This is a genomic window from Listeria grandensis, assembly GCF_014322885.1.
GTDB classification, from domain to species: Bacteria; Bacillota; Bacilli; order Lactobacillales; family Listeriaceae; genus Listeria_A; species Listeria_A grandensis.
The window spans coordinates 1-115,343 of the sequence record NZ_JAASUG010000004.1 but is presented as its reverse complement, the minus strand read 5'-3'; the positions used below and the strand labels follow the sequence as shown (position 1 = coordinate 115,343).

Sequence of the window (115,343 nt, the reverse complement as noted above, 5' to 3'; positions counted from 1 at the left end):
ATTTTATATGGACCGCCTGGTATTGGGAAAACCTCGATTGCTAGTGCGATTGCGGGCAGTACGAAATACGCTTTTAGGATGTTAAATGCGGTGACGAATAATAAGAAAGATTTAGAAATCGTGGCGGCAGAGGCGAAGATGAGCGGGACGGTTATCTTACTTTTGGATGAGGTGCATCGTTTAGACAAGCCGAAACAAGATTTTCTGTTGCCGCATTTAGAGAGTGGCCAGATCATTTTGATTGGGGCGACGACGAGTAATCCGTATATTGCGATTAACCCGGCAATCAGGAGTCGGACGCAAATTTTTGAATTGAAGCCGTTATCGGTAGCGGATATTGAGGTGACGATGGATCGGGCTTTGATGGATGCTGAACGAGGGCTTGGCGCGTATGATGTTGTGTTGGATCAAGATGCGAAGACACATTTAGCGACGGCGAGTAACGGAGATGTTCGGAGTGCCCTGAATGCCTTGGAACTGGCGGTTATTTCATCGGAACCGGAGGAAGATGGCAAAGTGCATGTGACGATTGGTGTCGCGGAAGAGTGTTTGCAGCGGAAGAGTCTGGCGCATGATAAGGATGGCGATGCACATTATGATGTGTTGAGTGCGTTTCAGAAATCGGTTCGAGGCAGTGACGTGAATGCAGCACTCCATTATATGGGTAGGTTGATTGAGGCAGGCGATTTAATAAGTATTAGCAGGCGGCTTCTGGTGATGGCGTATGAGGATGTTGGGCTTGCGAATCCGCAGGCTGCGACGCATACTTTGTCGGCAATTCAAACCGCTGAAAAAATCGGCTTTCCAGAAGCGCGAATTCCGCTCGCTAATGCTGTTATTGAACTTTGTTTGTCGCCGAAATCAAATTCGGCAATCGTAGCGATCGATAACGCGCTAGCAGATATTCGAGCTGGTAAGAGCGGTGAAGTTCCCGATCATTTGCGAGATGGTCACTATTCTGGTGCGAAGGAGCTCGGTCGGGCGTTGGATTATAAATACCCGCATAGTTATGATAATGCGTGGGTAGATCAACAGTATTTGCCGGATCGGCTTTTGCAAGCGAAGTATTATGAACCGAAGTTGACGTCAAAGTATGAGCAGACGATTGCTGGGGTTTATGAGAAGATTAATCAGAATAAAAAGTAGTCCTTTTTATGGCATGAGAGAAATTAGAGGAGATGACGCTTACATTGGAGTTTCGTCTTCGTAAAAAAAGATACGTTATTGAGTGCTCCAAATTGAAATCTGCAAAATTATGTGTTATTCTTAGGTCAATAAAGAAACCCTAATGTATTCGTTATGGTACCTATATTATTGAACCGAACAATTTGATCTACCTAGGGAGCCCGAGTTCGGGCGCAGCGCACATGCCTTTTCACGAGGACTTGTAAACCGTCAGACAGAGCACCCACCTGCTGTTAATAGCGGGTTCAAACAATGGTATTAAAGACGGTACGATTGGGGTTTCTTTATTGTTAAAAATAAGATTCGAGCGCTTCATTTGTGAACGGGATTTTGACGTTTTGCAAAATGGGGCGTTTTTTGTTGTGGCTTTTACGAAGCGTCTTTTGCTGAGTTAGAGCCTCAATATGCATGCGAACGCAGTGAGCAGGTAATCCCTCAGTGGCTCTTAGACGCAAAGCTTGGAATGAATGGAAGGGCAAATATAAGCATCCTCTGTTTATTCAGAACAGCCACAACACAAAGATAAATAACCAATCTTAATAAATCAAGCAAACATTATCCATCAGGTTTCCCAACTGATACATCGACCTAATTTTACTCAAACCAAACTTTTATCAGATCTCAGAACTAAACCCATACTGCTTTTTTGCTTTCGGCGGCATTTCTTGCTAAAATGGGAGTGGTTATAAAAACAAGTTTTAAAGACTGATTATTGGTTTTTAGTATAGAAGGAAGCGATTTTAATGATAGAACGAGTGTATTTGGATCATGCTGCGACGAGTCCGATTCATCCGGAGGTTGTGCAGGCGATGCTGGCTAGTTTTACGAATAATTATGGGAATCCATCTAGCATTCACTTTGCTGGGAGAGAGGCACGGAAGGCGCTTGATGAGGCGAGGGAAATTGTCGCGCGAAGTATTGGTGCGGATGAGCGGGAGATTGTGTTTACAAGTGGCGGCACGGAAGGCGATAATATTGCGTTGATTGGGGCGGCCTACGCGAATCGTGAGCACGGCAAGCATATTATTACGACGGCGATCGAACACCCAGCTGTTTTGGAGTCGTGTGTGTATCTGGAAACACAGGGGTTTGATGTGACGTATTTGCCGGTGGATAAGACGGGTGTTATTTCACTCGAAGATTTTGACGCGGCGCTTACGGATGATACGATTTTGGTTTCGATCATGTATGGCAATAATGAGATTGGCTCGGTTCAACCGATTCGAGCGATTGGTGAGCGGCTTGTGGAGCATCAAGCGTTGTTTCACACGGATGCGGTACAGGCTTTTGGGATGTTCGAAATGGATGTCGCGGAGCTTGGCGTGGATATGTTGACAGTTACGGCGCATAAGATTAATGGACCGCGCGGGATTGGCTTTTTGTATGTGAAAAATGGGACGAATTTGGAGTATCCTTTTCACGGCGGGGAGCAGGAGCGTAAGCGTCGAGCTGGGACGGAGAATTTGCCGGGGATTTGTGGTATGGCAGAAGCTGTACGGATTTCTTTGGAGTCACGGAAACAAAAACGTTCGGATTTTGCGGAGTATAAGCAGGTTCTAGTGGATACTTTTGCGGAGAACGGAATTCTATTTGAGGTGAATGGTTCGCTTGAAAAGGGGTTGCCGCATATTTTGAATGTGCGCTTTCCGGGCGTTTCGGTGGAGCAGTTATTGATGAATTTGGATATGGCGGGAATCGCGGTTTCTAGTGGTTCGGCTTGTACAGCTGGCACGGTGGATCCGTCGCATGTCTTGGTGGGACTGTTTGGTGCAGACCATGCGGGTGTGCGCGAATCGATTCGAATTAGTTTTGGCCTTGGTAATTCTTACGAGGAGATCGAGAATGCGGCAAGCGAGATTGTAAAAGTGGTACAGCGACTTTGTAAGTGAAGGTGAGGAGTAGTTAAAATGGATAATAGTAAGACGCGGGTAGTTGTTGGTATGTCTGGCGGCGTGGACTCGTCGGTGACGGCTTATTTGCTGAAAGAGCAGGGCTATGATGTTATCGGAATCTTTATGAAAAATTGGGATGATACGGACGAATTTGGTATGTGTACGGCGACGGAAGATTATGAGGACGTTATTCGTGTGGCAAATCAGATTGGGATTCCATATTATGCTGTTAATTTTGAAAAGGAGTACTGGGACAAGGTGTTTACGTATTTCTTGGAGGAGTATAAATTAGGTCGGACGCCGAATCCGGACGTGATGTGTAATAAGGAAATTAAGTTTAAGGCATTTTTGGAGCATGCGGAGAGTTTGGGCGCTGATTTTGTGGCAACGGGGCATTATGCGCGTGTGGAAACGATTGATAATGAGGTTAAAATGTTGCGTGGCGTGGATCGGAATAAGGATCAGACGTACTTTTTGAATCAGTTATCGCAAGCGCAAATTGCGAAGGTGATGTTCCCGCTCGGTGGACTGGAAAAACCGGAAGTGCGCCGGATTGCGGAAGAAGCGGAACTTGCAACGGCGGGTAAGAAGGATAGTACGGGGATTTGTTTTATCGGGGAACGCAATTTCAAGCAGTTTTTGAGTGAGTATTTGCCGGCGCAACCTGGTGAGATGAAGACGCTGGGCGGTAAGGTGATGGGCAAGCATGATGGTTTGATGTATCACACGATTGGGCAGCGTCATGGTTTAGGCATTGGCGGCGATGGCGATCCGTGGTTTGTTGTCGGGAAAGATTTGGCGAATAATGTCTTGTTCGTGGAGCAGGGGTTCCATCACGACAGCCTGTATTCGGATTCGCTTGTAGCAACGGATATGAGCTTTGTATCGGATCGTCCTGTCGAAGCGGTGTTCCATTGTACGGCGAAATTCCGTTACCGCCAAGAAGATGTTGGTGTGACGGTGCATTTGTTGGAGGGGAATAAAGCGAATGTTATTTTCGATGAGCCTGCTCGTGCCGTGACGCCAGGTCAAGCGCTCGTTCTCTATGATGGGGATGTTTGTCTAGGCGGCGGAACGATTGATGAGATTTATAAACAAGATGTGCAGTTGCGGTATGTAGGTTAAATAGGAGGTCGGGACGGGTGAAAATGAGGCTTTCCTGACCTTTTCTAAGGAAAGAGGAATCGCATGAAAAAGACATTATGGATCGTGTTAGCTGTGCTGATTTTGTTGATTGGTGGCAGTTATTTGTATTTTAATACGTCACCGAGTTCATTTGCTGAGGAAGCAGGGAATTCAACGAAAAAAGTGGATGTCGTGGATGATAGCGGCTTTTTGATGTTTACGCCACTCAATCAAGAAGTGAAGGAAAGCGTGATTTTTTATCCGGGGGCATTTATTGATCCGCTGAGTTATGCTCCGGTGGCGAAAGGACTTGCCAATGCTGGTTACAAAGTGTACATTGCTGATATGCCGCTGAATTTGGCTGTTTTTGGACAAAATAAGGCCGCAGATATTATCAATACGCATACAGAGGAGCATTTCGTGATTGGTGGACATTCGCTTGGTGGCGCTATGGCTGCGCGTTTTGCTCATGACAATATGGGTGATTTGGATGGTATTTTCTTTTTGGCGAGTTACGCAGATGAGAAGGGGACGCTTGCAAAAGCACCGTTTTCAGCATTGTCGGTTACGGCAACGAAGGATGGCGTGCTAAATTGGGATACATATGAAAAAAACAAGAAATACTTGCCTGAAAACACGACTTTTGTTTCCATTGAGGGCGGAAATCATGCACAGTTTGGTGCTTATGGGAAACAGAATGGGGACAATGACGCGACAATTAGCGTGACAGAACAAACAAATCAAACGGTGACGGCGCTGAAAACTTGGCTTGCCCTCGTTGTAAAATAAGGAGGAACAGATTTGGATAAAAATGCACAAGGTATTGAAGCCATGCAAAAAAATGATTTAGAGACGGCAGTTCGTCTTTTTACGGAGGTCATCGAGGAACACCCGAATGATCCGGTTGGTTTCATCAATTTTGGGAATGTGTTGCTTTCGATGGATGATTTTGAGCGTGCGGAGCGCTTTTTTGAACGGGGAATTGAACTGGATAGCAAGGCTTCAGCAGCTTATTATAGTTTAGGAAATCTGTACTATGTGTTGGAGCGTTATCAAGATGCGGCGAAGCAATTTGAACAGGCAATTGCGAATGGCCTTGATTCAGCGGATGTTTATTTCATGATTGGGATGAGTTTTATGCAAATGGAGGAGAATTTGCTTGCGATTCCGTATTTGCTTCGTTCCGTGGAGCTTGCGCCTGAAGATGTGGAAGCGGCATTTCAATATGGGATTGCGCTTGCAAAGTCAGATATGTTTGAAGAGGCGATTGATGCACTAGAACGTGTATTGATGCTGAAACCTGACGATGCGGATGCGCTTTACAATATCGGCGCGGCTTACTTAGCGTGGCAAGGCGATTTAGTTGTCGGCAAAAGTTATTTTGAAAAAGCGGTAAAAAGTGATGAGAATCATGAATTGGCGGCAAATGCGCTGGCAGCGATTCAAGATTTAGAGGCAAGCGGCGAATAAGGAAAACATAGAAAGTGAGAGGGGGTGGGAAAATGGACATGCAAGAAACGTTAGGATTGCTCGGCGAGAATGAGGAACTATACATGAAAGGGCTCGTGATGTCGACGATTTTTCATAATAGTGAGAACTTGTTTTCTGTTGTGCGGATTCAGGTGCAAGATACGAATACGACGTGGGACGAGAAGGATATCGTTGTGACGGGCTTTTTTCCTGCCCTTCATGAGCAAGAGGCGTACATATTTCATGGTAAATTAATGGACCACGCCAAATTTGGTCAGCAGTTTAAGGCGGATCGGTTCAAAAAAGAGATGCCGCAAACGAAGCAAGGTGTGGTGCAGTACTTATCTGGGGAACTTTTTAAGGGCATCGGGAAAAAGACGGCGGAACGTGTGGTGGATACGCTTGGTGAGGATGCGATCAGTCGAATTTTAGCCGATCCGTCGCTACTTCAAACGGTGCCGCGATTACCGCTTGCGACGGCGGAGAGTTTGCTGGAATCGTTGCGTGAAAACCAAGGTCTAGAGCACATTATGGTGAGTTTGAATGAGTATGGTTTTGGCCCGCAGCTCTCGATGAAAATTTTTCAGGCGTATAAGCAGGATACGTTGAACGTGCTAGAGGGCAATCCGTATAAGCTGATTGAAGATGTGAAGGGGATCGGTTTTAATCGTGCGGATGAACTTGGTCGTAAGCTTGGGCTTGGCGGGAATCATCATGCGCGATTGCAGGCAGCGATTTTGTACATGTTGGAGCAGGAATCGTTGCAGCAGGGAAACGTTTTTATGGAGCGGGAAGTGTTGCTGGAATCGGTGACGCAATTGCTTGAGAATAGTGAGCCAGTTCGAATTGAGCAGGAGTTGTTGACGAAGCAGTTGGCGGCGCTTGAGGAAGATATGAAGGTGATGACGGAGAACACGAGGGTGTATGTGCCATCGCTTTATTTTGCGGAGGCTGGATTTGCAGCGCACGTGAAGCGGATGATGCGACAAAAGGAATACGAGGAACTGTTTCCAAAATCGGAGTTCTATATCGCGCTGGGTGAATTAGAGGATCGGATCGGAGTTTCTTACGGGGAAACGCAGAAGGTAGCGCTTGAAAAGGCGTTGATGTCGCCGATGTTGATTTTGACGGGGGGACCTGGTACGGGGAAAACGACGGTTATTAAGGGAATCGTGGAGCTTTACGCGGAGCTTAATGGTGTAAATTTGGACCCGATGTCGTATAAGGATGGGCAGAAATTGCCGATTTTGTTGGCAGCTCCGACGGGACGCGCGGCGAAACGGATGACGGAATCGACGGGATTGCCTGCGATGACGATTCACCGATTGTTGGGGATGAACGGACAGGAGCAGTTAGACGATGATAATGAGCGTTCGATTGAAGGGAAATTGTTGATTATTGATGAGATGTCGATGGTCGATATTTGGCTTGCTAATCAGCTATTTCGGGCTTTGCCGGCGCACATGCAAGTGATTTTAGTAGGAGATCAGGATCAGTTGCCGTCTGTTGGACCTGGCCAGGTTTTGAAGGATATGCTGCGGTCGAACGAGATTCCGACGGTGGAGTTGACAGATATTTATCGGCAGGAAGACGGTTCGTCGATTATTGAGTTGGCGCATGATATTCGTCAAGGTTTTTTACCAGCAACGTTCACGAAAAATAGTGCAGACCGTTCGTTCTTCCATTGTACGGTGAACCAGATTGCGGAAGTCGTGGAGAAGGTCGTTGAAAATGCGAAGAAAAAAGGATTTCGTGCGAAGGATATCCAAGTTTTGGCGCCGATGTATCGTGGACCTGCTGGGATTGATATTTTAAATCGCAAAATGCAAGAGATTTTTAATGCGAACCCGGATGGGAAGCGCAAAGAAGTGAAGTTCGGCGATATCGTTTTTCGGATTGGGGATCGGGTGTTGCAACTCGTGAATCAGCCGGAGAAGAACGTTTTTAATGGCGATTTTGGCGAGATTGTCTCGATTATTTATGCGAAGGAAAATACGGAGAAGCAGGATATGGTTGTGGTGCAGTTTGATCAGACGGAGGTCGAGTATTTTCGGCAGGAGTTTGGCCAGTTGACACATGCGTATTGTTGTTCGATTCATAAGGCGCAGGGCAGCGAGTTTCCGATTGTGATTATGCCGGTGGTGCGGAGTTATTACCGGATGTTGCGGCGCGATATTTTGTACACGGCGGTGACTCGGAGCAAGCAGTTTCTGATTGTTTGCGGGGAAGAGGACGCGTTTCGGATGGGCGTCGAGCGGATTGATGAGGATAAACGGAATACGACGCTGTATGAGCGGTTGTTGAGCGAAGAAGATTTATTGGCAACGGTGAGTAATCGGAAGTTGCTGACGGAGGAGAATTGGATGACGATTGATCCGATGATTGGAATGAGTGACATCACGCCGTATCAGTTTATGCGCGCTTAGGAAGGGGCATGAAAATGGAGATTCAGAAATTAGAAAGTGACGGCATTGCTCGGGTTAGAAATGATGAAGTTATTATAACTGATACGGCATCAATGTTGGACTTTGTGATGAGTGTGCAATACGAAACGACGTATCATAAAATTATCATTGATAAAGTCGCTGTTTTAGAGGCGTTTTTCGATCTCAAAACAGGATTGTTGGGTGATGCTTTTCAAAAATTAGTGACCTATCAGCTGAAAATGGCGATAATTGGTGATTTTTCGATGTATAGTGAGAGTTTTAAGGATTATATGTATGAGAGTAATAAGGGGAGCCATGTTTATTTTGTTGCTACGGAGGAAGAAGCGGTTGAGAAATTGAGATGAGAAATAGTGAAATTACGTCTTGCCTGAAAAAAATGGGTGAGGCGTTTTTGCTATTTTTGGCGTTTTTATGCATAATTTGTGATATAATACTTATTGGGTTTGTTTAGAGGATTCAATAATTATGTAATATATAGAGTTATAAGACGATTAGGTATAAAGCAAGTATCAAATCCAACTGGGGGTATTCAATGAATTCTAAACAGAGTTTTAGCACTGAGTTGTATTCTATTTTTATCATGCTTTTGGGTGTATTCTATTTTTTAATACTTCCATTCTTTGCTCTAGAGTATAAGTTATTTGCTGGGACAATTATTTTAGTGGTATCTTTGAATCGAATGAAAAAATTGTATTTTTATTGGGATGTAGCAATGGAGGATTTATTTTTCGAGAGATATAGGGTTAAAAATTTATATTATTATTATATTTTTGATGAAAATAGAGCAAGAGATATTGAGATGCGAGAGCTCCACTTTGAACAAATGAGTATGGAAATTGGGCGTTTTTTTCTTTTCCTGTTATACACGTATTATAGTCTATGTATAATAATTAGTATGATATTTCCAATCTCTAGAGCGCAGCTTGAGGGCATACTGATTTTTGCGTTAGTTGTATTTATATTTACAATATCAGGGAACATATTGTTGAAGTACTATAGGATATTCTTTACGTTGATTCCATTTGTTGCATTGATAGTATTGGTTAATTTGAAAGAACAGTGGCGTATAGTTTTTGAATCAGAAACTATATCTATATCTGTTTATATAATTATCGTTGCGTTGCTATATATTGTGTCAATATGGCTAGTCCCTTTACATATAGTTCGCCGAGTTTATGGATTGACAATGATTATTAATTCTTCGCTAGCCATCCTACTCCCATTGGGTTTGATTTTAGTTCAAAAGCTTATAGTTCATTTTGTAGATAGTGAGATAAGGGGCGCAAAAACAGAAGATATATTGGCAGAATCGACAATGTCTGAATCTGCTAAGACATTTCTTAGGAGTGATTCTTTCTTTTTTGAGGAATTGATGAAATATCAAAAAAATGAATATGTTGCTGAATTTTTTTCATTTACTTCGACTATACTTTCGCTGCTTTCAATCACGATTCTAATTGGTATTTCATTAATTTTAATTCGCATAAAAATGAATCAAGCAAAGGCTAGTAGAAAATATTATTCAATTATTCGAGATATGAATAACCAAGGCTGTTTTCCAAAATATGAAAGAATAAAAAAATGCTGCTATTTAGGTGGTGAAGAGTATGAGTTGCGTCTTATAAGTGATATGCAGATATCAAAATTAGTATTCAGCCATGAGAAAAATTTTTTGGACGATACCTATAAGGGCACTTAATGACGTTAAAGCTTACAAATTGGAGGGAAGTTTATGGCGAAAAAAATACAATTACCAAGCGGCCGATTAGCGGAACATGCGAGTGCGATTCAAGTAACGACGAACACGTTGAAATTACAGCCTAAGCCAAGTGTTTCGTATTCTACAGGTAGCGCGCGGCAACTGGTTGAAGGCGCGATGGAGTTTGCACAAATGACAGCATCCGCTCCCGCTGCGTTTCAAAAAGATACAGCGAATTTGAAAAACGTGGAGAAGACATTTGTTGCTTCGGAAAAAGCGTTGGGCAATATGTTACACCAAGGAATCGAATGGGTGGGAAGTAAAAAATAGGTCAGGGGGATACATAGCAATGCAACCAAGACAACGGGAAGAAGATGCTTGGAAAGAGCAAATCAAGAAAGAGCGGCAGTTTGAGGAGTTAGAGCAATTGTTTTCGAAAGCCAAACGTGCGCAAGAGCATGTTTTGCATACTTTTCAGGATGCATGGCAGGGGAATCGGTCACGACAGAGATTAGGACATGTCGAAGAAACGATGACGGAAGAATGGCAGAAGCGGAAAAAACAGATGTATGCCGTGGATGATGCGATACAGGAATCGCGTCGAGCGCACCAACGAGCCAAGTTTGCATCAAAGGAGGCTGGGACGCATGCCACGGATTGAGATTGGGGAAGTACGTTATTTTGTGGGGCAATTTATACGGGAAAGCGAACGATTACGGGATGCACTGGGCGATTATCGAAAAGCCGTTGCGAAATTAGTGGCGGATGGTGAGATCCAAGGTGAGTTTGTCGATAGTGCAAAAAGCTATTATGAAACAGTGCATTATCCCATCGTAGACACGACCATCGAGTGCTTGAGTGAAACGGATCGGATTTTGAAGAAGTATGTGCAGGACTTTGAATCCCAAGTGGATGATTCCTTTGACTCGCGACTGGATTCGGATAAATTGGATGCGTTATATGCCGAAATTAGGCGGTCAGAGAATTTATTGGATGACTTCACGCACGCGATGGATTCGATGACGGGCAACTTAAACCTTGGACAGCAGATAGGTATGAAGCTGGGACTTGAAACGTCAATGATGCACATCAAAGAGGAGATCAAGATTTTAGAACGGTATCTGGATTTTGAGCACAGCCACACGAACATGATGCATGGTGTTTTATCGCGGATGTATCAGGTCAAGACAGGTATAAATGAAATCATGGCTGGAAAAGCATTCAATGGCACGACACACACCTATGATTCCAGCAAAATGCAATTAGGCTGGCTGAATCACTTAGTACCAGAGAAGAAACCGAAGAAAACGTATAACTTCGATGATTACACAAAGACGCTGGAAGGTAGCTATTGGATCTTAAGCAAAAATGGTATCACAAATCGCGAAACCGCAGAAGCAAGTATTGCCTATAATGACGGTTTAAAAGATGGTACAATTAAAGTGACATCCGAGGAAACAGGCGATTTTATGACGGATTATATGCTGGGTGCAGTGAAAGGTATTAACATATTAAATCCTGATATGCCGTTAACAAAAATGCAAAGCTTTTCGATCATTTCGTTTGTCTTATTAGGTGGCATCGCAATGAAAAGCAAGGGAGTTAAGGTACCTAAGAGTAGTGTAAGCAAGATATATAGTAATGTGAAACTAAAAGGAAAAGATTATCAAGGAAAATCAAATAGGTTTGTTTTAAACGCTAATGGTCATTTCTTGAGCGAGTTTAAGCTAAAACCTAATACGAAATATGACGCTAATGGTTATAAATATCAAACAGATAATTTGGGAAGAATTAACGATGCTGATGGTGAACTATCATTGAATATGGGAACTAGAAATACAAAACATCAGTTACAAGCTGGTGGAGAGGATCGAGTAAAGGCACCAAGTACACAAGGTGATCATGGTGGTCATTTAATAGCAACGCAATTTAATGGCTCACCATTGATTGATAATATAGTTGCAATGAACGGTAATGTGAATGTCAGTGCGTATAAAACGATTGAAAACTCATGGAAAAAGGCATTAGTAGAAGGGAAAAGTGTTCATGTGAATATTAAGCCTGTTTACATGGGAGAATCTAAAAGACCAATGAGGTTTGATTTAAAATACACCATTGACGGTAAAAAATATGTAAGGAGGCTACCAAATGAGTTTGGGGGACAGTAAAGTGGATACAACAAGGATGGAAGAATTATATCAAGAAATAGCGACAGAAATCAATATGATAATTCCAGAGCAATGGAGTGAAGTTCTATTATATTCAGAGGTGGAAGAACACAGTGACGCAACTTTTTTCTACTATTATCCTATGGGTAAAACTACACCGATATATAGCTTGGATATTGAAGATATAGAAGGTGTAGATGTAGAAGAAGTAGATAATGGTTTGAGCAATCTAAGTGATCTATTAAGAAAACTGTGGAATGAATTTATTGTAAACAAACAAGAACCGTGGAAAAGTCTAAACTTTATATTAAATTCAGAAGGTAAATTTAATATCCAATACAGATATGAAGATTTAGAGAAAGATGGCTATGATTATGTTGATCGCGTAGCTATTTGGGAATATGAGAAATTAAACATGTTACCTAAATCAACTGATGTGAGTGGTATCGAACTGATTGAAAACTATAAGAAGAAATCTAGCAAGGGAAAATAGTATTAAAATCGTTTGCCACTAAGGAGCAACGGATATGCATAAAATTAAAGGTTTTGGCACATTATCAATGCAAGAGATTACTAGGTTAGAAAAAGGTTTGTATCTAAATTTTCCAGAAGACTATAAACAATTTTTGATGAATAAAAATGGTGGGGTACCAGAAGAAAATTATTTATCTATGGTAATTCCATCTCATGGCGAAGAGATTGTTTTAGGCGCGTTATTGGGGATTAACGAAAATGATAATTTTGATTTAGAAAGCTGGTATAAAGAGTACAGCGATGAATTGATGGAGTCATCATTAATCATAGGGACAGAATATGGTTCTGGATTATTTGTTTTAATATGTGAAGGCAATCAAGAAGGAGTATATTTTTGGGATAATGGGCAAGGACTAGAGGGGTCTAGTGATGAGGAGAATGTTTATAAATTAGCAACTTCTTTCAGCGCATTTGTTTCTGGACTAGAGTTAGAAAAGTAGTTGGATAGGCGGAAGGGTTTTGAAGCCTGTTATGATGGTAAAAAAATTTTGAGCGCAACTGACGTGTTGATAGAGATAATCCACTTAAAGTTCTATTGATGAATGATTATGGGGAAGATGTATTCCACTAGATAAATAATGAAAAGGGGAATAGTAATGAAAGAACTAAATTTTTTTTCTTATGAGTTGGAGATGACTTCTATAGCGGAGGGAAGAAATGAAGAAGGAGACTTTGTGGGAGAGCAAGATACTTGGAACAAGGAAAGTTTTGTAAATTGGTTAAACAGAATTAACGAGGCTCCTAATGCAAAAAAGGTCTGGAAATTTCATCCTAAATTTATGGCATTAGACAAAGTCGCTCATTATGGAGAAGATAATAAAATTATTGAAGAATTAGATGGTGATAATATTCTCTTCAGTATATGTCGATTAAAGTATGGTACTATAGAGGATATAAGTAATTATATGAACTTTAATGATTTGGAGGATAGGCCAAGCGAACGAAAACTTTCTGAAGCAGAATCCAAATATTTATATTTTTATGTTAGATATTCAGATGGTCTTTTATTATTGCAAGGTAGTACTCTTATTACGCCTAAAAAATTTACTGAGTATCTTATAGAAGTAAAGAATCTATTGCATCTGGATAGAGAGATTACTTCGATACGAGCGAGTAATATATTTGATAATGATTTTTTTAATAAACTTAATAAAGCTAGTACAATTAGAAGTTTAGAACTAGAGATAAAAAACGAAGAAATTAATAATCATGAAAATAAATTGTTAAATCAAATGTCTCAAGGAGCAACTAACTTAAAATCTAATTATTTTAGTCTTAAATGGGATGTTAAGTATATTAAAGGTGGTTTAAATGGCGTAGGTAATTTCATACGAAATAATTTTTCCCAAGGTAAAATATTCCCGGAAAGTATCAAAAAAGTAAAGGTAGTTGGTACTGGGGCCAGTGATGAAGAGTTAAGTTTTACTCTAAAAAAAGCCACTGAGAAGAATAAAATTAAATTAGTTGATGTAGCTGATATTTTAACGGTAGAAACTAGAGTTGAATTTGAGAAATTATTGTATACAGAATTATTGTTAAGGGGGGAAAGGAGAGTAAAGTTAGAGAGGTGATTATAAGTGAAAAAGTTTATTGAAGCACATAATTTTCCTTTCCAAGCATTGAAAAAATATTTGAAGCTTATGACTACATCAGAAAAAATAGTAGATATCTTCATACCAATACTTATTATAACTATTGTTAGCTATATTTTCTGGGGTGAAAATATAAAGGTGTGGATTATGAAGTTCAAAGAATGGAATACTCCATTCAGGACCATTTTTTCAATAGTCATAGGGTTTAATATCACATCGCTATCTATGCTAGGAGTGTCTTTATCAGAAAAAGTGAGAGAAAGATTGGGGAAGAGCAACTTTGAAGAGCTAATTAATATCTATGTTTCCACAATTATTGTACAATTATTTGTATTATTATATGGTGTTTTTGTAGAAGTTTTTTTGATAGGAGTTATTAATAATGAAATAACTAAAGTAGCTATAATTAGCAGTTTCTTGCTTGATTTGCTTGTCTTGACTTTTTTCTTAAGGGGTTTAAAAATGGTTTATAGGATTTTGATAAATTAACAGCTAGTATAAAAATTAAGCAGGCTTTGTATAGCTCCATTTTTACATGAGACTATACAAACTCCTGCTTTTTTTATATATTTGGTTAGATTCCGTCATTATCCACAAAAAACGGCAATTTAATCGTAAATGTAGTCCCCTCACCAGCCACGCTATGCACGCTGACCTCACCATCATGATAGCTAATCAACTGCTTTACAATCGACAGGCCAATGCCGGATTCGCCGAACTTTGTGCTCGTCCTTGACATATCGGCTTTGTAGAAGCGATCCCAAATTTGCTCGACTTCGGATTCATCCATGCCAATTCCTGTGTCGCTAATCTCGAAAATCGTTTCTTTATATTCCTGCCTCGCCAAAAGGGTAATCGTGCCGTTTTCGGTAAACTGGATGCTATTTTTCACGATATTAATGAAAACTTGCATCAATCGGTCGTAGTCTGCGAAAATTTGGACAGAATCTGAGGTATCAACAATAATCTGGTTGCCTCTATTTTCGGCGGTCAATTGTAGCTGATCCTTGATAATCGCCAAAAATTCATGTGCAGCAAATGTCGTTTTATGCAGTTGAATCTGATTCGAACGAATGCGCTCATAATCGAGATTTTCATTCACGAGCCGTGCCAAGCGCCGTGCTTCGGTATCAATCAACGCAATACAGCGATCTGTCTCGCTTTTTGGAATAATATCGTTGACTAAACCTTCTGTCAAACCGCTAATCGTGGTGAGTGGCGTCCGCATTTCATGGGAAACATCGGCGATAAACTGGCGTCGGCGCTTTTCTTGGCGCTCAATCTCAATCGCGGATTCTTCTAACGTCTGCGTCATCTTGTTAAAATCACCAGCGAGTGCACCAATCTCATCAATCGGATTCTCCTTTAAACGCACACTGTAATTGCCTTTAATGACTTCCTTCGTCGCTGAACTTAGCTTACGGAAGCGGTTCACTTGTAGTTTTGCAATAATCGCGCTCAAAATCAGGGCGATCGTAATCGAAATCAGAATCGTATAAAAAACGTACCAATTAATTTTGCCGATGACTTTCTCGGTGCCGCTAATTGGTGAGGTAAGCATGATTCCACCGGCAAATTCGCCATTTTTTTCAATCGGAATACTCACGCGCGTCAATTGGTCAGTAAAGCGTGTGTCTACTAGCGTCGAAACCGTCTTGCCTTCCTGCAATTCCTTCCATTCGTCAGTTTTCAGATGGAAATCGGGTGGAAGCGGGCGATGCGTTTGCGGATAAACAATCGCAGCAGTATCATCAAAAATCACGTAATGAATATTCTTCACGCCTAAAATCTGCTGATACGTCTGCAAAATCGGACTTCCGGTTTCCCGGTCCGACATATTCTGCACATCTTTCGCGATCTCTTTCCCATACGCGGTCAAATCCTCCACTTGCGTCTCATATAAATAATCCTTCATAAAATGCGAAATCAGTAACCCAATCATCAAACAGGCGATAAACAAAATAACAAACTGTGTCAAAAAAAGCTGATAAAAGTATTTAAATTTCATTTTGATCATTCCGTTTCATCGAATTTATAACCAACGCCCCATATGGTATGGAGAAACGGGTGCGCTTCGGTCGCGATTTTCTGACGCAATCGTTTAATATGAACGTCCACTGTCCGCTCATCCCCATAAAACTGATAGCCCCAAACCTGCTCCAGCAATTGTTCCCGCGAGAAAACCTGACGTGGATGCTTCATTAAGAAGTATAACAAATCGAATTCTTTCGGCGTCAACGCTTCAAGTAGCCGCCCCTCAAAATACATTTCCCGCGTTTTTTTACTAATTTTGAAATAGGTTGTTTCTAGAATATCATCATCCGCGGACTTTACTTCTACCGCTTGACCTTTGCGACGCGTCACTGCTTTAATCCGCGCCATCAACGTGAGCGGGCTAAACGGCTTCGTCACATAGTCGTCCGCACCAATCTCAAGCCCCAACACTTGATCTGACTCCGATTCTTTCGCTGTCAAAATAATAATCGGTACATCGCTCGTCTCGCGAATTTTATGACAAATCGTCATGCCATCCATCCCTGGCAACATCAAATCGATAATCACGATATCCCAATCTTCTTTACCAAATGTCTCAAAACCTTCCAAGCCATCATGCACAAACGTGACGTCTATCTTTTCCTTCATAAAAAACATCTCAATCATCGTACAAACGCTAACGTTATCTTCTATCATCAATAGTTTCATCATTTTTGCCTCTCTCTCATTAAAGCTCTCCCTTAAAATTAGACTATATTCGCCACGAAATCAAGCTAAATAATGTTTTTCCCAAAAGTTTAAAATACCGCACACAATTTGTTCATATTTTTTTCATACCTTACGTCTAATCTATAGAAAGAGCAAGACGAAATGGAGGAAACGATATGAATTTTATCAAACGAGCATTACTCAGCATGAAAGCAAGAAAAGGAAGAACCATTTTGCAATTATTTATTTTTACAATCGTGTGCGTCCTTATTCTTTCCGGATTTACGATTCAATCCGCGGCAAATAAAGCAAGCGAACTAGCAAGACAAGAACTTGGTGGGGATGTGACCTTAAGCGTCGACCGCGAAAAACAAATGGAGGCGCAACAAAAAGAGTCGTCATCTAGCAGTAGCGGTACAACGACAGAGCGACGTATGTTCGAATCCACGCCAGTCGCAGTCGCAGCAGCCAAGAAATTAGCAGAACTGGATCACGTCGCGGGTTACAATCTCTATTCCAACACCCAAGCCCTAGCATCGGGATTTGAGCCAATCGCATCATCAAGCGACACATCGCAATCCGATGATTCTACATCCTCGGCGCAGCAACAAGGCCCAGGCGGAGATAGTAGTGATACTAACCGTCCACAAATGGTGCAAGCCGACCTAAGTGTTTCCGGTGTACTTGATTCCGCGACAGCAACGAAATTTAAAGCAGGCACAGACAAACTCGTGTCCGGTAAAGCAATCACAGAAAGCGACGTTGGCAAAAATGTCGTCATGATCGAAAAAACACTAGCGGAAGAGAACGACCTCAAAGTTGGCGATAAAATAAAAATCCAATCGAGCGACGAAGCAACAACGGTCGAACTAACCATTCAAGGTATATATGAAACAACCGATGCAGGAAGTGACGCAGCAGCTAACTTCTCATTCTTAAATCCATATAACACTATTTATGTACCATACACAGTTGCCAACACAATCAAAGGTAGTGACGCAAAAGACACTGTTGATTCCGCGATTTACTTCATGGATGACGCAGCAAACATCAGCGCTTTCGAAAAAGCAGCGAAAAAAGTGACTGCTGTGGATTGGGATACGTTCAAATTAGACGCTAATGACGCGACATACCAACAAATGATTGGCCCCATCAACAACGTAGCCGCTTTTTCTAAAAATGTCGTGTACATCGTATCGATTGCAGGCGCATTAATCCTAGGACTACTCGTGATGATGCAGATCCGCGAACGTAAATACGAAATGGGTGTTTTACTCGCCATTGGTGAAAAACGATCCAAACTTGTTGGCCAGTTCCTTGTTGAAATTTTAGTGGTGGCCATTCTATCGTTCGGAATCGCTGCGGTAAGCAGTCACTATGTCGCGCAAGTTGTTGGAAATCAACTTCTAACCCAACAAAATGCAACAGCATCAGAATCGACATCAACGACAACGAACCAAAGAGGTCCAGGCGGAAATGGTGGCCCAGGTGGCGGAGGTCCAGGATTTGGTTCATCACTCACAGCGAACACTGCTGAAATCAAATCACTCGACATCCAAGTAAGCCTAGAAGACATGCTGAAAATGGGCGGAATCGGCGTTGGCATTGCCTTCATTTCCGTACTTCTCCCATCCATCCTAGTACTACGCATGAATCCAAAAACAATCTTGACCAAACAAGAATAGGAGCGTGACCCTGATGACAAAAATTCTCGAATTCCAAGATGTAAGCTATGCCTATAAACAAAATGACAATCCAATTTTGGATAAAATAAATTACACCTTTTCGACAGGCGTTTTCTACACGGTTGTTGGTAGCTCAGGATCAGGAAAAACAACCTTCCTCTCCTTAGCTGGCGGCCTTGATGCACAACAAGATGGCGAAATTTTCTACAAAGGCCTGTCCTTGAAAAAAATTGGCCTCAACAAATACCGTAACCAGTACGTTTCCATCGTGTTCCAAAGCTATAACTTATTAACCTACATGACCGCGCTCCAAAACGTGACAACCGCAATGGAAATCACGCATGTAAATCAGGCAGATAAAAAACAATTCGCACTCGATATGCTTGCCAAAGTCGGTATTGACGAAAAAATGGCGCACCAAAAAGTCCTGACCTTGAGTGGCGGCCAGCAACAACGCGTCTCAATTGCCCGCGCATTGTGTTGCGAAACGGACCTTATCGTGGCAGATGAGCCGACTGGAAATCTCGACGAGCGAACCAGTAAAGAAGTCGTGACATTGTTCCAAGATTTGGCGCACAAAGAAGGTAAGTGCGTTATTATGGTAACGCATGATCCTGAAATCGCAAAAGTATCCGACGTGAAAATCACGATGAAGAATGGACAATTTGATGTGAAAGAGCAAGTCGCAGCCGTCCTATAAACAAAGAACGCAAAGCTTTTCACACCAGCTTTGCGTTCTTTATTTATTCAAAAAAGTGAAGGAAACGTCGATCCCAAATCATGCTATGATGCGCCATGATCGTTTTTGCATCTAGCAAGTCACTATCAGCCGTTGTATGCAATCCACGCATCATGTAACAATCATAACCTAATCCATGCGCAAATCGGACCGTTGTATCCACACAATATTCCGTTTGAGCACCACAAAATTCGATTTTCTGCACATTTAAATTATCAAGGATAGTCGGTAACGCCGTTTTATAAAAGGAATTCGCATGTGTTTTGTTGATATATATGTCAGTAGGCCTATTATCAAGCACAGGCATCAAAGCCCAAGCGTCACTACCAATCACCAACTCCTCATCCACATGCTGTACAAAAATCACTGGCTTTTCTGCGTGACGGTAACTCCCAATCCGCTGGTTCACACCATGCAAAACATTCTCCAAATGAACGAGCGGATACTCAGCCGAGTTCACGCCATTTTGTAAATCAATCACCACTAAAACATCACTTTGCACCATCTATTCATTCCTTTCACGATTCATATTTCATAGGCAATCCCATTTTCTCCGCAAGAATAAGAAAGAACGCCTTATCAATTTCAAAATGACCATAGCGAAGAGAGGAACGGTATTTTTGCCATGCATCTAAAGTGGAGATATCATGCAGCGGAATCGCCTTGGCATCCAGAAAGAAATCAATATCTTTACGATAAGGTACAAACGTTTCGCTCATCGCAAATGGATAGACTTCTGTACCTTTCACACGCCCGATTGCCGTAAAACATTGCTGTTTCTCGACCCCTCCGAGCGTTTGCTTGGGACTATAATAAACCAACCAATCTCCCGGTTTCATCCGTTTCAGCGGTGCTTCTTTGCCATGGCATAACTGCGAAAATCCGCCCGCAACGCCCAGCTCCACATGATCTGCAGACGCAACACCAATCCAATATTTTGTCATTTAATCAACTCCTTTCGTTAAATCCATTTCTGTGAGTGGTTGTTTTACAATTGTGTGTCGCTACAAATAAATAAAAAAGTAGAGTGAGAGGCATCCTGCCCGTATCTTGATAAGCAAGCCGTACGTTCCCGCCTGCGCTTTATGTATGCGCACTTATTATAAATCGCACAATTATTTGTGTCAATTCATTAATAATTGACAAGAACCCGCCGTATCCTTTATAATTTCAAGTATCATACAATTAAAAATAGTGTGAGCCTAAAGAAGTACGCGCGTTTCCAAGAGAAGTGTTCCATTGGCTGGAAGAACACAAACGAGCAGGCGTTTTCTGTGCTAACTCACGTTTATTAAACTATTTTTCGTCTATTTCCGCGTTAAGGATTCTAAAGAGGTAATGATCAAGTCTTATATCATTGCAAACAGGGTGGTACCGCGAAAATATTCGTCCCTGTATTGCGAGACGATATGAGGCTTTTTGTTTTGTATCCATGCTCGCGCCAACCAAAAGGAGGAATAACAATGAAACAATTATCGAGTGTTGAAGTAAGACAGATGTTCCTTGATTTTTTCCAGGAAAAAGGCCATAAAGTGGAGCCGAGTGCGCCGCTTGTACCAATCAATGATGCATCCTTATTATGGATTAACAGTGGAGTTGCAACGCTGAAAAAATATTTTGATGGAAGTGTGATTCCAGATAATCCACGTATTACGAACGCCCAAAAATCGATCCGTACAAACGATATCGAAAATGTTGGAAAAACTGCCCGCCATCATACATTTTTTGAAATGCTAGGCAACTTTTCAATCGGTGAATATTTTAAAGAAGAAGCGATTGTTTGGGCTTGGGAATTTTTGACGAGCCCACAATGGATTGGCTTCGATCCTGACAAATTATACGTTACCGTTTATCCAGAAGATGAAGAAGCGAAGACGATTTGGAAGGAAAAAGTTGGCTTGACGGATGATCATATTGTGCCGATTGAGGACAATTTCTGGGATATTGGCGAGGGTCCGAGTGGTCCAGATAGTGAGATTTTTTACGATCGTGGGGAGGCTTATGGTAACGATACGACCGATCCAGAGCTATATCCAGGCGGCGAGAACGAGCGCTACTTAGAGATTTGGAACCTCGTATTCTCGCAATTTAACCACAATGCAGATGGCACATACACGCCACTACCAAAGAAAAATATTGATACTGGGATGGGGCTTGAACGTATGGTTTCGATCATTCAAGACGCACCAACCAACTTTGAAACGGATCTATTCATGCCGATTATTCGTGAAGTAGAGGCGATTTCTGGTGTAAAATATGGTCAAGATCCTGCAACGGACACAGCATTTAAAGTTATCGCGGACCATGTGCGTACAGTAGCATTTGCCATTGGTGACAGCGCCTTGCCATCGAATGAAGGTCGCGGATATGTGTTGCGCCGCTTATTGCGTCGTGCCGTTCGCTACGCTAAAAACCTAAATATCAACGAGCCATTTATGTACAAATTAGTGCCTGTCGTTGGTAAAATCATGAACAGCTACTACCCAGAAGTAGAGAAACAAACCGATTTCATCCAAAAAATTGTGCGCACCGAAGAAGAACGATTCCACGAGACGCTAAATGAAGGCTTGGCTATTTTAGAAGAAATGATGGCTGCTGCAAAAGATTCTGGTCAAATGAGTGGTGCCGACATTTTTAAACTCTATGACACATTCGGTTTCCCCGTGGAATTAACCGAAGAATATGCAGAAGATAATGGTTTAACGGTAGATCACGCTGGTTTTGAAGCAGAAATGACGAAGCAACGTGATCGCGCGCGTAGTGCTCGTGCAGACGTTAAATCTATGAGCGTTCAAACAGAACTTCTAACAAGTTTGACTGAAAAGAGCGTTTTTGTTGGCTATGAAACAACATCGATTGCAACAGAAGTACTTTACATCATCAAATCAGGCAGCTTAGCAGAAAGCGCATCACGTGGTGAAAAAGTACAAGTCATCTTCAAAGAAACACCATTTTATGCAGAAAGTGGTGGACAAATCGCTGATCAAGGAACCATTAAAAAATCAGGTTTTAGCGCAGCGGTATTGAACGTCCAAAAAACGCCAAACAAACAAAATATTCATGAAGTCCGCATTGAAGAAGGTAGCTTAAACAAAGGCGATCAAGTGACGCTCCATGTAGACCAAGGATCCCGTCGTGGCATCGTAAAAAACCATACTGCAACACATTTACTTCACCGGGCTCTAAAAGATATCTTGGGCGAGCATGTCAACCAAGCCGGATCGCTCGTAGAACCGAACCGTTTACGCTTTGACTTCTCCCATTTCGGCCAAATTACCGAAGCAGAACTGCAAAAAATGGAACACGCTGTTAACCGCAAAATTTGGGAACAACTCACTGTTGACATCAAAGAAATGCCAATTAAAGAAGCGAAAGAACTTGGCGCGATGGCTCTATTCGGTGAAAAATATGGCGATGTTGTCCGCGTCGTTCGTATCGGTGACTACAGCATTGAACTTTGCGGTGGCTTGCACGTGAAAAACACATCCGAAATCGGTCTTTTCAACATCATTTCTGAGAGTGGTATTGGAGCAGGGACACGCCGTATCGAAGCCGTTACAGGCGAATCAGCTTACCGTTTCTTAAATCAACAAGAACACTATCTGAAAGAAACGGCGCACTTGCTAAAAACAACACCGAAAGAATCACCACAAAAGGTCGAACAATTGCATCAAGAAATGCGCGAATTAAAACGTGAAAACGAATCCTTATTGGCAAAACTTGCAAGTGCAGCGAGCGCAGATATTTTCAGCAATCCTGAGAAAGTTGGTGGCGTACCAGTCATCGCAAAACAAGTAAATGCGAAAGACATGAACCAACTTCGCCAATATATGGATAATTGGAAAGAAACAAAAGCAAGCGGGATCCTCGTTCTAGGAGCGGCACATGATGACAAAGTGAGCCTGATTTCTGCTGTTTCCGAAGACTTAATTCAAGACGGCTATCACGCTGGTAAACTATTAAAAGAAATTGCGACACGTTGCGGTGGTAACGGTGGTGGTCGCCCAGATACAGCTCAAGCTGGAGGGAAAGATCCAGAGAAACTTGCGGGGGCTTTGGCTTACGTAACAGAATGGGTGGCAGCGCAACAATAAATCACTAAAAGCTCCGCTAATGTTTGGCGTTATAAGTCATGCTCGGATTAGACAACAAAAACTTTAAATAATTGGGTCAGCATCTTCTTTGTTATTTTCCGCGACTTAGTGTAAAATGAAATGTGGACAATAGTGATAACAATGGAAAAGAGGTGCTGATCAAAATGGCTTCTGATAAAACAATGTTTTATAGTTTTGGCGATGATTCTATTGAAGAAGATGTAAAAATTCTGATGGGGCAAGTCTATGTCGCTTTGGAAGAAAAAGGATATAATCCGATTAATCAGATTGTTGGTTATTTACTTTCTGGTGATCCAGCCTATATTCCGCGCCATAATGACGCCCGTAATTTGATCCGCCGTCTAGAGCGTGATGAAATTATTGAAGAATTAGTAAAGGCATACCTAAAAAACAATAAGATTGGTGACAAATGAGAACAATGGGATTAGATGTTGGCTCGGTGACTGTTGGTGTAGCCATTAGTGATGAGCTGGGGTGGACCGCACAAGGCATTGAGACAATCACAATAAATGAACGCGCTAAGCAATTCGGTTACGATCGCGTGAAAGAACTTGTAGCCGAATACGGTGTCACAAAAATTGTGGTCGGTTGGCCAAAAAATATGAACAACACGGTTGGTGAACGCGCCGAAGCTTCTGAAAAGTATGCCGAAGTGCTTGAAAATCGCGTTGGTGTTCCCGTTGTACTATGGGACGAGCGTCTAACAACTGCGGCTGCAGAACGAACTTTACTAGAAGCAGATGTTAGTCGTAAAAAGCGTAAGAAAGTCATCGATAAGCTTGCAGCCGTGATGATATTGCAATCTTATTTAGATTCTAATAATTAATTAAAAAGAGGTGTCCATTATGACAGAAAATCATGAACATGATCACGAACATATAACAGTAGTAGACGAAGATGGTAACGAGGAGCTTTACGCGGTTCTTTTCTCGTTCAATTCCGAAGAGTTTGAGAAATCATACGTACTTTATTATCCTGAAAGCGCGGAAGACGAAGAAGAAATTGAATTACAAGCATCTTCATTCATCGAAAATGAAGATGGGACGCAAGGCGAATTAAAGCCTGTAGAAACAGAAGAAGAATGGGATATGATCGAAGAAGTATTGGCGACGTTTTTAGAAGACGAAGACGCTGAATAAATCGTTCAAAGCGCCTCTGAGGTCTTGCGTTTGAAAATAGGTTATTCTAACTTGAAGAAAGAAGACGAGCGGTAAGCACTAGCCCAGTGCCCTATCGCCCGTCTTCTTTCATTTTTTCTACGCCAGTTTTACGTTTTTTGACTATTTTTACGATCAAATATACCACAATCACGACTAAAAGTGCGAGCATGGCGTAGCTGATTGGACGGGTGTATTGTTCGACCACGCTCCAATTGGCGCCTAATTTGTAGCCTAAGTATGTTAGGAAGATGTTCCATGGAATGCAACCTAAAATGGTATATATGACGAATTTCCAAATATTCATGTTGGCGATACCTGCTGGAAGAGAAATGAAGGTACGAATGACCGGTAAAATACGTCCGAAAAATACTGCAGATGCTCCATATTTCTGGAACCAGTGCTCTGCCAGGTCGAGATGTCCTACATTTAAGAAAATATATTTCCCGAATTTTAAAACAAGTGCTCGCCCACCAAATTTTCCGATATAATAAGCGATAAGAGAGCCAACGAGGTTTCCGGAAATTCCTGCAAAGACGACAAGCCAGAAATTTAAGTCGCCAGCTTCTGCCATGAAGCCACCAAAGAGCATAACGACTTCACTTGGAAGCGGGATACAAACACTCTCGATTACCATGGCCCAGAAGATTCCCCAGTGCCCGAATAGGTCGATTAAGGTCATGACAAAATTTTGTAATGCTTCAACAATAGAATGTAACATAGATAGCCTTCTTTCACTTCAAATTCAACCGTTTAATTACAGTTCTCATTATAGCCAAATTTGTCGAAAACGTCACGAATTTATATTTTTATTATAATCTAGTTGAACTCTAGTAGTGATTACCGTTATAATGGACTAGGTAATGTTTTTTAGAGACGAATGAAAGAGGTTTAAATATGAAAAAATCCAAGAGCAAGATGATCACGATTATTATCTCAAGTATAGCCGTGGTATTGGTTGCACTCACTGTCGGGGGCTATTTTTACGTTAATTCACAACTCCAGGCGCTTGATGCCGCGAGTCAAAAATCAGTGATTGTCAATATTCCTAAAGGCTCCAAAATATCGGAAATTGGAGATATCCTCGAAGAAAACAATGTCATTAATAGCAGTATGATTTTTACGTACTATGTAAAATATAAAAACGAAACGAACTTAAAAGCCGGGAAATATAAATTAAGTCCATCGATGACGGTGGAGCAGGTGGTGAATGAGTTGAAAAAAGGACAAGTAATTGCGCCATCTAAACTTATTATTCCAGAAGGCTACACACTAGATCAAATTGCCGATCGCATGGTCAACTATCAACCAACCTTGAAAAAGGAAGATATTTTAAAAACGATGGACGATAAGGCGTTTATTAACGAATTAATCACAAAATATCCAGATACTGTAACGAATGATGTCTTAGCGGCAAACATTAAGCATCCATTGGAAGGCTATCTCTATCCAGCAACCTATGAATATAATGATAAAACGGATATCAAAACAATGTTATCAGATATGGTTCAAGCAACAGATACAAACATTCAACCATATAAAGCAGAGCGCACCAAGCAAAAGATGTCGGTGCATAAATTCTTGACCATGTCTTCTCTCGTAGAAAAAGAAGCGACGGCCAATGTGGATCGCAACAAAATTTCGAGTGTTTTCTACAATCGATTGAAAGTAAACATGCCGCTGCAAACCGACCCAACCGTTCTTTACGCATTAGGCAAACATAAATCGCGGACGTTGTATCAGGATTTGAAGGTCGATTCACCGTATAACACCTACAAAAATAAAGGCTTGCCACCGGGTCCGATTTCTAATAGCGGTCAAACATCGATGAAAGCCGCTTTACATCCAGCACAAACGGATTACCTTTACTTTTTAGCGAATCAAAAAACGGGTCAAGTGTACTTTTCAAAAACGTTGGAAGAACATAACAAATTGAAAGAAGAGCACATTACAAACAATCAATAAATAGCATGATAAGCGTTTGTCTTTCGTCTGGAATAGGGCGCGGGGGGCAGGCGCTTATCATTGCTCTATTAAAGGGGATTTAGAGCAGTGAATGATACGTTAATTCATAATTACTTGCTTTCACATATTCCAGAACGCAAGCCGTTTTTCATGGAATTGGAAGCTTATGCAAAGGAAAATGAAGTACCAATTATGGAAGTCGACTCGATGCATTTCATGTTACAGATTATGCAAATTCAGCAACCTAAGCGGATTTTAGAAATAGGAACGGCGATTGGCTATTCCGCGCTTCGAATGGCAGATGCCTTGCCGGATGTACATATCGTTACAATGGAACGCGATCCAGTTCGTTATGAGCGAGCATGGCATAATGTGCGGGCTTTTGGCGCTGAGAATCGGGTTGAGGTGCTGCTCATGGATGCTTTAGAAGACAGTTCGATCGTACTAGAGAAAGAGAATTTTGATGCGATTTTCATCGATGCAGCTAAAGCGCAGTACGCCAAGTTTTTTAATGTATATATCGATAAATTAGCACCAAATGGCGTGATTTATAGTGATAATGTACTTTTCAAAGGGTTGGCATTGCACGATTCCCCACGAGCGCAACAGAAACAGCGTGTTTCGAGAAAGATGCGCGAGTTTAATGATTGGCTTTTACAAAATCCAGATTTCATTACGACGACTGTTCCACTTGGGGATGGCCTTGCGATTAGTCGCAGAAAGGAAGGCACAAATTGATGAAGAAAAAGCCGATAGTAGTTGGTGTAACGGGAGGTAGCGGTTCGGGAAAAACAAGTGTCAGCAAAGCGATTTATGATCATTTCACAGGGCATTCGATTTTGATGTTAGAACAAGATTTTTATTATAACGACCAAGCTGAGATGGCTTTTGAAGAACGTTTAAAAACGAATTATGATCATCCGCTCGCTTTTGATACAGATCTTTTGATTCGTCATGTAAAGCAGCTATTGCATTATGAGGCGATTGATAAACCCGTATACGATTACGAACTTTATACACGCTCGAGCGAAATTATACACCAAGAACCGAGAGAAGTTATCATTTTGGAAGGTATTTTAATTTTGGAAGATCCGCGGTTACGCGATCTAATGGACATCAAAGTATATGTGGATACAGACGACGATATTCGGATTTTGCGACGGATGGTTCGTGATGTAAACGAGCGCGGCCGGACGATGGAATCTGTGATTGAGCAATATTTAACCGTGGTAAAACCGATGTATCAGAAATTCATTGAACCAACAAAAAAGTATGCTGATATTATCATACCAGAAGGCGGCGAAAACAAAGTTGCCATCGATTTAATGACTACAAAAGTAGCTGCAATTCTAGAAACAAAGCGATGATACAACGCTACGACTTGTAATTACACGTGAATTAAGATAAAATTTCACTATTGGACAAAAATTTGCTGGACATTTCCTGATAATCGTGTTAATCTTTCAGGCGTAAAGTAAATACATGTTGAGGTGCGGGAGGCAAAAACTTTCCGTACTTTTCTAAATAACATAATGATGAAGGAGAGAAAGAATTTGGCTACAGAAAAAGTATTCCCAATGACATTAGAAGGTAAAGCAAAATTAGAAAATGAACTAACTGATTTAAAAACAGTAAAGCGTAAAGAAGTCGTAGAACGTATTAAAATTGCCCGTAGTTTCGGCGATCTTTCGGAAAACTCCGAGTACGATTCAGCAAAAGACGAGCAAGCTTTCGTAGAAGGTCGCATTACAACGCTTGAAAACATGATCCGAAACGCCCAAATCATTGATGCAAGTGCGATGAGTGGCGAGGTAGCGCTAGGAAATTCTGTTACTTTTAAAGAACTACCAAATGGTGACGAAGAAACGTACACAATCGTTGGTAGTGCAGAAGCAGATCCATTCGAAGGCCTTATCTCCAACGACTCACCGATTGCAAAAGCACTATTAGGTTGCAAAGAAGGCGACGAAGTATCGATCCAAACACCAGGTGGCGAAATGAACGTCAAGATCACAAAAATTAGCGCTTAACATAAGGAGAACCGGTTGCCTTGCAGTCTGGGAGATAAAGTTTCCCAACAAGGAAAAACCGAAAAACAAGGAAGTAACGCAAAACCTCTGGGGAAGCGAGAATGGCTTAGATTCTAGGCAAAGGGGAGTACCAGGGCGGAGCATACTGGAGTATGTGAGCACTGGAACGGAGCCTTTAACGACGAAAATAAGCCATTCTCGCTTCTCCAGATAGATGTAAGGTGGTGGCATAATGGACAAGAAATCACAAAAGGATGAGCAGCGACGCATTGCCGAAAATCAAGTAGAGGCATCACGTTCGGAGCATAATAGCAAGCATAAAAGAACAGGCATTACATTGAATGTACTTATTATATTAGTTGGCTTAGCAATTGTTGGTGTTTTGTGGCTTGTTTTTTTTTTAACGGCTGATGATTCGAAAGAGCCGACAGAAACAAAACCAAAAACGGAGCAAACACAAAAGGCAGACGAGGCGAAAAAGGACGATACGAAGCCAAAAGAGGCCGAAAAACCAAAAGAGACGACGGAAAAAAGTGATGATCCCAATGTGTCACAAGTTATCAAAAAAGATTGGAAACCTGTTGGAACGGAGCAAAATGGTGATCACGTGAATTCCTATGAAATGAAGAGTCAGGATTGGGAAGAAAAAGTAAACGCATTTTCGAAAGCTACGGGCATTGACAAGGGTGATATGACTATTTGGTATGTAGGTCGCGGTGAAGACCCAGCCACGCAATCGATTGGGACTGTTACAACCAAATCAGACCCAGATACAGCTTTCCGCGTATATATTACTTGGGTAGATGGCGAAGGCTGGAAACCAACGAAGGTAGAAGAACTGAAAACAAATGATAAGAGAAATTAGAAGATGCTGTGCTTTGGATGATGATCCCTTCGAAGCACAGTTTTTTAAATGGGAGGGTACATTAGAATGGAGAAAATAGCGATTATTGGCGCGATGGAAGAAGAAGTAACGATTTTACGTGATCAAATGACGAAGCGTGTGGAGACAACGATTGCAGGAGCGGTTTTTTATGTGGGTGAACTAGCTGGCAAAGAGATCGTTTTGCTGAAATCGGGAATTGGTAAGGTAAATGCAGCGCTGTCGACGACGTTATTGTGTGATCATTATGATATTTCATTAATTATTAATACAGGATCTGCTGGTGGTATTGGGGCTGATTTGGAGGTTGGGGATGTGATTATTTCCGACCACTTAGCATATGGCGACGTGGATGCAACCGCGTTTGGTTATACATATGGGCAAGTACCACAGATGCCGGCGCTCTATCAGGGCGATGACGCGACGATGCGGATAGCACAGCAAATTTACCAAGAAAATTTTTCGGAAGGAAATAAGGCGGTATACGGGCTTGTGGTGACAACGGATTCCTTCATTCACCGCCCAGATCAACGAGAGCTGATTACGACATTCTTCCCGGAGGTCAAAGCGGTAGAAATGGAAGCTTGCGCGATTGCCCAAGTTGCGTATCAGTTTGATGTACCATTTTTGATTGTTCGTGCGCTTTCAGATGTTGCGGATAGTGAGGCTAGTGTTTCTTTTGACGAATTTTTGGTGACGGCAGCGAGAAATTCTTCTGCGTGTATCGTGAAGCTGTTGGAACAATTGTAACGCTAGGTATTTGAAAATGCCCACCGATTTAGATATTGAGAATCGGCGGGCATTCATTATTTAAACCAAGTCATTTGTTAATGCAAGGAACTCTTCCACATCTCCGACTGCAATTTCTAAGGCACTTTCCCAGAAATCAGGCTTCGTTAAATCGATATCAAGATGCTTTTGGGCGAGTTGTTCGGTTGTCATCGCGCCGGTGTCTTTCAATAAGGCGACATACTTGTCTTCATAGCTACTTCCTTCTGCAAGTGCTTGGTGATAAATACCAAGGGAGAACAAGTAACCGAACGTATACGGAAAATTATAAAATGGCACATCGGCAATGTAAAAGTGCAATTTAGATGACCAAAATTGTGGATGGTATTCGGATAACGCGTCTTTATAGGCTTCACGCTGGGCTTCTTCCATCAAAGCATTCAGGCGATCAGCAGATAGTATTCCTTCTTTGCGAGCTTCATAGAAACGTGTTTCGAATAGGAACCGAGCGCGAATATCCATGAAGAAGGCGATGCTCCGGCCAATTTTATCTTCCAAAAGAATAATTTTTTCCTCTTTTGTTGCAGCCTCTTTCACAGACGCATCTGCAATGATCATTTCAGCAAAAGTAGAAGCGGTTTCGGCTACATTCATGGCGTAGTTGGTGTTTTCGAACGGTTCCTCGCGAATGACGTGGGAATGAAAGGCGTGTCCTAGCTCATGCGCCAGTGTGGCAACAGTTCCAGGAGCGCCATCATATGTCATAAAAATACGGCTTTCTTTCTCTTCCGGGAAGTCTGTGCAAAACCCACCTGGACGCTTATTATCACGATCCTCCGCCTCAATCCATTGCTGCTCAAATGCATGTTTGGCGAACGTTGCCATTTTAGGACTAAATTTTGCGAACTGTGTCAAAATAAAATCGGCACCTTCTTGGTACGTATATTTTTTCGGTTCGGAATCTAGGGTAAGTGGCGCAAAAACATCATGGAAACTTAATTTTTCGATGCCAAATAGTTTGGCTTTCCGATTTAAAAACGATACAAAAGTTGGTTTGTTTCTTTCGATGACATCCCACATTGTTGTCAACGTTTTCTCGTCAAGACGGTTGATATCTAAGGGTTCAGATAAGACATTATCCCATCCGCGCGTACGGTAAACAGCAAGGCGGAAACCGGCTAAATGGTTTAACGTATCGCTAAATAGTTGAGATTTTTCCTGCCATGCTTTTCCGTACGCTTCAAAAACAGCGACACGAACGGCTCGATCAGGATGGCTTAATAAATTCAAGGCTTGACCGGCGGAGACCAATTTTTCTTCCCCATCGATGACAACAGGCACACGAATAGTCGCAACTACTGTATCATAATGATCAGACCAACCACGATAGCCGTCCACATTTAGCGCATTAATGACCGCTTCCTCTTCGCGCGTTCCTTTTTTCTTACGGTTGTCGCGAGCTTCATTTAAGACGAAGGCGATTTCATCCAAGCCATTTTCTTGTAGCAGGGAAGTCCATCGCGCATCAGGAACGAGGGCGAATTTCTCATGCCACTCATTTTCGATCGTTTCTAAGTCCGATAATTGTCGGTAGACGTCGCCGGTTAATTCGACAGCTTTCAAATCGCGCGTATCTGCTGATGAGAGACACTCGAGAAAAGCAGCTGCGTTCATAAGTTGTTTTGTAATCACGGCATTTTGATTGATTAACAGTAAAAATTCGCTTACATCTTCTTTATTTTCAGGAATCGGCCAATCACTGACCGCTTGTTTAAATAATGCTATTTTTTCTGTTGTGTCGGCAAGTGTTTCGGTGAGCGCCGCGGAGCCACTGCCACCCGAATAAATCGAGTCTAAATCCCAGATTAAAGCATAGTTTTTCGACATAATAATCCCCCTAGATTTCGGTATTTTCCACTTCATTATAGCACTTATCACAGATTTTTTTGTAAAATAAGCAGAAAGATGTTAAAATTTATAAGGATTAGATGTAAGTGTGACTGCCCTAGCGTATAGCTGGACGATGTCAAATTCGCTTTTTAACCAATTAAATAAAAAGAGGTGCCTATTTTGCTAAAAAATTTCTCACCGGATAAAATGTTAACATCGCCATTTGGTATTACCGCGGACCAATTGCGAAAAATGGGGAAAACGACGGTATTAACAGATTTAGACAATACGTTACTCGCTTGGGATCAATTGGATGCAACCGATGAGATTTCCAACTGGTTTCGTGTTTTAGAAGAAGAAGGCATCAAAGTTATGATCGTATCTAATAATAATGAAGAACGTGTGAAACGTGTGGCTATCGCAACCAAGATTCCTTATTTAGCAAAAGCGAAAAAGCCGCTTTCTACCTCGTTTCAAAAAGCGCTGAAGGATCTGGGCTCGACGCCGGAGGAAACAGTGATGATTGGCGATCAAATTATGACAGATATATTCGGTGGTAACCGCCAAAAATTGACGACCATCTTTGTGCGACCAGTAAAAGACACAGATGGCTTTGCAACGAAGTTTAATCGCTTTATGGAGCGCATTATTTTAAAGAGACTAGCTAAAAAATCAGAATTAAAATGGGAGGATTCTCTGTGACCGAAGAACTAAGATGTATTGGCTGTGGAGCCGTGATTCAAACAACCGATAAAACAAAACCAGGCTACGCGCCAGAATCATCACTTGAGAAAGAAGATATTATTTGCCAGCGTTGTTTCCGATTGAAACATTATAATGAAATTCAAGATGTGCCGCTGACCGATGATGATTTTTTAAAAATATTAAACCAATTAGGGACAAAACAAGCGCTGATCGTTTACGTGGTCGATATTTTTGACTTTGACGGCAGTTGGTTGCCAGGTTTGCACCGCTTTGTCGGGAATAATCCGGTCTTGCTTGTCGGGAATAAGGCTGATTTGTTGCCTAAATCATTGAAACGCGAACGGTTGACGCAGTGGATGCGTGGTCGTGCTCGCGAACTCGGCCTAGTACCCACGGATTGCGTGCTAGTGAGCGCGGAAAAAGGACATTCCTTTGACGCCTTACTTGAGAAAATTGAAGAAGAGCGCGCGGGTCGTGCTGTTTTTGTCGTCGGTTGTACGAATGTTGGGAAATCAACACTTATCAACCGGATTATTAAAGTTGCGACGGGGGAAAATGATGTGATTACGACATCGCAATTCCCAGGCACAACACTGGATAAAATCGAAATTCCACTTTCAGATGGTAGTGTTCTTGTAGACACTCCGGGAATTATCAACCATCACCAAATCGCGCACGTGATCGATGCTAACACACTCAAAATCGTATCACCGAAAAAAGAAATCAAACCTGTCGTATTTCAACTTAACGAAGAACAAACACTTTTCCTTGGCGCTTTAGCACGATTTGACTATACAAGTGGTGGTAGAAGATCTTTTGTTGTCTACACGTCTAATAATCTGATGATTCACCGAACGAAGCTCGAAAAGGCCGATCACCTGTATGAAACACAGGCCGGGAAACTGCTACAACCACCGGGTGAAGCGGATATCGAGACTTTGCCGAAGCTTGTTCCTTACACTTTTTCGGTCAAAGAAAAAGCCGATATCGTTTTCTCGGGACTAGGTTGGATCACCGTCCTAGAAGGCGGCGCAAAAGTGACTGCTTGGGTTCCAGAAGGTGTTAACGTCAGCATTCGTCGCTCAATTGTATAAGGAGGCTTTCGCGCCTATGAAAAAGTTATATTGTGTCATCGGAAACCCGATTGCGCATTCGTTGTCGCCCGTTATGCATACTGCTTTGCTTGAAAAGAACCATTTGGACGCAAGTTACGTTCCATTTTTAATAACAAAAGAAACCTTCACTGCCGCTATTCAAGGCTTGAAGGCGCTTGGTATCAGTGGTTTTAATATTACAAGCCCGTTCAAAGAGGCGATTATTCCGTTTTTAGATGTGCTTGATCCTGAAGCAGAAGCTTGTGCTGCGGTAAATACGGTCGTTGTAAAAGACGGTCGCTGGACGGGTTACAATACGGATGGTGCCGGTTACCTAGAAGGATTGAGGAGTATTAGACCGATTACAAACGCCGATCAAATTTTAGTACTTGGTGCTGGTGGTGCAAGCAAGGCGATATTTCAAGCACTTTCTCACCATACAGAAGCCAATATTGTGGTGGCGAACCGAACAGTAGAAAAAGCAGAGAAAATGGTGGCGGGGACGCGACATCAAGCCATGCGTTTATCCGAGGCCGAAGCGAATCTCGCTATTTTTACAATCGTTATTCAGACCACCTCAGCTGGGCTCACAGAAGAGAACGCAGAACTTCCGATCACACTAGATAACCTAACTGCTGGAGCCATTGTTTCCGATATCATCTACAATCCTGCGGAAACACCATTTTTAAAAATGGCGAAATCGCGCGGTGCCACGATTCAAAATGGTCTACCGATGTTCGTCAACCAAGCAGCGATTGCGTTCCAATTATGGACAGGAATAGAAGCAGACCGCAATCTCATGCGAAACATTGTATTGCAAGAAATAGGAGGAAAATAATGCTAACGAATATACAAAAACGTTTTTTACGTAAAGAAGCTCATGATATCGACGCCATTTTTCAAGTTGGAAAAGGTGGGGTATCGCCAAATTTGGTTAAACACGTCGCAGAAGCCATTGAAGTTCGCGAATTAATCAAAATCTCGATTTTACAAAATTGCGAGCAACCAAAAGAAGAGGTTGCCGAAATGGTCAGTGCGCGTTCTGGCTCCGAAGTCGTCCAAGTTATCGGTCGCACGATTATTCTTTACAAAGAGTCAAAAAATAAAAAACAAATCCAACTGCCCTAAGAAGGTGTATCTGAATTTGAAAGCAAAAATAGGTATTTTAGGTGGTACGTTTGATCCGCCACATCACGCCCATTTAATAATCGCGAACGAAGCTCGCATCAAACTCGGCCTTGAGAAAATTATTTTCTTACCGAATGCGATTCCCCCGCACAAACAAGAAAGCGGGCTTACAAGCAACGCCAATCGATTAAAAATGATCGAACTCGCTATTTCAGATAATCCTTTTTTTGAAGTGGATGATCGCGAAATGCGCCGATCTGGTAAGTCTTATACGTTTGATACGATGATTGAAATGACAAAGGAGTTTCCAAATGCCGCTTTTTCCTTTATAATTGGCGGAGACATGGTTGAATATTTGCCGAAGTGGTATCATATTAATGAACTGATAAAACTTGTGAACTTTGTTGGCGTTAATCGACCTCATTACGATGGGGATGCGCTCTATGCTATTGCGGAGATTCGTGTTCCAGCGATGGATATCTCGTCCTCGATGTTGCGGGAACGTTTGAAAGCCGGTTTGCCGATCGACTACTACGTTCCAAATCGAGTAAGCAAGTATATAAAGGAGCATCATTTATATGAATAGAGAAGAAGTATTGGAAGCACTGAGAGAAGCAATGCCAGAGAAACGTTTTATCCACACGCTTGGCGTCGAAAAAACAGCGCTAGAACTTGCTGATCATTACAAAATTGACCGCGATCAAGCAAGCACAGCAGCTCTTTTACATGATTATGCAAAATACATGAACAAAGAAGAAATGATGGGCATCATGGTGGAGCAAAAAATGGATCCGAAACTGTTTACGTACAATCAAGAATTGTGGCATGCACCAGTTGGCGCGTTTTTCGCGAAAACAAAATTTGGTGTAGAGGACGAGGTTATCCTAAGTGCCATCGCTTGTCATACAACTGGTAACGCAGCGATGAGCACATTGGATAAAATTCTGTATTTGGCAGACTACACAGAACCAAATCGCTCATTTCCAGGCGTATACAAAGCTCGCAGACTTTCTTTTGATTCTTTAGATAACGCTATGCTATTTGCTTTGTCGAATACAATCACGTTTTTAGTTACGAAAAGACAACCCATTTTTCCAGATACATTCGAAGCTTACAACTATTTTGCACGTTTACAATTTGAAGGTGAGGTATAACTATTGAAAAGTCATGATTTATTAATGTTAACCGCAAAAGCGGCGGACGACAAGCGCGCAGAGGACATTCTGGCGTTAAATATGCAAGGGCTATCCGCATTTGCCGATTATTTCGTCATTTGTCACGGTAATTCCGACAAACAAGTACAAGCTATTGCCCAAGAGATTAAAGAACAAGCGCATGAAAATGGCGTAGATATCAAACGTTTAGAAGGCTTTGACGCTGCTAAATGGATCTTACTTGATCTGGGCGATGTGATCGTCCATGTTTTCCATAAAGACGAACGTAGCTACTATAATTTAGAAAAACTTTGGGGAGACGCTCCGTTAGAAGATGTACGCGAAGCCTTCACGATATAATTAAAACGAAGGAGAATGGGACAAACCCTCATTTTTTGACAAAATAAGCAAAAAATCACGAATCCCACCTTTTCGGGTAGGACGTGAATTTTGCTAGTCGCAAATCGAACGAGAGCTTTTGTATTCAGGGGATTTGGTGTAAGCCAAAAATTTAGTGTGTGACTATACATGCTGACTGACAATAGGGAGGGAGTAGTTTTTCCGACCATGTGAGAAGTTAAGCGGTAAGTCCGCCAAATCCCCCAAATGCGAGAGCCTGTCGCCGGTTTATTTGAGTTATGTCCCAGACTTTTTGTTACGAAGGGAGAAATTACATATGAGTTATGAATATTTTCCAAATTTCTATGACGCTCTGATGGACGAGGAGCTGTACGACAACTGGTTTACCTTCGCAACGCCTTATTTACCGAGTAAAGGTGGAAAAGTGCTTGACGTCGCTTGTGGGACTGCTGAGCTTGCTGTACGTATGGCTAAGCGTGGCTTCGAAGTGACAGGCGTTGATTTGTCAGAAGAAATGCTGAGTGTGGCGAGTGACAAAGCATTTCAAGAAGATGTCTCGATATTATTGTTACAACAAGACATGTCGGAAATGGAGCAACTGGGCGACTACGATTTGGTCACATGCTTTTGCGATTCATTGAACTATTTAGAAACCGAGGAAGCTGTGCATGGTACTCTGCTGAGCGTCTACAAGAACCTAAAAGCGGATGGTGCTTTTTTATTTGATGTCCATTCTGTTTACAAAATCGATCATCTTTTTAAAAATTATAGTTATGGGGATAGCGACGAAGAAATTTCTTGTATTTGGAACTCTTTCGAAGGTGAGTTTCCTCATTCAGTGGAACATGAGCTGACGTTTTTTAAACAAAATTTAGATGGAAGCTATCATCGATACGATGAATTACATAAAGAACGTACGTATCCTGTGGAATGGTACCAAAAAGCGATCCATGATGCTGGATTTAGTAAAATAAAAATTTGCGCTGATTTTACGGATTTTGAACCCACAAAAACAAGCGAAAGAATCTTTTTCATATGCGAGAAATGACTTTTACCTGTCATTTCTCTTTTTTTATGTTGGAAGGGAAATTGCGACAACAAAGGATAAATGGAAGAAAGAGCGAATATAAATACTAAAGGCAGGTGATAAATATGATGGAGAAATGGCAAGCATATAAGAAATACATCATTGGTATAGGTGTGTTATTAGTTGCTGTTGGTCTGTTCTTTTTTGCGCAAGATCAAGAAGAACAACCTGTTGCGCCGACATCCGTTGTAGCCAAAGAGGAGCCTACAACAAAAGCGGAGAAAACACCCGAAATCGCTGCAAACAAGAAGCTGATTGTAGATGTGAAAGGGGCTGTTAACAAGCCAGGAGTCTATGAATTGGCAGCGGATAGCCGTGTGAAGGACGCGATTTTAAAAGCAGGAGGATTGTCTCCAGAAGCTGATGTGCGGCTCCTTAATATGGCGCAAAAAGTAACAGATGAAATGGTTATTTACGCTGGGAAAGTAGGGGAAGAAGGACTACAACCAGTAACAACGGCGGGATCGGACACAACCACTAGTAGTGATACTCAAAAAATAAATATCAACACAGCAGATATTACGGCTCTACAAACCATTCCGGGAATCGGAGCGGTCAAGGCACAGGCTATCGTAGACTACCGCGAAAAAGAAGGGCTATTTACGACCATTCAAGACCTTGCGAAAGTGTCAGGAATTGGTGCGAAAACAGTAGAACGATTAAGCGAACATATTACAGTCGAGTGATAAAGCTGTTGACGAGGCGAATTCGAAAAGCATATACTTAAAGCATCAACCTTTAAAGGAGCGACAAATATGCAAAGAATAGCTTGGGATCAATTCTTTTTGGCGCAAAGCCATCTAATATCTTCTAGAAGTACTTGTACACGTCTTATGGTCGGAGCAACAATTGTTCGTGATAAACGTATTATTGCAGGTGGATATAACGGTTCGATCGCTGGTGGGGATCATTGTGATGAAGAGGGCTGCTACGTCGTGGAAGGTCATTGTATTCGTACGATTCATGCCGAAATGAATGCGATACTTCAATGTGCTAAATTTGGCGCATCGACTGATAATGCAGAGATGTATGTCACACATTTTCCCTGTGTTGCTTGTTGTAAATCCATTATACAAGCAGGGATTAAAGCGGTTTATTATGCGAAAGACTATAAAAATCATCCTTATGCGATTGAGCTTTTTGAGCGTGCCGGTGTCGTTATTAAAAAAGTGCCCTTCGATGAACACGTGCTAAACAATACGGCTCAGATGGAACAGACCGTTATCCAGACTGTGCAAGAAGTTTTACAACAAGAAGACGTTTCACAAGAGACCATTTTACATCTAGAAGATAGGCTGCGACAACAATTTTTGAAATAAAGTGAGGTGAGGATTATAGAGCGTCTATTTTTGACGGCAACAATCGCTATTATCCTCGCTGTAATATGTGTTTTTATCTCGGTGAAAACCCTCCTGTTACTTGGCGTGTTACTGATTATTTCGCTCGTTTTTAAGCGTTCTAAGCTAGTAGTTTTTTTCAGCCTTACGCTTGTAGCAGGCGTTTTTTTCTGGTTTGCAGATAGTCAGAACCGTTCGCAGCATGAAGCTGGTGCACTGGAAGCTGTAGTCACTTTAAGCGATGGTATCGTAATTGATGGCGATGCTTTTCGAGCACAAGTGGTATATCAAGATGAACGATTTCAACTAAGTTACAAAATTACAAGTGAACAAGAGCAACAAGCGCTTAAAAAGCTGAAATACGGTGATCAGCTACATGTCAATGCCGAATTAGAAGCACCAGAAAAGAATCGGAATCAAGACCAATTCAACTACCAAGCATTCTTGTATAGGAAGCACATTCACTGGCTACTCAAAGCAAATATGATCCAACCAGTGACTTCGAAAAGCACCACATGGCTCCACACTTTGAAAAATTTTCGGAAAAATCAATTGGAAAAAATAGATGCAGAAATGGATAATAAAATATCACCGTATGTAGCATCACTTGTTTACGGCGATCGATCTTATGTAGATACATCGGTTTATGAAAGCTATCAACGCTTGGGAGTAGTTCATTTATTGGCTATTTCTGGGTTACATGTTAATCTTATTGTTGCCGGATTTTTATTAGTACTACGCCGTCTAGGATTTCAAATTGAGAAAACGGCCATCATGATGATCTGTTTATTGCCGTTATATTGCCTCATGACCGGCGGCAATGCACCAGTTGTTCGTGCTGCAATTATGACAATTTGCTTAATGGCTGGAAGGTTATCACCAGTTCGAGTTACATCGCTTCAAGCGCTATGCTTTAGCTTTATTTTTGTCTTTTTATTCAATCCATATTGTGTCTTCGAAATCGGATTTCAGCTTTCTTATGCTGTTTCTTTTGCAATTATTTTATCAGGGCGAAAGATCATGCGAAAGACGTCTTCTACTCTACTAAATTCCCTCTATATCTCCTTGATCTCTACCGTATCTGGAATTGCGATCATGAGTTACCATTTCTATGAATTTTCTATTGTTGGTGTATTTCTAAATATCGTATATGTACCGCTATTTACCTTTATTCTTTTGCCGCTTAGTTTTCTAGCAATATTTTTCATGAATCTAATGCCAATCATGCTCACTATACCAGCCACTATGATGAAAGTAGCTGTTACCGTATCTGAAGCACTTGCCACCTTGCTACAAAAAATCCCATTTACAACCTGGATTACAGGCAGGCCTAGCAATATTTCGTTGTTATTGCTCATTATGCTCACTTTCTTTTTCTTTTACAAATGGGAGAAAACAGGAAAAGCATATCGTTATTTAATCCCTGTATGTATATGCCTTTTTTTAGGCACGTTTAATTTTACGGGAAAAGTGTCATTTATTGATGTTGGTCAAGGAGATAGCGTCCTGATTCAACTTCCTTGGAATAAGGGCAATTATGTCATTGACGTAGGTGGCCAAATGGCTTTTGAAAAAGAGCAGTGGGCAGAAAGAAAAGAGCCATTTTCGGTTGGAAAGAACATCGTGACGCCCGTTTTAAAAGCGAATGGGATTTCGACACTAGACAAGTTAATTGTGACGCATAGTGATGCAGACCACATGGAAGGACTGATTGATGTCGGCGGAGCTATGCATATCAAAGAACTAGTCTATGCAGAAGGTGGAGAAACAAAAAGCATTATGCAAAAAGCCTTAAAAGCACTCCCAAAGATTCCTCGAAAAGCTGTATTAGCAGGGTATAGTTGGATGAAAGGGGATGCTGCGTTTCAAGTTATTAGCCCTATACAAAAAGGCGAAGGTGGTAATAACGATTCCATTGTCATAACAGCGGTTCTAGATAATAAAAGATGGCTATTTACTGGAGATATTGAGAAGGAAACGGAGCTCGCATTACTCGAAAACCCATTAATAAAGGCTGATATCTTAAAAGTTGCGCATCACGGCAGCAAAACATCTACGACACCAGCCTTTATCGAACAGGTAAAACCAACAATCTCTATCATTTCTTGCGGACTGAATAATCGCTTCGGACACCCGCGAGAAGAAACTTTAGAAACGCTAGAAAAAGCAAATACAACCATCTACCGTACGGATTTACAAGGAGAGATAATATATACTTTTTCAAAAGGTTTTACTTTTGGCTTAGAATGATTTAGCACTTGCGAAATATGTCTTCTTGATTTACGATGGATAGAGATATTATTGAGAAGGCGAGGACGAATCATGATTGCAGAATGGAAGAAGATAGAGAAAAAACAATTTGCATCTGTATACTTGATTATTGGAACAGAAGACTATATTATCAACGAAACAAAGAAGCGTCTGGTTGCCAATATTTTAGATGCAGAAGATACTGATTTTAATTATGCCAATTTTGATTTAGATGAAACGGCGATTGAGCAAGTTATTGAGGAAGCTGAAACAATACCATTCTTCGGTGACCGTCGACTCATCATTGCGGCTAATCCTTCTTTTGTGACAACGGAGAAGGCGAAGAGTAAAATAGAGCACCGGACTGCACGATTAGAAGATTACTTGAATGAACCAGTAGATTACTCCATTTTGGTCATCATCGCCCGGGTAGAAAAGCTAGATGAACGAAAAAAATTGACAAAACTGCTAAAAAAGCAAGCGACAGTCATTGATGCTAAGCGACCTAATGAGGCCGAGTTAAAGAAATGGTTGCAAGAAATCAGCAACACAAATGATTTTCAAATGGATAGTGTTGCGACAGATCGATTAATAGAGCTGACAGGTGGCCAATTAACAACAGCGATGAATGAGCTAGATAAACTAATGCTCTATAAGTTAGAGGAGCGTATAATCCGCGTTTCAGATGTGGAGGGACTTGTTGTGCGATCGCTCGAGCAAAATATCTTTTTGTTGCTCGACAAAATGATCGCTCTAGACATAAGTGGGGCGTTAAGTATTTATTATGATCTGCTAAAGCAAAAAGAAGAGCCAATAAAAATATTGGCGCTGATTGCTAGTCAATTCCGTTTACTGACTCAAATTAAATTATTAGAAAAACAAGGCTTCAGCCAACAGCAGGTTGCTCAAAAATTGAAAGTTCACCCATTTAGAGTCAAAATTGGTGCGCGACAAGCAAAAAGTTTTTCATATCAAGAATTGACAGCAACACTCGAAAGGTTGGCAGAAATGGATTATGAAATGAAGACAGGTTACGGGGATAAAGCACAGAAATTAGAATGGTTTTTGTTCTCGTTACAAGACCAGAAGCAGAAACAAGTGAAGTGATCGTTGGGTTTTGTCTAGGGTTTCCTGTCCCTAGACAAACAAAAAAACACCACACGACAGTGCGATGTTTTTGCGATTTACAATCGTATTATTTAGCTAGTTTTTTAGCTAAGCGAGATTTATTGCGTGCTGCATTGTTTTTGTGAAGTAGACCTTTGCTAACCGCGCCGTCTAATTTTTTACTAGCTTCAACATATAGATCTTTCGCGTTGTCTGCATTGTTTTCTACAGCTTGTTCGAATTTCTTAACAGCTGTACGCATCGCAGTACGTTGAGATGTGTTGCGGCTGTTGCGAGTTTCAGTTGTTTTTACACGTTTGATTGCTGATTTAATATTTGGCATTTCATTCACCTCCGCCCAAAATTATGAGGTAGTATCTATAATATATACCATACCCTTCAAAATTACACTAGAACAAATGTTATTATACCTAAACACAGCAGATATTGCAATATTACTTTACTAATTTATTTATTTTTTTGTAAAAAAAGTCGGAAGTGATTGAAAATAGCGAGCGCGACTGATATAATCTATCTTAGCTTGCCATCGTTTTAATAAGATGAGTTCGAATTCGGGAGCTGGAGAAATGAAGAAAGAAGAAATGCTAGAAAGACAAAAGAAAATAAGAAATTTTTCGATAATAGCACATATTGATCATGGTAAATCAACGCTTGCCGATCGTATTTTAGAAATGACAAATGCGCTCACACATCGTGAAATGAAGGCGCAACTGCTCGATTCGATGGATTTAGAACGAGAACGTGGTATTACGATTAAATTGAACGCGGTGGAATTATCGTATACAGCCAAAGACGGCGAAACATATATCTTTCACTTGATTGATACACCAGGGCATGTCGATTTCACATATGAGGTATCGCGTAGTTTAGCAGCATGTGAGGGTGCTATTTTAGTAGTGGACGCGGCACAAGGTATCGAAGCGCAAACACTTGCTAATGTTTATCTGGCGCTCGATAATGATCTGGAAATTATGCCGGTTATTAATAAAATCGATCTTCCAGCTGCAGAACCAGAACGGGTTCGCGCGGAAATTGAAGATGTGATTGGACTCGACGCATCGGATGCTGTCCTTGCTTCCGCGAAATCAGGGATTGGTATTGAAGATATTCTAGAACAAGTCGTTGCAAAAATTCCTGCACCAACGGGAGATATTGATGCTCCGTTAAAAGCGCTTATTTTTGACTCTGTTTTTGATGCCTACCGTGGTGTTATCGCGAATATTCGTGTGATGGAAGGCTCCGTGAAGGCTGGCGACAAGATTCGGATGATGGCTAATGGGCGTGAATTTGAAGTAACTGAGGTTGGGGTATTTACTCCGAAGTCAACACCAAGAGACCAATTGATGGTCGGGGATGTTGGGTATTTAACGGCTGCAATCAAGAACGTTAGTGATACGAGTGTTGGGGATACGATTACGCTTGCCAACAATCCGGCAGCAGAAGCATTACCTGGTTACCGGAAGTTAAATCCGATGGTGTACTGCGGTTTGTACCCGATTGATTCAGCAAAATACAATGATTTACGTGATGCTCTTGAAAAATTAGAATTAAATGACTCGGCATTACAATATGAAGCAGAAACTTCTCAGGCGCTTGGCTTTGGTTTCCGTTGTGGGTTCCTTGGTTTGCTCCATATGGAAATTATTCAAGAACGGATTGAGCGGGAGTTTAACATTGATTTGATTACAACGGCACCGAGCGTTATTTATCACGTGAACTTGACAGATGGCTCGAAGGCGGTTGTTGATAATCCTGCTGAAATGCCAGAACCAGGTGTGATTGATTCTGTGGAAGAGCCTTATGTCAAAGCAACGATTATGGTGCCAAATGATTATGTTGGTGCGGTAATGGAGCTTGCGCAGAATAAGCGTGGGAACTTTATGACGATGGAGTACCTCGATGATATCCGTGTGAGCGTTATTTATGAAATGCCACTTTCAGAGATCGTATATGACTTTTTCGATCAGTTGAAATCCGGTACAAAAGGCTATGCGTCGTTTGACTATGAGCTGATTGGCTACCGTGAATCGAAACTTGTGAAAATGGATATCGTGCTAAATAATGAGAAAGTCGATGCGCTTAGCTTTATTGTACACAGAGACTTCTCTTATGATCGCGGAAAAATCATCGTTGAAAAACTAAAAGAACTCATTCCGAGGCAACAGTTTGAGGTGCCAATCCAAGCAGCGATCAGCACGAAAATTGTGGCACGTTCAACGATTAAGGCGCTCCGTAAAAACGTATTGGCTAAATGTTATGGCGGAGATGTATCCCGGAAACGGAAACTTTTAGAAAAACAAAAAGAAGGTAAGAAACGTATGAAGTCCATTGGTTCCGTAGAGGTACCACAAGAAGCCTTCATGGCAATCTTGAAAATGGACGATAAATAAAGAATCGGCGGAAAAAGCGACTTTAACTTGTTCACGTGGAGCATGCGAAGTTCGCTTTTTCTCCTTAAAGAAAAGAGTGTATAAAAATGACTGCCGTATATATCCACATCCCTTTTTGCGAACATATTTGTTATTATTGTGACTTCAATAAGGTTTTTTTAGAGGGGCAACCAGTCGATGAATATGTTGATTTATTGATTAAAGAGATGGAAATGGTGACTGACAAGCAATCGATGGACCCTGTGGAGACTGTTTTTGTGGGGGGAGGAACACCGACGACGCTTACCGAGGCGCAGTTAGCTAAGCTTTGTTCTGCTATTTTGCGGATTTTTCCAATCGTGGAAGGGGCGGAGTTTAGTTTTGAAGCGAATCCAGGAGATCTTTCCCTAAGCAAGTTGCAAGTCATGAAAGACCATGGTGTGAATCGGCTTAGCATGGGGGTTCAGAGTTTTAATAATGTATTGCTCAAGAAGATTGGGCGCATCCACACAGTCGATGATGTTTACCAGTCGGTGAATAACGCTAAGCAGGTAGGTTTCGAGAATGTCAGTATTGATCTTATTTTTAGTTTGCCTGGTCAGACAGAGGCGGATTTCGATGACACATTAACGAAGGCGCTTGCTCTGGATTTACCGCATTACTCGGCGTATTCGCTCATCATCGAGCCGAAGACAATTTTCTACAACTTGATGCAAAAAGGAAAGCTCCTCCTCCCTGGTGAGGATGCGGAGGCGAATATGTATGAAACATTGATGAACACGATGGAAAAGCATGGTCGCAAGCAGTATGAAATCAGTAATTTTGCGAAACCGGGCTTTGAAAGCAAGCACAATATCGTTTATTGGAGCAACGAGCACTACTATGGTTTCGGTGCTGGGGCGCATGGCTATGTGGGCGAAAATCGCTATGCGAACTACGGCCCATTGAAAAAATACATGCAACCGCTACAAAATAACGAATTACCGATCTTTCAACAAAAAGAGTTAACCTTGAAAGAAAAGATGGAAGAGGAGATGTTTCTCGGCTTGCGAAAAGTCGCTGGAGTGGATAAGGCGCATTTTCAAACGAAATTTGGTCAGTCATTAGATACAACATTTGCACATGCCATCGATAAAACGATCACAAAAGGGTGGCTAGAATCGACGCAAGAAAGTGTGCGACTCACGAGAAGAGGGCGCTTTTTGGGCAATAACGTTTTTCAAGAATTTTTATAGTTGCGCTTGGTTTCGGCTAATTACTACTTTAGTCTGAAATCGAGTGTTTTTTGTTGACAGCAGACAATCGGAGTGGTAAATTTATAATTGTATTTAGCACTTAAACCTATCGAGTGCTAAAAAGAGGTGATAGATATGTTAACCGAGAGGCAATTGTTGATCTTTCGTGCCATTATCGACCATTTCATCGAGACTGTGCAACCAGTTGGATCTAAGAATTTGCTGAAGGAGAATAATTTACCGTTTAGCTCAGCGACGATCCGTAATGAGATGAGTGTGCTAGAAGAATATGGATTTATTGAAAAGACGCATTCTTCATCAGGACGTATCCCATCTGAGAAAGGTTATCGTTTTTACGTGGATTATTTACTTGAGCCACAGAAGTTGAAGAAGCAGGATATTATGTCTGTTCAATCGCTTTTTTCAGAGACTTACTTTGAAATGGAGCAGCTTATTCAAAAGTCAGCCTTGATGTTATCTGATTTAACGAATTATACATCGATTTTACTCGGTCCTGCGTCAAAGCAGAATCGATTGAGTGGTTTCCGATTTGTACCAATCAACAGAAATCAAGCGATGTTAATTCTGATTACTGATCAAGGTCATATTGACAACCACGTGGTAACAATTCCAGAAACGATGACACCGAGTGATATGGAGCGAGTCGTCAACATTTTAAATGAGCGCTTAGTTGGGCTCCCGATTGATCAAATGAATTCGATGATTCCAGCAGAAGTGTCCGATTTACTGCGAAGCAACGTGGTAAATCATGAGTTAATGCTTTCGATTTTGAAGGATTCGTTCCAACAAATCAGTAAGGAAAAAGTGTATTTTGGCGGGAAAACTAATATTTTGAACCAGCCAGAATTTCACGATTTTGCCAAGGTACGAGAATTGCTACGGTTGATGGATCAGGAAAAAGATGTTTACCAGCTCTTTTCTGACATACCTCAAGGCCTTCATGTTAAAATTGGTACGGAGATAAATAACCATTTGATGGACGATTGCAGCATTATTACTGCGACGTACAGCATTGCCAATGAACATGTAGGAGGCATCGTCCTCCTAGGCCCGACACGGATGGAATACGACCGCATGATGGGCTTAGTTGACCTAGTAAGTCGGGATTTAACAACGGTGTTAACAAGGCTTTATCATGATAATCAAAAATAGAAGAGGTGACAAACGTGTCTGAACAAAAGAACAAAAAAGAAAAAGTAGCGCAAGAAATCGAAAAAGAAGCGGCAGAGGAACTTAGTGTCGTGGAAGAAGAGATGGAAGCTCACAATGAAGAAGTCGAAAACAAAGATGAGAATCGTTTGCTTGAGTTGGAAGAAAAATTAGAAGCATCTGAGGATCGTTACTTGAGACTCCAGGCTGATTTTGAAAATGTGAAAAAACGTAACATCGCGGAGCGTACGGCGAATCAGAAATATCGTTCGCAAAGTATCGCGGAAGAACTTTTGCCAGCGCTGGATGGTTTCCAAAAAGCACTGGACACGCAAAGTGACTCGGAACAAATGGAGGCACTCTTGACGGGTATGAAGATGGTCTATGGTCAAATCATGACAGCACTTGAAAAAGAAGGCTTGGAAGAAATCCCAGCACTCGGCGAGCAATTTGACCCGAACGTCCATCAAGCGGTCATGCAAGATAGTGATGAAACAAAAGAAAGCAATGAAATCACGATGGAATTACAAAAAGGATACAAGTTGAAAGACCGTGTCATCCGTCCATCGATGGTAAAAGTAAACCAATAAAACAAGAATCCAGTTGCATATAAGCAGTTGGTAACAATAGGAGGAAATTAAATTATGAGTAAAATTATCGGTATTGACTTAGGAACTACAAACTCTGCAGTGGCAGTATTAGAAGGCGGAGAAGCAAAAATTATACCAAATCCAGAAGGCGCACGCACAACACCATCTGTTGTCGGCTTCAAAAACGGTGAACGTCAAGTTGGGGAAGTTGCGAAACGTGCGGCGATCACAAACCCTAATACGGTAGCATCAATCAAACGCCACATGGGTACAGATTACAAGGAAACGGTAGAAGGTAAAGACTATTCCCCACAAGAAATCAGCGCAATTATTTTGCAATACTTAAAAGGTTACGCGGAAGACTACCTTGGTGAAACAGTAGACAAAGCGGTTATCACAGTTCCAGCATATTTCAATGATGCACAACGCCAAGCAACAAAAGATGCTGGTAAAATCGCAGGTCTTGAAGTAGAGCGTATTATCAACGAGCCTACTGCAGCAGCACTTGCTTACGGTATGGACAAAATCGATAAAGACCAAACAATCCTTGTTTTCGACTTAGGTGGCGGTACTTTTGACGTATCTATTCTAGAACTTGGCGATGGCGTATTCGAAGTTCATTCAACAGCCGGCGATAACTTGCTTGGTGGGGACGACTTTGACCAAAAAATTATTGATTTCCTAGTCGCTGAATTCAAACGCGATAATGGCATTGACCTTTCTAAAGACAAAATGGCATTACAACGCTTGAAAGATGCTGCTGAAAAAGCGAAAAAAGATCTTTCTGGTGTGACTAGCACGCAAATTTCCCTACCATTTATTACGGCTGGAGAAGCTGGCCCACTTCACTTAGAAGTAACGCTTACTCGCGCTAAATTTGACGAATTAACACATGATTTAGTAGACCGTACGATTGCACCGACACGCCAAGCGCTTAAAGATGCTGGGCTTTCTGCAAGCGATATTGATGAAGTTATCCTTGTTGGTGGTTCGACTCGTATTCCAGCAGTACAAGAAGCAATCAAAAAAGAACTAGGCAAAGAGCCGCATAAAGGTGTAAATCCAGATGAAGTTGTAGCGATGGGTGCGGCGATTCAAGGTGGCGTCATCACGGGTGACGTGAAAGACGTTGTACTTCTAGATGTAACACCACTTTCTCTAGGCATTGAAACAATGGGTGGCGTAATGACTCCACTTATCGAACGTAACACAACGATTCCGACATCGAAATCACAAACATTCTCGACAGCAGCTGACAATCAACCAGCAGTAGACATTCATGTATTGCAAGGTGAGCGCCCAATGTCGAAAGATAACAAAACACTTGGTCGCTTCCAATTAACAGATTTACCACCAGCACCACGCGGTATCCCGCAAATCGAAGTTTCTTTTGACATCGATAAAAACGGTATCGTAACAGTTCGTGCGAAAGACCTTGGAACTGGTAAAGAGCAAAATATCGTGATCAAATCTTCTTCAGGTTTAACAGACGAAGAGATTGAAAAAATGGTGAAAGACGCAGAATTAAATGCAGAAGAAGATAAGAAAAACAAAGAAAACGCAGAACTTCGTAACAACGCCGATCAATTAGTGTTCACTGTTGATAAAACATTGAAAGAATTAGAAGGCAAAGTAGACGAAGAAGAAGTGAAGAAAGCAGAAGCGGCTCGTGATGAATTGTCTGAAGCCCTTAAAGGCGAAGATTTCGACGTAATCAAAGAGAAAACAGATGCGTTAAACGAGATTGTCCAAGCGCTATCTGTTAAGTTGTACGAGCAAGCAGCGGCAGAACAACAAGCAGCACAAGGTGAAAATCCTGAAGCTGCTGCAAACGACGATGTTGTAGACGCTGAGTTTGAAGAAGTAAAAGATGACGACGCAGAGAAAAAATAAGTATTAAGAAATAGTGGGGATGAAGAGTCAAAGTCTAACTGGCTTTGGCTTTTTCCCGATTTTTTTAGGAAATCATTGTTTTACTTCGCTAAAACATATGTTACAATACGTTAAGAGAAATACGAGAAGGACAAGGAGTGAGACGCAAAAAATGGCAAAACGTGATTATTATGAAGTGCTTGGCGTTTCCAAAGGCGCCTCGGCAGATGAGATAAAAAAAGCTTATCGTAAGCTATCGAAGCAATACCATCCAGATATTAACAAAGAAGCTGGCGCTGATGAGAAATTTAAAGAAATATCCGAAGCATACGAAGTTTTAAGTGACGCATCTAAGCGCGCACAGTATGACCAATATGGACATGTTGACCCGAACCAAGGATTTGGTGGTGGCGGTTCATACGGAGGCGGCGGCTTTGGCGGTCAAGGTTTCGGTGGATTTGAAGATATTTTTGATACATTCTTTGGCGGTGGTGGTTCCTCTCGGCAAGACCCGAATGCACCTCGTCAAGGGAGTGACATGCAGTACACGATGCGTTTGAAATTCAAAGAAGCGATTTTTGGTAAAGAAGTGGAGATTGAAGTGCCACGGGAAGAAAGCTGTGATACGTGTGACGGAAGTGGTGCGAAACCAGGCACACATCCTGAAAAATGTTCGCACTGTGGCGGAAAAGGTTCGGTGAACGTCGAGCAAAACACGCCATTTGGTAGAATCGTCAACAAACGGACTTGCCAATATTGTAACGGTACTGGGAAAGAGATCAAAGAAAAATGTGATACATGTCATGGTTCTGGTCGGGTAACGAAGAAGAAGAAAATCAAACTAAAAGTGCCTGCTGGTGTGGATGATGGGCAACAAATGCGCGTTGCTGGCGAAGGTGAAGGTGGCGTTAACGGCGGACCAAACGGTGATCTTTACGTTGTCTTCGTCGTGGCACATGATGAATTCTTTGAACGCGAAGGAAGCGATATTTATGTGGAGGTTCCACTGACGTTCGTTCAAGCCGCACTCGGCGATGAAATCGATGTCCCAACCGTTCATGGCAAAATTCGACTGAAAATCCCTGCTGGTACGCAAACTGGTACGACTTTCCGCTTACGCAACAAAGGTGTTCCGCATCTTCGCGGTAACGGAACTGGTGATCAACACGTCATCGTCAAAGTGATCGTTCCGAAAAAACTGGATGAGAAGCAAAAAGACATTTTACGTGAATTTGCGACAACGACAGGTGATAAAGTAGACGAAAACAGCGAAGGTTTCTTCGATAAGATGAAAAAAGCTTTTAAAGGTGAATAAATAGATAAGAAGGCTCGGATATTGCGTATTCAGTAATGCCGAGCCTTTTAACTTAGAAATGAGGCGTTCAAAATGAAATGGTCAGAGATTGAGATTCGCTCTGTAAACGAGGCGGTAGAGCCAATTACATATGCATTAAATGATTCAGGAGCCAGCGGGGTTTCCATTGAGGATTCCGCAGATTTGACACGCGAGCATGAGGATCGTTTCGGTGAAATTTATGATTTGCAAGCTGCCGATTATCCAGCAGAAGGCGTGATTATCAAGGCTTACTTTTTAACGACGGACGATTTTTTAGAGAGGGTTCCACAGATCGAGGCTCGTATCCGCGGTTTGGCCCAGTTTGATATACCGCTTGGAGACCTTACTTTTCAGGTAAATGAGGTCAATGATGAAGAATGGGCAACAGCTTGGAAAAAATACTATCATCCGGTTAAAATTACGGATCGAATTACCGTTGTTCCGACTTGGGAGGACTACACGCCGGAAAATGCGGATGAAATGATTATTGAGCTCGATCCGGGTATGGCATTTGGAACAGGGACGCACCCGACGACACAACTCTGCGTACAAGCGCTCGAGAAAATCGTGAAGCCTGGCGATGAAATCATTGATGTCGGTACAGGTTCCGGCGTTTTGAGTATTGCTAGTGCAAAACTTGGGGCGAAAAGTGTTTTGGCTACGGATCTTGATGAGGTGGCTGTTCGTGCGGCTCGCGAAAATATCGCGCAGAACCATTGTGAAGACATCGTCACTATCCAGCAAAATGATTTATTAAAAGGTATTGATCAAAAGGCGGATATCATTGTAGCCAATATTTTAGCAGAAGTCATTTTACTGTTTCCAAAAGATGTGCATGCAGCGCTAAAACCGAATGGAATTTTTATTGCGTCTGGTATTATTGAACCGAAACGTGAAATTGTGACGGAAGCATTGATTGAAGCAGGTTTAACGGTATATCATGTGGAACAAATAACAGATTGGGTAGCTATTTACGCCAAGCGAGGTGAATAAAGATGCAACGATATTTTATTGATGAAATCAAGGATGATACCGCGATAATAACGGGAGATAATTTTCATCATATTGTTCGGGTTATGCGAATGAAACTGGAGGATCAAGTATATCTTGTCACTCCAGACGAACGTACGGCGATTGCTAGTATTAAAGAGCTAGGTGAAGATTTTATACGCTTAACCGTCTTAACATGGAAGAACGAGTCTTCTGAGCTTCCTATCGCTATCACCATCGCGAGTGGTTTGCCTAAAGGTGATAAGTTAGAATGGATTACTCAAAAAGGGACAGAACTTGGTGCAAAGCAATTTTTATCTTTCCCGGCAAAACGTTCTATTTCCAAGTGGGACGGTAAAAAAGCGAAGAAAAAAGTAGAGCGCTTAGACAAAATTGCGTTAGAAGCTGCTGAACAATCACATCGTCATTTTGTCCCGCATTTCCGACATTTAGAGTCGTTTCAAGCGCTGGTAGAGGAAATTGCGAATTACGATCACGTCGTTGTTGCCTATGAAGAGAGTGCCAAATCGGGTGAGAGATCCGCATTAGCCACACTTTTTGGCAAGGTGAAGCCTGGAGAATCTGTGCTCGCGATTTTCGGTCCGGAAGGTGGTTTTGCAACGGATGAGGTGGATAAATTAGCAGCACATCAAGCCGTGCAAGTGGGGCTAGGACCTCGTATCTTGCGTACAGAAACGGCGCCACTTTATTTTTTAGGAGCGGCTTCGTATGCGTTTGAACTTTCCAAAAATGGGTAAAAGGGAAGTAGATTGTTAGCATCTTTCGAAAATAAATCAGCAAAAGTTAACGATTGCATATTGACTCGCCTAGCCGTTTGGTTTATAATTTCTAGTGAGTGAATGCAAATAGTATGTGCATTACTTTGGACTCATTCACAGGCTAGTCTTGTGCGAGGTGTTCAAATAGCTTAGGACATCCTTGTCCATTTAAGTGTCGGAGGGAGGGAAAGAGAGATGTCAAAAACAGTAGTTCGTAAAAACGAATCGCTTGAAGATGCTCTTCGTCGCTTTAAACGTACTGTTTCCAAAACAGGTACAATGCAAGAAGTTAGAAAGCGCGAATTTTATGAAAAACCAAGCGTAAAACGTAAAAAGAAATCAGAAGCAGCAAGAAAACGCAAATTCTAATCGAAGGGACGAAATAAAGCATGAGTCTCCTTGACCAACTGAATGAGGATATGAAACAAGCGATGCGCGCGAAAGAGAAAGATAAACTTTCCGTTATCCGCATGTTGAAAGCGGCTTTGCAAAATGAAGCCATTCGTCTAGGTACAGATGATATATCTCCTGACGACGAAGTGACTATTCTTTCCCGTGAAATGAAACAACGTCGCGACTCTTTGAACGAATTTGAGAAGGCAGATCGCTCTGACCTTGTTGAGAAGTTACAAGAGGAAATCGTGATTGTGGAGAGCTATTTGCCGAAGCAACTTTCCGAGGAAGAAATCGCTGAAATTGTAAAAGTTACGATCGAAGAAGTTGGTGCAACATCTCCAGCCGATTTTGGTAAGGTGATGACCGCTGTAATGCCGAAAGTAAAAGGTAAAGCAGACGGAAACGCAGTAAACAAATTCGTGAAACAATATCTTTCATAAACAAAATCAAAAGAGCTGGGAAACTGGCTCTTTTTTTGCTGGAATGGTTCCATTATACTCGAGTATAAGTGCGAATAAGGTGAGCGGTGAATCATTTAAAAGAGTAGAGTAAACGACAGAGTAAGATTCATTTACATAGACACGCCGAATAATACCAAAATCACGCGCTTTCGTGTATAATGTAGTCACACGAAGTTAATTTTAGAGTGAAGGGGTTATTTGGATGCCAACAGATCACGAGAATAGAAAGATTGCTCTAGCAGAGGGATTTGATGCTAGGGAACTGTTTGGAAATAACGATGCACATATAAACTTAATTGAAGAAGCGTTCGAATTACAAATCATCACTCGCGGGGAATCGATTACTTTGCAAGGATTAGAAGTAAATGAAGCGCACGGAGCAGCGGTTTTGGAAGCGCTAATCAGCGTGATATTAAAGGGAATTCATGTCGATGAGCGCGATGTAACCCAAGCAATAAAAATGGAACAAAACGGTACTGTAGCTTATTTTTCAAGTCTCTATGATGAGGAAATTACGGTAAATGCAAAAGGTAAAATGATTCGGCCGAAAACATTTGGACAGCGTAAATATGTTCGTACGATCGATAAATATGATGTTGTTTTTGGGATAGGTCCTGCGGGAACGGGGAAGACTTACCTAGCTGTCGTGAAGGCTGTGGCTGCTTGGAAGAAGGGAACTGTGAACAAAATTATTTTGACACGTCCGGCGGTAGAGGCTGGAGAAAGCCTTGGCTTTTTACCAGGGGATTTGAAAGAGAAGGTAGATCCTTACTTGCGACCTGTATACGACGCGCTTTATGATATTTTTGGTGTGGAGCATACAACGCGGTTGATGGATCGCGGTGTGATTGAAATTGCGCCGCTTGCTTATATGCGCGGGCGAACGCTCGATAATGCTTTTGTCATTTTGGATGAGGCACAAAATACGACGGTTGCGCAGATGAAAATGTTTTTGACGCGGCTCGGTTTTGAATCCAAGATGATTGTAAATGGTGATACGACTCAGATCGATTTGCCAAAGGGGGCTACGAGTGGACTTGTGAATGCGGAAACCGTACTCCGAGATGTTAAAAATATTGGTTTTGTGTATTTTGAGCATTTTGATGTGGTTCGTCATCCGCTTGTTGCCGAGATTATTAAAGCTTATGAAGGTAAGTTGAAGTAATTGGTGTTTCAAAAATCTTGATCAAAGGGGGCACATATGAAGTATACGAAAAAATGGACGGCTTGGTATTACAAAACGGGGAAAAAGTATGTAACTCCAGTCATTCTGATTTGCTTTTTCATCATTGCCTTCGTACTTATTTGCCAGATGGTCAAGCCGGAATCCTACAATGTAAAGTTATTTGAAGTGGCTGAAAAGACGATTCGTTCGCCGCAAACGATTGAAGATACGCAGAAAACGACAGAAGAACAGACAAAAGCGGCAACAGATGTTGATGATGTGTATGTTTTCAACCGAGAAACGGCACAAAATCGGGAATCGCTTGTTAGATCGCTGTTTGCCTACGTGGCTGAGGTCAATCAAGCGGCAGCAGAAAATGATGCGAAAGCGAAGAAAGCGGCGGAAGATGCCGATAAACCACTGCCAAGGTCGACATCTCTTGATCAAAAGTTGGCCTCTTTAAAAGAAAAGCTTTCTAAAGACGTATCGGAAAATATTATGGACGGCGTGAACAGCGCTATGTTGACAACGTTGCTTCAAATGAATGCGAAAGATTTGCAAGCCGTTGAAAGAGAAGTCACCGGTGCGCTTGAAGTGGCGATGGATCAAAGCGTTCGTAAAGATAATATGACGGATGTAAAGGTAAGTGCGCGCGACACGATCGAGCTTTCTAGCATACCTGCGAATTATAAGGGGGTTGCGAAGGCCATACTATCTTATGCGATTGTTCCAAATGAAGTGTACAGTGCGGCGCAAACAGACGATAGGCGTAAGGAAGCAGCGGCTAATGTAATTCCTGTGAAAATATTACAAGGACAAGTTATTGTGCAGGAAGGGCAGATTATTGATCGAGAAATTTATCGACAGTTGGCACTACTTCACCTGTTGGATCAAAAAATGCCAATTAAACAGTATGCTGGATTCGCACTTTTATTGTTATCGCTTGGCACGATGCTATATTTTTTCACAAATAAGCAGAAGTCGCTAGATCGGCAAAAGAAAAATCAATATGCGCTTGTCTTCTCTTCCGTTTACATCGGGATTTTGCTGATGTTGATGATTATCCGCTTTTTAGAAGGCGTGGATATTAGTAATATTTCCTTCTTATTTCCCGCGGCATTTGGCCCGATGATTATTAAAATATTACTGAATGAGAAGTTTGCGTTTATGATCACGATTTTTACATCGGTCACGAGTTTCTTCGTTTTTCAAGGGGATGCTACGGCGGCCGTCAATGTTACTGTTTCCACTTTTATTTTGCTTAGTGGGCTCGCAAGTATTGTGGTGTTGCGTGATTATAGCCGACGTTCTGCAATTTTATTGGCAGGCTTTATTGTTGGACTCGCGAACATGGCGTTTGTCTTCTTGCTGTTACTCATCAGTAATGCAGGGCTACTCACGCTTGCGTTTTGGGCGCCGGTTGGGTATGCTTTTCTAGGTGGGATCGGCTCCTTTGTACTTGGCATTGGTATGATTCCATTGTTTGAAACAATGTTTGGGATGCTTACGACGAGTCGTTTGGTGGAACTCGCTAATCCGAATCATCCATTGTTGAAGAAAATTATGATGAAAGCACCAGGAACGTATCACCATAGCTTGATGGTTGCCAATCTGGCGGAGGCTTGTGCGGATGCAATTGGCGGAAATAGTTTACTCGTTCGAGTTGGCTGTTTTTATCATGATATTGGTAAAACATTACGACCACCCTATTTTGTGGAGAATCAGTTACACGGAATTAATCCGCATGATCGATTGACGCCAGAGCAGAGTCGCGATATTATTATTGCGCATACGACGGATGGTGCGGCCATTTTGCGTGATAATCATTTCCCTCAACCAATCATTGACATTGCGCTAGAGCATCACGGGACCACGCTTGTGAAATATTTTTACTATAAGGCGAAGGAAAAAAATCCAGATGTCATAGAAGCGGATTTTCGCTATCCTGGTCCGAAGCCGCATACACGGGAGATTGCGATTATTAATATCTCAGATAGTGTAGAAGCAGCGGTGAGAGCTTGTGATGCACCAACAAAAGAGAAGATTAAGGCGATCGTGGACAGTATTATTGAGGATCGCATGCAGGATAAACAGTTTGTCGAATGTGATATTACGTTTCAAGAAATAGAGATTGTGCGAGCGACGCTATGTGCAACGCTCAATGGGATTTATCATCAACGCATTCAATATCCTGATGATAAGCAAGGAGGAAGACAATGACTTTAGAGCTTGATATGATAGACGAAACAGAAGAATTAGCCCCTGATGCACTGGATTTAGTCGAGGATTTGCTGCAGTTCGCCGCCCAAAAATTAGAGATTCAAAACGACAGCGAATTAGTGGTAACGTTTGTGGATAACGCGCGGATTCAAGAGATTAACCGCGAATATCGTGATAAAGACCAGCCGACAGACGTGATTTCGTTTGCCTTAGAAGAAATGGGTGAAGATGAAACTGAAATTGTGTGGGAAGAAGATATGGAAGCACCGCGAATTCTTGGAGATATTGTTATTTCCACAGAGCGCGCGCTAGAGCAGGCGAACGAGTACGGGCATGGATTCGATCGCGAACTAGGCTTCTTAGCGTTACATGGCCTCCTACACCTTCTAGGCTATGATCATATCGAACCCGAGGATGAAGACGAGATGTTTTCATTACAAAGAGAAGTGTTGAATGCTTATGGACTCGAAAGATAGAGTGAAGGCAACGAGCAATCGGCGCTTTCGAAAATCATTTATCCATGCCGTGACAGGTGTTAAAACAGCGATTTTGGAAGAGCGCCACATGCGTGTCCATATTACTGCTGGAATGATTGTGATTATCTGTGGCGTTTTTTTTAAAGTGACGAAAATGGAATGGTTATTTCTGATCTTCTCGATTTTTAATGTGTTGACGTTTGAAATGATTAATACGGCGATCGAGCGCGCGGTAGACGTGGCGACAGAAGACTTTCATCCTTACGCGAAGAAAGCAAAAGATGTGGCGGCTGGCGCAGTTTTACTAGCCTCTATTTGCTCGGCAGTAGTAGGACTGTTTATTTTCATACCAAAATTATTTTAAAAGGAGCTTTTTTTGATGAAAGAAAATAATTTAATTGACTTGGCAAAGCAGGCGCGCGAAAACGCCTACGTGCCTTATTCTAAATTTAAAGTTGGCGCGGCTTTGGTAACGACAGAAGACGAAGTTGTGCTGGGTTGTAATATCGAAAATGCTTCCTATGGTCTGACGAATTGTGCTGAGAGAACGGCGATTTTTAAAGCTGTTTCAGAAGGAAAACACGATTTCAAGAAATTGGTCATTGTGGCGGATACAGAAGGACCAGTGGCTCCATGTGGCGCGTGCCGTCAAGTCATTAGCGAGTTTTGTGCACCCGAAATGCCAGTAGTTTTAACAAATATGAAAGGTGATATCGCGGAAGTTACCGTTTCCGAATTGCTTCCAGGCGCCTTTACACCGGGGGATTTAAATAAATGAGTGATGTTTTCAAATCAGGTTTCGTGGCGATTGTCGGCCGTCCAAATGTTGGTAAATCGACATTGTTAAATCAAATTATTGGGCAAAAAATCGCGATTATGAGTGATAAAGCCCAAACAACACGCAATAAAATCCAGGGTGTTTATACGACAAATGAAGCACAAGTTGTATTCATCGATACACCAGGGATTCACAAACCAAAGCATAAATTAGGCGATTTCATGGTCAAAATCGCGCTTAATACGTTCCGTGAAGTTGATATGATCTTTTTTGTGATTGATGCAGAAGCAGGATTTGGTCGCGGTGATGAATTTATTATTGAGAAGTTGAAAAGAGTAGAGGAAACACCTATTTTTCTATTGATTAATAAAATTGATTTGGTGCAACCAGAAGCATTGTTGGATTTAATTGCAACATATAGCGAGATGCTTGATTTTGAGGAGATTGTTCCGATTTCGGCGCTTCAAGGAAATAATGTTTCGACACTGCTTGAAGAAACGACAAAGCATTTACAAGAAGGACCGATGTACTATCCGGAAGATCAGATTACCGATCACCCAGAACGGTTTATCATTGGCGAATTGATTCGTGAGCAAGTATTGAAATTTACACACGAAGAGGTTCCACATTCGGTTGCAGTTGTGATTGAGGGTATTGAAACTAATCCAGAGACGCAAAAACTGCACATCATGGCTCAAATTATTGTTGAACGCAGTACGCAAAAAGGTATTTTAATCGGAAAACAAGGTCAAATGTTAAAACAAATCGGGATGCGTGCGCGTAAAGAAATCGAGCTTTTGCTAGGATCAAAAGTTTACTTAGAAATCTGGGTAAAGGTTCAAAAAGGCTGGCGTGATAAGGAACATTATCTTCATGATTATGGATTTGATCACGACGAGTATTAATCATAGAACGCAAAAACAGAACTAACTCCAAACAAGTCAGTTCTGTTTTTGCGTTCTATTGTATTTATTTCGCTGCGCCGCTCCATGATACGTCATAGAGTGCTATATGAAACGGACCATCCCCATAAACGTCAAAGTAAACGGTTTTCGTTACCTTAGTGGCAGGTTTTACAATCGCGCGCCAATCTTCTTTATAGGCATTGTCGCCTTCCAGCCCATCTTTATCATAAATTAAGAAGTCATCGGCATAATAGGTGACAGATCGTACTCCTTTATTCTCAATAGTCACTGTTGCTTTCACATAGTATCCAGCCATGGGGCTATTTAATTCTTTGTCGCCTGCCCATTTTTCGATTTTCGTTACATTGACCCAAACGTTATCTTCGAATTCAGCAACTTGGCCTACTTTATACTGGGTATAATCATCGGAAAAATAGTCATAGTCGCCTTCGTCATCATTATCGTACTCGTCATAAGGCTCATCTTCACCACCAGTGTCGTCATATGTGGAGCCGTCCATTAAATTATCATGCATCATCGAACGATCCACGGAGACATCGGAGGCAACACCGCCAAAAATAAGACCACTCACTAAAACACCGCTAAAAATAATACCTAGAAACATCGAAGCAGAGGTCATAATTGCTCCGGGTAACTTATTTTTCCTAACGATTAGTAATATGATACCGACAATCAAACCAGCTAAGCATAAGAATAAGAAAAAACATACAAATAAAATCATTGCTGTTATCATGTAAAAACGCTCCCTTTTTTAGTTCTTATCACCATTGTACAATAGTCATGGCATTAAATAAACGAAAATTTATCTTTTTTTCAAAATGGTGTTGTATAATGGAGGTTAAGGAGTGAAACGAGATGGAAAAATGTGAAGGAATTGTCATTCGAACGACTAATTACCGTGAATCTGATAAAATCGTGGTCATCTATTCTAGAGAATACGGCAAAATCGGTCTGGTCGCTCGTGGGGCAAAAAAAACGAAGAGCAGACTGGCTGCAGTGACTCAGTTATTCACAAATGGTGTTTTCACGTTTTATCCAAATCGTGGGTTGGGCACGTTGCAGCAAGGTGAAGCGATAACCTCTTTTGCATCGATTCAGACGGATATTTTTCTAACAGCGTATGCGACATATGCGTGCGAGTTGCTCGATAAGGCGACAGAGGAACAGCAAGCCAATGGTCCGCTTTACAACTTGTTTTATCAAATTATCCATCATATTGATGAAGGGTATGATCCGCAGGTTTTGACGCAGATTTTTGAGATGAAGATGCTCTCGGTGTTGGGGTTATATCCGACGATGGATCGGTGTGCGATTTGTGGCCAAACAGAGGGGCGTTTTGATTTTTCGGCGTATGCGAATGGGATTGTTTGCCACCGCTGTTTTGAACGAGATAAATACCGGCTTCATATGACGGAAAAATCAGTGAAGCTACTGCGTCTATTTTATATTTTCCAATTGGATCGACTGGGAAATATAAACGTGAAGCAGGAGACGAAAGAAGAGGTACAGCGCGCGATTGACACGTATTATGAACAGTATTCGGGTCTCTATTTGAAAAGCAAGAAGTTCCTCAACAATATGAAAAACTGGGATGAACTATTGAAAAACAAGCCAGAGAAAGAAGATGGCGATTGACTTTTGCGTGAAAATGAGGTAAATTTTAAGATATAATCGAGTAGGTGTGATGACGGAAAACTAGTATTAAAAAGCTCTTTTCTAAGCGAGTTCGGAGATGGTGCAAGCCGAGCGTAAATCTTTTTAAGAAGGCCTTCCTGAGCACGATCGAAATCAAGGTGGGATTTGAGAATGCCCTTTCGTAAACTGTAAAGCAACGCTAAGCCTGTTTTGTATTAAAAATGGGTAAGCGGTAGAAGTTGCTTTACACAGATCGAACAGAATTGGTGGTATGTGAGTTTGCCGCCGATTTACATCGGGTATGCTCTATCCAAATAGGGTGGAACCGCGTGAGTAAGACTCTCGTCCCTATGTTTTCTTTTTTAGGAGGCATAGAGACGAGGGTTTTTATATGCCTAATTTTATGGAGGTGGATTGAATGAATTTACAAACGATGATTCGAACGCTGCAAGATTACTGGTCCGAGCAAGGTTGTATTATGTTGCAGTCGTACGATGTGGAAAAAGGTGCGGGGACGATGAGCCCGTATACCTTTTTAAAGGCGATTGGCCCTGAACCGTGGAAAGCGGGTTATGTGGAGCCTTCGCGTCGTCCTGCTGATGGCCGATATGGGGAAAATCCAAACCGGTTATTCCAGCATCACCAATTTCAAGTTGTGATGAAACCGTCACCGGATAACATTCAAGAGCTATATTTAGGATCACTTGAAAAGCTTGGTATTAACGCGTTAGAGCATGATATTCGCTTTGTTGAGGATAACTGGGAAAATCCATCGCTCGGTTGCGCAGGGCTTGGTTGGGAAGTTTGGCTTGATGGGATGGAGATCACACAATTCACGTATTTCCAGCAAGTTGGTGGACTCGAATGTTCACCAGTGACTTCGGAAATCACGTATGGTTTAGAGCGCTTGGCTTCGTATATTCAGGAAAAAGAAAACGTGTTTGATTTGGAATGGACAGAAGGGATTTCATATCGTGATATTTTCTATCAAGCGGAATATGAGAACTCGAAGTATGCCTTTGAAACGTCAAGTGGTGATATGTTGTTGTCTCTTTTTGATACGTACGAGCGTGAAGCAGGTCGCCAAATGGAGGAAGGGCTTGTTTTTCCGGCGTATGATTATGTGTTGAAATGTTCGCACACGTTTAACTTATTGGATGCAAAAGGCGTCGTGTCTGTGACGGAACGCGCGCAGTATATCGCTAGAATTCGTAATTTGGCGCGTCGCATTGCCAAGACATTCTACAATGAGCGTGAAAAACTGGGATTCCCACTGCTGAAAAAAAAGGAGGGCGCAGATCATGAGTAAAGATTTTCTATTAGAGATTGGTTTAGAAGAAATGCCAGCGAAATACATTACTGCGTCTGTGAAGCAACTACAAGAACGGATTGAAAAATGGCTTGCAGAAAATGATTTGGAATATAAAGCAACGGAAGTTTATTCGAGCCCGCGCCGTTTATCGGTTATTGTGAAAGCGTTAGCTGAAAAACAAGCAGATCGTGTGGAAGAGTCAAAAGGCCCGGCGAAAAAAATCGCGAAGGATGCAGATGGCAATTGGTCCAAAGCGGCGCAAGGTTTTGCAAGAGGGCAAGGTGTTGATCCTGAAACGCTCGAATTCCGCGAAATCAACGGCGTAGAATATATTTATTTAACGAAAGAAGTGAAAGGTGCGGCAACGATAGATTTATTGCCAGAGATGCGCCAAATCATTACTTCGATGACTTTTCCAGTTAGTATGCACTGGGCTGACTATGATATGAAATATATTCGTCCAATTAAATGGCTGATTGCACTGTTTGGAGATAGCGTAATTCCGTTTGAAATAACGAATGTGTCGACATCCAACGAAACGCGCGGGCATCGCTTTCTTGGTGGCTCGGCTTTGATTGCAAGCCCTGCTGATTATGAAGAGACTTTGCTCAGCCAGTTTGTTGTTGCAGATGCAACGAAACGGAAAGCCGCGATTGTAAGCCAAATCAAAGAGATCGAAGGCATGCAAAATTGGACGATTCCAATCGATGAGGACCTGTTGGAAGAAGTAACGAATTTGGTGGAGTATCCGACCGTACTGCATGGTACTTTTGATGAGGCGTACTTGAAATTGCCTGAGGAAGTGCTGGTTACGACGATGAAGGAGCATCAGCGTTATTTCCCAGTGGTTGACGAGGCTGGCAACTTGCGGCCATATTTTATTACTGTCCGTAACGGAAATCACGAACATCTTGAAACCGTTGCAAAAGGAAATGAAAAAGTGTTGCGAGCGCGCTTATCTGATGGAGATTTCTTCTACCAGGAAGATTTAAAAATTACGATTGATGAGGCGGTAGCTAAGCTTGGAAATATTGTTTTCCACGAAAAACTAGGCACGTTAACGGAAAAAATGATTCGGGTGAAAAAAGTAGCGCTAATCATTGCGGAACAACTACAAATGACAGAGGCGCAAAAAGTGAAAATAGCGCGTGCTGCGGATATTTATAAATTTGATTTAGTGACGAATTTAGTCGGTGAATTTCCTGAATTACAAGGTATTATGGGTGAAAAATATGCGCTTTTACAAGGCGAAGGTGCAGAAGTAGCAACGGCGATTCGAGAGCATTATATGCCAACATCAGCGGATGGCGAACTACCACAAAGCGATATCGGAGCACTTCTAGCAGTTGCGGATAAACTAGAAACGTTGACTGGATTTTTCTGTGTGAATATCGTGCCGACCGGTTCTGCGGATCCATTTAGTTTACGCCGTAGCGCACTGGGAATTATGCGCATTATTCAAGCGAAAAACTGGGATATTCGACTGCTTAGCGTATTAGCGGATACGATAGAAATCGAGCGAGCAGAAGGCCTGAACACCATTCCAACTGAAGAAGTTTTCGAACAGGTAGAATTATTCTTGCAAAATCGCTTACGGGCTATTCTTTCTGATCAACAAATTCGTCATGATATTATCGATGCGGTGGTGAGCGCTGGTAGCAATATTGTTCCGGAGCTTATCGAGCGCGCGGAGCTACTCAACAAAAATCGCGATGCCGAGTGGTTCCGTCCAACAATGGAAGCTCTTGCACGTGTTGTCAATATTTCTAAAAAGCATCAAGGCGATGTGACGATTGATCCAGCTCTTTTTGAAAATGAGTCAGAGCAGCAATTATTTGATGCCGTTCAGAAGTTGAAACAAGATTATCCGACATTGGTCATCGTGGATAGATTACGAGCTTTTGCTGCCTTGCGTACAGCGATTGATGCTTATTTTGATAATACATTAGTCATGAGTGACGATGAGGCGGTTCGCAATAATCGTCTGGCATTATTGTTTGAACTTGCGAGTTTTATTAAGGAATTTGCCCAAATTGAAGAAATAAACGTGAAATAAGCATAAGAAATTTTTGGAGTTAAAGGAGCTATTACTTATGACACAACCAGCAGTATATGTCGTTTCAGATTCAACGGGAGAAACCGCAGAACTAGTAACCCGAGCAGCTTTAATGCAATTTGGTAAAAGTCCGCAGTTCATTCATCGGTTCCACCATGTGGATACACCGGATATGATCGAGGAGATTGTGGATTTAGTCGCGGTAAACAACGGCATCATCGTCCACACGATCGTTGTCGAGGAAGTTCGCAATGAATTAAATAAAACGGCGAAAAGTTTTGGCGTTCCAATCATTGACATATTCGGGCCGCTTTTAGCTCAGCTGGAGGAGACTTATCAAATTAAGCCGCTTTCAGAACCAGGAATGGTGCGATCGCTTGATGAAGCCTACTTCCGCAAAGTGGCAGCAATTGAGTTTGCCGTGGAAAACGATGATGGGCGGAATCCGCGCGGTTTATTGCAAGCCGACTACGTGCTGATAGGTATTTCTAGAACATCGAAAACGCCACTGTCGCAATATTTGGCGCTAAAAGGATTAAAAGTGGCCAATGTACCGATCGTCCCTGAAGCACAAGTTCCGGACGAGCTATTTGAAATTGATCCAAATAAAATCATCGGCCTGAAAATTAGCAAGGAAAAATTAAACCAAATTCGTGAAAAACGTCTGGCTTCGATTGGACTTAGTGGTGTGGGAAATTACGCGAGCCATGACCGGATCGATGAGGAATTGGAAATCTTTACGAAATTAACGAATAAGCTTGGTTGTTATGTGTTAGATGTGACTAATAAAGCGATTGAAGAGACAGCAAATGATATTTTAATGCATATCGGAGAAATTGTTGATGAAAATTTAGAATTATAGAAGGAAAAACAGGTTTTATGGCGAATATATATATTATAGCGATTAAAACGTTAGAGTTTTGCGTTTTAATCGCCTATAATATATTTTTGTATGTGAACTGCTTTTGTTCTCGGATGTGAGGAGGTAGGAGATAAATGAAGTTATTTATTGATGCGGATGCCTGCCCGGTGAAAGATGAATTGCGGAAGCTTGCGAAGAAGTACGATCTTTCTCTAACCTTTGTTGCGTCATATAACCATTTTTCTATAAACTTACCGCCGGGTGAGGAGTGGATTTTTGTGGACACAGATAAAGAGTCTGCAGATATACGTATTCTTAATTTGGCAAAGAGCGGAGATATTGTGGTCACGCAAGATATTGGGCTTGCAAGCATGCTGATTGCAAAGGATGTCGCAGCGTTCTCTAATCGTGGGGAAGAGTACCGCGAGAGTGAGATGGCGATGATGCTTGATATGCGCTACTTACATGCGAAAGAGCGCAGGCAAGGCAAGTATAGTAAAGGTCCACGAGCAATGAGTTTTCAAGATAACGAGAATTTTTTACAGAGGCTGGATACGTTTATTGAAGCGAGGTTATATTAAAAGATGCAACGGATTCCAGAAGAAAAAATTGATGAGATACGCTCTCAGGCAGATATCGTGGACGTGGTTGGTAGCTATGTCCAGCTGAAGAAGCAAGGGCGCAATTACACGGGGCTTTGTCCTTTTCATGGCGAAAAAACACCCTCTTTTTCTGTATCTCCGGAGAAGCAGATTTTCCATTGTTTCGGATGTGGTAAGGGAGGCAATGTTTTTTCATTCCTAATGCAGATTGATGGGTTGTCTTTTGTAGAGTCTGTGAAGAAAGTAGCCGATATGGCGCACATTCCACTGGATGTTGAAATTTCTTCTGGAGATGGCAGTGCAAGCGTTCGACCAGATAGTCAAGAAGGCAAGATGATCGAGATTCACCAGCTGACGAGTAAACTATACCATTACTTATTGATGGAAACCGAAGAAGGGCAAGAGGCGTTACAATACTTGCTGGATCGGGGAATGTCAGAACAGGAATTGGATCTTTTCGAGATTGGATTTGCGCCGGCACATGCTTCAACGGTGACAACATTTTTGCAAAAGCGAGAGGTAGACTTGCCACTTGCTGTAGAATGCGGGTTGCTTACGGAGCGTGATGATGGTAATATAGTAGATCGGTTCCGTAATCGGATTATGTTTCCGATTAAGAATGATCGCGGACAATTAGTCGGTTTTTCGGGACGCCTTTTTAACCAAGAGGACGGTCCGAAATATTTAAACAGCCCAGAAACGCCCATTTTTAATAAGCGAAATATTTTATACCATTTTTCTGATGCACGACAAGAAATTCGTAAGAAAGAAGAAATCCTGTTGCTAGAAGGATACATGGATGTTATTTCTAGCGTTTCGGCAGATTTTAACAATGGTGTCGCTTCGATGGGAACGTCTTTAACAGAAGAACATGTGCAGATGATACGACGCGTGACAAACCGGGCGATTATTTGTTACGATGGTGACCGAGCAGGTATTGAGGCTAGTTTTAAAGCCGGAACATTACTCGCAGAGCAACATCGTTTGGAAGTCTTCGTTTTGCAATTACCAAATGGAAAAGATCCAGATGATTTTATTCGCTCGGAAGGTGTGGAGAAATTTGCGGAAGTCTATGCGCATCAACGGTTGACATGGACAGCATTCAAACTGCAATTTTTGAGACGAAACCGCAATCTTCAGAATGAGACAGAAAAAATTGCTTACCTCGGTGAAGCTTTGGCTGAAATTGGTAAATTAGATCAGGCGGTGGAACGCGAACTTTATTTGAAACAGTTAGGTTCTGAGTTCGAGTTGTCGATGGATGCAATGAAACAGCAATTGCAACAAACGGTAGCCTCTACATCAAAGGCGAAACCGCGCGATTATGGCGGACCTCCACCAGAAGAATATGGTGATTATCCAGTGTTTGATGGCGGCGGTGGACCGGTTTATGAAGAATTTAGTTTTCAGCCGCCGAGCCAAGCGCCATCTGCAGGTCTGACCTCTGAGAAACGCCTGTTGAAATACATGGTAGAAGATCGTGATGCCTTTATCCAAATACGTAATATGATGCAGGAGCAGGAGATCGACTTTTATCATGATAATTATAAGGCTTTATATACCCACCTCATTGGTTTTTATGCCTCAGGAAACGACGCTAACCCATTAGTTTTAATGGATCAACTTCCCGATGATATGTCGCGGAATTTGGTCAGCGAACTGGAAATGATGATCTTAAATACAGACGTCTCGACAGAAGAATATCAAGATTACGTTTTTAGCCTAAAGAAAGCCAGCATTGAACGCGACATCAAAGAAAAAGAACAACAGTTACAGATAGCCTCGCAGCAAGGGGAGATGACGTTGGCTTTAGAACTTGCCAGAACGATCACAACAATGCGAGCAAACCTAAAAAATAACACCTAATTCATACTACACTACAAAAACGCGTACCCAAAATACAGTCAAAATAAGCGGAGAAACCATTTTTGTTCAACGGTTCCATTTATGAAACCCTTTTTCAAACGAAGCAACCCCGCATACAAAGAAGTACCCACCAAACTACCTGCGGACGAGCATGGCTTAGAACCTAGGCAAAGTCGAGTACCGAAGCGGAGTGTACCTATGTACATGAGTACCGTAACACAGACTTTAACGACGGATTTTCCGAACAAAGCGACCTCGCCTCAGGCAAGAAAGTACTACCAAACTACCTGCGGACGAGCGTAGCTTAGACCCTAGGCAAAGTCGAGTACCGGAGCGGAATGTACTTATGTACATGAGCACCGTAACACAGACTTTAACGACGGATTTTCCAAACAAAGCGACCTCGCCCCAGGCAAGGAAGTACTACGAAACTGCCTGCGGAGGAGCATAGCTTAGAACCTAGGCAAAGTCGAGTACCGGAGCGGAGTGTACTCATGTACAAGAGCACTGGAACGCAGACTTTAACGACGGAGATGAGCTATGCTCGTCCGCAGGTCAGGTGTTTTAAAACCGGACAAAGAGGTAAAGACCTATGACGGTTATTTTGGAAGGAGGACATGCAGACTATGGCTAAAAAACCGCAAGAATCGAAACCAGAAGATTTAAATTTAGACAAAGCAAAAGAACTATTAATTGTAGATGGCAAAAAGAAGGGGTCTCTAACGTACGCTGAGATTGCCGCAAAACTAGCTCCATTTACTTTAGATAGCGATCAAATGGATGACTTTTTAGAGCTATTAACGGAATTATCCATTGAGGTGGCAGACGAAGAGGAAGACGCAGATCCGAATGAAGCTGAATTAATTAAAGAAGAGACGGCAGAAATTGATTTAAACGATTTGAGTGTACCCCCAGGTGTCAAAATTAATGACCCTGTTCGGATGTATTTGAAAGAAATCGGTCGTGTCAATCTACTCTCAGCTGACGAAGAAATCGCGCTTGCCAAACGTATTGAGCAAGGTGATGAAGAAGCAAAAGGTCGTTTGGCAGAAGCAAATTTACGTCTTGTTGTCAGTATCGCTAAGCGTTACGTTGGACGCGGGATGCTGTTCCTGGATTTAATTCAAGAAGGTAATATGGGGCTCATGAAGGCTGTTGAGAAATTTGATTTTAACAAAGGGTTCAAATTTAGTACGTATGCAACATGGTGGATTCGCCAAGCAATTACCCGAGCGATTGCCGACCAAGCGCGTACCATTCGTATCCCTGTCCACATGGTTGAAACGATCAACAAATTAATTCGTGTGCAGCGTTCCTTGTTACAAGATTTAGGTCGTGACCCGTCTCCAGAAGAGATTGGTGAAGAAATGGATCTACCAACAGAGAAAGTACGTGAGATTCTAAAAATTGCTCAAGAACCAGTTTCTTTGGAAACGCCAATCGGTGAAGAGGATGATTCACACCTAGGGGACTTTATTGAAGATCAAGAAGCAACGTCGCCATCCGATCATGCGGCATATGAGTTATTAAAAGAGCAACTAGAAGATGTCCTTGATACTTTAACAGACCGTGAAGAAAATGTACTTCGTTTACGCTTTGGTCTAGATGATGGTCGTACGCGCACGCTTGAAGAAGTTGGTCGTGTATTTGGTGTCACACGCGAGCGTATTCGTCAAATCGAAGCAAAAGCGTTACGTAAGTTGAGGCACCCGAGTCGCAGTAAACAGCTTAAAGATTTCTTAGAATAAAAATTTCAGAGGAGAGTGCGTAACAGTCGCGCTCTCTTTTTTACAAAGGATGGTTTTTTTGAACGAACAACAATTATCAGAACGATTAGAAAAAGTAGTTTCTTATATACCAAAAGGTGCACGGATTGCGGATATAGGTAGTGACCATGCTTATTTACCTTGTCATGCGATTCAAACAGGTCAAATTGAGTTTGCTATAGCGGGGGAAGTTGTGGATGGTCCATTTCAATCAGCGACAAAGCAAGTCCGAAGCCTTGGATTGACAGGGGAAATAGCGGTCCGTAAAGGAAATGGTTTAGCGGTTATCGAGATGGCAGATCGGGTGGATACAATTGTCATTGCTGGCATGGGCGGTGCGTTGATTCGCTCCATTTTGGAAGCAGACTCGAACAAACTAACGGGTGTCAAACAACTGATATTGCAACCAAATATTGCGGCACATCAACTGCGTGAATGGGGAGAAGCGAACCAATGGGAGTTGGTCTCGGAAAGCATTTTACGTGAAGATAATAAGATTTATGAAATCCTGGTTTTGGAGCCGAGTGAACAGAAAGTATCTTATTCAGATAGCGAACGCTTGCTTGGACCATTTTTGATACAAGAAAAATCTGCTGTTTTTCAAGCGAAATGGGAGCATGAATTGGCTAATTGGAAAGAAATTCAGGCCAAAATTGATGCTAGTAATGCGAAGAATGAAGCGAAATTGGTAGAGTTAGCGATGAAAATAAAGATAATAGAGGATGTGTTACGATGAAAGTAGCGAATGGTTACGAATATGTAGCGATTTTGGAAGGTATTGCACCGAAAAAATATGCTATGGACGGTGATCCCATTGGTTTGCAGATTGGGGATTTGGCGCGTAAAGTACGGAAGATCATGTTTACATTAGACGTGCTTGAGAATGTGGTCGATGAAGCAATCTCTAAAGGCGTAGATATGATTATTGCACATCATCCATTACTTTTCAGACCGCTAAAGAAAATCGATTTTTCGACACCAGAAGGACGAATTGTGAAAAAATTGATTAAGCATGATATTATCGTTTATGCGGCACACACAAATTTAGATATTGCTGATGGTGGCGTCAATGATGCATTAAGTGAGCTACTCGGCTTGACGGATACGGAAATAATTGTGCCTACATACAAAGAAAGCTATAGCAAAATTGCAGTATATACACCCGATTTTGCAGAGGAATCCATTCGCTTGGCACTAGTCAATAACGGGGCTGGAAAATTTTCAGATCTGTACTCGGAATGTACATTTTCTGTAGATGGTACGGGGCGTTTTCTTCCAGGGGATGAAGCAAATCCAACGATCGGTAAACCCGGAGATCTTGAGGCTGTTCAAGAGGTGAAGATAGAGGCTATTTTTCCACATTCCCAAATGGATCGAATTATTAAGGCGGTGAAATTATCGCATCCATATGAGGTTCCAGTGATCGATATTTATCCAATTGAAAATGTAGAATCTGCTATGGGGCTTGGAAGAATCGGTGATTTGCCGAAAGCTATGGAACTTCAAGGCTTTATTGGATTAGTAAAAGAGAAATTATCGATGGAGAATGTGCGCGTTATTGGTAATACCAATCGTTCTGTTCGCAAGGTGGCTATTATTGGCGGCGATGGGAATAAATTCATCCATGATGTAAAGCGGGCAGGCGCGGATGTGTATATTACAGGTGATATTTATTACCATACAGGACATGATTTATTAGCGATTGATCTGCCGACGATTGATGCTGGCCATTATATTGAAAAAGTGATGAAAGCAAGCCTTCGAAAGCAATTCGAGGAGACGACGCAAGCGCAAAATTATGAGGTTGAGCTTATTATATCCGAGCAAAACACGAATCCATTTACGTTTTATTAAGGAGTTGGGAACCATAGGATGATGCTTTATTATCTTTGTGCGTTTGGAACTTTTATTAGTGCTACTGTTAGTTTTGGATTTTCAGTAGCAGCTTATCGAACTGCCACGAATGATGGCGTGTTAAACGCGATGTATGCTATTTCACGGAGTTTAGCACTTCTGATCGTAGCAATTGTACCGTTTTTCTACCATGCTGACACGTATCTTTATGCCGTCGCCATGGTGATGATTTTAGTACAATTTTTCGATGGGTTTATTGGTATTCGAATCAAAAATACATTAAAAATAGTGGGGCCATTTTTGACGGCTATTGCGAATGTGGTATTTTTATTATTGTTATATATGAACTAGAAAAAAGAGGATTAGAGCGCAGAATTTGCTCCAATCCTCTTTATTATTTACCGCCATTCTTCAAGTGTTCCAAACGAGCGGCGCGTTGTTTTTCGATATTTTTCTTGCGGGCACGCGGCAAAATGCTGACTGGATCAACATCGTGCTTACGCTCCCAAGTTGCTGGATTCTCTGGATCATAATCGTCTAGAAAAACAAGGACTTCACGAATAATTTGTGTCGGCGTACTGGCACCAGCCGTTACTGCGACTTTCTTCGCGTCTTTAATCCAATCGAGATTAAGCTCTTCAATATTGGCGATACGATGGGCGGAAACACCGGCTTTTTCTTCCGATACTTGAGCAAGACGGTTGCTGTTGTTACTTCTAGGATCACCGACAACAATCGTCACATCTGCGCCAACCGCTTGTTTTGCAACGGCTTCTTGGCGAACTTGGGTAGCCATGCAAATTTCCTGATGCTGTTCTGCTTGTGGGTAAACAGACTGGATGTAGTCCATTAAATCCATCACGTCCCATTGACTCATTGTCGTCTGATTCGTAACAAAAATTTTCTCATTAGTAAGGCTGAGCGCATCTACATCTTCCATATTTTCTACGAGATGCACGATGTCAGGCGCTACACCAACGGCACCTTCAGGCTCTGGATGGCCTTTTTTGCCGATATAAATCACATGAAAGCCTTCATGTTTCTTTTCTAAAATTAAATCGTAAGTCCGCGTCACGTCTGGGCACGTGGCATCAAGCGTTGTCAGGCCTTTCGCTTTGGCACGTTCTTTCACGGCGGGTGAAACACCATGTGCTGTGAAAATGACAGTACCGCTCTCAATTTGATCCAAAATAGCTTCTCGATTAGGGCCGTCAAGTGTAACAATCCCAACGTCTTCAAAGGCTTCTGTGACATGTTGATTATGAACAATCATGCCGAGTATATGAATTGGGCGGGGGAGATTCGGATCAAGTGAAGCGTTTCGCGCAATCACCATCGCATCGACCACACCGTAACAATAACCACGAGGGGCAATCTTAATAATTTCCAATATTAAACCTCCTATATTTCTCAAGGTGTAGCAAGAGTCGCGTGATACCAATAAAATGCGGACTACTTCTCTATTATAAGCCAGTTTTGTTGAGGTTTCAACTAGTCGAATTTTTAATTCACTTTTTTCTATATTTGGTTGGATATTGTTCAAATACACAGGGAGCTAATAATAAAATATAGAATTCATAATTAAAGCGCTTTCTAATGGTTATTTATAAGCAATATTGTAAATTTTTAGATACAGATTTTTTAGTTTAAAAAGTATAAAATTAATTTGAGTGAGGAAGATATGCTCAAAAAAAGAAAGGATGGATTTAATTTATGAAAAAAGCAATTTTTATTAGTGTAGCAGCAGGATTGGTCTTAAGCCCTGTTAGTTTGGAGGCATTTACTCCAGTGAATGTGTTAGCACAAACAAATCAAGTGTCGAAAAGTCTTCAAACAGATTCAAAAGTTATTGTTATAGAGAATGGAGATTTCGAAAACCCTTCTTTTAGCGGAACGCATATCATAGTAAATGAAAGCCAAATTCCTGGATGGAAAACATCATCAACAGATAAGATGATAGAGTTACAAGGAAATGGATTTCTTAATGTTAATCCTCCTTCTGGCAAGCAATGGGCCGAGTTAAATGCATATGCAAATGCGGCTCTTTATCAAGATATTCCAACAACACCAGGCGTGAAAGTTCGTTGGCAGACATACCATAAGGGAAGAGCTGGGGTGGATACCGCTGTCGTTGAATTTGGTGCTCCTGATGGTGAAATGATTCAACAAAGTGAGATGGAAGATGGTGTAAAACAATGGGGATTATATAAAGGTGAATATACTATTCCAGCTGGACAGACAATGACACGATTCCAATTTCGTGCTATTAGTACAGCAGGAGGCAAATTAAGTGTAGGTAATTTACTTGATAATGTTCAATTTGCGACACAATCAATCTTAACTTTAACTGGTAGCTTTTCTTCCAATGTAACGGAAGTGAATCAAAATATAAATTACGACATACTTGTAAAAAATGTTGGTGGCTCATCTGCAGCGAATAACGAAATTACAGTAAAAATCCCAACCGAATTAACCTATGTACCAGAAAGCCTGAAAGCAACGAATACATCCGTTAAAACAGAAAATTACAATGCGACAACGCGAGAGCTGACCTTTACTGTGGGTACATTAAAGAAGGACGTTACAACAAATATAACTATTCCTTTGACTGCAAATGCTACGGGAATGCTTATAAAGCCTGAGACCAGCGTGACATATAATGATGAGAATTTTAATGAGGATATTTATTCAGCGAACGGTATAGATAGTTCTATTAATATAAAACATGACAGTTCTAAAAATACATGGTCAAATAGTAAAATTTATGTTTTTGGGGACACGGTAATATTTGGCGGACGAGAGTACATCGCTAAATGGTGGAATATTGATAATAAACCAAGTGAAAGCGAAGTTTGGAAATTAGTAGATAATGGATTTGTGGATTGGGACAGATCAAAAGGTTACAATACGGGAGAGAAAGTGGAATATAACGGAAAAATATATCAAGCTAAGTGGTGGAGTCAAGGAGAAGAACCAGATAGTTTAATTGCTTGGGAATTGCTAAAGTGAGGAAAGGCTTGACAGTCATGGTTATGTTTTCTCGATAATCGATAGTGTTTAATTAAAAATTTTTAATAGTTAAATTATTTGTAGAGGTCCAGCTAATGAAGATGCTGGATCTCTTTATTTATGCAATCATGTAAAAGCATGGATAGCTAATCCTTCCTCATTTACTTATACAGTATAGTTCTTGTTAAATAATTGAAAAATAAAGATGATATCGTAACACTAATAAACTAACTTTTATGGTGACGGCGCAGGCAATAATGTGATATACTAGCGTTTAGGAACAGAACGGAGTGGAAAAATGAACAAAAAAACAAGGTTTGATCAATTTCATTTTCAACCTTTTATTCAGCTTGCCATTGATAAATTAGGTTTTTATGAACCAACAGAAGTACAACAGAAATTAATACCGGCGATTATGAAGGGCGAAAGCGTTGTGGGACAATCCCAAACGGGAACAGGTAAAACGCATACTTTCCTATTGCCAATCATCAACAAAATTAAAGCGGACAAAGACAGTGTGCAGGCAGTTATTACAGCACCTAGCCGCGAACTTGCGACGCAGATCCATAACGAGATTAAAAAAATTATCAAATATAGCGATGATGAGATTCGCTCGCTACTCGTTATTGGTGGTACGGATAAACAACGAACAATCGATCGCTTGAAGAAGCAACAACCGCATATCGTGGTTGGTACACCCGGTCGAATCAATGATCTTATTCGCGAAACGGCTTTACTTGTGCATACGACGCAAGTTTTTGTTGTCGATGAAGCTGATATGACGCTAGACATGGGATTCTTGATGGACGTTGACCAAATTGCGAGTAAAATGCCAGAAAATCTGCAAATGCTTGTTTTCTCAGCAACAATTCCGCAAAAATTAAAACCCTTCTTGAAGAAATATATGGAAAATCCGCGTTATGAACACATTCAACCGCAAGCACTGGCCAATACAGATGTGAAACACCAGTTGATTGCGCGTCGTAGTAAGGACAAGGTAGACATTCTTAAAAATGCGCTTGTAGCCTATCAACCATATTTGGCGGTCGTTTTCACAAATACGAAAGCAATGGCTGATGAAGTTGCAAAAGGTTTAACGGAACGCGGTTTGAAAGTCGCAAAAATCCATGGTGGTGTAGAGGCTCGTGAACGTAAGCGTACGATGAAGCAGCTGGAGAACTTGGAATTTCAATACGTTGTCGCGACAGATTTAGCCGCGCGTGGTATCGATATTCAAGGAATCAGTCACATCATCAATTACGAGTTGCCAAGCGATCTTGATTTTTATATCCATAGAACGGGGCGTACAGGACGCGCAGGGCATTCTGGTGTTGCGTTAACGATTTACGAACCGTCGGATGAGGATGCGCTAAACCAACTTGAAAAAATGAACATCGAATTCAAGCATGTGGATCTTAAGAACGGCGAATTTGTCGATACGGATGACCGCAATCGTCGTCAAAAGCGGGAGCCTAAACGCGAAGCCGCGGATCCACGCGAAATTGGGATGCGTAAAAAAGCGAAACAAAAAGGGAAACCAAACTATAAAAAGAAACTAAACTACAAAATGAACGAAATTAAGCGTCGCGAACGTAAAATGAACAAACGCGGGAGGTAACTATGGTACTAAGATTAGGTTCACATGTTTCGATGAGTGGTAAGGAGATGATGCTTGCTGCGAGTCAGGAAGCTGCATCTTATGGTTCGAATACATTTATGATTTACACGGGAGCGCCACAAAATACACGACGCAAGCCGATTGAAGATTTGAATATTGAAGCAGGACTTGCTCATATGAAGGAGCATGCGATCACGGATATCGTGGTTCATGCGCCGTACATTATTAATATCGGAAATGCTGTGAAACCAGAGACATTTGAAATCGGCGTGACCTTTTTGCAATCAGAGATAGAACGGACGGCAGCGCTCGGTGCGAAGCAGATTGTACTTCATCCAGGTGCACATGTTGGCGAGGGTGCAGAAACAGGCATCAAGCAAATTATTAAAGGCTTAAATGAGTCTTTGAAACCGGATCAAAACGTACAAGTTGCGCTAGAAACAATGGCGGGAAAAGGGACCGAAATCGGACGGACGTTTGAAGAAATTGCCGCGATTATGGACGGTGTCACCCATAATGAGCTTTTGTCGGTAACGTTTGACACTTGCCATGTGCATGATGCAGGTTACGATATTGTCAATGATTTTGATGGTGTACTGAACGATTTTGATAAGATTATTGGGTTGGATCGCTTAAAAGTGCTCCATATCAATGATAGTAAAAACGAACGAGGCGCTCATAAAGATCGGCATGCCAATATCGGTTTTGGTCATATTGGTTTTGATGTGCTTAACTATATCGTGCATCATCCGCAGTTAGATGACATTTCGAAAATTCTTGAAACGCCTTACGTGGGTGAAGATAAGAAAAATAAGAAACCGCCGTATAAACATGAAATTGCGATGCTTCGCAGTCAGACATTTGATCCAGAGCTTTTAACGAAAATCATGGCAGCTGAATAAGGCGCTAATAAAGGAGATAAAAACATGACAAAATCACTCGTTTTTGGACATAAGAACCCAGATACAGATACGATTTGTTCTGCGATTGCGTATGCGGAGCTAAAGAAAGCGCAAGGTCAAGATATCGAAGCGGTTCGTCTTGGCGAAATGAATAGTGAGACAGCATTCGTGCTTGCATATTTTAAAGTAGAAGCGCCGCGCCTTGTTGCGACGGTGGCAAATGAAGTAACAACGGTTAGCCTTGTAGATCATAATGAGAAGCAACAAAGCGCCGATGATATTGCTGATGTTACCGTTTTGGAAGTCATCGATCACCACCGTATCGCGAATTTTGAAACGGCAGATCCTTTGTATTACCGCGCAGAGCCAGTTGGATGCACGGCAACCATTCTTTATAAAATGTTCCAGGAAAAAGGCATTGAAATCTCCAACACGACGGCGGGGTTGATGCTTTCGGCAATCATTTCCGATACGCTTTTGTATCAATCACCGACATGCACGCCAGAGGACAAAGAAGTTGCAGAAAAACTTGCTGTGATTGCAGGTATTGAGACGGCTACATATGGCTTAGATATGTTAAAAGCAGGTGCTGATGTTTCCACCAAAACAGTCGAAGAATTATTACTTGATGCCAAAGAGTTTGAAATGGGCGGTTCTAAAGTAGAGATTGCACAAATCAATGTAGTAGACGAGCAAGACGTGTTGGTGCGTCAAGCAGAGATTGAAGCATTGATGAACCAGCGTATTGTTGATAAAGGTTTAGATTTATATCTGTTTGTGGTGACGAATATCCTAACAAACGATTCTGTAGGTATCGCGCTTGGAAGCAAGACGGACAAAGTTGAAGCCGCTTATGGTATCACTTTTGCAGCAAATGTTGCACCACTTGCTGGTGTTGTTTCTCGCAAGAAGCAAGTCGTGCCGATTTTAACAGACATATTTTCAAAATAACATGTAACGAGAAGCAGCTTCTATTCATAGGGGCTGTTTCTTCTATCTAGAGGAGGGAAATTATGAAACTATTGCGTTTAGCAGAACTCACAAAATCGCAACAAGTCGCACTTTGGAATGAAGCCTTTGCAGATTATCTTGTTCCAGCTATATTGACAGAAGCTAGTTTTGAAGCACGAATGGCGAGTCTGTATTTATCAGCAGACGACTCATTAGTAGTTGAAATAGATGGCGAGTTTGCAGGGTTTGCACTCACGGGGACACGTATATTTCAATCGCGAAAGATTGCGTGGATTGGTGGTATCGCCATCATTCCAAGGTTCAGAAAACAAGGTTTGGCTCGCCAACTTATGGAAGCACTAATTACCACTTATAGTAAGGAAAATATCACAGAATCATGGTTGGAGGTTATCTCAAATAATCATGCAGCTATTCGTTTGTATGAGTCGCTTGGCTACCAAAAGACGACGGATCTTATCTTTTTGAATGGGAATTTGCAGGATTATGGCAAGGCAGGTATCCAACTTAAAAAGAGGGTAAGCGAATCTCTTTTCGAAAAGAATGAAACACCATGGCAAAACTTGATTTCCGAACAAACGCAAGCTGCCTCTATATGGCGCGATCGTCAATTGTTGGGAGATATTATTTATAGGGTTTCTGATAAGAGCATTACTTTGCTACAACTAAACTTGGATGATAACAGCCAAATCTTAGATGGGCTACAAGCATTCTTTAACCGGTATGGGGCACTTCCTTGTATGATAAGTAATCAGGAAACGAACAAAGCGTTTATCCCAATATTGTTGCAAAATGGTTTTACTGAGGTAGCAACACAAATTCAAATGCGAAAAGTTATTTTAGATGGAGAAATAATGTAGTGAATCGGATAAGCCATTGCGGTTTCTCCGATTTTTTTAAGTTTCCTATAAATAAGATTCATTACGATTTACAAGGGGCGATTTTTTATGTATACTAGAGCAAGTAAAGATTTTTTAAGTGTAGAGGGAGTTTTTTGAGGTATGGATGAAATATTGAAGGTAGCGAACATTTCCTACCATTATGATAAAGAAGAAGTGCTCCAACAGATTAACTTATCGATCAAAAAAGGTAGTTTCACAGGAATAATCGGCCCAAATGGCTCTGGAAAATCTACACTGTTGAAATTGATTCTAGGTCTCCTAAAAACGCAACAAGGGGAGATTACTTTATTTGGTAAGCCACAAGCCCAGTTCAAAGATTGGTCTAAAGTCGGCTTCGTTTCACAAAAATCAAATGCATTTAACGGTGCTTTTCCAGCTACTGTCAAGGAAGTCGTGTCGAGTGGCTTAGTTAAAAAGAAAGGTTTGTTCCACCGATTGAATCGCCGCGATTTTGACGCGGTATACGAAGCACTCGAAACCGTGGATATGAGGCGGTTTGCGACGCGGAATATTGGGGAACTTTCTGGTGGACAGCAACAGCGTGTTTTCATCGCCAGAGCGCTCGTTAGCAAGCCTGAGATGCTGATTTTGGATGAGCCTACGGTTGGGATTGATGCGCAGAGTGTGACGTCTTTTTATGAGTTGTTGAAGGATCTAAATGCAAAAGAAGATATCACGATGCTCCTTGTGACGCACGATATTTTGGCAGTGAACTCCTATGTGGATCATATTGTTAACATGAATACAAAAGTGTTATTTGATGGTACTGCGGTGGATTATCAATTATACCTAGAAGAACGCGAGCTGGAAGCACTAGAAGTGAGTCGGATGGGGGTGACGTACTGTGATTGCGAACCTGTTTGAATATGATTTTATTAGAAATACATTTATTGTTGGAATTGTGATTGGTATTGTTGCACCGCTTTTAGGAAGCTTTATTGTCGTACGACGCCTGTCTTTAATGGCGGATGCGCTGAGCCACGTTAGTCTGGCGGGCATTGCAGTGAGCCTTTATTTAAGCAAGATGTATCTCCCACTCGTGGCACTAAACCCCCTTTATCTAGGCTTTGGCTTTGCAGTTGGTGGCTCGCTTTTGATGGAAAAATTACGCAATGTTTATAAGCAGTTTCAGGAATTGGCGATTCCGATCATTATGTCAGCGGGTATGGGTTTCAGTGTTATTTTTATTTCGTTGGCTAACGGTTTTAACACCGATTTATTTAGTTACCTGTTCGGGAGCGTCAGCGCAGTGAGTCGGTCGGATATGTGGACGATTTTGGCAACGGCATGTATTGTTTTATTCACCGTATTTTTCTTATATAAAGAACTATTTTTGTTATCGTTTGACGAAGAGTATGCCAAAGCATCAGGAATTCCTGCGAAGATAGTCGATGTGATTTTCATGTTGCTCGTGGCACTTGTGATCGCGTCTAGCATGCGCATTGTGGGGATTCTGCTCGTCTCCTCATTGATGACTTTACCAGTGGCAGCGGCGATCCGGATTGCTAAAGGGTTCAAGCAAACGATTGGTTACTCGATTCTGTTCGGTGAAATCTCCGTAATCGGTGGTCTTATCAGTGCTTTTTATCTCGATTTAGCGCCAGGTGGTTCCATTGTGATCATCTCCGTGATTATTTTAGTAACAACTATCAGCGTTCAAAAAATGAAGCAAAAAATAGCGATTGCGGAAAAAAGGAGTGAATCGAATGTCTCTAACAGCTAACGAAGCGTTACAATTAATGAAACGAAAAGGCTACAAACACACAGATAAGCGAGAATTCCTCATCCATTTATTTGCTCGGAAAAATCGTTATATGACGGCAAAAGAAGTTTTAGAATGCATGAAAGCAGATTTCCCTGGCATTAGTTTTGATACGATTTACCGTAATTTATCTTTGTTTGTCGAATTAGAGTTGTTTGAAGAAACGGAGCTGTCGAGTGAGAAACATTTCCGATTGTCCTGTGCGCATGAGGAACATCATCACCATTTCATCTGCATGAAATGTGGCAAAACGCGTGAAATTCGCATGTGTCCTATGGATTTTTTAGAAGAAGCCTTGCCGGGATACCAAGTGGAAGGGCATAAATTCGAAGTATACGGTAAATGTCCGGAATGTCTTGCTAAAGTAGGATAGACTTATCCTTGCGCCCTTAGAGTAGTAGATCTGAGGGTGCTTTTTATGCCAAAATGGGGCGAATTGAAGTAGGGGAGTACGTCCGTACAGATCTAAAACTGCCCGTTGTGCAAAATGTGGTTGAACTGGATCCATTTGCGGCTGGTTTAAAAAAATTTGGTTATGAAGTGATGGGAAATTTGGCATTAAAGGTAGCGTTTCTATCGCAAGGGAGGAGATCGCAGAACGTCTCATATCCACGCTTTTGAGATGAGTAATTTCACGGAGATAGAGCGACATTTAGCTTTCCGTGATTATATGCGAGAGTACGCGGAAGAAAAAGTGTGAATATGAGGAACTAAAAAGCCGCTTAGGAGAACAATTTCCTGATGATATCGGGGGTTACAGCGATGGCAAGGACAGATTCGTAAAAGAGATCGAACGCCTAGCTATTCTTTGGTATTGGCAATCCAGATAGATGCATAAAAAACGCGACTCCATTAATGGGAGTAGCCTAGCCGATAAGGAAGTATTATTGAATTCCTCTCAGACTGTAGACAAAGTATTAAATTACATGTTTATAGTCTTTTTTATTGTATAATAATGATAAGGCTTACATATAGGAAAAGGCGATGCCTTTTTAGCACTTTTTCATACTTACACAAAAACAGGATTTTCCATCGATTATCAACGGAAAATCCTGTTTTCTACAGTCTGTGTATATTATTTCTTTCCTGAAGAATTGGTTTTCACTAATTTTCCATTCACGATTCGAACTAATTTTCCACTAGTAACTTGTTTCATTATATCATTGCTTATTTCTTGATACGTAGGTGATCTCCACCATATTCCATCATTGGCTTTCAAAGCAGCATATCTAGCTCTACCCGTTGCATTATTTTGGAGATCCATTTGAGGACCGACACCTTTTTGTCCATATTCGTGTGCATCTGCCCACTTTTTGGCTTTTGTAGCATCCATTTCTCTAGTCATTATACCATTCCACACTGCATGTCTATACGCGTTTCCATTGTGAAAATCAGCTGTACCATTTACCCAATACTTTCCTGCCAGACTAGTAGCGGCTGTTGAACAATTATAAACTATTCCTGCTTGGTACGGACTGCTTTTTGCATAGCCTTTTTCCTTGCTATTCAATCTATCATACGAAACTGGAAGCCCTGTAGAAGACTTTAGAAGTGGTCTGTTTTTATTAATATATATTTGGTTCAAGGCTTTAATTGTTTCTTGGTCTAAAATATCATCACTAGTTTTTTCAACATCTAATTTTCCATTTACTATTTGATATGCTTGTACAAAATCTTCTGTAGTAAGAGCATCTAAAACAGAGTCGCTTAACTCAATTTCAGATGTCTCCGCCTTCACCTCGGGGCTTGAAATTGATGTTACAAAAAGTACAGATGCAAAAATGGTTGTTGCTGCAATTGCTTTCGATAAGATTCTCATGTTAACTCTCCTTTTTTATTTAATTCTATGATAAAATATATTAACCATGAAATGCTTATTGCAGAAAGGGAAGGATTATGAAAAATAAAGTTATGTGGTCTTTGACTATTGTGTTAGGTGCTATTATTATTGGTATTGGGATATGGTTCCTACTTTCTTTCGCAAATCAAGGTTCCTACCGATCAATGGATGATGGTATTAATATTAAAGTTAGTAATCAAATTGCTAACTCTCCGGAGCTAAGGTTTAAATTAGTTACAGCAGAGGAAAATCAAACAAATATCGCTAATATCAACAGCTTAAAAAAGAATGAATCAATCCTGTTCAATAGTACTTTCACACCTAAGAAAGACTACCAAATGTTTGTGTATTATACAATTGACGGTAGAGAACATAGAGAAAGTCTTTTATATGTACCTGCACATTCTACGAAACTAGTCATAGATTTAAATATTAAATCTGTTAAAGATGGTAAAATTATTTTCGGCAAATCAGGTTATGATGGTTTTGAAAAGTTCACTAATCAAGACTAGTCAATATTCATATCATTTTGTATACGTGAACAACAAATTATCATTTCTATTTTAAAAAGCGATACCTCTTCACTGGAAGTATCGCTTTTTTCGACTAAGTAGCACACTTTTAGTATAGCATATACACTATTATTGTGACAATATTTACAATATAATTAATTTCTAATTCCCGGTAATTCTCAAAATAAAAATTCACTCGCCTTTGTTTTTCGTTCAACCCTTTAGTATTATTTAACTTCATTATTATGTTGAGTCTGATAGAACATTTTTAATCCCTTGTACAGTGGCTCGTTTTAAAAGAAACGAGAACTAGAGGAATTTACCGTGACAGAAGGACGAAATGAGCATTTACACCTTAATTTAAAAAGCAAATGGTGGCTTTAGAAGATTGATTAGTATTTTAAACTACATAAAATAAAAAAGCAATATGTCTAGAGCGCTGATACGCGTTCACAAAGACATATTGCTTTATACATTATCCGTTTATTAATTGTCACTCTAAAGTTTATTTACTTCCTTATGAGATGCTACCTAACGGGACCGCGTTTTCTTTTTCATAACAAAATTCGTGCCATTTATTCGACCAAATTGATAACCGATAGAATCCACCAGTTCAGCAATCGTGTCGACTTGTTGAATATTCGCCAGTTCGCGCACGATATCGGCAGCGACCTCAGAATCTTCTAGCGCATGATGGTGCTCAAATGAGATACCGAAGTAATCAGCTACCAGGTTCAATTTATGCGAACGAAGCGGTAAAATTTTCTGAGATAGCACACAGGAGCAGAAATAGAGATTTTCCGGTAAGGGAAGCCCATATTTTTCTGTCGTGGCGCGAAAAACGTTGATATCGAATGTAGCAAAGTGAGCTGCAACCGGAAGATCACCGATAAATTGCATAATGCTTGGATATACTTCTAACCAATTTGGTGATTCCCACACATCTTCTGGATAAATGCCATGGACGCGAATATTGGAAGGGTAGAAGTCTTCTTCAGGATTGATGAGTTGATAGTATTCCGAGTGCTTTTCGCCGTTCACATATTTGACCATCCCGATCGAGCAGGGACTTGTACGCGAACCATTGGCTGTTTCGAAATCAAGGACGACATAGTTCAAATTTTTCATCTAGTTTTCACTCCTTCACTCACCATCATACCTCTACGAATTTGACTTGCGCAAGGATTTTGGTTTGATGTAGAGACCAAGATCGCGACGTTCTTTTCGCAAGGCCTTGGACAGGGAGAGCATCATCAGTAGCATGATAAATGAAAACGGTAAGGCGACGATGATAAGCATGTTTTGTAACCCTTCTAAACCACCGCTGAAAAGTAGAATCGAGGCAATCAGTGACTGGATAATACCCCAAATAAATTTCACGCGATTTGCAGGGTTCATGACACCGTTCATCGTCTGCATACCGAGCACGTACGTGGCTGAATCTGCAGAAGTGATGAAGAAGACACCGATTAGGAAAATCGCGATAACAGAGAGAATAGAACCAAGTGGCATATGATTGAATGTCCCGAATAGGACCTCTTCTGTTTTCAATTGTGTTAAATCAAAACCAGCGCGCTGAACAGAGGTAGAAGCCGTTCCAAAAACAGCGAACCAGATAAGACTCAGTAGCGTTGGTAACAGGATAACACCAGCTAGAAACTCACGAATCCGACGGCCTTTGGAAACCCGCGCGATAAAAATACCGACAAATGGTGACCAAGAGATGAACCAGGCCCAATAGAAAATTGTCCAGCTATTAATCCATTCACGACCAGCTGCATTCACAGGATCCGTACGGAAGCTCATGCCGATAAAATTTTGCATGTAAGCGCCGGTTGCGTCGGTGAGCATATTGAGCGTAAGTAAGGTTGGACCAACGACAATCACGATGATCATCAGCAGTACTGCTAAAACCATATTTGTGTTACTAAGCCACTTCATGCCGCGTCCCAAACCACTCATTGCTGATGTTAGAAAGAGTACAGTTACGATGGCAATAATGATGATTTGTACTTTAAAATCGACTGGAATATCGAATAAGAACGAAAGCCCGCCGTTGATTTGCGTGGCGCCGAAGCCAAGCGTTGTTGCGACCCCGACAATCGTTGCAAAAACAGCGATCACATCAATGGTAACGCGGACAGAAGGCTTCATCCATTTTCCAAGAAGCGGATCAAGTGTTGCGCTAATTAGTCCCGGCTTGTCATGGCGAAACTGGAAGTAGGCTAGTGTTAAGCCAACAAATGCATAAATGGCCCACGCATGAATGCCCCAATGAAAAAAGGAGAAGCGAAATGCGTCCATCAATGCTTGATTCGATCCAGGTGATGCTTCCGGGCTTGAAATCGCATAATGTGATAGTGGTTCGGTTGCGCCCCAAAAGACGAGCCCTACGCCCATTCCGGCGCTGAATAACATGCCAAACCAGGAAATAGTTGAATATTTCGGTTTTTCCCCAGCCTTCCCAAGTTTAATCGAACCGATCGGACTAAAAATCAAATAGAAACAGAAAATAACGAGGACTGATACGAATATCAAATAATACCAGCCGAATGTTGTCGTAATAAAATTTTGAATGTTTGCTGTGACGCTAGCAAGACCTTTCGGTGTTAAAATCCCAATTGTCACGAAGACCAATGTGATGGCAAGCGTGATCCAAAAGACATTTGTAATTTTGTGCGAAGTTTCCTTTTTTGTTCCCATAATTCCTCACTTTCATTGCTAGATAAGTTTCTGTGTAGCGTCTAGCAAGCAAACAAGAAGGAAACGGTGAATCCGTTCCTGTCAGGTTTGTATAATAGTTGACCTTAACTATGGTAACAAAGATTGGCGGTGAAAGCAAATGAGCTACAACTAGGAGTGTCGTCAAACCTCTTATATATTGAAAAGATGTTTCAATGATGGAATCTGGGATAAAGTTACGTAACGACGTATCGTGCGTCTAACTAAGAATAACATGGAGGGGAATGACATGAAGAAGGAAAATGGTTTTATGGTAGGGTTTATTATCGTCGTTATTTTAATTTCCTTTAAAATTTGGATAAAATTCACTTTTGAATTACAATTTCTATGCCTTGTTTTATTGGTTGCAGCATCGTGGACATTGAAATACTTTATTTTCAAAAAGTTGAAATCTGGTAAGGAATAAAACGTCAGAAAAACGCCGATGCGCAACAATCAGCATCGACGTTTATTTGAATTATTTTGCTGCTTCGGCTTCCTCGGCAGCTTTTTTCGCGAAATGTTCTTCGGCAAGGATATCGATTTCTTTCTTCAATTCCTCAACCATGGTTTCTTCTGGTACTTTACGAACGATTTTACCGTGACGGAAAAGAAGTCCTTCTCCGCGAGCTCCAGCGATACCGATGTCCGCTTCACGCGCTTCTCCTGGTCCATTTACGGCGCAACCAAGCACGGCTACTTTGATCGGAGCTTTGATTGTGGAAATGTATTCTTCTACTTCATTTGCGATGCTGATCAAATCAATTTCGATACGACCACATGTTGGACACGAAATGAGTGTCGCTGCGTTCGATGATAAACCGAATGATTTCAGCACTTCACGCGCTACCTTGATTTCTTCCACAGGATCAGCAGATAGGGAGACACGAAGCGTATTCCCGATACCTTTACTTAGAATCGCACCAAGCCCAACAGCACTTTTGATACCACCGGCAAATTGGGTACCTGATTCTGTAATACCTAAATGAAGTGGGTAATCGAATGCTTTAGATGCTAGATCGTATGCTTCGATTGCTAAGTTAACATCAGAAGCCTTAAGCGACACGATGATGTCATGGAAATCAAGATCCTCAAGAATTTTGATATGGTCAAGTGCGCTTTCCACCATACCTTCCGCCGTCGGATACCCGTACTTCTCGATAAATTTTTTCTCAAGACTACCGGCGTTAACACCGATACGAATCGGAATTCCTTTTGCTTTGGCTGCGTTTACGACTTTCACAACACGATCACGACGACCAATATTACCGGGATTAATCCGGATTTTGTCGACACCAGCATCGATTGCTTTTAAAGCTAAGCGATAATCGAAATGAATATCAGCTACGAGTGGAATCGAAATTCTGCTTTTTATTTCTGCAAGGGCATCCGCCGCGCGCTCATCAGGGACGGCGACACGAACAATTTGGCACCCAGCTTCTTCGAGACGATGAATTTCAGCAACGGTTGCCTCTACATCGTGCGTTTTCGTTGTGGCCATACTCTGGATAAATAACTCATTACTACCGCCTATGGTCAAATTACCAACCTTTACGGGCCGCGTATTTGATCTATGTGTTCTTTCTGTCAAAGCGATTCGCTCCTTATAATCCTAACGTGTAGGATTTGTTATTATTAATGCATTACTAATGATACCACTATTCGTGTGAAAAATCATCCATCTTGTTTATTAGAAATTGGTGAGAAAATGGCATTGTGTCACCGTTACAAGAATTTGAAAAGGCTAAAAAAGGAATTTTTAACACCAACTTATTGTATAGCTGTATCAAATGGAAAGACTATATCCATTCGCTTAGCATTGCGCAAGATACAGTCTTTTCCGATTGAACTATTTTACAGGCTGTTTTTGATCCGTAGGTGGAATTTGTCGAATAACTAGGAAAATGATGATGAAGCTGACAGCCATGTTGATTGTTGAAAGATATGGCACCGTAATTTGGAACCAATACATAATCATGGTGAAGACCGCAGCAAGTGTCATACTGTACGCCGCAATGTTCCAGTTATTGAAATAACTAATACCCATACGGCCAAAACCGCTCATAATGTAGCCAAATAGGGCGTATAGCGCTACTTTGAAGAAGGAGATAAGGATCATCGCGACTAAAATGATGCCGAGCAATATCGGAATAAAGTATTTCGACATGTCCTCCATCGACTGGTAAAAGCTCACGAGATCAGCTTTTGATTCAATTCCCGCTGTCGCATAGCTCACAGATTGATCTACGCCGGGAGCTTTGATGTAAATTTTATCAGATAAAAAGGCGATAGCGCTATCTGCTGAACCAAGTTGATTGTCGATTTTGTCCGTAGTTAGACTGTCGGTCGAGTCAAAGTAGAAAAAGACGCTTCCTTGATCGATCGTGATAGGTTTATCCGCTTTCGAGACGAGCTTCCCATCTTCCACAGTGAAATCAGGGATGTCATTTTTAATTGTGTCCGCGCCAACTTTCATCGCGTCGTTCGCGGCAGTGGCAGTGTGATAGCCGATTGGTAAAAAGATTAGAATCGAAATTAAAATTATGTAAAGGATCGATTTCCATATTTTGTCCGCACGGAATGTCGCGATATCTTCTGGAGAGTAAATACTTTTTGCAAAGCGTTTGAAAATATTCATTTGATTGTGATGCACCTCATTCTTGGTTTATTTATACAGAGAGGAAACGCAAATCTTCCGCTTCTGTATAAGATTGGTTTTCTTTCTACATAATAGCTTGAAATTGGGAGGATTGCAAGGATAGGAGAAGATGGTATGCAATTAAAATCCAATAGTAGCAATGTCCTAGCTTCTCTGCGGGAATGGCCTATTTCTGCTTTCCATGTAAGCATTTAAATTGCATTACCCTGCCGCCTAGTGATAATCTTATAGTTGTAGGAAGAAGTTAGATTTTCTAAATGGATTGCTCGACTTGGATCGGGTAGCTATTTAGGAGTGTTTGCTTTTTCAAATATATATCAAGGAGGAGTTTTTATTATGACATACGAATTACCAAAATTAGCTTACACATACGATGCTTTGGAGCCGAATTTCGATAAAGAAACAATGGAGATTCACTACTCGAAGCACCACAATACTTATGTAACGAAATTAAATGATGCACTTAAAGGACATGACGATTTAGCTACTAAATCTATCGAGGACTTAGTTGCTGATTTAAATAGTGTCCCTGAAAACATTCGCACTGCTGTTCGTAACAACGGTGGCGGACATGCGAACCATTCATTCTTCTGGACCATTCTTAGCCCTCAAGGTGGCGGCGAACCATCCGGTGCTTTAGCAGATGCAATCAATGCTACATTTGGTAGCTTCGAAGAGTTCAAAACGAAATTCGCTGATTCAAGCGTTGCACGTTTCGGTTCTGGTTGGGCGTGGCTTGTATTGAAAGACGGCAAATTGTCGATTATTTCTACACCAAACCAAGATTCACCGATTACAGATGGTTACACACCAGTTATCGGTCTTGACGTTTGGGAGCACGCGTACTACTTGAAATTCCAAAACGTTCGTCCAGACTATATCAAAACTTTCTGGAACGTAGTAGATTGGAACAAAGCTGGCGAATACTTCGACGCAGCGAAATAATTTTAAAAAAATCGAGCCGTATGCCATGTGTGCATGCGGTTTTATTTTGCTTGGAATTGAAATTCAGCATTTTTAAAGAGGCCTTTAACTTTTCTTAATAAATTTCTCATCAAACTCTAGTGGTAATCTTACCAAAATTCAGCTACAATAGAAGTAGATGAGTGCTGAAAAAGGAAGGATTGTGACGAGTGAAAAATAGATTTATTAAGAAAACAGACAAACCAAAGAAGAAAAGGCAAGTCATTCCGTTGCGTTTGAACATCCTATTTTTCGTGATATTTATATTATTCTCCGCCTTGATTTTGCGCTTAGGAGTGGTACAGATCGTTCAAGGAGAAACATATAAACGACAATTAGAGGAAACAGACGATGTCAGTGTAACGAAGAACGTGCCGCGTGGTGTTATTTACGACCGAAATTACAACCTCTTGGTAGGGAATTCGGCAGTAAAATCAATCACGTATGCTCGTAGCGAGAAGACACCACCATCCGAGATGATTTCTGTTGCGAAGAAGTTGGATAAACTGATCGCAATTACACCAGAGAAGCTGACAGAACGCGATTTACAAGATTATTGGATTTTGACAAATGAGAAAAAATCAATGGCACGACTTAGCAAAGCTGATAAAAATTTAGATGGCGGTAAAGTATATAAGAAGCAAATTGCAGGCGTGACAAAAGATGATTTAGACAGTTTGACCGAGGACGATAAACGTATCGCGACAATTTACAAGAAAATGACGACAGGCTATGCGTTATCACAAGTTGCGGTTAAGAGTAAAGGCGTGACGGACGAAGAAATCGCAAAAGTAAGTGAAAACTTGGAAAGCCTGCCGGGTGTGGATACGACGACAGACTGGAATCGTTTTTATACGTATGATGAAACATTGCGTTCGATTTTAGGCAGCGTATCGACGGAGAAACAAGGTATACCAAGTGATAAAGTGGATTATTACTTAGCACAAGGATATAGCCGGAATGATCGTGTTGGTCGTAGTTATTTGGAGGCGCAGTATGAATCTGTGCTGGCCGGCCAAAAATCGAAGTCGAATAGTGTTCTAGATAGTAATGGGAATATTATTGAGACGGTTGAGAAATATGAAGGTTCTAAAGGTAAGGATTTAGTCTTGTCTGTGGATGTTGAGTTGCAGAAGAAGATTGAGGAGATTTTGAAGAAGAATATGAGGATTGGCAAGTCTGCTGGAAGCTCTGATTTATTTGACCGAGCGTTTGCGGTAGCGATGGATCCTTATACTGGACAAGTCTTGGCATTAGCTGGACAACAGATTAATGATAAAGGTGAGTATGAAGATTATTCACTTGGCAACTTTACCTCAGCTTACAATATGGGATCTGCTGTAAAAGGTGCGACTGTATTAGGTGGAATAATGGACGGAGCTATTTCTGAGAATACAGTTTTTGTAGACCAACCTATTAAATTTAAAGGTACTGACAAGAAGAGTTCTTGGTTTAACCGTAATGGGGAACGTTCATTATCGCTTGATCCCGTCGGAGCTCTAGAGATTTCATCCAATTCCTATATGTACCAGACGTCGATGAAAATGGCCGGAGCAAAATATGTATATAATGGACCATTACGTGCTTCAGCAGAAACGTTTGACAAAATGAGATATTACTATAATCAGTTTGGTTTAGGCGTTAAGACTGGTATAGATCTTCCGGGAGAGCAAGTTGGTTTTAAAGGTGATGATAAGACAATGGGTAAAATTCTCGATTTTTCCATTGGTCAGTATGATTCCTACACTCCTTTGCAATTAGCGCAGTATGGAGCCACAATTGCAAATGGTGGTTCTAGAGTTGAGCCAACTATGTTAAAAGAAATTCGTGATCCAAGTACGAATGGAGATACTGTTGGAAAGGTAGCAACCGAAATTGAGCCAAAAATCTTAAATCAAGTTGGTGCCCCTGCTTCAGCAATTAAAGAGGTTCAAAAAGGCTTTTATGAAGTTACTCATGGCGGAAATGGTACGGGTAATAAATATTTTAAAGATGTTCCCGTTGAAGTTGCGGGTAAAACAGGTACAGCTCAAGCATTTTATGATGGCCCTAAAAAAGATAATGCAATGGCAAAAGTATGGAATACAACATTTGTTGGGTATGCTCCAGCTGAGAAGCCAGAGATATCTATTGCTGTAGTAGTTCCTTGGGGATACAGAGATAATGGAAGTACAGATCCTAAGGTTAACATGAAAATTTCTGAGGAAATATTTGAAGCTTACTATGATTTGAAAAAGGAAAGAACAGAAGCTGGTAAAGATTCATCAAAAGTTGATCAACCAATTAATAATAAAGCAGCAGCAGCTACTGCACAATCTAAACTGAATGACTAAGAGTACAGCGAGAAAGATAGTTTCTATAACACAAAAATACACACCAAAAATCTTATTTTAGATTTTTGGTGTGTATTTTTCTAGTCTAAAGAACCTGTGTTTAGATTCTTTCTTGGATTATCTTTGTACATTTAGGTAATTTGTAAGTTCTGCATGAAATGCAAGGTAGGACCAATCGGTGTTGACATGCACATCATATTGCCCAGATTTAAGCCCTTTTAATGAAAAGGAAACTTTATAAGTTCCTCTTTTATTAACATCTATACGTTTATAAAATTTAGAATCTCCTTTTTTATAAAGTTCCACAACCACAGCACCATAAGGGCTATTTCCAGTAACGTCAATTGTAGTTGCACTTTTTGAGTAATTATTAGCATCAGTGTGAAATGCAATATTTGAACTTCCTTTCGAACCCATCGCAAATGCTTTTGTTGATGAAACTCCTAGCACCCCAGCAAATACAAACCCTACAATCAATAAAAACGGTAAAACTCTTTTTCTAAAACTCATTACATTCTCTCCCATCATTCTTTTTTTGAACTACTCCCTAATCAACAATATGTACAAAGCAAATAGAACTATACATATCATACTGCTAACTGGTGATAATTACAACTATAATCTATATAAGACCCGCATTATTTCCAAGGATAATATGGATGGATTTGTTATAATCGCACAACAGAATATCTTTATTCCTAATCCCGATACAAACCAACTTTACTTGGCTAATTTGCCATTTTTAATTTTTTTGCATAATTGTTTGAAATTATTCATTGTTTATACTAAATAAAGTTAATTCCACTCACCCAATTCACTCGCAACCATCTGAATAATACGGTTTTGCATATTATATGCAGTTCGACGGCTTACGTGGATTTTTTGTGCGATGCCTTCCATTGTTGTGTTGGAGTTGATGCGCCAATATCGTAGCTTAATGAATTCTTGGTAAGGATCACCGAGCGAGTTCAGATTACGGATGACATTTTCTATACATCGAACTACGGTTGAAAGCCTTTCAATTCTAATGTCCAGATGAAGCGTGTTATAGGGAGGGGACTGCGGATTTTTCTCGTGCTGTAAGTATTGTGTTAACTCATTGATACGTTCTATCATTCGGGGATAATTGATAAGTTCATGCTCGATATAACGATAAATTTCTTTCGGCATGGTTTTAGTTGCTGTTGTCATATTATGACCTCCATTCATCTTTAATATAGCTTCATTATACAACGAATTCCACGACCAAACCTGTCTGAAATCGCCCATCTTTATTTTTATTTTAGACAGCAAAAAAGCATCGTGAAACGCTGATATAAAGGCGTTTTTCGATGCTTTAATTTAGAAATCAAGGATTGCATTTTGTAATTCTTTTAGGTAACGTTTTTTCAGAATGGTCTCGATGACTTGGACAATTCGATCATATTTTCGTCTACGGTGAGTTAATATTAAATGGGCAGGCAATGGAACTTTAACTATAACAAGAAAAAATTCAAGTAGGATTGCTAGCACAATACATGGAGCGATAAATAGAATCAGAGGGTTTGTTTGATACATAAAAACAAGATATACTGCTAAGCTCCCTAAAAATGAATTGCTTAAAATAAGAAAAAAGGCGCTGTAGGGAGTCAATGATCTAGTCCCAGAAAGATATGATTTTAGCCTTTCTAAATCTTCTATAGTTAATTTGCTTAAACTTTCCTGTAATTTGATTTCGTTATCGCCATCCTCACTTATAATTTCAATGAGCTGCGAAAATTTTTGGAGATCAGATTTAAGTATTTTCATCGTAATCCTCCTATAGAGTGCTATCAACTTTTTCAATATTTTCGTTTGGAGAGAATGCCTCTATTGTGTTTTGTAATTGATTTTCATAACGTTGATTTAGTATTATGTCTGCGATTGAAACGATGCGATCGTACTTAGTTCTGTTAAATGCAAGTTTTATTTGTTGATGTATTGGCTTTCTCGCTAATAGCAGGTGAAAGAAACTCAGTAGGCAAGTGAAGAAGAATAAAGCCCAGAAAAAGAATACGACTAAGTTAGATTGATAAAGGTTAAAGAGAAAAATCATCATCCCTGCCAAAAATGAGCCCATTACGATTTCTCTCTGTCTAACTGCAACAATGCGTGTGGCACTCCCCGAAAAATAGGTTTTTACTTTTTCTAAATCTTCAAGGGTAAGCTTATTTAGCGCATAACATAGTGCTTCAATGTTATCTGCTTGTTTTATTAAACCTGTTATAAGATTGGAAAAGTTGTTTAATTCTATTTTTGGTATTCTCAATTTATAACCTCCTTATGTAATAATTAAACCTGCATTCATTATACAACGAATGCAGGTTTAATTATAATATTAACTTGAAGATTTATCTAGAATTATTTTAATGACTACTGCAATGGCGGCTAGTGTAATTGCTACGGGAGCAAGGACAGTTGCCCCTATAGTACTAGCACTGTATAGACCATATAAAATGATGGCAGTTGTTACAGTTTTTAATGCTCCATCAGTAACTGCATTTGTAATTGCATCCCATTGTGAATCTAACTCTTTGTTTTTATTGTCTATAATTAATGTAACACTCATGGAAGCACTTGTTTTATAGCTCTCAGTAACTTCAATCTCAGGAACGTTTGCTGTAATCGTGATAGTTATGAAGTCTTTGGCAGGTGTCCATTTCACAGTTATATCTCCAACTACCACTTTAGCCGCTAAATCAGCAATAAGTTTTTTTGTATTTCCAGCTTCTTCTGTTGAGAGAGAGCCGGTCCAGTTGGATATTTCTTGTTCGAAGGAAGCGTTGATTTTACCATCTTTTACGGAAACAGTTGCACCACCGTCACCTGGATTGACTAACTTTGCACTGGCTTTGAAGCTAACGGTAAGATTTGGTGTGATCACACGAGTATTAATTTTCTCTAATTCTAGTTCAAAGGTAACTTTATCATCGACTAACGCAGCCAAACTTGAATTTCCATACAACACATCACGAATCCTCATCAAACGCGCGCGGTTAATCGCTGCGGAATTGGGCGTATCGCTCACTGGTGGTGGGGTCACGACGGAAACGGCTTTGTCTGCGCCTGAATACGTGACTTTATCGATGTCTAATTTCCCGTTTCCTGTGCCGATCGACATTTCGAAATATTGATCGAATGCCCAGTCGTCAGGCATCGGGAAGCCCAGGTTGCCGCTGAATCCGGTTGACATGTCGGCAACGAAGACGTTATCGACGAGGCCTGCGTTTTTCAGGCGACTACACACATTGCGGGCACCGTAAACGCCGATTTGGTAGGAACGCAAATCTTGATTTTGCTTGAATGCGGCGCGTAGGTTTTGGAAGTAGGGCATGATTAAATCTGTAATTTGATAGTCGTAGGCGTCGAGGTCGACCGCGAAATAAATCGTTGTTCCTGCTGGGAAACCGAGATTGTATGCGGCATCAATGGCTTTATAGCCGTCGCTAATGCCTTGAAGTGGGACCTCGAAGTAGGGAATTTCATAGCCGCCGTCTTGATAGATTGGAAATATTTTCAGGCCTTTTTTCAGGATTGCTGCGATTTCTGCCTGGTTCATTGCTTTCGGAACTCGAACGCCGCCGCGGATGACATTTCCTGTTAAATAGCGGCCAACGTAGCGGTAACCGGCATTCCATAAGGTATCGATTTGGTCGGTATTCAGGACGTAAGAAGTATCGCAGGCAGTCGCGCTTCGGTTCGTATCGCCAGCACTTGATAGCAGCGCTTTGAACGTACCCATATTAATCGCGCCGGTCGTGATACTCATTTTCATAAATTCTTGATAGCGCTTCACCAGATTCGTCGTTTCTGCGTCGTATGCGCCACTAAACTGATTGATCGGCAGGCCGTTGCACGCGAGACTGTATTGTAAAAGTAGAACGAGTGCCTTGTTCGATGTGAAGGTAGGAATCAGGTTTGTCAAATTTGTCGTCGTCCCTGGCCCAAAATTGCCGTTCGCCGTCGTGCGCGCCATGCCTTCTTCTTTTTGAAGGGCGTAAATCAGCGAGGTATTCGTGTCACGACCGTATAAACCATCGCACGGAACGAGTGTACCAATCCAAGCGCTATAATCCCGATTTAGATTTTGCTGAACCGTCCGAACGGCGAAATTGCCACCACTTACCGTCTGGAACGCGCTCATGTTAAGCAGGGATTTCATAATAATCGTCGATACGACACCATCTTGCGTCGCGAGTCCAGCGTCTTTTTGGAACATTTTAACGGCGATTTGCGTTTGTCCACCGAACGTTCCAGTGAAACCGCCGGGGCTATAGCCTTTGCTGTAGAATGCGCCTTGCAGAATATAGTTGATATTGCTCGGTTTGTCGTCGCTTGCTCCGATTGTCAGCGGCTTGAACGCTTTTTCTGTTCCCGGCCCGAAATTATCCGCGGTAGGTGAGATACCAAGCTCGATTTGAAGGGCTCGCGTTAACGCATACACCGTCGTCCATCCTGTTTTCCCGTTCTCAGGAATCATTTGATAATCGCCTTTTGCGACATAACCTTGATATGTTTTGTTCAACCAACTCTGTACTGTTTTTACCATTTCATCCATTGTTGCCAACTCCAATTCTCTATTTATGTTTGTCTTACAAGAACTATTTTATAATGAAAAATCATGCGGAAAATGCAGAAAAAATGCAAACAGGTTTTCAGCTAGGATAAATTTTTTCAATTTCTCCTCAAAATCCCGTGCAAAAACCTGATAATTAGCGGATATTATGGTATGATAAGTTAAATATGAAAAAACGAAGTCCGAGGAAGGAGCTCTGTTTTCCTTTTTCGACAAAATATAGCTAATCCAAGGGGGAAATAGAATGACAAAAAGTTATCATGTAGCCGTTGTTGGTGCGACTGGCGCGGTTGGGACTCAAATGATTCAATTACTGGAAGATGTGACGTTTCCAATAAAGGAAGTTTCATTTTTATCTTCGGCGCGTTCGGCCGGTAAGAAATTGACGTTCCGCGGGGAAGAAGTTGTGATTAAAGAGGCAACACCTGAAAGTTTCGCGGGTGTGGATATTGCTTTATTTAGTGCTGGCGGTTCTATTTCTGAGCGTTTTGCCAAAGATGCTGTGGCGCATGGCGCGATTGTCATCGATAATACGAGTGCGTTCCGAATGCATCCAGATGTGCCGCTCGTTGTTCCTGAGGTGAATCCTGAGGCTTTGCGTGATCATAAGGGCATTATCGCAAATCCGAACTGTTCGACCATCCAAATGGTGGCAGCACTTCAACCGATTCGTGCGGCTTACGGCTTAAACCGGATTATTGTTTCGACATATCAAGCCGTTTCTGGTTCTGGAATTCAAGCGATTGATGAACTCCAAACGCAGTCTCAAGCTATTTTGAATGGGGAAGATTTTACGCCTGCTGTGATGCCTGTGAAAGGTGATAAGAAGCATTTCCAAATCGCGTTTAATGCCTTGCCTCAGATCGATGTTTTCACGGATAATGACTATACATACGAAGAGATGAAGATGGTCAATGAAACGAAGAAGATCATGGGAGACGAGTCGATCAAGGTTGCGGCGACGTGTGTGCGCATTCCAGTTATTACGGGTCACTCGGAGTCGGTGTACATCGAGGTCGAGCAGGATAACGTGAAGGTTTCTGAGATTCAAGAAGCGCTCCGGACAGCGCCAGGTGTTGTCTTAGAAGATGACACGGCAAACCAAGTATATCCGCACGCGGCAAGTTCTGCTGGCAAAAAAGAAGTCTTCGTTGGGCGCGTTCGCCACGACTTGGATGATACGAAAGGATTCCACATGTGGATCGTCTCGGATAATTTGCTAAAAGGCGCTGCTTGGAACTCGATCCAAATTGCTGAGTCGCTGATTGAACAGGAAATCATCTGAAAAAACGCGAAATAATTGAGGTGTTACAATGAAAATTATCGTGCAAAAATTTGGTGGGACTTCCGTGCAAAACGCTGAATCCCGCCAGCTTGCATTTAATCATTTACGAAATTCGATCCATCAGGGATATAAGGTTGTCGTTGTTGTGTCGGCGATCGGGCGAATAGGTGATCCGTATGCAACGGATACATTGTTGGAACTCATTGGCGCGAAAGAAACCCGGTTATCGTTACGCGAGCAAGATATGTTGCTTTCTGTCGGTGAAACGATTTCGACAGCGGTGTTTACGAATATGCTTCTCGAAGCGGGTATTAAAGCAGCCGCATTTTCAGGCGCACAAGCCGGTATCCGAACGAACGATGAATACACCGCTGGCAAAATTTTAGAAGTCGATGTGACGCGTTTACGTGAGGCATTAGAAACGGTGGACATCGTTGTTGTTGCTGGCTTCCAAGGTAGTGCTCCAAATGGCGATATCACAACGCTTGGCCGTGGTGGTAGCGATACATCTGCCGCAGCGCTTGGTGTTGCACTTGCCGCTGAACGTGTGGATATTTTTACCGATGTGGATGGGATGTTTACCGCCGATCCGCGTATTGTTAAAAACGCGCGCTCGTTGCCAACTGTGAGTTATAATGAAGTAAGCAACATGGCTTATCAAGGTGCTAAGGTTATCCACCCGCGTGCCGTTGAGATTGCGATGCAGGCCAAGATTCCGCTTCGGATTCGCTCGACATACTTAGAAGGAGAAGGCACGCTCGTGACTTCGCAAACGGAGGTTAGCGGCCGTTTTGATGTGAAAGAACGCCTCGTAACGGGAATCGCGCATGTCACCAATTTAACGCAGATTCGCGTCAAAACAACGAGTGTTCATACGCAACAGCAAGCATTCGCGATTCTTGCCGAAGCGGCTATCAGTCTTGATTTTATCAATATTTCGACGGACGAGATCGTGTTTACTGTGCCAGAACGAAAGCGTGAACACGTGTTGACACTTTTGAAAGAAGCCTCATATGACGCGCATACGACCGAAGATTGCGCAAAAGTTTCTATTGTCGGAGCTGGAATCGCAGGCGTGCCAGGTGTTACCGCCAAAATTGTATCCGCCTTATCCGCGAAAAATATCGCTATCTTGCAATCAGCAGACAGCCATACAACCGTGTGGATTTTAGTCGAAGAAGCGGATCTAATCGCAGCGGTCAACGCGCTTCATGACGAATTTTGCATTGAAAATGAGTTCGAGGAGGAATAGCACTATGGATTTTGGAAAAGTAGTTACAGCAATGGTAACGCCATATAATCCCGAGAAAGATAAAGTTTGTAAAAAAAGGATTCACCGCCTAGTCAATTACCTCATTGAAAACGGCTCGGATGGCCTTGTTGTGGCGGGAACCACCGGAGAGTCACCAACCATTTCGCATGAAGAGAAAATCAAGCTCTTTAAACAAGTCGTGGAAACCAACCAAGGTCGCGTGAAAATCATTGCGGGAACGGGATCGAATAATACTGCTGAAACGATTAGCTTCACGAAAGAAATAGAAGAAATCGGTGGAATCGACGCTGTTTTAATCGTAGCGCCATATTACAACAAACCAAATCAAGCTGGGCTTTATGCTCATTTTGCGGCGATTGCAGAGGCGACCACGTTACCAATTGTCATTTATAACATTCCGAGTCGTTCGGTTGTGAATATTGAACCAGAGACGATCATTGAACTTTCCAAAATAGATAACATCGTTGGGGTCAAAGAATCCAGTGGTAATTTTGATAATATCACGAAAATTATTGCTGAAACGAGTGATGATTTCGCGATTTATAGTGGAGATGACAGTTTTACTTTGCCGATTTATGCACTTGGTGGAAATGGTGTAATCTCTGTTGCGAGTCACGTGATTGGAGCAGAAATGCAAACGATGCTGCAGGCTTTTGATGAAGGTGATACGAAGCAAGCGGCAGAAATTCATGGTAAACTTGTACCGCTGATGAATACGTTATTCATCGCGCCAAACCCAGCTCCTGTGAAGCATATGTTAAACAAACTCGGCGTTGATGTTGGGCATTTACGTTTGCCACTCGCGCCGCTAACAAAAGAAGAAGAAGCGACAATCGAAACAGCATACAAAAATTATTTAAAATAAGAGGAAGGAGGAATAACCTTTGACAGTTAAAAAAGCAAAACAAATCAAGATTATCCCACTTGGCGGAGTAGACGAAAGTGGAAAGAATTTATACGTAGTAGAGGTAGATGAGTCTATTTATATTATGGATGCTGGTCTAAAGTTCCCAGAAGATGAATTGCTGGGCATTGACGTTGTTATTCCCGATATTAAATACTTAGAAGACAATAAAGAACGGATCGAGGCTATTTTTCTAACGCACGGTCATGAAGACGCAATCGGAGCTTTGCCATACGTCCTTGCCAAACTTAAAGCCCCAGTTTATGGAACTGAACTCACAATCGCCCTTGCAAAAGCGGCACTCAAGGAGCATAAAAAAGTACGTTTCAATGATTTTCATGTCATCGATGAAGCAACAGGCCTATCGTTCCCGAATGTGGATGTGGAATTTTTCCGTACAACGCATTCTATTCCTGATTCCGTGGGGATTGTAATCAATACAAGCGAAGGCGCGATCGTTTACACCGGTGATTTTAAATTCGACCAATCCGCAAAAATAGGGTATGAAACGAGCCTTGGCCACATTGCTGAAATCGGCGAAAAAGGCGTTCTTGCCTTGCTTTCCGACAGTTCTGAAGCAGAACATCCAGGGACAACATCGAGCGATAGTTTAATCGATGAAGAAATCCGTCACGCGTTCCGCTCCTCCCCAGGCCGCGTTATTGTTGCCTGCGTGGCGTCCAATCTCGTTCGCTTACAACAAGTTCTTGATGCCTCTTTTGCCACAAATCGTAAAGTAGCTATCGTCGGTAAGGAATTGGAGCGTGTATTTGATATCTCCGTGAAATTAAACAAAATCCAATTACAAACTGAGGACCTCGTTATCCCACTAAAAGAAGCGAAGAAATTGAACGATGACCAACTAGTGATTATCGAAACAGGGAATCTTGGAGAACCAATCCAATCACTACAACTGATGACACAAGGCAAACATCCAAAAGTAAACGTTCAAAAAGGCGATACGATCTATATTACATCGACACCATCACCATCGTCCGAAACAATTTTAGCGAAAACGATTGACATGTTGTACAAAGCTGATGCGACAGTCCTAACGATGAATCGTGATCTGTTCGTGTCCGGTCATGGTAGTCAAGACGATTTAAAATTAATGTTAAACCTGATGAAACCAAAATACTTCATCCCAGTTCACGGTGAATACCGGATGTTGATTGCCCATGCTAAGCTCGCTTATCAAGTTGGTATGCCGAAATCCAACGTATTTGTAGCTGGAAAAGGCGAAGTAATCGAATATAAAAATGGCCGTATGAGTGCTGGTAATCGTGTGTTTGCAGGTAATACCTTAATTGATGGTCTAGGCGTTGGCGACGTAGGAAACATCGTATTGCGCGATCGCAAATTGCTATCCGAAGATGGTATCTTCATCGTTGTTATCACGCTAAACCGCAAAACAAAGGCGATCATATCCGGACCAGAAATTATTTCCCGCGGTTTTATCTACGTCCGCGAATCCGAGCATCTAATTGAGAAGTCATCCGAAGTAGTGACGAAGATCGTAGAGAAAAACTTACAAGAAAAAGAATTCGAATGGGCTAAACTAAAACAAGACGTCCGCGACCAACTGAACAGGTATCTGTTTGAACAAACAAAACGCAGACCAATGATACTACCGATAATAATGGAAGTATAAAGAAATGTTGAACTAGCCGCCACAAAATTTGTGGAAAAGAGCGTGAAGTTCTGGATACGAAGGCTGTATTTTTATGCATATTGAGCTTCTAAATCGAAAGTAATACCACAACAAAAAACATCACTAAGCTTCCTTTCAACAAGGCGGATCTAGTGATGTTTTTTGCGTTAATTTTTCCACTTCCTTAGAACCCAAACATGTGTTATCATAAAACATAGTAACATTTAAAATCAAATAGCTAGGAATTGTAAGTTTTACTTTGTGATTTTTCGTGGGTTAAACGCGGAAGGATTACATACTTCACTTCGTTCCTACGCATATTGAGGATTTAAATCAGCACACTAAGCTGTTGAAGGTCCACAACAAAAGGAGTTTGAAATATGGCTATCTGGTTCACACTAATGGGTATAGCTTTCCTAGGATTTATCGTAGGTATTATCATGCTATTCGCCCAATCCAAACGAAAAATCGGTATTTATATCGTAAGTAGCGCTAGTATTCTAATTATCGCTTCCATCATCGGTGTATTTGTCTCATTTCACAACTATAACAAGTTGCAAGAACGTGTCGCAAGCTATTCCACTGATAGCAAAACAGGCAAAACGGTATCAGAAGGAAAAGAGACGTATAACGTGAATTGGCATAATAACGCAGACGGAATGGATAAGAAAATTTCTACCGTTACCGTCGAGAAAAAAGTGGTCCACTCCACGATGGAAGACAAAGACATGCCTGGCACGCTGAAAATCGCAATTGAGATCAAAAATAATACAAAAAACGAACTGTTATCTTATCCACTACAAGGCGAATTAGTCACGGAAAATGGACAACAACTAGCAGCAGACATCATTTTATCGGACCTTGTCGATGGTAAAATGAAACCTGGCGCAACGATCAAGGGTACCATCGTGTTCCCGCTCGATAAACTCGATAAAGTAACGGATATCAAATGGTTCCAATTTTCATGGTCGACGTATAACAAAGATAAGTTAATCAAGAGTGACACAGGACGGCTTGATTTAAAGAAATGACAAATAGCGCTTTCTTATTCGGTACATCGAATGGAAAGTGCTTTTTTCTTTGATAGAAGAAGGGAGCAGATTATGTATAGCATATGAGCAGAAAGACATAAAAAGCCGTGGAATACCCATTCATCGGGACTGTTCCACGGCTTCAATTATTTATTCTGTTACATGCAATGCTTCTGCAAGATATTCATCATACGTAACTTCTTTATTATAGAATTGCTCTTTCGAAAGGTTGATAATGCGAGTCGCCACACTTTGTAGGAATTGGTGATCGTGTGATGCGAAAATCATCGCGCCTTTGAACTGAATCATACCGTTATTTAAAGCCGTAATGGATTCTAGGTCTAAGTGATTGGTAGGTTCGTCCATCAACAGTACGTTCGCACCGGAAAGCATGTTTTTCGATAGCATACAACGAACTTTCTCACCACCGGAAAGCACGCGAACTTTCTTCAATACTTCGTCGCCACTGAAAAGCATGCGGCCTAAGAAACCGCGTAAGAATGCTTCACTATCGTCTTGTGGGGAATATTGACGCAACCATTCTACAAGATTCAAATCGTTTTCCTCGAAGAATTCCGAGTTATCTTTCGGGAAGTAGCTTTGTGTTGTTGTTACGCCCCATTTATATTCACCCTCATCTGGTTCCATTTCGCCAGCAAGGATTTGGAAGAATACCGTTTTTGCAACTTCATCGTCACCAACAAGGGCAACTTTGTCATTACGATTGATAATGAAGCTCACGTTATCCAGAACTTTCACGCCATCAATAGTTTTTGATAGGTTTGTAACGGTGAGTAGATCGTTCCCAACTTCGCGGTCAGGGTTGAACTGTACGAATGGATAACGACGACTAGAAGGTTGGATATCCTCAAGCGTGATTTTATCGAGCATTTTTTTACGGCTGGTCGCTTGTTTTGATTTCGAAGCGTTGGCCGAGAAACGTGCGATAAAGGCTTCTAATTCCTTGATTTTCTCTTCTTTCTTCTTATTGCGATCGCCCATCATTGTTTGTGCCAATTGACTAGATTCATACCAGAAATCATAGTTACCGACGTATAGCTTAATTTTGCTGAAATCAAGATCGGCAATATGCGTACATACTTTATTCAGGAAGTGACGATCATGGGAAACAACGATAACTGTATTTTCAAAGTTGATCAAGAACTCTTCTAACCAGTGAATCGCTTTGATGTCCAGATGGTTGGTCGGCTCATCGAGAAGCAAGATATCAGGTTTACCAAACAGCGCTTGTGCTAGCAAAACTTTCACTTTGTCGCCACCTGTAAGGTCTTTCATTAATTTATCATGTAGATCTGTCGTAATACCAAGGCCGCTAAGTAAAACAGCAGCTTCTGGTTCAGCATCCCAACCGTCGAGCTCTGCGAATTCACCCTCAAGTTCCGCAGCACGAATACCGTCCGCATCACTGAAATCTTCTTTAGAGTAAATGGCATCTTTCTCTTCCATGATTTTGAACAACTGATCGTGGCCACGGATAACAGTTTTTAGAACAACTTCCTCATCATATTGGAAATGATCTTGTTTCAAAACAGTTAGGCGTTCGCCAGCTGGAATATGGACATTTCCGCTCTGTGAATCGAGCTCACCAGATAGTACTTTTAGGAACGTAGATTTACCAGCACCATTCGCACCGATTAAGCCGTAGCAGTTCCCCGGTGTGAATTTAATTGAAACATCTTCAAATAATTTTTTATCGCCAAAACGTAAAGATACATTATTTACAGTTAACATTTTCGTCCTCCCAAATTCGCGCGTATTCAGCTGAAATTTTCATATTGAATGCTAAAAACGCAATTACTCCTATTCTATCACGAATAAGCATGCATGGAAAGAGCAGGGGACTGGACTTTCTAAAAAATACTGTTATAATAAAAATCAGATAAACAAATAAGTCGCCTAGACTACAAATTTAGGCTCGTTTATTTGGATATCCATGATTAGAAATTATTCTTTGAACGATAGACCGCAAAACTAGTGAAATGCGAGCGTTTGTTGCCAATTTATCTAGAGTATAATCTATTCATGAATAAGACGTTACCACAGGGGGGGCTTTTAGCTGAGATTGATCTTTTTTTAGATCTGACCCTTTGAACCTGTTCGTTAATACGAGCGTAGGGATTGTGGCGAATGAAGTGGTATCTGATACATAGTTAGATGATATGACTCCTTTCTTCTGCGGTACGTTTTTTACCAAAAAAAGAGAGGGGTATTTTTTATGCGTAATACGCGATTATTGACGTTGTTAGAATGTGCTATTTTTGCAGCATTGGCAATGGTGCTCAGTTTTATTCCGCTCGATGTTGGAAGTTCTTTTTCGATTTCGCTTGGCATGATTCCAATGTATATCATTGCAATTAGACGCGGCTTTTGGGCTGCTGGTTTTTCAGGTTTACTGTGGGGGTTGCTTCATTTTGTAACTGGAAAAGCCTATATTTTGAGCCCGTTACAGGGGTTTCTTGAATTTGTTGTGGCCTTTGCCTTTATCGCGTTTGCTGGTGTTTTTGCGGTACAAGTGCGTGGGTATTTAAAAGAGGGACAGCTTGGTAAGGCGATTGGCTGGGCATGGGGAACGATGATTATTGGTGGTGTTGCGAGGTATTTCTGGCATTATCTTGCTGGCGTGCTATTCTGGGGCGCTTACGCTTTTAAAGGCTGGTCCGCACAAATTTTCTCGATTGTGATGAATGGGGCGAGTTGTATTGCAACAGTAGTTGTGGCAGGAATTGTTGTAACGATTCTGATGAAGACGACACCGAAGTTATTTTTACCGAAATAAATATTTAGCTTGTTTCTATAAAATTATTTGTGGAAGATCAGTAAAAAAGACACGACAGAACGAGATGTTACAATCCGTTTTATCGTGTCTTTGGGGTACTATCTTTTACTTAACGATTCGTGATGGTGTAGACAACAGAATCAAGATAAAATGGTCCAGTCGTTGTACGAATAGGTTGACCATTGATTTTGACAACGGTGATTGTCGCACGAAGTTGTGCCTGATTTCCTGACAGTAAGGCTGGGATGTCGGTTGTCCAACGCCCTGAACTATCGGAGGTTGTCGAAGCTACTTTAGGTCTGCTAGCGCCTTGGCCGATATAAATATCTACCTGTGCTTCTGGTGCTGATGTCCCTGATATTTTGGTTAAACCAGGTGTAAGCGGGGATGTAATAACGGGCTTGTTCTGGATAACATAGGTATCTGAATTAGCATAGCGACTGTCTGTTATTGCTTTAATAGATACAGTATGCCCAGCTTTTAGCCACCCTCCAACTACATTTTCATTGAGGTCTTGATGTATTGACCAGTTACCGTTTTGGTCTGCCACGGTTCGATATTTAACCGTACTATCGCCGTCTTGCGTTAATAAAATAGTAGCGGATGCCTCAGCAGTTCCTGAAAGCGTCGTTTCACCAGCTGCGGCAGGTGAGGTAATACGCGGTTTTTTGAGTACATTATAAATTTCAGACTCTGCTGTATCCGTTCCTAATGTTTCTCGAACTTGAACAGTGTCTCCGAGGTTTAGTGGCAGGATACCAACGTCCCATTCACCTTTGTTATTTGATGTAACAAGCGCACGTTCCTTTAACTTGCCTTTTGCCATGACAGAAACCTCTATTTTTGAGCCAGCTAATGATATTCCTGCTACCTTATTATCTCCATCTGCAAGGGAGGATGTTATCTCCGGCTTTACCATAATGGTATAAATCTTGGAATCTGCATAAACAGTCCCTACAGTGGCACGTAATTGCATAGTATTCCCAGTCATTAGCGCTGGAACACTTACTGACCAACTACCTGAATAGCTATTTGCTAAAACTGTTATGGGCTTTATGCCTTGCCCCCAAACATCGACTCGTGATCCAGGTGTCGCTATGCCCGAAACTGTAGTTGCCCCACATACAAGTTGCGATGTGATCTCGGGGGCTGGCATCGCATCATAGACAGCAGAATCCATATAATCGCCCTCAGCACTGGAGCGGAGTTGTATCTTATCATTAGTAACTAACGCTGGGACTGTGGTTTCCCAATAACCGTCTTTGTTTGTTACGGCAGTGGATTTTTTCGGTCTAATGCTACTTGGACCAATGTACACCTCGATGTCCGATCCGGGTGTAGCCGTGCCAGATATCTTGGTAGAGCCTACAGCAACGGAAGATGTCAGCTCTGGTTTCTCTACCCCGATTCGTACGGCATATAGTGGGCTGGTGCTAGAACCTACACTTGCATAAACAGTGTGCCCTGCGGTTAACTTAAGTGGTAATTTTTTGGTCCATTCTCCAGTTGCAGTAGTGTAGGTGCTAGCAAAAAGCTGGTAGTTTAGATAGATATCAACATAGGTGTTGGGAAGAGCAGTACCATAAAGTTCTGTCGACCCTGTTGTAATGGAACTTGTAATACCTGGTTGTACTGATCCACTTACGATCGGAAATTTTATACTATCCTTAAAATTTCCATTGGAGAGTGTTGCTCTTAATTGAACAGTCTTCCCCACACCTGGTAATGGCGGTGTTTTAGCGACCCAATTTCCTCTGTAGTCTGCAGTACCACTGGCAACGTAAGCTCCATCTACCCAAATGTCCACCTTTGCTCCTGGGACAGCAAGTCCAGATACAACCCTAGTATCTGGAGTCAGTCTAGAGGAAAGCATTGGTTGTGCTTGTGTCGATGTAACTTTGTAGTCAGAGCTAAATATTGGAACTGACATGGGGCAAATCGCCAGTAGACTTACAGTATCATTTGTTTCTAACGCTAGTCCCGAAGCCACCCATTGTCCTGTATAATCTGCAGTAATCGTTTTAAAAAGCTTGCCCTTTACATACACAGTAACCGAAGCGCCTGGCTCTGCGTTTCCAGAAATTAAATTACCGCCTGCGACTAGAGGTGACGTAACAGTAGGTCGAGCCTGTGATTCTTTAGCTACACGTGTAGCGCTAACGGAGTTCTTTTCGTAGTCATATCGTACAGCCAATACGGTAACCGTATCATTAAGCTTTAATGGTGAAACTTCCGCCGTCCAAAATCCCCTTTTGTTCGCAGTGGTAATTTTAACAAGTGAATGGCTTATAAACACCCTGATCTCTGCATCAGGTTCTGATGTCCCAGCAATGGTCGTTGAGTACTTTAGTATACTAGATGTAATAATCGTAGGTGTGTATAGTTCACCATACGGTTCTGAAGCTTTAACTGTGGATGGCATAGTGGCAATTGACAAGATGACCATTGCCATTATTAACATTAATGTGATCCCTAATTTTTTCATTTTACGTCCCCCGTTCTTAATAATATATTTGTTATCGCTTTCAAATTAAGTATAACCATTTTTATCCAATATGTATGTGGATAAATTGTAAACATTTAGGCTTTTATATTCCATAAAGAGAGCGCTTTCTTTGAAAATGAGTGAAAATACGATTAAAAAGAATGATACATACATTGAAATAAATTGTCTTTCAACCTAAAACAGTGGTTAGTCAAATAAATAAATCAAGAAATTTCAAAAGTTCCCTAAGTGCCTATGAGTAGTGCATTTGGTGGAGCTTTTTTTGGCTTAAATAGGCATATATAAGGTGGATTGGTTCGCTTTTTAATTTTAGTTACGTTATAATGCTTATTAAGAAAGGGCTGTGTTGTTGGAATAGAATCGACTGTTTGATTTTCTACTCATCTATAACTGCGTTTTCAATCATACAACCAGTTGAAAGTTGAGAAGCACCAATTTCCCAACTTTTCTTTCTTTTTATTGATAAGTTTTTCCATCTTATTTTTGTGTTTTATGAAATGTTTTATTATGAATGAAGATGGGAATACATACGTCGTGGGTCAAAGGGGTATTTGATTCAAAGCAAGGGTGAGTGGTGGGCAGACCTGGAAATAATACAGGATGGCCTACACTCTAAAATAACTCGGAGGTGTCTAGATTGCTAAGATTTGAGCATGTTTCAAAAATTTACAAGGGCGGTAAAACGGCGGTCAATGATCTGAACTTGGATATTGATCGTGGCGAATTTATTTGTTTTATCGGGCCAAGTGGTTGCGGGAAGACAACAACGATGAAAATGATTAACCGCTTAATTGAGCCAAGCAGTGGCCAAATTTTTATTAACGACAAAGATATTATGAAGGAAGATCCGGTGAAATTGCGCCGTTCGATTGGGTATGTTATTCAACAAATTGGGTTGATGCCGCATATGACGATTCGTGAAAATATCGTGCTTGTTCCGAAGCTTTTGAAATGGTCAGAAGAAAAGAAGAATGAGCGGGCACTGGAACTAATTAAGCTTGTGGATTTGCCAGAGGAGTACTTGGATCGCTATCCATATGAACTAAGTGGTGGGCAACAACAGCGGATTGGTGTGCTTCGTGCACTAGCTGCAGAACAGAATTTGATTTTGATGGATGAACCGTTTGGTGCGCTTGATCCAATTACGCGTGACTCTTTGCAAGAGGAATTCAAGAATTTACAACGGGAACTTGGGAAGACGATTATTTTTGTAACGCATGACATGGATGAGGCTATCAAGCTTGCGGATCGGATCGTGATTATGCGAGGTGGCGAGGTTGTCCAATTTGATACACCGGACGAAATTTTACGCAATCCTGCCGATAAATTCGTCGAGGACTTTATTGGGAAAGACCGTTTAATTGAGGCGCGTCCAAATGTGACGAATGTGGAGCAAATCATGAATAATACACCTGTTTCGATTACGGCGGATAAATCACTGCAAGCGGCGATTCAATTGATGAAGGAACGTCGGGTGGATACGCTACTTGTGACGGATGATCAGAATGTGTTGAAAGGGATTATCGATGTAGAAGCGATCGAGCATAATCGCCGAACTGCGACATCAGTTGTTGATATTTTGGATAAGAATGTATTCTATGTGCGCAAAGATGCGTTGTTGCGCGATACGATGCAACGGATTTTAAAACGTGGCTTTAAATATGTGCCGGTTGTGGACGAGAAGAATCGCCTTGTTGGGATTGTCACGCGTGCCAGCCTTGTTGATATTGTTTATGACTCTATTTGGGGTGATTTAGAAGAGGTTGCCGCAGAGCAAGCCGAAGCCACAAAAGAACTCGAAAAAGAAGAAGTGCACGAATAAAATAGGGGGTTATTTTTAATGGACGCGATTACGCAATTTTTTCAAGACAACGGCCATGACCTGCTAGTAAAAACGTGGGAACATCTCTATATTTCGCTTTCGGCGGTAATTTTAGGGATCGTTGTGGCTGTGCCTGTGGGAATTCTTTTGACACGCTCGCCAAAAATCGCAAATTTTGTGATTGGGATTGTTAGTGTACTGCAAACAGTGCCGTCACTTGCAATCTTGGCTTTTATTATTCCAATTCTAGGCGTTGGTAAAATACCGGCGATTGTAGCTTTATTTATTTACTCGGTACTACCGATTATGCGAAATACGTTTATCGGGGTGCGCGGTGTCGACAAAAATCTAATTGAGTCGGGACGCGGTATGGGAATGACGTCTTGGCAATTGGTCAAAAACATCGAGCTCCCGAATTCCATTTCGGTCATCATGGCTGGGATTCGTTTATCTGCCGTATACATCATCGCTTGGGCAACACTTGCCTCATACATTGGCGCCGGAGGACTCGGAGACTTTATCTTTAACGGGCTGAACCTCTATCGACCAGATTTAATACTCGGCGGTGCGATTCCTGTTACGATTTTGGCGCTATTGGTTGAGTTTTTCCTAGGCAAATTAGAAGTGAAAATCACACCAAAAGCAATCCGTGCTGCGAAAGAGAATATGTAAGGAGGGACAGTAAAATGAAGAAAAAAATAAAACTTGCCGCTGTCATCCTGCTTGGCGTATCTCTTTTATCGGCGTGTGCATTGCCAGGACTTGGCGGTAGCACGGATGGCACGATTAAAATTGGAACAATGTCCACGACAGAGTCACAAATAGTCGGCAATATTGTGAAACAAATGATTGAACATGATACGGATTTAAAAGTAGAGATGGTAAATAATCTCGGTTCTTCCGTTGTGCAACATCAAGCGATGGTGAACGGTGATATCGATATTTCGGCGACACGCTATACAGGGACGGATTTAGTTGGACCACTCGGCGAAGAGCCGTTAAAAGATCCCGAAAAAGCACTAAAAGCTGTGCAAAAAGGTTTTTCTGAGCGTTTTGACCAACATTGGTTTGATTCTTACGGTTTTGCGAATACGTATGCCTTCATGGTACGTCAAGATACCGCGAAAAAATACAATTTGAAGACGATTAGCGATATGCGTGCCGTAGAAGATCAACTTGTTGCAGGTGTCGATAACTCATGGATGGAGCGTGCGGGCGATGGTTACAAAGCATTTTCCAAAGACTATGACATCACATTCAAGAAAATTTTCCCGATGCAGATAGGTTTGATCTATACGGCTCTAAAAAATAATCAAATGGATGTTGCGCTAGGTTACTCGACAGACGGCCGTATTCCGACATACAACCTGGTCGTACTAGAAGACGATAAGCACTTTTTCCCACCGTATGACGCTTCACCGATGGCTACAGATGCTATTCTAAAAGAACATCCTGAACTAAAAACGACGATAAACAAATTGGTAGGCACGATTTCAACGGAAGAAATGCAAAAGCTGAACTACCAGGCAGATGGGGAATTAAAAGAACCGTCTATCGTTGCAGAAGACTTCTTGAAAAAACATAATTACTTTGAAGATAAATAAGGAGGTGCCCGACAAAATGGATACATTTTCACAACTCATTGACTATTATCAAACCAACGCAACATATGTTATGGAAGCATTCTGGCGGCATTTCTTGATGAGTGCTTACGGCGTTATTTTCGCGGCAATTGTGGCGATTCCGCTAGGCATTTATATTGCACGCAAGAAAAGATTAGCAGGCTGGGTCATTCAAACCGCAAACGTTATCCAAACGATTCCAGCCTTAGCCTTACTCGCGATGCTTATGCTTGTGATGGGGCTTGGAACAAACACAGTTGTTCTCTCTTTATTCCTCTATTCGATCCTACCGATTTTAAAAAATACGTATACCGGCATTCAAAATGTCGATGGAGCATTACTCGAATCAGGGAAAGCGATGGGAATGACGAAATGGCAAGTACTACGCATGATTGAAATCCCACTAGCGTTATCGGTTATTATGGCGGGGATTAGAAATGCCCTTGTTATCGCAATCGGTGTTGCAGCAATCGGAACATTCGTTGGTGCTGGTGGACTTGGGGACATCATCGTGCGTGGAACGAACGCCACAAACGGAACCGCAATTATATTAGCAGGCGCCATTCCAACAGCGCTCATGGCTGTCATGGCGGACGTATTACTTGGCTGGGTGGAACGAAAACTTAATCCAGTAAAGAATAAACGAAAAAAATGGAGCGAAGCATTATAAAAAAACGAACTATCATTCCTATCAGAGGTTTGATAGTTCGTTTTTGAATAATGAATATTAAAAATGCACCTTATTAATAGAAATTAGTTCGGAATTAGGAGTGAGAACATATGAAATCAAAACTCATCATTATTCGTGGCAATTCAGGTAGCGGTAAAACTACGATCGCTAGAAACCTACAACAAAAGCTGGGTGCTGGAACATTACTAGTTTCACAGGATACCGTTCGCCGAGAAATGCTTCATGTCAAAGATCGTCATGGAAATTTAAGTATTGACCTCATTGAAATTATTGCATCCTACGGAAAAAATAACACGCCTTACATCATTGTGGAAGGGATTCTTGGAAAAGAAACATATCAAGATATGCTTCTTTCCTTGATTCATTTTTTCGATGATAACGCGGATGTCTATTATTTTAACTTGCCATTCGCGGAAACAGTGAAAAGGCACCAGACGAAAGGTAACGCTCATGAATTTGGTGTGGAGAAATTAAAAACATGGTGGCTCGATAATGACCTATTGGGTATGGAAAACGAGACCATACTTACAGAACACCAATCTGCAGAAGACATTATGAAACTGATTTTAGACAAACTATAGTAGCAAAAACCAAAATAAAAACATACTAATAAATTGAAATTGGATAGCGATCATGGTTATATTCGGAGCCAAGAATTAATACCTATAATAATCACGTTTGAATAAAAGGAAAAACCACATAAATGTAATACACAGAAAATTAATTGAAAACTGATAATTAGGCTTGTTGCACTTATTAAAAGAGGTAAGAGTGCGGTTACACTTTTTATAGTCTCAAAATCCTTGAGCTGGAAGGCTTACGAATTATACAATTGGTTTAGATAGTAATTGAAGGAAAAATTAAGAAATGAGGGAGAAGTAATCATTTTTTGGTACGCCCAAGATGGCGTAAATATTGCGTAATTAGGTAACGATACATTGAGAAAACCGATGTAATGTCAACAGCCTTATCTGAATCGAAAGTGAACAGGGAGTGTAGCATGGCTGTAAAGGCACTATTCAACTGTGTGCCAAGACATAAAGAATTGTATGAGGATAAAAAGACTGTATTGTTTGAAGTCTAAGCGAGAACGGTACTATGATTCACTGTTAGGAATACCAATTGAAACCTAACATCATCTCTACTCAAAAGTAATCTAGGAGTACATTTGAGGTGCTATCCATCTCGAACTCTAAGTGATATAAACGCCTGAAATATGTTCGACTTCCTAATAAGTGTCGTTGGGAGTAAAGAAGGTTGGTATAAAGCCTAAACAGACTATCAAAGACTTTTTGAACCAAGAACTTGGGTTGGAACTATCCGATGATAAGACACTCATCACACAGTAGTAAAAAGGCACGCTTTCTAGGATCGACCTTAGTATAGGTAACAATAATACGTCATATAAGAATAAACAAGGTGGTAAAATCAGATGCGCTAGAAGGAATATACGCCTGATGATGCCTAAGATGTCATCGAAAAGTTTACGCGTTTTGGGAGGAGGCTACTAGAAATCTAGCGTAGCAATACGTTAAGGTGCTGGTAGCTGACCTTACGGATAAAGTTCATAAGGTTGTCATACAATCCATTCCTTTGATTACAAAAACAGAAAAAAACTGATAACTAGGCTTGTTACACTTATGCCAAGGAGGGGAGAAAAAAGAAACACACAAAACAGTAGTGAAGGTAATAAAAGAACCTTCTAGCAAAAATTAGAGAAATGAAAGCAGGGAGTAAGAAAATATGAATAAAAAGAAAGTTAAAAAAATGGCAAGTGTCTTAACTGTAGCATCGATTTTAGGAACAAGCGTGGTAACACCATTTAACGTATTGGCAACCCCAGTGGAGGCGGCAGTTGATTCACGCATTTCACCAACATATGTAGCACCAGTAACATCAAATATTTATATGTCAAAGATTAACACATACTTCCCAAGTGCCACTTTAATCAATGGTATTTTGACAATTGATTTAACTAAAATGCACTTGAATTATGGTGCAGGCGTTCTACTTCCAAGTGGTCGAGTAATCAATGTATTATCAAAAACTAAAGATAACGTAGCAGATTTCATGGTATTAGACCTTAGAGGCGAGGATTTGACGTCGGGATCAGGTAAGATTCACGTAGAGAAGATCAATCCGAAAAATAAGAAGTATGGTAACTACGGTTTTGATATTAATACATCGTCCTACTATGAATACAGCACAGAGTTTGGTCAAGCTGTGTACAATCTGTTTGATGATCAAAATTTCACAACGCTAAAACCAGGATTTACAAATGAAGATCTTACAAATGTATATAACATTCTGGCAGTTACACCGAATTCCCCTGAAAAAGATAGATTATTTCAACTTGTTATCAAAGCAATAAATATGTCTGATGCACAAGAAAAAGCAAAAACAACAGCAGCACGTGATGAAGTCAATGCACTATTCACAAATAATAATCCAAGCTCAAATGCTCTCAAAAACACCACAAATCAAGCGGCGATTGATAAAGCACAAACATTAGTCGATGCAGTTACAGATGCAACTGAAAAAGCGAAAATCCAAGCGGATCTAGATAAAGCAAAAGAACTTTTAGCAGCAGCGATTGCAAGCGAAGAAGCAGCAGCAAGTAAATCAGTGAAAGAACTATTTGTGAACAACAATCCAGCGAGCAATGCTATCAAAGACACAACAGTTCAAAAAACAATCAATGATGCACAAAAATTAGTAGATGCACTAACAAACCCAACTTTAAAAGCAACATTACAAAAAGATGTAGACAAAGCCCAATCACTACTTGATGCACGTAATGCTGAAGAAGCAACAGATAAAGATCAACAAACAATTGCAGCATACCTTGTAAATCAATTATTCGTAGGAAATACGCCAACATCTGATGCAATCAAAGACGCAACAACACAAGCAAAAATCGATGATGCACAAGAACAAATTAACCTAGTGAAAAATCCAACAGTGAAAGCAAAACTGCAAAAAGATCTAGATCGCGCCCAAGAATTACTAGACGCTAAAACGTCAGCAGCACAGGCAGAAAAAGATCGTCAAGTAGCAGCAGAAAAAGCAGTCAATGAACTATTCACAAGCAACAACCCAGCCACAGACACAATCAAAGCAGCAACAAACCAAAAAGCAATCGATGATGCACAAAAATTGATTGACGCAGTAACAGATGCAACAGTGAAAGCAGAACTACAAAAAGATCTAGATCGTACCCAAGAATTACTAGACGCTAAAACATCAGCAGCACAAGCAGAAAAAGATCGTCAAGCAGCAGCAGAAAAAGCAGTCAATGAACTATTCACAAGCAACAACCCAGCCACAGACACAATCAAAGCAGCAACAAACCAAAAAGCAATCGATGATGCACAAAAATTGATTGACGCAGTAACAGATGCAACAGTGAAAGCAGAACTACAAAAAGATCTAGATCGTACCCAAGAATTACTAGACACTAAAACATCAGCAGCACAAGCAGAAAAAGATCGTCAAGCAGCAGCAGAAAAAGCAGTCAATGAATTATTCAAAGGTAACGATCCATCATCTGACGCTATCAAAGCAGCAACAAGTCAAAAAGAGATTGATGATGCACAAAAATTAGTGAATGCTATTACAGATGCAGGAATAAAAGTGGCTCGTCAAGCAGATTTAAATAAAGCGCAAAGCTTACTAAATGCCAAAAATGAAGCAGCATTGGTAGATCAAGTACAAAAAGCAGTGGCGAATTATGCAGTAAACCAATTATTTGTAGGCAATACACCCATAACGGATACTCTCAAAACATCAACAGATCAAGAGAAAATTGATAGTGCCCAAGCAGAGATTAATAAAATTAACGATGCAACACATAAGTCTGGATTACAGACAACTTTAGACCGCGCACAGGAACTACTAGACCAACGTAATACAACAGCGTCAGAAAAAGCAAACCAAGATGCAGCGAAAAAAGCAGTAGACGAACTATTCAACAACAACACGCCATCAAGTAATGCGATCAAACCAACAAC

111 protein-coding genes, 1 other RNA gene, 1 pseudogene and 1 riboswitch (1 of these 114 running past the window's edge) are annotated in these 115,343 nt (G+C 41.3%); of the genes and pseudogenes, 92 read left to right on the top strand and 21 right to left on the bottom strand.

Annotation, left to right across the window (positions count from 1 at the left end; translation table 11 throughout):
- The 16 genes from HCJ54_RS07115 to HCJ54_RS07040 form a co-directional block, all read left to right on the top strand.
- Nucleotides 1-1,146, top strand: partial view of a replication-associated recombination protein A gene (locus tag HCJ54_RS07115; protein WP_187137145.1) — the 3' portion only. 129 nt of this gene lie to the left of the window's left edge; 1,146 of the gene's 1,275 nt are visible here — the last part of the coding sequence; its start codon lies off the left edge, out of view; its stop codon occupies nucleotides 1,144-1,146.
- Between the two features lie 133 nt (nucleotides 1,147-1,279).
- Nucleotides 1,280-1,469, top strand: a non-coding RNA gene (gene ssrS, locus HCJ54_RS07110) — 6S RNA.
- Between the two features lie 459 nt (nucleotides 1,470-1,928).
- On the top strand, nucleotides 1,929-3,074 hold the full coding sequence (locus HCJ54_RS07105) for a cysteine desulfurase family protein (protein WP_187137144.1): 1,146 nt from the start codon (nucleotides 1,929-1,931) through the stop codon (nucleotides 3,072-3,074).
- An 18-nt stretch (nucleotides 3,075-3,092) separates the two neighbouring features.
- The gene (gene mnmA, locus HCJ54_RS07100; protein ID WP_187137143.1) at nucleotides 3,093-4,202 is read left to right on the top strand and encodes a tRNA 2-thiouridine(34) synthase MnmA; all 1,110 of its coding nucleotides are present in this window, start codon (nucleotides 3,093-3,095) and stop codon (nucleotides 4,200-4,202) included.
- 63 nt (nucleotides 4,203-4,265) lie between these two features.
- Nucleotides 4,266-4,991 (top strand): alpha/beta hydrolase, encoded by a 726-nt coding sequence (locus tag HCJ54_RS07095; RefSeq protein WP_187137142.1) that lies wholly within the window; start codon nucleotides 4,266-4,268, stop codon nucleotides 4,989-4,991.
- A 12-nt stretch (nucleotides 4,992-5,003) separates the two neighbouring features.
- A complete protein-coding gene (locus HCJ54_RS07090; RefSeq protein WP_244966914.1) occupies nucleotides 5,004-5,672 on the top strand; it encodes a tetratricopeptide repeat protein in 669 nt (222 codons plus the stop codon).
- 32 nt (nucleotides 5,673-5,704) lie between these two features.
- A complete protein-coding gene (gene recD2 / locus HCJ54_RS07085) occupies nucleotides 5,705-8,098 on the top strand; it encodes an SF1B family DNA helicase RecD2 (RefSeq protein ID WP_185525205.1) in 2,394 nt (797 codons plus the stop codon).
- A 14-nt stretch (nucleotides 8,099-8,112) separates the two neighbouring features.
- Complete coding sequence (locus tag HCJ54_RS07080) at nucleotides 8,113-8,463, top strand: DUF4180 domain-containing protein (RefSeq protein WP_187137141.1); 351 nt, start codon at nucleotides 8,113-8,115, stop codon at nucleotides 8,461-8,463.
- Between the two features lie 188 nt (nucleotides 8,464-8,651).
- Nucleotides 8,652-9,818, top strand: a complete 1,167-nt coding sequence (locus tag HCJ54_RS07075) for a hypothetical protein (RefSeq protein ID WP_187137140.1) — start codon at nucleotides 8,652-8,654, stop codon at nucleotides 9,816-9,818.
- Nucleotides 9,819-9,851: 33 nt separating this feature from the next.
- Complete coding sequence (locus HCJ54_RS07070; RefSeq protein WP_185409146.1) at nucleotides 9,852-10,148, top strand: hypothetical protein; 297 nt, start codon at nucleotides 9,852-9,854, stop codon at nucleotides 10,146-10,148.
- A gap of 19 nt (nucleotides 10,149-10,167) precedes the next feature.
- A complete protein-coding gene (locus tag HCJ54_RS07065; protein WP_187137139.1) occupies nucleotides 10,168-10,479 on the top strand; it encodes a hypothetical protein in 312 nt (103 codons plus the stop codon).
- Nucleotides 10,466-11,986, top strand: coding sequence for a DNA/RNA non-specific endonuclease (locus tag HCJ54_RS07060; RefSeq protein ID WP_187137138.1), 1,521 nt, complete (start codon nucleotides 10,466-10,468; stop codon nucleotides 11,984-11,986). Before HCJ54_RS07065 ends, HCJ54_RS07060 begins: the two co-directional genes overlap by 14 nt.
- A complete protein-coding gene (locus HCJ54_RS07055; protein ID WP_222712981.1) occupies nucleotides 11,967-12,479 on the top strand; it encodes an immunity protein YezG family protein in 513 nt (170 codons plus the stop codon). The genes HCJ54_RS07060 and HCJ54_RS07055 overlap by 20 nt, the downstream gene beginning before the upstream one ends.
- A 34-nt stretch (nucleotides 12,480-12,513) precedes the next feature.
- Nucleotides 12,514-12,960 (top strand): SMI1/KNR4 family protein, encoded by a 447-nt coding sequence (locus HCJ54_RS07050; RefSeq protein ID WP_187137137.1) that lies wholly within the window; start codon nucleotides 12,514-12,516, stop codon nucleotides 12,958-12,960.
- A 156-nt stretch (nucleotides 12,961-13,116) separates the two neighbouring features.
- The gene (locus HCJ54_RS07045; protein WP_187137136.1) at nucleotides 13,117-14,091 is read left to right on the top strand and encodes a hypothetical protein; all 975 of its coding nucleotides are present in this window, start codon (nucleotides 13,117-13,119) and stop codon (nucleotides 14,089-14,091) included.
- Nucleotides 14,092-14,097: 6 nt separating this feature from the next.
- Nucleotides 14,098-14,601, top strand: a complete 504-nt coding sequence (locus HCJ54_RS07040) for a hypothetical protein (protein WP_187137135.1) — start codon at nucleotides 14,098-14,100, stop codon at nucleotides 14,599-14,601.
- 85 nt (nucleotides 14,602-14,686) lie between these two features.
- Here the strand turns inward: HCJ54_RS07040 and pieS are convergent, their stop codons facing one another.
- On the bottom strand, nucleotides 14,687-16,129 hold the full coding sequence (pieS, locus tag HCJ54_RS07035; RefSeq protein ID WP_187137134.1) for a two component system sensor histidine kinase PieS: 1,443 nt from the start codon (nucleotides 16,127-16,129) through the stop codon (nucleotides 14,687-14,689).
- On the bottom strand, nucleotides 16,126-16,815 hold the full coding sequence (locus tag HCJ54_RS07030; RefSeq protein ID WP_187137267.1) for a response regulator transcription factor: 690 nt from the start codon (nucleotides 16,813-16,815) through the stop codon (nucleotides 16,126-16,128). The genes pieS and HCJ54_RS07030 overlap by 4 nt, the downstream gene beginning before the upstream one ends.
- Before the next feature lie 176 nt (nucleotides 16,816-16,991).
- Here HCJ54_RS07030 and HCJ54_RS07025 point away from each other — a divergent pair, with 176 nt between their 5' ends.
- Together HCJ54_RS07025 and HCJ54_RS07020 are read left to right on the top strand one after the other, a co-directional pair.
- Nucleotides 16,992-18,500, top strand: a complete 1,509-nt coding sequence (locus HCJ54_RS07025) for an ABC transporter permease (protein ID WP_185525214.1) — start codon at nucleotides 16,992-16,994, stop codon at nucleotides 18,498-18,500.
- 13 nt (nucleotides 18,501-18,513) lie between these two features.
- Nucleotides 18,514-19,200 carry an ABC transporter ATP-binding protein gene (locus tag HCJ54_RS07020; RefSeq protein WP_187137133.1) on the top strand — a complete coding sequence of 229 codons (687 nt, stop codon included), beginning with the start codon at nucleotides 18,514-18,516 and terminating at the stop codon, nucleotides 19,198-19,200.
- Nucleotides 19,201-19,243: 43 nt separating this feature from the next.
- On the opposite strand, the gene HCJ54_RS07015 is transcribed toward HCJ54_RS07020, so the two are convergent.
- The gene (locus HCJ54_RS07015; RefSeq protein WP_187137132.1) at nucleotides 19,244-19,744 is read right to left on the bottom strand and encodes a cysteine hydrolase family protein; all 501 of its coding nucleotides are present in this window, start codon (nucleotides 19,742-19,744) and stop codon (nucleotides 19,244-19,246) included.
- Nucleotides 19,745-19,757: 13 nt separating this feature from the next.
- Nucleotides 19,758-20,183 carry an EVE domain-containing protein gene (locus HCJ54_RS07010; RefSeq protein ID WP_187137131.1) on the bottom strand — a complete coding sequence of 142 codons (426 nt, stop codon included), beginning with the start codon at nucleotides 20,181-20,183 and terminating at the stop codon, nucleotides 19,758-19,760.
- Between the two features lie 519 nt (nucleotides 20,184-20,702).
- On the opposite strand from HCJ54_RS07010, the gene alaS reads away from it, so the two are divergent.
- From alaS to HCJ54_RS06990, 4 genes are all read left to right on the top strand, one after another.
- Complete coding sequence (gene alaS, locus HCJ54_RS07005) at nucleotides 20,703-23,333, top strand: alanine--tRNA ligase (RefSeq protein WP_187137130.1); 2,631 nt, start codon at nucleotides 20,703-20,705, stop codon at nucleotides 23,331-23,333.
- A gap of 164 nt (nucleotides 23,334-23,497) precedes the next feature.
- The gene (locus HCJ54_RS07000; protein WP_036065166.1) at nucleotides 23,498-23,767 is read left to right on the top strand and encodes an IreB family regulatory phosphoprotein; all 270 of its coding nucleotides are present in this window, start codon (nucleotides 23,498-23,500) and stop codon (nucleotides 23,765-23,767) included.
- Nucleotides 23,764-24,180, top strand: a complete 417-nt coding sequence (ruvX, locus tag HCJ54_RS06995; protein ID WP_036065165.1) for a Holliday junction resolvase RuvX — start codon at nucleotides 23,764-23,766, stop codon at nucleotides 24,178-24,180. The genes HCJ54_RS07000 and ruvX overlap by 4 nt, the downstream gene beginning before the upstream one ends.
- Before the next feature lie 19 nt (nucleotides 24,181-24,199).
- Nucleotides 24,200-24,493: a DUF1292 domain-containing protein gene (locus HCJ54_RS06990; RefSeq protein WP_036065163.1), complete on the top strand. Its 294-nt coding sequence runs from the start codon at nucleotides 24,200-24,202 to the stop codon at nucleotides 24,491-24,493.
- Nucleotides 24,494-24,584: 91 nt separating this feature from the next.
- Here HCJ54_RS06990 and HCJ54_RS06985 read toward each other — a convergent pair whose 3' ends face one another.
- On the bottom strand, nucleotides 24,585-25,232 hold the full coding sequence (locus HCJ54_RS06985) for a DedA family protein (RefSeq protein ID WP_185525219.1): 648 nt from the start codon (nucleotides 25,230-25,232) through the stop codon (nucleotides 24,585-24,587).
- Between the two features lie 176 nt (nucleotides 25,233-25,408).
- On the opposite strand from HCJ54_RS06985, the gene mltG reads away from it, so the two are divergent.
- From mltG to mtnN, 6 genes are all read left to right on the top strand, one after another.
- Complete coding sequence (mltG, locus tag HCJ54_RS06980; RefSeq protein WP_187137129.1) at nucleotides 25,409-26,476, top strand: endolytic transglycosylase MltG; 1,068 nt, start codon at nucleotides 25,409-25,411, stop codon at nucleotides 26,474-26,476.
- 87 nt (nucleotides 26,477-26,563) lie between these two features.
- The gene (locus tag HCJ54_RS06975; protein ID WP_187137128.1) at nucleotides 26,564-27,214 is read left to right on the top strand and encodes a class I SAM-dependent methyltransferase; all 651 of its coding nucleotides are present in this window, start codon (nucleotides 26,564-26,566) and stop codon (nucleotides 27,212-27,214) included.
- On the top strand, nucleotides 27,214-27,843 hold the full coding sequence (udk, locus tag HCJ54_RS06970) for a uridine kinase (protein ID WP_187137266.1): 630 nt from the start codon (nucleotides 27,214-27,216) through the stop codon (nucleotides 27,841-27,843). Before HCJ54_RS06975 ends, udk begins: the two co-directional genes overlap by 1 nt.
- Nucleotides 27,844-28,029: 186 nt before the next feature.
- Nucleotides 28,030-28,506, top strand: a complete 477-nt coding sequence (gene greA, locus HCJ54_RS06965; protein ID WP_036065297.1) for a transcription elongation factor GreA — start codon at nucleotides 28,030-28,032, stop codon at nucleotides 28,504-28,506.
- Nucleotides 28,507-28,738: 232 nt separating this feature from the next.
- Complete coding sequence (locus HCJ54_RS06960) at nucleotides 28,739-29,371, top strand: YrrS family protein (protein ID WP_187137127.1); 633 nt, start codon at nucleotides 28,739-28,741, stop codon at nucleotides 29,369-29,371.
- A 66-nt stretch (nucleotides 29,372-29,437) separates the two neighbouring features.
- Nucleotides 29,438-30,139, top strand: a complete 702-nt coding sequence (gene mtnN / locus HCJ54_RS06955; protein ID WP_187137126.1) for a 5'-methylthioadenosine/S-adenosylhomocysteine nucleosidase — start codon at nucleotides 29,438-29,440, stop codon at nucleotides 30,137-30,139.
- A 60-nt stretch (nucleotides 30,140-30,199) separates the two neighbouring features.
- Here the strand turns inward: mtnN and HCJ54_RS06950 are convergent, their stop codons facing one another.
- Nucleotides 30,200-32,005: a M3 family oligoendopeptidase gene (locus tag HCJ54_RS06950; RefSeq protein ID WP_187137125.1), complete on the bottom strand. Its 1,806-nt coding sequence runs from the start codon at nucleotides 32,003-32,005 to the stop codon at nucleotides 30,200-30,202.
- Nucleotides 32,006-32,188: 183 nt separating this feature from the next.
- Between HCJ54_RS06950 and HCJ54_RS06945 the strand changes: the two genes are divergently transcribed.
- The 12 genes and pseudogenes from HCJ54_RS06945 to holA all read left to right on the top strand — a co-directional run bounded on the left by HCJ54_RS06945 (nucleotide 32,189) and on the right by holA (nucleotide 42,230).
- Entirely contained in the window at nucleotides 32,189-32,710 is a 522-nt protein-coding gene (locus HCJ54_RS06945) for a YqeG family HAD IIIA-type phosphatase (RefSeq protein WP_185409126.1), read from the top strand.
- Nucleotides 32,707-33,807, top strand: coding sequence for a ribosome biogenesis GTPase YqeH (gene yqeH / locus HCJ54_RS06940; RefSeq protein ID WP_187137124.1), 1,101 nt, complete (start codon nucleotides 32,707-32,709; stop codon nucleotides 33,805-33,807). The genes HCJ54_RS06945 and yqeH overlap by 4 nt, the downstream gene beginning before the upstream one ends.
- 16 nt (nucleotides 33,808-33,823) lie before the next feature.
- Complete coding sequence (gene aroE / locus HCJ54_RS06935; RefSeq protein WP_187137123.1) at nucleotides 33,824-34,645, top strand: shikimate dehydrogenase; 822 nt, start codon at nucleotides 33,824-33,826, stop codon at nucleotides 34,643-34,645.
- The gene (gene yhbY / locus HCJ54_RS06930; protein ID WP_185409123.1) at nucleotides 34,645-34,935 is read left to right on the top strand and encodes a ribosome assembly RNA-binding protein YhbY; all 291 of its coding nucleotides are present in this window, start codon (nucleotides 34,645-34,647) and stop codon (nucleotides 34,933-34,935) included. The genes aroE and yhbY overlap by 1 nt, the downstream gene beginning before the upstream one ends.
- Nucleotides 34,936-34,951: 16 nt before the next feature.
- Nucleotides 34,952-35,521, top strand: a complete 570-nt coding sequence (locus HCJ54_RS06925; protein WP_187137122.1) for a nicotinate-nucleotide adenylyltransferase — start codon at nucleotides 34,952-34,954, stop codon at nucleotides 35,519-35,521.
- Nucleotides 35,514-36,089 carry a bis(5'-nucleosyl)-tetraphosphatase (symmetrical) YqeK gene (gene yqeK, locus HCJ54_RS06920; RefSeq protein ID WP_187137121.1) on the top strand — a complete coding sequence of 192 codons (576 nt, stop codon included), beginning with the start codon at nucleotides 35,514-35,516 and terminating at the stop codon, nucleotides 36,087-36,089. Before HCJ54_RS06925 ends, yqeK begins: the two co-directional genes overlap by 8 nt.
- A gap of 3 nt (nucleotides 36,090-36,092) precedes the next feature.
- The gene (gene rsfS / locus HCJ54_RS06915; protein WP_187137120.1) at nucleotides 36,093-36,449 is read left to right on the top strand and encodes a ribosome silencing factor; all 357 of its coding nucleotides are present in this window, start codon (nucleotides 36,093-36,095) and stop codon (nucleotides 36,447-36,449) included.
- A 316-nt stretch (nucleotides 36,450-36,765) separates the two neighbouring features.
- A complete protein-coding gene (locus HCJ54_RS06910) occupies nucleotides 36,766-37,497 on the top strand; it encodes a class I SAM-dependent DNA methyltransferase (protein WP_187137119.1) in 732 nt (243 codons plus the stop codon).
- A 104-nt stretch (nucleotides 37,498-37,601) separates the two neighbouring features.
- Entirely contained in the window at nucleotides 37,602-38,222 is a 621-nt protein-coding gene (locus HCJ54_RS06905) for a ComEA family DNA-binding protein (protein ID WP_036065138.1), read from the top strand.
- 69 nt (nucleotides 38,223-38,291) lie between these two features.
- Nucleotides 38,292-38,730, top strand: a pseudogene (locus HCJ54_RS06900) (ComE operon protein 2); the annotation flags it as partial.
- A 155-nt stretch (nucleotides 38,731-38,885) separates the two neighbouring features.
- Nucleotides 38,886-41,123 carry a DNA internalization-related competence protein ComEC/Rec2 gene (locus HCJ54_RS06895; protein ID WP_187137117.1) on the top strand — a complete coding sequence of 746 codons (2,238 nt, stop codon included), beginning with the start codon at nucleotides 38,886-38,888 and terminating at the stop codon, nucleotides 41,121-41,123.
- Nucleotides 41,124-41,195: 72 nt separating this feature from the next.
- Complete coding sequence (gene holA, locus HCJ54_RS06890; protein ID WP_187137116.1) at nucleotides 41,196-42,230, top strand: DNA polymerase III subunit delta; 1,035 nt, start codon at nucleotides 41,196-41,198, stop codon at nucleotides 42,228-42,230.
- Nucleotides 42,231-42,318: 88 nt separating this feature from the next.
- Here the strand turns inward: holA and rpsT are convergent, their stop codons facing one another.
- Nucleotides 42,319-42,573 (bottom strand): 30S ribosomal protein S20, encoded by a 255-nt coding sequence (gene rpsT / locus HCJ54_RS06885; RefSeq protein WP_036065130.1) that lies wholly within the window; start codon nucleotides 42,571-42,573, stop codon nucleotides 42,319-42,321.
- Nucleotides 42,574-42,817: 244 nt separating this feature from the next.
- Between rpsT and lepA the strand changes: the two genes are divergently transcribed.
- The 16 genes from lepA (at nucleotide 42,818) to era (ending at nucleotide 58,993) form a co-directional block, all read left to right on the top strand.
- Complete coding sequence (gene lepA, locus HCJ54_RS06880; protein ID WP_036065126.1) at nucleotides 42,818-44,641, top strand: translation elongation factor 4; 1,824 nt, start codon at nucleotides 42,818-42,820, stop codon at nucleotides 44,639-44,641.
- Nucleotides 44,642-44,727: 86 nt separating this feature from the next.
- Nucleotides 44,728-45,855 (top strand): radical SAM family heme chaperone HemW, encoded by a 1,128-nt coding sequence (hemW, locus tag HCJ54_RS06875; protein WP_187137115.1) that lies wholly within the window; start codon nucleotides 44,728-44,730, stop codon nucleotides 45,853-45,855.
- Between the two features lie 135 nt (nucleotides 45,856-45,990).
- Complete coding sequence (gene hrcA, locus HCJ54_RS06870) at nucleotides 45,991-47,028, top strand: heat-inducible transcriptional repressor HrcA (protein WP_036065124.1); 1,038 nt, start codon at nucleotides 45,991-45,993, stop codon at nucleotides 47,026-47,028.
- Nucleotides 47,029-47,042: 14 nt separating this feature from the next.
- Nucleotides 47,043-47,615 carry a nucleotide exchange factor GrpE gene (gene grpE / locus HCJ54_RS06865; protein WP_187137114.1) on the top strand — a complete coding sequence of 191 codons (573 nt, stop codon included), beginning with the start codon at nucleotides 47,043-47,045 and terminating at the stop codon, nucleotides 47,613-47,615.
- 54 nt (nucleotides 47,616-47,669) lie between these two features.
- Nucleotides 47,670-49,508 carry a molecular chaperone DnaK gene (dnaK, locus tag HCJ54_RS06860; protein ID WP_187137113.1) on the top strand — a complete coding sequence of 613 codons (1,839 nt, stop codon included), beginning with the start codon at nucleotides 47,670-47,672 and terminating at the stop codon, nucleotides 49,506-49,508.
- A gap of 151 nt (nucleotides 49,509-49,659) precedes the next feature.
- Entirely contained in the window at nucleotides 49,660-50,802 is a 1,143-nt protein-coding gene (gene dnaJ, locus HCJ54_RS06855; RefSeq protein WP_187137112.1) for a molecular chaperone DnaJ, read from the top strand.
- Nucleotides 50,803-50,874: 72 nt separating this feature from the next.
- A complete protein-coding gene (gene prmA / locus HCJ54_RS06850) occupies nucleotides 50,875-51,816 on the top strand; it encodes a 50S ribosomal protein L11 methyltransferase (protein ID WP_187137111.1) in 942 nt (313 codons plus the stop codon).
- 2 nt (nucleotides 51,817-51,818) lie between these two features.
- Nucleotides 51,819-52,571 carry a 16S rRNA (uracil(1498)-N(3))-methyltransferase gene (locus tag HCJ54_RS06845; protein WP_187137110.1) on the top strand — a complete coding sequence of 251 codons (753 nt, stop codon included), beginning with the start codon at nucleotides 51,819-51,821 and terminating at the stop codon, nucleotides 52,569-52,571.
- 216 nt (nucleotides 52,572-52,787) lie between these two features.
- Nucleotides 52,788-52,961, top strand: coding sequence for a 30S ribosomal protein S21 (gene rpsU / locus HCJ54_RS06840; RefSeq protein ID WP_036061859.1), 174 nt, complete (start codon nucleotides 52,788-52,790; stop codon nucleotides 52,959-52,961).
- Between the two features lie 20 nt (nucleotides 52,962-52,981).
- A complete protein-coding gene (locus tag HCJ54_RS06835; RefSeq protein WP_036065113.1) occupies nucleotides 52,982-53,428 on the top strand; it encodes a GatB/YqeY domain-containing protein in 447 nt (148 codons plus the stop codon).
- 223 nt (nucleotides 53,429-53,651) lie between these two features.
- Nucleotides 53,652-54,614, top strand: coding sequence for a PhoH family protein (locus tag HCJ54_RS06830; RefSeq protein WP_185409111.1), 963 nt, complete (start codon nucleotides 53,652-53,654; stop codon nucleotides 54,612-54,614).
- A gap of 36 nt (nucleotides 54,615-54,650) precedes the next feature.
- On the top strand, nucleotides 54,651-56,834 hold the full coding sequence (locus HCJ54_RS06825) for an HD family phosphohydrolase (RefSeq protein WP_187137109.1): 2,184 nt from the start codon (nucleotides 54,651-54,653) through the stop codon (nucleotides 56,832-56,834).
- Nucleotides 56,831-57,310 carry an rRNA maturation RNase YbeY gene (gene ybeY, locus HCJ54_RS06820; protein ID WP_185525234.1) on the top strand — a complete coding sequence of 160 codons (480 nt, stop codon included), beginning with the start codon at nucleotides 56,831-56,833 and terminating at the stop codon, nucleotides 57,308-57,310. Before HCJ54_RS06825 ends, ybeY begins: the two co-directional genes overlap by 4 nt.
- On the top strand, nucleotides 57,288-57,674 hold the full coding sequence (locus HCJ54_RS06815; RefSeq protein ID WP_187137108.1) for a diacylglycerol kinase family protein: 387 nt from the start codon (nucleotides 57,288-57,290) through the stop codon (nucleotides 57,672-57,674). Before ybeY ends, HCJ54_RS06815 begins: the two co-directional genes overlap by 23 nt.
- 15 nt (nucleotides 57,675-57,689) lie before the next feature.
- Nucleotides 57,690-58,088 carry a cytidine deaminase gene (locus tag HCJ54_RS06810; RefSeq protein WP_187137107.1) on the top strand — a complete coding sequence of 133 codons (399 nt, stop codon included), beginning with the start codon at nucleotides 57,690-57,692 and terminating at the stop codon, nucleotides 58,086-58,088.
- Entirely contained in the window at nucleotides 58,085-58,993 is a 909-nt protein-coding gene (gene era / locus HCJ54_RS06805) for a GTPase Era (RefSeq protein ID WP_187137106.1), read from the top strand. The genes HCJ54_RS06810 and era overlap by 4 nt, the downstream gene beginning before the upstream one ends.
- Before the next feature lie 64 nt (nucleotides 58,994-59,057).
- Here the strand turns inward: era and HCJ54_RS06800 are convergent, their stop codons facing one another.
- On the bottom strand, nucleotides 59,058-59,747 hold the full coding sequence (locus HCJ54_RS06800) for a DUF4352 domain-containing protein (RefSeq protein ID WP_187137105.1): 690 nt from the start codon (nucleotides 59,745-59,747) through the stop codon (nucleotides 59,058-59,060).
- A gap of 122 nt (nucleotides 59,748-59,869) precedes the next feature.
- Between HCJ54_RS06800 and recO the strand changes: the two genes are divergently transcribed.
- The 10 genes from recO (at nucleotide 59,870) to HCJ54_RS06750 (ending at nucleotide 71,318) form a co-directional block, all read left to right on the top strand.
- Nucleotides 59,870-60,649 (top strand): DNA repair protein RecO, encoded by a 780-nt coding sequence (gene recO / locus HCJ54_RS06795; RefSeq protein WP_185409104.1) that lies wholly within the window; start codon nucleotides 59,870-59,872, stop codon nucleotides 60,647-60,649.
- A gap of 418 nt (nucleotides 60,650-61,067) precedes the next feature.
- Entirely contained in the window at nucleotides 61,068-61,958 is an 891-nt protein-coding gene (gene glyQ, locus HCJ54_RS06790; RefSeq protein ID WP_036065103.1) for a glycine--tRNA ligase subunit alpha, read from the top strand.
- Nucleotides 61,951-64,017, top strand: a complete 2,067-nt coding sequence (gene glyS / locus HCJ54_RS06785; protein ID WP_187137104.1) for a glycine--tRNA ligase subunit beta — start codon at nucleotides 61,951-61,953, stop codon at nucleotides 64,015-64,017. Before glyQ ends, glyS begins: the two co-directional genes overlap by 8 nt.
- Nucleotides 64,018-64,054: 37 nt before the next feature.
- A complete protein-coding gene (locus tag HCJ54_RS06780; RefSeq protein WP_036065101.1) occupies nucleotides 64,055-64,879 on the top strand; it encodes a pyruvate, water dikinase regulatory protein in 825 nt (274 codons plus the stop codon).
- A gap of 134 nt (nucleotides 64,880-65,013) precedes the next feature.
- Nucleotides 65,014-65,460, top strand: a complete 447-nt coding sequence (locus tag HCJ54_RS06775) for a YaiI/YqxD family protein (protein WP_187137103.1) — start codon at nucleotides 65,014-65,016, stop codon at nucleotides 65,458-65,460.
- Between the two features lie 3 nt (nucleotides 65,461-65,463).
- Nucleotides 65,464-67,347 carry a DNA primase gene (gene dnaG / locus HCJ54_RS06770; protein ID WP_187137102.1) on the top strand — a complete coding sequence of 628 codons (1,884 nt, stop codon included), beginning with the start codon at nucleotides 65,464-65,466 and terminating at the stop codon, nucleotides 67,345-67,347.
- 626 nt (nucleotides 67,348-67,973) lie between these two features.
- Nucleotides 67,974-69,095 carry an RNA polymerase sigma factor RpoD gene (gene rpoD, locus HCJ54_RS06765; RefSeq protein ID WP_036065096.1) on the top strand — a complete coding sequence of 374 codons (1,122 nt, stop codon included), beginning with the start codon at nucleotides 67,974-67,976 and terminating at the stop codon, nucleotides 69,093-69,095.
- 58 nt (nucleotides 69,096-69,153) lie between these two features.
- Complete coding sequence (locus tag HCJ54_RS06760; RefSeq protein WP_187137101.1) at nucleotides 69,154-69,849, top strand: tRNA (adenine(22)-N(1))-methyltransferase; 696 nt, start codon at nucleotides 69,154-69,156, stop codon at nucleotides 69,847-69,849.
- Entirely contained in the window at nucleotides 69,846-70,967 is a 1,122-nt protein-coding gene (locus HCJ54_RS06755; protein ID WP_187137100.1) for a Nif3-like dinuclear metal center hexameric protein, read from the top strand. Before HCJ54_RS06760 ends, HCJ54_RS06755 begins: the two co-directional genes overlap by 4 nt.
- An 18-nt stretch (nucleotides 70,968-70,985) precedes the next feature.
- Nucleotides 70,986-71,318 carry a hypothetical protein gene (locus tag HCJ54_RS06750; RefSeq protein WP_244966913.1) on the top strand — a complete coding sequence of 111 codons (333 nt, stop codon included), beginning with the start codon at nucleotides 70,986-70,988 and terminating at the stop codon, nucleotides 71,316-71,318.
- Nucleotides 71,319-71,361: 43 nt separating this feature from the next.
- Here HCJ54_RS06750 and HCJ54_RS06745 read toward each other — a convergent pair whose 3' ends face one another.
- The gene (locus HCJ54_RS06745; RefSeq protein ID WP_187137099.1) at nucleotides 71,362-72,357 is read right to left on the bottom strand and encodes a 4-hydroxy-3-methylbut-2-enyl diphosphate reductase; all 996 of its coding nucleotides are present in this window, start codon (nucleotides 72,355-72,357) and stop codon (nucleotides 71,362-71,364) included.
- Between the two features lie 323 nt (nucleotides 72,358-72,680).
- On the opposite strand from HCJ54_RS06745, the gene HCJ54_RS06740 reads away from it, so the two are divergent.
- The 10 genes from HCJ54_RS06740 (at nucleotide 72,681) to HCJ54_RS15675 (ending at nucleotide 80,829) form a co-directional block, all read left to right on the top strand.
- Complete coding sequence (locus HCJ54_RS06740) at nucleotides 72,681-73,976, top strand: carbohydrate-binding protein (protein ID WP_187137098.1); 1,296 nt, start codon at nucleotides 72,681-72,683, stop codon at nucleotides 73,974-73,976.
- A gap of 298 nt (nucleotides 73,977-74,274) precedes the next feature.
- Nucleotides 74,275-75,594, top strand: coding sequence for a DEAD/DEAH box helicase (locus HCJ54_RS06735; protein ID WP_036065092.1), 1,320 nt, complete (start codon nucleotides 74,275-74,277; stop codon nucleotides 75,592-75,594).
- 2 nt (nucleotides 75,595-75,596) lie between these two features.
- The gene (locus HCJ54_RS06730; RefSeq protein ID WP_187137097.1) at nucleotides 75,597-76,496 is read left to right on the top strand and encodes a deoxyribonuclease IV; all 900 of its coding nucleotides are present in this window, start codon (nucleotides 75,597-75,599) and stop codon (nucleotides 76,494-76,496) included.
- Between the two features lie 24 nt (nucleotides 76,497-76,520).
- Complete coding sequence (locus HCJ54_RS06725; RefSeq protein WP_187137096.1) at nucleotides 76,521-77,447, top strand: manganese-dependent inorganic pyrophosphatase; 927 nt, start codon at nucleotides 76,521-76,523, stop codon at nucleotides 77,445-77,447.
- 62 nt (nucleotides 77,448-77,509) lie between these two features.
- Entirely contained in the window at nucleotides 77,510-78,325 is an 816-nt protein-coding gene (locus tag HCJ54_RS06720) for a GNAT family N-acetyltransferase (RefSeq protein ID WP_187137095.1), read from the top strand.
- Nucleotides 78,326-78,466: 141 nt separating this feature from the next.
- Nucleotides 78,467-79,231 carry a metal ABC transporter ATP-binding protein gene (locus HCJ54_RS06715; protein WP_036065089.1) on the top strand — a complete coding sequence of 255 codons (765 nt, stop codon included), beginning with the start codon at nucleotides 78,467-78,469 and terminating at the stop codon, nucleotides 79,229-79,231.
- Entirely contained in the window at nucleotides 79,212-80,090 is an 879-nt protein-coding gene (locus HCJ54_RS06710) for an iron chelate uptake ABC transporter family permease subunit (RefSeq protein WP_187137094.1), read from the top strand. The genes HCJ54_RS06715 and HCJ54_RS06710 overlap by 20 nt, the downstream gene beginning before the upstream one ends.
- Nucleotides 80,074-80,502, top strand: coding sequence for a Fur family transcriptional regulator (locus tag HCJ54_RS06705; RefSeq protein ID WP_187137093.1), 429 nt, complete (start codon nucleotides 80,074-80,076; stop codon nucleotides 80,500-80,502). Before HCJ54_RS06710 ends, HCJ54_RS06705 begins: the two co-directional genes overlap by 17 nt.
- Nucleotides 80,503-80,555: 53 nt before the next feature.
- Nucleotides 80,556-80,750, top strand: coding sequence for a hypothetical protein (locus HCJ54_RS06700; protein ID WP_187137092.1), 195 nt, complete (start codon nucleotides 80,556-80,558; stop codon nucleotides 80,748-80,750).
- A gap of 1 nt (nucleotide 80,751) precedes the next feature.
- The gene (locus HCJ54_RS15675) at nucleotides 80,752-80,829 is read left to right on the top strand and encodes a hypothetical protein (protein WP_425324798.1); all 78 of its coding nucleotides are present in this window, start codon (nucleotides 80,752-80,754) and stop codon (nucleotides 80,827-80,829) included.
- Between the two features lie 375 nt (nucleotides 80,830-81,204).
- On the opposite strand, the gene HCJ54_RS06685 is transcribed toward HCJ54_RS15675, so the two are convergent.
- Nucleotides 81,205-81,948 (bottom strand): DUF6973 domain-containing protein, encoded by a 744-nt coding sequence (locus tag HCJ54_RS06685; protein ID WP_187137090.1) that lies wholly within the window; start codon nucleotides 81,946-81,948, stop codon nucleotides 81,205-81,207.
- Nucleotides 81,949-82,025: 77 nt separating this feature from the next.
- Here HCJ54_RS06685 and HCJ54_RS06680 point away from each other — a divergent pair, with 77 nt between their 5' ends.
- Nucleotides 82,026-82,481 carry a hypothetical protein gene (locus HCJ54_RS06680; protein WP_187137089.1) on the top strand — a complete coding sequence of 152 codons (456 nt, stop codon included), beginning with the start codon at nucleotides 82,026-82,028 and terminating at the stop codon, nucleotides 82,479-82,481.
- A 531-nt stretch (nucleotides 82,482-83,012) separates the two neighbouring features.
- On the opposite strand, the gene HCJ54_RS06675 is transcribed toward HCJ54_RS06680, so the two are convergent.
- A complete protein-coding gene (locus HCJ54_RS06675; RefSeq protein ID WP_036065082.1) occupies nucleotides 83,013-83,609 on the bottom strand; it encodes a 3'-5' exonuclease in 597 nt (198 codons plus the stop codon).
- 33 nt (nucleotides 83,610-83,642) lie between these two features.
- Nucleotides 83,643-85,184: a glycine betaine uptake BCCT transporter gene (locus HCJ54_RS06670; RefSeq protein ID WP_187137088.1), complete on the bottom strand. Its 1,542-nt coding sequence runs from the start codon at nucleotides 85,182-85,184 to the stop codon at nucleotides 83,643-83,645.
- A gap of 268 nt (nucleotides 85,185-85,452) precedes the next feature.
- Here HCJ54_RS06670 and HCJ54_RS06665 point away from each other — a divergent pair, with 268 nt between their 5' ends.
- On the top strand, nucleotides 85,453-85,629 hold the full coding sequence (locus HCJ54_RS06665; protein WP_159101108.1) for a hypothetical protein: 177 nt from the start codon (nucleotides 85,453-85,455) through the stop codon (nucleotides 85,627-85,629).
- Between the two features lie 51 nt (nucleotides 85,630-85,680).
- Here the strand turns inward: HCJ54_RS06665 and ispG are convergent, their stop codons facing one another.
- Nucleotides 85,681-86,793 carry a flavodoxin-dependent (E)-4-hydroxy-3-methylbut-2-enyl-diphosphate synthase gene (gene ispG / locus HCJ54_RS06660; RefSeq protein ID WP_036065078.1) on the bottom strand — a complete coding sequence of 371 codons (1,113 nt, stop codon included), beginning with the start codon at nucleotides 86,791-86,793 and terminating at the stop codon, nucleotides 85,681-85,683.
- Nucleotides 86,794-87,051: 258 nt separating this feature from the next.
- A complete protein-coding gene (locus HCJ54_RS06655) occupies nucleotides 87,052-87,840 on the bottom strand; it encodes a DUF1189 domain-containing protein (RefSeq protein WP_185408648.1) in 789 nt (262 codons plus the stop codon).
- Between the two features lie 357 nt (nucleotides 87,841-88,197).
- On the opposite strand from HCJ54_RS06655, the gene HCJ54_RS06650 reads away from it, so the two are divergent.
- Both HCJ54_RS06650 and HCJ54_RS06645 read left to right on the top strand, forming a co-directional pair.
- The gene (locus tag HCJ54_RS06650) at nucleotides 88,198-88,806 is read left to right on the top strand and encodes a superoxide dismutase (protein WP_222712979.1); all 609 of its coding nucleotides are present in this window, start codon (nucleotides 88,198-88,200) and stop codon (nucleotides 88,804-88,806) included.
- Nucleotides 88,807-88,994: 188 nt separating this feature from the next.
- Nucleotides 88,995-91,157, top strand: coding sequence for a penicillin-binding transpeptidase domain-containing protein (locus HCJ54_RS06645; RefSeq protein ID WP_187137087.1), 2,163 nt, complete (start codon nucleotides 88,995-88,997; stop codon nucleotides 91,155-91,157).
- A gap of 117 nt (nucleotides 91,158-91,274) precedes the next feature.
- On the opposite strand, the gene HCJ54_RS06640 is transcribed toward HCJ54_RS06645, so the two are convergent.
- From HCJ54_RS06640 to HCJ54_RS06620, 5 genes are all read right to left on the bottom strand, one after another.
- Nucleotides 91,275-91,667, bottom strand: coding sequence for a hypothetical protein (locus HCJ54_RS06640; protein ID WP_244966912.1), 393 nt, complete (start codon nucleotides 91,665-91,667; stop codon nucleotides 91,275-91,277).
- 285 nt (nucleotides 91,668-91,952) lie between these two features.
- Entirely contained in the window at nucleotides 91,953-92,348 is a 396-nt protein-coding gene (locus HCJ54_RS06635) for a hypothetical protein (RefSeq protein WP_187137086.1), read from the bottom strand.
- Nucleotides 92,349-92,498: 150 nt separating this feature from the next.
- A complete protein-coding gene (locus HCJ54_RS06630) occupies nucleotides 92,499-92,945 on the bottom strand; it encodes a hypothetical protein (protein ID WP_187137085.1) in 447 nt (148 codons plus the stop codon).
- Nucleotides 92,946-92,955: 10 nt separating this feature from the next.
- A complete protein-coding gene (locus HCJ54_RS06625; protein WP_187137084.1) occupies nucleotides 92,956-93,444 on the bottom strand; it encodes a hypothetical protein in 489 nt (162 codons plus the stop codon).
- A gap of 69 nt (nucleotides 93,445-93,513) precedes the next feature.
- Nucleotides 93,514-95,733: a glycoside hydrolase domain-containing protein gene (locus HCJ54_RS06620; RefSeq protein ID WP_187137083.1), complete on the bottom strand. Its 2,220-nt coding sequence runs from the start codon at nucleotides 95,731-95,733 to the stop codon at nucleotides 93,514-93,516.
- Nucleotides 95,734-95,995: 262 nt separating this feature from the next.
- Between HCJ54_RS06620 and HCJ54_RS06615 the strand changes: the two genes are divergently transcribed.
- From HCJ54_RS06615 to HCJ54_RS06595, 5 genes are all read left to right on the top strand, one after another.
- The gene (locus HCJ54_RS06615) at nucleotides 95,996-97,036 is read left to right on the top strand and encodes an aspartate-semialdehyde dehydrogenase (protein ID WP_185525243.1); all 1,041 of its coding nucleotides are present in this window, start codon (nucleotides 95,996-95,998) and stop codon (nucleotides 97,034-97,036) included.
- A 28-nt stretch (nucleotides 97,037-97,064) separates the two neighbouring features.
- Nucleotides 97,065-98,288, top strand: a complete 1,224-nt coding sequence (gene dapG / locus HCJ54_RS06610) for an aspartate kinase (protein WP_187137082.1) — start codon at nucleotides 97,065-97,067, stop codon at nucleotides 98,286-98,288.
- Between the two features lie 4 nt (nucleotides 98,289-98,292).
- On the top strand, nucleotides 98,293-99,174 hold the full coding sequence (dapA, locus tag HCJ54_RS06605; protein ID WP_187137081.1) for a 4-hydroxy-tetrahydrodipicolinate synthase: 882 nt from the start codon (nucleotides 98,293-98,295) through the stop codon (nucleotides 99,172-99,174).
- Nucleotides 99,175-99,193: 19 nt separating this feature from the next.
- Nucleotides 99,194-100,864, top strand: a complete 1,671-nt coding sequence (locus tag HCJ54_RS06600) for a ribonuclease J (protein WP_187137080.1) — start codon at nucleotides 99,194-99,196, stop codon at nucleotides 100,862-100,864.
- Nucleotides 100,865-101,244: 380 nt separating this feature from the next.
- On the top strand, nucleotides 101,245-101,895 hold the full coding sequence (locus HCJ54_RS06595; RefSeq protein WP_036065062.1) for a DUF4352 domain-containing protein: 651 nt from the start codon (nucleotides 101,245-101,247) through the stop codon (nucleotides 101,893-101,895).
- A gap of 150 nt (nucleotides 101,896-102,045) precedes the next feature.
- On the opposite strand, the gene HCJ54_RS06590 is transcribed toward HCJ54_RS06595, so the two are convergent.
- Nucleotides 102,046-103,647 carry an ABC-F family ATP-binding cassette domain-containing protein gene (locus HCJ54_RS06590; protein WP_036065060.1) on the bottom strand — a complete coding sequence of 534 codons (1,602 nt, stop codon included), beginning with the start codon at nucleotides 103,645-103,647 and terminating at the stop codon, nucleotides 102,046-102,048.
- 301 nt (nucleotides 103,648-103,948) lie between these two features.
- A riboswitch (TPP riboswitch) is annotated at nucleotides 103,949-104,052 on the top strand.
- A 79-nt stretch (nucleotides 104,053-104,131) separates the two neighbouring features.
- On the opposite strand from HCJ54_RS06590, the gene thiT reads away from it, so the two are divergent.
- On the top strand, nucleotides 104,132-104,692 hold the full coding sequence (gene thiT / locus HCJ54_RS06585; RefSeq protein ID WP_187137079.1) for an energy-coupled thiamine transporter ThiT: 561 nt from the start codon (nucleotides 104,132-104,134) through the stop codon (nucleotides 104,690-104,692).
- A gap of 109 nt (nucleotides 104,693-104,801) precedes the next feature.
- On the opposite strand, the gene HCJ54_RS06580 is transcribed toward thiT, so the two are convergent.
- Nucleotides 104,802-107,177, bottom strand: coding sequence for a hypothetical protein (locus tag HCJ54_RS06580; protein WP_187137078.1), 2,376 nt, complete (start codon nucleotides 107,175-107,177; stop codon nucleotides 104,802-104,804).
- Between the two features lie 658 nt (nucleotides 107,178-107,835).
- Between HCJ54_RS06580 and HCJ54_RS06575 the strand changes: the two genes are divergently transcribed.
- The 6 genes from HCJ54_RS06575 to HCJ54_RS06550 all read left to right on the top strand — a co-directional run.
- Nucleotides 107,836-109,020, top strand: coding sequence for a betaine/proline/choline family ABC transporter ATP-binding protein (locus HCJ54_RS06575; RefSeq protein WP_036065056.1), 1,185 nt, complete (start codon nucleotides 107,836-107,838; stop codon nucleotides 109,018-109,020).
- A gap of 18 nt (nucleotides 109,021-109,038) precedes the next feature.
- The gene (locus HCJ54_RS06570; RefSeq protein ID WP_036065054.1) at nucleotides 109,039-109,692 is read left to right on the top strand and encodes an ABC transporter permease; all 654 of its coding nucleotides are present in this window, start codon (nucleotides 109,039-109,041) and stop codon (nucleotides 109,690-109,692) included.
- Nucleotides 109,693-109,706: 14 nt separating this feature from the next.
- Nucleotides 109,707-110,624, top strand: a complete 918-nt coding sequence (locus HCJ54_RS06565) for an osmoprotectant ABC transporter substrate-binding protein (RefSeq protein WP_187137077.1) — start codon at nucleotides 109,707-109,709, stop codon at nucleotides 110,622-110,624.
- Between the two features lie 16 nt (nucleotides 110,625-110,640).
- On the top strand, nucleotides 110,641-111,312 hold the full coding sequence (locus tag HCJ54_RS06560; protein WP_187137076.1) for an ABC transporter permease: 672 nt from the start codon (nucleotides 110,641-110,643) through the stop codon (nucleotides 111,310-111,312).
- Nucleotides 111,313-111,422: 110 nt separating this feature from the next.
- Nucleotides 111,423-111,914 carry a kinase gene (locus HCJ54_RS06555; protein ID WP_187137075.1) on the top strand — a complete coding sequence of 164 codons (492 nt, stop codon included), beginning with the start codon at nucleotides 111,423-111,425 and terminating at the stop codon, nucleotides 111,912-111,914.
- A gap of 1,162 nt (nucleotides 111,915-113,076) precedes the next feature.
- The coding region (locus tag HCJ54_RS06550; RefSeq protein WP_244966911.1) for a toxin Cry1Ac domain D-VI-related protein at nucleotides 113,077-115,343 on the top strand (2,267 nt) is incomplete at its 3' end.

Bases quoted from the DNA above. Each gene is read 5' to 3' on its own strand.
- HCJ54_RS07105 (WP_187137144.1), top strand. From the start codon at position 1,929: ATGATAGAACGAGTGTATTTGGATCATGCTGCGACGAGTCCGATTCAT.
- mnmA (WP_187137143.1), top strand. From the start codon at position 3,093: ATGGATAATAGTAAGACGCGGGTAGTTGTTGGTATGTCTGGCGGCGTG.
- HCJ54_RS07095 (WP_187137142.1), top strand. From the start codon at position 4,266: ATGAAAAAGACATTATGGATCGTGTTAGCTGTGCTGATTTTGTTGATT.
- recD2 (WP_185525205.1), top strand. From the start codon at position 5,705: ATGGACATGCAAGAAACGTTAGGATTGCTCGGCGAGAATGAGGAACTA.
- HCJ54_RS07080 (WP_187137141.1), top strand. From the start codon at position 8,113: ATGGAGATTCAGAAATTAGAAAGTGACGGCATTGCTCGGGTTAGAAAT.
- HCJ54_RS07075 (WP_187137140.1), top strand. From the start codon at position 8,652: ATGAATTCTAAACAGAGTTTTAGCACTGAGTTGTATTCTATTTTTATC.
- HCJ54_RS07070 (WP_185409146.1), top strand. From the start codon at position 9,852: ATGGCGAAAAAAATACAATTACCAAGCGGCCGATTAGCGGAACATGCG.
- HCJ54_RS07065 (WP_187137139.1), top strand. From the start codon at position 10,168: ATGCAACCAAGACAACGGGAAGAAGATGCTTGGAAAGAGCAAATCAAG.
- HCJ54_RS07060 (WP_187137138.1), top strand. From the start codon at position 10,466: ATGCCACGGATTGAGATTGGGGAAGTACGTTATTTTGTGGGGCAATTT.
- HCJ54_RS07055 (WP_222712981.1), top strand. From the start codon at position 11,967: ATGAGTTTGGGGGACAGTAAAGTGGATACAACAAGGATGGAAGAATTA.
- HCJ54_RS07050 (WP_187137137.1), top strand. From the start codon at position 12,514: ATGCATAAAATTAAAGGTTTTGGCACATTATCAATGCAAGAGATTACT.
- HCJ54_RS07045 (WP_187137136.1), top strand. From the start codon at position 13,117: ATGAAAGAACTAAATTTTTTTTCTTATGAGTTGGAGATGACTTCTATA.
- pieS (WP_187137134.1), bottom strand. From the start codon at position 16,129: ATGATCAAAATGAAATTTAAATACTTTTATCAGCTTTTTTTGACACAG.
- HCJ54_RS07030 (WP_187137267.1), bottom strand. From the start codon at position 16,815: ATGAAACTATTGATGATAGAAGATAACGTTAGCGTTTGTACGATGATT.
- HCJ54_RS07025 (WP_185525214.1), top strand. From the start codon at position 16,992: ATGAATTTTATCAAACGAGCATTACTCAGCATGAAAGCAAGAAAAGGA.
- HCJ54_RS07020 (WP_187137133.1), top strand. From the start codon at position 18,514: ATGACAAAAATTCTCGAATTCCAAGATGTAAGCTATGCCTATAAACAA.
- HCJ54_RS07015 (WP_187137132.1), bottom strand. From the start codon at position 19,744: ATGGTGCAAAGTGATGTTTTAGTGGTGATTGATTTACAAAATGGCGTG.
- HCJ54_RS07010 (WP_187137131.1), bottom strand. From the start codon at position 20,183: ATGACAAAATATTGGATTGGTGTTGCGTCTGCAGATCATGTGGAGCTG.
- alaS (WP_187137130.1), top strand. From the start codon at position 20,703: ATGAAACAATTATCGAGTGTTGAAGTAAGACAGATGTTCCTTGATTTT.
- HCJ54_RS07000 (WP_036065166.1), top strand. From the start codon at position 23,498: ATGGCTTCTGATAAAACAATGTTTTATAGTTTTGGCGATGATTCTATT.
- ruvX (WP_036065165.1), top strand. From the start codon at position 23,764: ATGAGAACAATGGGATTAGATGTTGGCTCGGTGACTGTTGGTGTAGCC.
- HCJ54_RS06990 (WP_036065163.1), top strand. From the start codon at position 24,200: ATGACAGAAAATCATGAACATGATCACGAACATATAACAGTAGTAGAC.
- HCJ54_RS06985 (WP_185525219.1), bottom strand. From the start codon at position 25,232: ATGTTACATTCTATTGTTGAAGCATTACAAAATTTTGTCATGACCTTA.
- mltG (WP_187137129.1), top strand. From the start codon at position 25,409: ATGAAAAAATCCAAGAGCAAGATGATCACGATTATTATCTCAAGTATA.
- udk (WP_187137266.1), top strand. From the start codon at position 27,214: ATGAAGAAAAAGCCGATAGTAGTTGGTGTAACGGGAGGTAGCGGTTCG.
- HCJ54_RS06960 (WP_187137127.1), top strand. From the start codon at position 28,739: ATGGACAAGAAATCACAAAAGGATGAGCAGCGACGCATTGCCGAAAAT.
- mtnN (WP_187137126.1), top strand. From the start codon at position 29,438: ATGGAGAAAATAGCGATTATTGGCGCGATGGAAGAAGAAGTAACGATT.
- HCJ54_RS06950 (WP_187137125.1), bottom strand. From the start codon at position 32,005: ATGTCGAAAAACTATGCTTTAATCTGGGATTTAGACTCGATTTATTCG.
- aroE (WP_187137123.1), top strand. From the start codon at position 33,824: ATGAAAAAGTTATATTGTGTCATCGGAAACCCGATTGCGCATTCGTTG.
- yhbY (WP_185409123.1), top strand. From the start codon at position 34,645: ATGCTAACGAATATACAAAAACGTTTTTTACGTAAAGAAGCTCATGAT.
- yqeK (WP_187137121.1), top strand. From the start codon at position 35,514: ATGAATAGAGAAGAAGTATTGGAAGCACTGAGAGAAGCAATGCCAGAG.
- HCJ54_RS06910 (WP_187137119.1), top strand. From the start codon at position 36,766: ATGAGTTATGAATATTTTCCAAATTTCTATGACGCTCTGATGGACGAG.
- HCJ54_RS06905 (WP_036065138.1), top strand. From the start codon at position 37,602: ATGATGGAGAAATGGCAAGCATATAAGAAATACATCATTGGTATAGGT.
- holA (WP_187137116.1), top strand. From the start codon at position 41,196: ATGATTGCAGAATGGAAGAAGATAGAGAAAAAACAATTTGCATCTGTA.
- rpsT (WP_036065130.1), bottom strand. From the start codon at position 42,573: ATGCCAAATATTAAATCAGCAATCAAACGTGTAAAAACAACTGAAACT.
- lepA (WP_036065126.1), top strand. From the start codon at position 42,818: ATGAAGAAAGAAGAAATGCTAGAAAGACAAAAGAAAATAAGAAATTTT.
- hemW (WP_187137115.1), top strand. From the start codon at position 44,728: ATGACTGCCGTATATATCCACATCCCTTTTTGCGAACATATTTGTTAT.
- hrcA (WP_036065124.1), top strand. From the start codon at position 45,991: ATGTTAACCGAGAGGCAATTGTTGATCTTTCGTGCCATTATCGACCAT.
- dnaK (WP_187137113.1), top strand. From the start codon at position 47,670: ATGAGTAAAATTATCGGTATTGACTTAGGAACTACAAACTCTGCAGTG.
- dnaJ (WP_187137112.1), top strand. From the start codon at position 49,660: ATGGCAAAACGTGATTATTATGAAGTGCTTGGCGTTTCCAAAGGCGCC.
- prmA (WP_187137111.1), top strand. From the start codon at position 50,875: ATGAAATGGTCAGAGATTGAGATTCGCTCTGTAAACGAGGCGGTAGAG.
- HCJ54_RS06845 (WP_187137110.1), top strand. From the start codon at position 51,819: ATGCAACGATATTTTATTGATGAAATCAAGGATGATACCGCGATAATA.
- rpsU (WP_036061859.1), top strand. From the start codon at position 52,788: ATGTCAAAAACAGTAGTTCGTAAAAACGAATCGCTTGAAGATGCTCTT.
- HCJ54_RS06835 (WP_036065113.1), top strand. From the start codon at position 52,982: ATGAGTCTCCTTGACCAACTGAATGAGGATATGAAACAAGCGATGCGC.
- HCJ54_RS06830 (WP_185409111.1), top strand. From the start codon at position 53,652: ATGCCAACAGATCACGAGAATAGAAAGATTGCTCTAGCAGAGGGATTT.
- HCJ54_RS06825 (WP_187137109.1), top strand. From the start codon at position 54,651: ATGAAGTATACGAAAAAATGGACGGCTTGGTATTACAAAACGGGGAAA.
- ybeY (WP_185525234.1), top strand. From the start codon at position 56,831: ATGACTTTAGAGCTTGATATGATAGACGAAACAGAAGAATTAGCCCCT.
- HCJ54_RS06815 (WP_187137108.1), top strand. From the start codon at position 57,288: ATGCTTATGGACTCGAAAGATAGAGTGAAGGCAACGAGCAATCGGCGC.
- HCJ54_RS06810 (WP_187137107.1), top strand. From the start codon at position 57,690: ATGAAAGAAAATAATTTAATTGACTTGGCAAAGCAGGCGCGCGAAAAC.
- era (WP_187137106.1), top strand. From the start codon at position 58,085: ATGAGTGATGTTTTCAAATCAGGTTTCGTGGCGATTGTCGGCCGTCCA.
- HCJ54_RS06800 (WP_187137105.1), bottom strand. From the start codon at position 59,747: ATGATAACAGCAATGATTTTATTTGTATGTTTTTTCTTATTCTTATGC.
- recO (WP_185409104.1), top strand. From the start codon at position 59,870: ATGGAAAAATGTGAAGGAATTGTCATTCGAACGACTAATTACCGTGAA.
- glyQ (WP_036065103.1), top strand. From the start codon at position 61,068: ATGAATTTACAAACGATGATTCGAACGCTGCAAGATTACTGGTCCGAG.
- glyS (WP_187137104.1), top strand. From the start codon at position 61,951: ATGAGTAAAGATTTTCTATTAGAGATTGGTTTAGAAGAAATGCCAGCG.
- HCJ54_RS06780 (WP_036065101.1), top strand. From the start codon at position 64,055: ATGACACAACCAGCAGTATATGTCGTTTCAGATTCAACGGGAGAAACC.
- HCJ54_RS06775 (WP_187137103.1), top strand. From the start codon at position 65,014: ATGAAGTTATTTATTGATGCGGATGCCTGCCCGGTGAAAGATGAATTG.
- dnaG (WP_187137102.1), top strand. From the start codon at position 65,464: ATGCAACGGATTCCAGAAGAAAAAATTGATGAGATACGCTCTCAGGCA.
- rpoD (WP_036065096.1), top strand. From the start codon at position 67,974: ATGGCTAAAAAACCGCAAGAATCGAAACCAGAAGATTTAAATTTAGAC.
- HCJ54_RS06755 (WP_187137100.1), top strand. From the start codon at position 69,846: ATGAAAGTAGCGAATGGTTACGAATATGTAGCGATTTTGGAAGGTATT.
- HCJ54_RS06750 (WP_244966913.1), top strand. From the start codon at position 70,986: ATGATGCTTTATTATCTTTGTGCGTTTGGAACTTTTATTAGTGCTACT.
- HCJ54_RS06740 (WP_187137098.1), top strand. From the start codon at position 72,681: ATGAAAAAAGCAATTTTTATTAGTGTAGCAGCAGGATTGGTCTTAAGC.
- HCJ54_RS06735 (WP_036065092.1), top strand. From the start codon at position 74,275: ATGAACAAAAAAACAAGGTTTGATCAATTTCATTTTCAACCTTTTATT.
- HCJ54_RS06730 (WP_187137097.1), top strand. From the start codon at position 75,597: ATGGTACTAAGATTAGGTTCACATGTTTCGATGAGTGGTAAGGAGATG.
- HCJ54_RS06725 (WP_187137096.1), top strand. From the start codon at position 76,521: ATGACAAAATCACTCGTTTTTGGACATAAGAACCCAGATACAGATACG.
- HCJ54_RS06720 (WP_187137095.1), top strand. From the start codon at position 77,510: ATGAAACTATTGCGTTTAGCAGAACTCACAAAATCGCAACAAGTCGCA.
- HCJ54_RS06715 (WP_036065089.1), top strand. From the start codon at position 78,467: ATGGATGAAATATTGAAGGTAGCGAACATTTCCTACCATTATGATAAA.
- HCJ54_RS06705 (WP_187137093.1), top strand. From the start codon at position 80,074: ATGTCTCTAACAGCTAACGAAGCGTTACAATTAATGAAACGAAAAGGC.
- HCJ54_RS06700 (WP_187137092.1), top strand. From the start codon at position 80,556: ATGGGGCGAATTGAAGTAGGGGAGTACGTCCGTACAGATCTAAAACTG.
- HCJ54_RS15675 (WP_425324798.1), top strand. From the start codon at position 80,752: ATGAGTAATTTCACGGAGATAGAGCGACATTTAGCTTTCCGTGATTAT.
- HCJ54_RS06685 (WP_187137090.1), bottom strand. From the start codon at position 81,948: ATGAGAATCTTATCGAAAGCAATTGCAGCAACAACCATTTTTGCATCT.
- HCJ54_RS06680 (WP_187137089.1), top strand. From the start codon at position 82,026: ATGAAAAATAAAGTTATGTGGTCTTTGACTATTGTGTTAGGTGCTATT.
- HCJ54_RS06675 (WP_036065082.1), bottom strand. From the start codon at position 83,609: ATGAAAAATTTGAACTATGTCGTCCTTGATTTCGAAACAGCCAATGGT.
- HCJ54_RS06670 (WP_187137088.1), bottom strand. From the start codon at position 85,184: ATGGGAACAAAAAAGGAAACTTCGCACAAAATTACAAATGTCTTTTGG.
- HCJ54_RS06665 (WP_159101108.1), top strand. From the start codon at position 85,453: ATGAAGAAGGAAAATGGTTTTATGGTAGGGTTTATTATCGTCGTTATT.
- HCJ54_RS06655 (WP_185408648.1), bottom strand. From the start codon at position 87,840: ATGAATATTTTCAAACGCTTTGCAAAAAGTATTTACTCTCCAGAAGAT.
- HCJ54_RS06650 (WP_222712979.1), top strand. From the start codon at position 88,198: ATGACATACGAATTACCAAAATTAGCTTACACATACGATGCTTTGGAG.
- HCJ54_RS06640 (WP_244966912.1), bottom strand. From the start codon at position 91,667: ATGAGTTTTAGAAAAAGAGTTTTACCGTTTTTATTGATTGTAGGGTTT.
- HCJ54_RS06635 (WP_187137086.1), bottom strand. From the start codon at position 92,348: ATGACAACAGCAACTAAAACCATGCCGAAAGAAATTTATCGTTATATC.
- HCJ54_RS06630 (WP_187137085.1), bottom strand. From the start codon at position 92,945: ATGAAAATACTTAAATCTGATCTCCAAAAATTTTCGCAGCTCATTGAA.
- HCJ54_RS06620 (WP_187137083.1), bottom strand. From the start codon at position 95,733: ATGGATGAAATGGTAAAAACAGTACAGAGTTGGTTGAACAAAACATAT.
- HCJ54_RS06615 (WP_185525243.1), top strand. From the start codon at position 95,996: ATGACAAAAAGTTATCATGTAGCCGTTGTTGGTGCGACTGGCGCGGTT.
- dapG (WP_187137082.1), top strand. From the start codon at position 97,065: ATGAAAATTATCGTGCAAAAATTTGGTGGGACTTCCGTGCAAAACGCT.
- dapA (WP_187137081.1), top strand. From the start codon at position 98,293: ATGGATTTTGGAAAAGTAGTTACAGCAATGGTAACGCCATATAATCCC.
- HCJ54_RS06595 (WP_036065062.1), top strand. From the start codon at position 101,245: ATGGCTATCTGGTTCACACTAATGGGTATAGCTTTCCTAGGATTTATC.
- HCJ54_RS06590 (WP_036065060.1), bottom strand. From the start codon at position 103,647: ATGTTAACTGTAAATAATGTATCTTTACGTTTTGGCGATAAAAAATTA.
- thiT (WP_187137079.1), top strand. From the start codon at position 104,132: ATGCGTAATACGCGATTATTGACGTTGTTAGAATGTGCTATTTTTGCA.
- HCJ54_RS06580 (WP_187137078.1), bottom strand. From the start codon at position 107,177: ATGAAAAAATTAGGGATCACATTAATGTTAATAATGGCAATGGTCATC.
- HCJ54_RS06570 (WP_036065054.1), top strand. From the start codon at position 109,039: ATGGACGCGATTACGCAATTTTTTCAAGACAACGGCCATGACCTGCTA.
- HCJ54_RS06565 (WP_187137077.1), top strand. From the start codon at position 109,707: ATGAAGAAAAAAATAAAACTTGCCGCTGTCATCCTGCTTGGCGTATCT.
- HCJ54_RS06560 (WP_187137076.1), top strand. From the start codon at position 110,641: ATGGATACATTTTCACAACTCATTGACTATTATCAAACCAACGCAACA.
- HCJ54_RS06555 (WP_187137075.1), top strand. From the start codon at position 111,423: ATGAAATCAAAACTCATCATTATTCGTGGCAATTCAGGTAGCGGTAAA.